Annotated in this window: 96 protein-coding genes, 1 tRNA gene and 1 pseudogene; 57 read left to right on the top strand and 41 right to left on the bottom strand. The window is 71.0% G+C overall.

All coding sequences use genetic code 11. The annotated features are described in order from the left end of the window. On the bottom strand, positions 1–292 hold a 292-nt coding region (locus tag KXR53_RS29580; protein WP_437379019.1), incomplete at its 3' end, for a hypothetical protein. Positions 293–682: 390 nt separating this feature from the next. Between KXR53_RS29580 and KXR53_RS29575 the strand changes: the two genes are divergently transcribed. Together KXR53_RS29575 and KXR53_RS29570 are read left to right on the top strand one after the other, a co-directional pair. Further along, on the top strand, positions 683–1,765 hold the full coding sequence (locus KXR53_RS29575; RefSeq protein ID WP_437379017.1) for a 3-deoxy-7-phosphoheptulonate synthase: 1,083 nt from the start codon (positions 683–685) through the stop codon (positions 1,763–1,765). A 224-nt stretch (positions 1,766–1,989) separates the two neighbouring features. Then, a complete protein-coding gene (locus tag KXR53_RS29570; RefSeq protein ID WP_437379015.1) occupies positions 1,990–2,475 on the top strand; it encodes a GNAT family N-acetyltransferase in 486 nt (161 codons plus the stop codon). 48 nt (positions 2,476–2,523) lie between these two features. Here KXR53_RS29570 and KXR53_RS29565 read toward each other — a convergent pair whose 3' ends face one another. After that, positions 2,524–3,378: an SDR family NAD(P)-dependent oxidoreductase gene (locus tag KXR53_RS29565; protein WP_437379012.1), complete on the bottom strand. Its 855-nt coding sequence runs from the start codon at positions 3,376–3,378 to the stop codon at positions 2,524–2,526. Between the two features lie 133 nt (positions 3,379–3,511). Between KXR53_RS29565 and KXR53_RS29560 the strand changes: the two genes are divergently transcribed. Continuing rightward, positions 3,512–4,210, top strand: a complete 699-nt coding sequence (locus KXR53_RS29560; RefSeq protein WP_437379010.1) for an extensin-like domain-containing protein — start codon at positions 3,512–3,514, stop codon at positions 4,208–4,210. Positions 4,211–4,377: 167 nt separating this feature from the next. On the opposite strand, the gene KXR53_RS29555 is transcribed toward KXR53_RS29560, so the two are convergent. Further along, positions 4,378–4,701, bottom strand: coding sequence for a chorismate mutase (locus KXR53_RS29555; protein WP_437379008.1), 324 nt, complete (start codon positions 4,699–4,701; stop codon positions 4,378–4,380). Between the two features lie 121 nt (positions 4,702–4,822). Here KXR53_RS29555 and KXR53_RS29550 point away from each other — a divergent pair, with 121 nt between their 5' ends. Beyond that, positions 4,823–5,401, top strand: coding sequence for a DNA-3-methyladenine glycosylase (locus KXR53_RS29550; RefSeq protein ID WP_437379006.1), 579 nt, complete (start codon positions 4,823–4,825; stop codon positions 5,399–5,401). Positions 5,402–5,444: 43 nt separating this feature from the next. Here the strand turns inward: KXR53_RS29550 and KXR53_RS29545 are convergent, their stop codons facing one another. Then, complete coding sequence (locus KXR53_RS29545) at positions 5,445–5,801, bottom strand: hypothetical protein (RefSeq protein ID WP_437379004.1); 357 nt, start codon at positions 5,799–5,801, stop codon at positions 5,445–5,447. Positions 5,802–6,329: 528 nt separating this feature from the next. Here KXR53_RS29545 and KXR53_RS29540 point away from each other — a divergent pair. The 8 genes from KXR53_RS29540 (at position 6,330) to KXR53_RS29505 (ending at position 19,969) form a co-directional block, all read left to right on the top strand. Next, positions 6,330–7,055 (top strand): helix-turn-helix transcriptional regulator, encoded by a 726-nt coding sequence (locus tag KXR53_RS29540; RefSeq protein ID WP_437379002.1) that lies wholly within the window; start codon positions 6,330–6,332, stop codon positions 7,053–7,055. Positions 7,056–7,343: 288 nt separating this feature from the next. Next, entirely contained in the window at positions 7,344–7,547 is a 204-nt protein-coding gene (locus KXR53_RS29535; RefSeq protein WP_437379000.1) for an MbtH family protein, read from the top strand. Positions 7,548–7,591: 44 nt separating this feature from the next. Continuing rightward, a complete protein-coding gene (locus KXR53_RS29530) occupies positions 7,592–11,938 on the top strand; it encodes an amino acid adenylation domain-containing protein (RefSeq protein WP_437378998.1) in 4,347 nt (1,448 codons plus the stop codon). Positions 11,939–11,992: 54 nt separating this feature from the next. Beyond that, on the top strand, positions 11,993–13,303 hold the full coding sequence (locus KXR53_RS29525) for a glycosyltransferase (RefSeq protein WP_437378996.1): 1,311 nt from the start codon (positions 11,993–11,995) through the stop codon (positions 13,301–13,303). Between the two features lie 15 nt (positions 13,304–13,318). Further along, entirely contained in the window at positions 13,319–14,548 is a 1,230-nt protein-coding gene (locus tag KXR53_RS29520) for an efflux RND transporter periplasmic adaptor subunit (RefSeq protein WP_437378994.1), read from the top strand. Positions 14,549–14,550: 2 nt separating this feature from the next. Next, positions 14,551–17,652: an efflux RND transporter permease subunit gene (locus KXR53_RS29515; RefSeq protein WP_437378992.1), complete on the top strand. Its 3,102-nt coding sequence runs from the start codon at positions 14,551–14,553 to the stop codon at positions 17,650–17,652. 70 nt (positions 17,653–17,722) lie between these two features. Next, on the top strand, positions 17,723–18,700 hold the full coding sequence (locus KXR53_RS29510) for a glycosyltransferase family 2 protein (RefSeq protein WP_437378990.1): 978 nt from the start codon (positions 17,723–17,725) through the stop codon (positions 18,698–18,700). A 6-nt stretch (positions 18,701–18,706) separates the two neighbouring features. After that, the gene (locus KXR53_RS29505) at positions 18,707–19,969 is read left to right on the top strand and encodes a TCR/Tet family MFS transporter (protein WP_437378988.1); all 1,263 of its coding nucleotides are present in this window, start codon (positions 18,707–18,709) and stop codon (positions 19,967–19,969) included. A gap of 87 nt (positions 19,970–20,056) precedes the next feature. Here KXR53_RS29505 and KXR53_RS29500 read toward each other — a convergent pair whose 3' ends face one another. The 3 genes from KXR53_RS29500 to KXR53_RS29490 all read right to left on the bottom strand — a co-directional run bounded on the left by KXR53_RS29500 (position 20,057) and on the right by KXR53_RS29490 (position 22,712). Then, positions 20,057–20,296: a hypothetical protein gene (locus tag KXR53_RS29500; RefSeq protein WP_437378986.1), complete on the bottom strand. Its 240-nt coding sequence runs from the start codon at positions 20,294–20,296 to the stop codon at positions 20,057–20,059. A 230-nt stretch (positions 20,297–20,526) separates the two neighbouring features. After that, complete coding sequence (locus tag KXR53_RS29495; protein WP_437378984.1) at positions 20,527–21,036, bottom strand: tetratricopeptide repeat protein; 510 nt, start codon at positions 21,034–21,036, stop codon at positions 20,527–20,529. Further along, positions 21,033–22,712, bottom strand: a complete 1,680-nt coding sequence (locus KXR53_RS29490) for a sensor histidine kinase (RefSeq protein WP_437378982.1) — start codon at positions 22,710–22,712, stop codon at positions 21,033–21,035. Before KXR53_RS29490 ends, KXR53_RS29495 begins: the two co-directional genes overlap by 4 nt. A 292-nt stretch (positions 22,713–23,004) precedes the next feature. Between KXR53_RS29490 and KXR53_RS29485 the strand changes: the two genes are divergently transcribed. From KXR53_RS29485 to KXR53_RS29465, 5 genes are all read left to right on the top strand, one after another. Continuing rightward, positions 23,005–23,253, top strand: coding sequence for a hypothetical protein (locus KXR53_RS29485; RefSeq protein ID WP_437378979.1), 249 nt, complete (start codon positions 23,005–23,007; stop codon positions 23,251–23,253). A gap of 196 nt (positions 23,254–23,449) precedes the next feature. Further along, complete coding sequence (locus tag KXR53_RS29480; protein WP_437378977.1) at positions 23,450–23,761, top strand: DUF883 family protein; 312 nt, start codon at positions 23,450–23,452, stop codon at positions 23,759–23,761. A 7-nt stretch (positions 23,762–23,768) separates the two neighbouring features. Continuing rightward, positions 23,769–24,209 (top strand): hypothetical protein, encoded by a 441-nt coding sequence (locus KXR53_RS29475; protein ID WP_437378975.1) that lies wholly within the window; start codon positions 23,769–23,771, stop codon positions 24,207–24,209. 142 nt (positions 24,210–24,351) lie between these two features. Further along, the gene (locus tag KXR53_RS29470) at positions 24,352–24,969 is read left to right on the top strand and encodes an MlaC/ttg2D family ABC transporter substrate-binding protein (protein ID WP_437378972.1); all 618 of its coding nucleotides are present in this window, start codon (positions 24,352–24,354) and stop codon (positions 24,967–24,969) included. 61 nt (positions 24,970–25,030) lie between these two features. Further along, positions 25,031–26,179, top strand: coding sequence for an adenylate/guanylate cyclase domain-containing protein (locus KXR53_RS29465; protein ID WP_437378970.1), 1,149 nt, complete (start codon positions 25,031–25,033; stop codon positions 26,177–26,179). Here the strand turns inward: KXR53_RS29465 and htpG are convergent, their stop codons facing one another. The 7 genes from htpG to KXR53_RS29430 all read right to left on the bottom strand — a co-directional run bounded on the left by htpG (position 26,180) and on the right by KXR53_RS29430 (position 36,185). Continuing rightward, positions 26,180–28,048 carry a molecular chaperone HtpG gene (htpG, locus tag KXR53_RS29460; RefSeq protein ID WP_437378968.1) on the bottom strand — a complete coding sequence of 623 codons (1,869 nt, stop codon included), beginning with the start codon at positions 28,046–28,048 and terminating at the stop codon, positions 26,180–26,182. It lies immediately after the preceding gene. A 146-nt stretch (positions 28,049–28,194) separates the two neighbouring features. Further along, positions 28,195–29,553 (bottom strand): cytochrome P450, encoded by a 1,359-nt coding sequence (locus KXR53_RS29455; protein ID WP_437378966.1) that lies wholly within the window; start codon positions 29,551–29,553, stop codon positions 28,195–28,197. A gap of 4 nt (positions 29,554–29,557) precedes the next feature. Further along, on the bottom strand, positions 29,558–30,502 hold the full coding sequence (locus KXR53_RS29450) for a DUF6999 family protein (protein WP_437378963.1): 945 nt from the start codon (positions 30,500–30,502) through the stop codon (positions 29,558–29,560). Beyond that, entirely contained in the window at positions 30,499–32,355 is a 1,857-nt protein-coding gene (locus KXR53_RS29445; RefSeq protein ID WP_437378961.1) for a 3-oxoacyl-[acyl-carrier-protein] synthase III C-terminal domain-containing protein, read from the bottom strand. Before KXR53_RS29445 ends, KXR53_RS29450 begins: the two co-directional genes overlap by 4 nt. 323 nt (positions 32,356–32,678) lie before the next feature. Next, on the bottom strand, positions 32,679–33,005 hold the full coding sequence (locus KXR53_RS29440) for a hypothetical protein (RefSeq protein WP_437378959.1): 327 nt from the start codon (positions 33,003–33,005) through the stop codon (positions 32,679–32,681). Positions 33,006–33,040: 35 nt separating this feature from the next. Next, on the bottom strand, positions 33,041–34,585 hold the full coding sequence (locus KXR53_RS29435) for a hypothetical protein (RefSeq protein ID WP_437378957.1): 1,545 nt from the start codon (positions 34,583–34,585) through the stop codon (positions 33,041–33,043). Positions 34,586–34,622: 37 nt separating this feature from the next. After that, positions 34,623–36,185: a hypothetical protein gene (locus tag KXR53_RS29430; protein WP_437378955.1), complete on the bottom strand. Its 1,563-nt coding sequence runs from the start codon at positions 36,183–36,185 to the stop codon at positions 34,623–34,625. Between the two features lie 125 nt (positions 36,186–36,310). Between KXR53_RS29430 and KXR53_RS29425 the strand changes: the two genes are divergently transcribed. The 7 genes from KXR53_RS29425 to KXR53_RS29395 all read left to right on the top strand — a co-directional run bounded on the left by KXR53_RS29425 (position 36,311) and on the right by KXR53_RS29395 (position 42,743). Then, the gene (locus KXR53_RS29425) at positions 36,311–38,800 is read left to right on the top strand and encodes a helicase-related protein (protein WP_437378953.1); all 2,490 of its coding nucleotides are present in this window, start codon (positions 36,311–36,313) and stop codon (positions 38,798–38,800) included. Beyond that, entirely contained in the window at positions 38,793–39,155 is a 363-nt protein-coding gene (locus tag KXR53_RS29420) for an RNA-binding S4 domain-containing protein (protein ID WP_437378951.1), read from the top strand. Before KXR53_RS29425 ends, KXR53_RS29420 begins: the two co-directional genes overlap by 8 nt. Positions 39,156–39,164: 9 nt before the next feature. Then, positions 39,165–39,638 carry a TerB family tellurite resistance protein gene (locus KXR53_RS29415; RefSeq protein WP_437378948.1) on the top strand — a complete coding sequence of 158 codons (474 nt, stop codon included), beginning with the start codon at positions 39,165–39,167 and terminating at the stop codon, positions 39,636–39,638. 7 nt (positions 39,639–39,645) lie between these two features. Beyond that, positions 39,646–39,987 carry a ferredoxin FdxA gene (gene fdxA, locus KXR53_RS29410; protein ID WP_437378946.1) on the top strand — a complete coding sequence of 114 codons (342 nt, stop codon included), beginning with the start codon at positions 39,646–39,648 and terminating at the stop codon, positions 39,985–39,987. A 274-nt stretch (positions 39,988–40,261) separates the two neighbouring features. Continuing rightward, positions 40,262–40,762: a CarD family transcriptional regulator gene (locus tag KXR53_RS29405; protein ID WP_026869126.1), complete on the top strand. Its 501-nt coding sequence runs from the start codon at positions 40,262–40,264 to the stop codon at positions 40,760–40,762. 132 nt (positions 40,763–40,894) lie between these two features. After that, complete coding sequence (locus KXR53_RS29400) at positions 40,895–41,698, top strand: hypothetical protein (RefSeq protein ID WP_437378943.1); 804 nt, start codon at positions 40,895–40,897, stop codon at positions 41,696–41,698. Between the two features lie 157 nt (positions 41,699–41,855). Continuing rightward, a complete protein-coding gene (locus KXR53_RS29395; RefSeq protein WP_437378941.1) occupies positions 41,856–42,743 on the top strand; it encodes an RNA polymerase factor sigma-32 in 888 nt (295 codons plus the stop codon). Positions 42,744–42,858: 115 nt separating this feature from the next. On the opposite strand, the gene KXR53_RS29390 is transcribed toward KXR53_RS29395, so the two are convergent. Further along, positions 42,859–44,190 carry a M48 family metalloprotease gene (locus KXR53_RS29390; RefSeq protein WP_437378939.1) on the bottom strand — a complete coding sequence of 444 codons (1,332 nt, stop codon included), beginning with the start codon at positions 44,188–44,190 and terminating at the stop codon, positions 42,859–42,861. Between the two features lies 1 nt (position 44,191). Continuing rightward, a complete protein-coding gene (locus KXR53_RS29385) occupies positions 44,192–45,046 on the bottom strand; it encodes a thermonuclease family protein (protein ID WP_437378937.1) in 855 nt (284 codons plus the stop codon). On the opposite strand from KXR53_RS29385, the gene pip reads away from it, so the two are divergent. Continuing rightward, on the top strand, positions 45,045–45,995 hold the full coding sequence (gene pip / locus KXR53_RS29380; RefSeq protein ID WP_437378935.1) for a prolyl aminopeptidase: 951 nt from the start codon (positions 45,045–45,047) through the stop codon (positions 45,993–45,995). The genes KXR53_RS29385 and pip overlap by 2 nt on opposite strands. Here pip and KXR53_RS29375 read toward each other — a convergent pair. After that, on the bottom strand, positions 45,992–46,717 hold the full coding sequence (locus tag KXR53_RS29375) for a HugZ family protein (protein WP_437378932.1): 726 nt from the start codon (positions 46,715–46,717) through the stop codon (positions 45,992–45,994). The two genes, pip and KXR53_RS29375, sit on opposite strands and share 4 nt — an antisense overlap. Before the next feature lie 143 nt (positions 46,718–46,860). On the opposite strand from KXR53_RS29375, the gene KXR53_RS29370 reads away from it, so the two are divergent. The 10 genes from KXR53_RS29370 (at position 46,861) to KXR53_RS29325 (ending at position 56,317) form a co-directional block, all read left to right on the top strand. Beyond that, complete coding sequence (locus KXR53_RS29370) at positions 46,861–47,559, top strand: response regulator transcription factor (RefSeq protein ID WP_437378930.1); 699 nt, start codon at positions 46,861–46,863, stop codon at positions 47,557–47,559. A gap of 82 nt (positions 47,560–47,641) precedes the next feature. Further along, positions 47,642–49,387 (top strand): stimulus-sensing domain-containing protein, encoded by a 1,746-nt coding sequence (locus KXR53_RS29365; protein ID WP_437378928.1) that lies wholly within the window; start codon positions 47,642–47,644, stop codon positions 49,385–49,387. 41 nt (positions 49,388–49,428) lie between these two features. Further along, positions 49,429–50,862: a pre-peptidase C-terminal domain-containing protein gene (locus tag KXR53_RS29360; protein WP_437378926.1), complete on the top strand. Its 1,434-nt coding sequence runs from the start codon at positions 49,429–49,431 to the stop codon at positions 50,860–50,862. A gap of 28 nt (positions 50,863–50,890) precedes the next feature. Beyond that, positions 50,891–51,373 carry an HPr kinase/phosphorylase gene (locus KXR53_RS29355; protein WP_437378924.1) on the top strand — a complete coding sequence of 161 codons (483 nt, stop codon included), beginning with the start codon at positions 50,891–50,893 and terminating at the stop codon, positions 51,371–51,373. After that, entirely contained in the window at positions 51,370–52,254 is an 885-nt protein-coding gene (gene rapZ / locus KXR53_RS29350; RefSeq protein WP_437378922.1) for an RNase adapter RapZ, read from the top strand. The genes KXR53_RS29355 and rapZ overlap by 4 nt, the downstream gene beginning before the upstream one ends. A 43-nt stretch (positions 52,255–52,297) precedes the next feature. Then, complete coding sequence (locus tag KXR53_RS29345; RefSeq protein WP_026869137.1) at positions 52,298–52,708, top strand: PTS sugar transporter subunit IIA; 411 nt, start codon at positions 52,298–52,300, stop codon at positions 52,706–52,708. Beyond that, positions 52,705–53,019, top strand: coding sequence for an HPr family phosphocarrier protein (locus KXR53_RS29340; RefSeq protein WP_437378920.1), 315 nt, complete (start codon positions 52,705–52,707; stop codon positions 53,017–53,019). The genes KXR53_RS29345 and KXR53_RS29340 overlap by 4 nt, the downstream gene beginning before the upstream one ends. A gap of 4 nt (positions 53,020–53,023) precedes the next feature. Next, positions 53,024–54,811, top strand: coding sequence for a phosphoenolpyruvate--protein phosphotransferase (gene ptsP, locus KXR53_RS29335; RefSeq protein WP_437378918.1), 1,788 nt, complete (start codon positions 53,024–53,026; stop codon positions 54,809–54,811). A 19-nt stretch (positions 54,812–54,830) separates the two neighbouring features. Beyond that, the gene (locus KXR53_RS29330) at positions 54,831–55,814 is read left to right on the top strand and encodes an NAD-dependent epimerase/dehydratase family protein (protein WP_437378916.1); all 984 of its coding nucleotides are present in this window, start codon (positions 54,831–54,833) and stop codon (positions 55,812–55,814) included. A 101-nt stretch (positions 55,815–55,915) separates the two neighbouring features. After that, positions 55,916–56,317: a hypothetical protein gene (locus KXR53_RS29325; RefSeq protein WP_437378914.1), complete on the top strand. Its 402-nt coding sequence runs from the start codon at positions 55,916–55,918 to the stop codon at positions 56,315–56,317. Here KXR53_RS29325 and KXR53_RS29320 read toward each other — a convergent pair. Continuing rightward, positions 56,314–57,474, bottom strand: a complete 1,161-nt coding sequence (locus KXR53_RS29320; RefSeq protein WP_437378912.1) for an MFS transporter — start codon at positions 57,472–57,474, stop codon at positions 56,314–56,316. The genes KXR53_RS29325 and KXR53_RS29320 overlap by 4 nt on opposite strands. An 11-nt stretch (positions 57,475–57,485) precedes the next feature. After that, complete coding sequence (locus KXR53_RS29315; RefSeq protein ID WP_437378910.1) at positions 57,486–58,253, bottom strand: DeoR/GlpR family DNA-binding transcription regulator; 768 nt, start codon at positions 58,251–58,253, stop codon at positions 57,486–57,488. Between the two features lie 201 nt (positions 58,254–58,454). Here KXR53_RS29315 and KXR53_RS29310 point away from each other — a divergent pair, with 201 nt between their 5' ends. The 3 genes from KXR53_RS29310 (at position 58,455) to KXR53_RS29300 (ending at position 60,951) form a co-directional block, all read left to right on the top strand. Continuing rightward, positions 58,455–59,195, top strand: coding sequence for a TerC family protein (locus tag KXR53_RS29310; protein ID WP_437378908.1), 741 nt, complete (start codon positions 58,455–58,457; stop codon positions 59,193–59,195). A gap of 130 nt (positions 59,196–59,325) precedes the next feature. Continuing rightward, positions 59,326–60,630 (top strand): adenosylhomocysteinase, encoded by a 1,305-nt coding sequence (ahcY, locus tag KXR53_RS29305; RefSeq protein WP_437378906.1) that lies wholly within the window; start codon positions 59,326–59,328, stop codon positions 60,628–60,630. Between the two features lie 159 nt (positions 60,631–60,789). Beyond that, positions 60,790–60,951, top strand: coding sequence for a hypothetical protein (locus tag KXR53_RS29300; RefSeq protein WP_437378904.1), 162 nt, complete (start codon positions 60,790–60,792; stop codon positions 60,949–60,951). 19 nt (positions 60,952–60,970) lie between these two features. Here the strand turns inward: KXR53_RS29300 and KXR53_RS29295 are convergent, their stop codons facing one another. Both KXR53_RS29295 and KXR53_RS29290 read right to left on the bottom strand, forming a co-directional pair. Next, the gene (locus KXR53_RS29295; protein WP_437378902.1) at positions 60,971–61,936 is read right to left on the bottom strand and encodes a hypothetical protein; all 966 of its coding nucleotides are present in this window, start codon (positions 61,934–61,936) and stop codon (positions 60,971–60,973) included. A gap of 78 nt (positions 61,937–62,014) precedes the next feature. Beyond that, the gene (locus KXR53_RS29290; RefSeq protein ID WP_437378900.1) at positions 62,015–63,151 is read right to left on the bottom strand and encodes an aminotransferase class I/II-fold pyridoxal phosphate-dependent enzyme; all 1,137 of its coding nucleotides are present in this window, start codon (positions 63,149–63,151) and stop codon (positions 62,015–62,017) included. Between the two features lie 129 nt (positions 63,152–63,280). Between KXR53_RS29290 and KXR53_RS29285 the strand changes: the two genes are divergently transcribed. Further along, a complete protein-coding gene (locus tag KXR53_RS29285; protein ID WP_437378897.1) occupies positions 63,281–63,886 on the top strand; it encodes a LysE family translocator in 606 nt (201 codons plus the stop codon). A 7-nt stretch (positions 63,887–63,893) separates the two neighbouring features. On the opposite strand, the gene KXR53_RS29280 is transcribed toward KXR53_RS29285, so the two are convergent. Continuing rightward, positions 63,894–64,910, bottom strand: coding sequence for an NAD(P)/FAD-dependent oxidoreductase (locus tag KXR53_RS29280; RefSeq protein WP_437378895.1), 1,017 nt, complete (start codon positions 64,908–64,910; stop codon positions 63,894–63,896). Between the two features lie 97 nt (positions 64,911–65,007). Between KXR53_RS29280 and tsaE the strand changes: the two genes are divergently transcribed. The 4 genes from tsaE (at position 65,008) to trxA (ending at position 72,246) form a co-directional block, all read left to right on the top strand. Continuing rightward, positions 65,008–65,478, top strand: coding sequence for a tRNA (adenosine(37)-N6)-threonylcarbamoyltransferase complex ATPase subunit type 1 TsaE (gene tsaE, locus KXR53_RS29275; RefSeq protein WP_437378892.1), 471 nt, complete (start codon positions 65,008–65,010; stop codon positions 65,476–65,478). Then, positions 65,475–68,417 carry a double-strand break repair protein AddB gene (gene addB / locus KXR53_RS29270; protein ID WP_437378890.1) on the top strand — a complete coding sequence of 981 codons (2,943 nt, stop codon included), beginning with the start codon at positions 65,475–65,477 and terminating at the stop codon, positions 68,415–68,417. The genes tsaE and addB overlap by 4 nt, the downstream gene beginning before the upstream one ends. Further along, complete coding sequence (addA, locus tag KXR53_RS29265; RefSeq protein WP_437378888.1) at positions 68,414–71,851, top strand: double-strand break repair helicase AddA; 3,438 nt, start codon at positions 68,414–68,416, stop codon at positions 71,849–71,851. Before addB ends, addA begins: the two co-directional genes overlap by 4 nt. 74 nt (positions 71,852–71,925) lie before the next feature. Continuing rightward, positions 71,926–72,246 carry a thioredoxin TrxA gene (gene trxA, locus KXR53_RS29260; RefSeq protein ID WP_437378886.1) on the top strand — a complete coding sequence of 107 codons (321 nt, stop codon included), beginning with the start codon at positions 71,926–71,928 and terminating at the stop codon, positions 72,244–72,246. 171 nt (positions 72,247–72,417) lie between these two features. Here trxA and KXR53_RS29255 read toward each other — a convergent pair whose 3' ends face one another. The 3 genes from KXR53_RS29255 to KXR53_RS29245 form a co-directional block, all read right to left on the bottom strand. Further along, positions 72,418–72,921 carry an SH3 domain-containing protein gene (locus KXR53_RS29255; RefSeq protein WP_437378884.1) on the bottom strand — a complete coding sequence of 168 codons (504 nt, stop codon included), beginning with the start codon at positions 72,919–72,921 and terminating at the stop codon, positions 72,418–72,420. A gap of 56 nt (positions 72,922–72,977) precedes the next feature. Further along, positions 72,978–74,066 carry a P1 family peptidase gene (locus tag KXR53_RS29250; RefSeq protein ID WP_437378881.1) on the bottom strand — a complete coding sequence of 363 codons (1,089 nt, stop codon included), beginning with the start codon at positions 74,064–74,066 and terminating at the stop codon, positions 72,978–72,980. A 269-nt stretch (positions 74,067–74,335) separates the two neighbouring features. Further along, complete coding sequence (locus tag KXR53_RS29245) at positions 74,336–75,466, bottom strand: iron-containing alcohol dehydrogenase (RefSeq protein WP_437378879.1); 1,131 nt, start codon at positions 75,464–75,466, stop codon at positions 74,336–74,338. 127 nt (positions 75,467–75,593) lie between these two features. On the opposite strand from KXR53_RS29245, the gene KXR53_RS29240 reads away from it, so the two are divergent. Continuing rightward, positions 75,594–76,412 carry a hypothetical protein gene (locus KXR53_RS29240; protein WP_437378877.1) on the top strand — a complete coding sequence of 273 codons (819 nt, stop codon included), beginning with the start codon at positions 75,594–75,596 and terminating at the stop codon, positions 76,410–76,412. Between the two features lie 94 nt (positions 76,413–76,506). Continuing rightward, positions 76,507–77,736 carry a Zn-dependent hydrolase gene (locus tag KXR53_RS29235; RefSeq protein ID WP_437378874.1) on the top strand — a complete coding sequence of 410 codons (1,230 nt, stop codon included), beginning with the start codon at positions 76,507–76,509 and terminating at the stop codon, positions 77,734–77,736. Here the strand turns inward: KXR53_RS29235 and argB are convergent, their stop codons facing one another. The 6 genes from argB to rpmH form a co-directional block, all read right to left on the bottom strand. Then, on the bottom strand, positions 77,737–78,651 hold the full coding sequence (gene argB, locus KXR53_RS29230) for an acetylglutamate kinase (RefSeq protein WP_437378871.1): 915 nt from the start codon (positions 78,649–78,651) through the stop codon (positions 77,737–77,739). Between the two features lie 250 nt (positions 78,652–78,901). Further along, on the bottom strand, positions 78,902–79,564 hold the full coding sequence (yihA, locus tag KXR53_RS29225) for a ribosome biogenesis GTP-binding protein YihA/YsxC (RefSeq protein ID WP_437378869.1): 663 nt from the start codon (positions 79,562–79,564) through the stop codon (positions 78,902–78,904). Continuing rightward, positions 79,561–81,369, bottom strand: a complete 1,809-nt coding sequence (gene yidC, locus KXR53_RS29220) for a membrane protein insertase YidC (RefSeq protein WP_437378867.1) — start codon at positions 81,367–81,369, stop codon at positions 79,561–79,563. Before yidC ends, yihA begins: the two co-directional genes overlap by 4 nt. 63 nt (positions 81,370–81,432) lie before the next feature. Continuing rightward, a complete protein-coding gene (gene yidD / locus KXR53_RS29215; RefSeq protein WP_437378865.1) occupies positions 81,433–81,723 on the bottom strand; it encodes a membrane protein insertion efficiency factor YidD in 291 nt (96 codons plus the stop codon). After that, positions 81,720–82,139, bottom strand: coding sequence for a ribonuclease P protein component (gene rnpA, locus KXR53_RS29210; RefSeq protein WP_437378863.1), 420 nt, complete (start codon positions 82,137–82,139; stop codon positions 81,720–81,722). The genes yidD and rnpA overlap by 4 nt, the downstream gene beginning before the upstream one ends. A 73-nt stretch (positions 82,140–82,212) precedes the next feature. Next, the gene (gene rpmH / locus KXR53_RS29205) at positions 82,213–82,347 is read right to left on the bottom strand and encodes a 50S ribosomal protein L34 (protein ID WP_026869162.1); all 135 of its coding nucleotides are present in this window, start codon (positions 82,345–82,347) and stop codon (positions 82,213–82,215) included. 148 nt (positions 82,348–82,495) lie between these two features. Between rpmH and KXR53_RS29200 the strand changes: the two genes are divergently transcribed. Next, positions 82,496–83,257 (top strand): methyltransferase domain-containing protein, encoded by a 762-nt coding sequence (locus KXR53_RS29200; RefSeq protein WP_437378861.1) that lies wholly within the window; start codon positions 82,496–82,498, stop codon positions 83,255–83,257. A 10-nt stretch (positions 83,258–83,267) separates the two neighbouring features. On the opposite strand, the gene KXR53_RS29195 is transcribed toward KXR53_RS29200, so the two are convergent. Together KXR53_RS29195 and KXR53_RS29190 are read right to left on the bottom strand one after the other, a co-directional pair. Then, positions 83,268–83,618, bottom strand: a complete 351-nt coding sequence (locus KXR53_RS29195; RefSeq protein WP_437378859.1) for a type II toxin-antitoxin system RelE/ParE family toxin — start codon at positions 83,616–83,618, stop codon at positions 83,268–83,270. A gap of 6 nt (positions 83,619–83,624) precedes the next feature. After that, positions 83,625–83,912: a type II toxin-antitoxin system ParD family antitoxin gene (locus KXR53_RS29190; RefSeq protein ID WP_437378857.1), complete on the bottom strand. Its 288-nt coding sequence runs from the start codon at positions 83,910–83,912 to the stop codon at positions 83,625–83,627. 354 nt (positions 83,913–84,266) lie between these two features. On the opposite strand from KXR53_RS29190, the gene KXR53_RS29185 reads away from it, so the two are divergent. Beyond that, entirely contained in the window at positions 84,267–84,632 is a 366-nt protein-coding gene (locus KXR53_RS29185) for a DinB family protein (protein ID WP_437379021.1), read from the top strand. A gap of 69 nt (positions 84,633–84,701) precedes the next feature. Here KXR53_RS29185 and KXR53_RS29180 read toward each other — a convergent pair whose 3' ends face one another. Continuing rightward, complete coding sequence (locus KXR53_RS29180; protein ID WP_437378855.1) at positions 84,702–85,964, bottom strand: ABC transporter substrate-binding protein; 1,263 nt, start codon at positions 85,962–85,964, stop codon at positions 84,702–84,704. A gap of 71 nt (positions 85,965–86,035) precedes the next feature. Then, positions 86,036–87,223 (bottom strand): class I SAM-dependent rRNA methyltransferase, encoded by a 1,188-nt coding sequence (locus tag KXR53_RS29175; RefSeq protein WP_437378853.1) that lies wholly within the window; start codon positions 87,221–87,223, stop codon positions 86,036–86,038. A 107-nt stretch (positions 87,224–87,330) separates the two neighbouring features. Between KXR53_RS29175 and KXR53_RS29170 the strand changes: the two genes are divergently transcribed. From KXR53_RS29170 to KXR53_RS29145, 6 genes are all read left to right on the top strand, one after another. Continuing rightward, complete coding sequence (locus tag KXR53_RS29170) at positions 87,331–88,350, top strand: P1 family peptidase (RefSeq protein ID WP_437378851.1); 1,020 nt, start codon at positions 87,331–87,333, stop codon at positions 88,348–88,350. A gap of 88 nt (positions 88,351–88,438) precedes the next feature. After that, entirely contained in the window at positions 88,439–89,911 is a 1,473-nt protein-coding gene (locus KXR53_RS29165; protein ID WP_437378849.1) for an ABC transporter substrate-binding protein, read from the top strand. A gap of 38 nt (positions 89,912–89,949) precedes the next feature. Further along, complete coding sequence (locus KXR53_RS29160; RefSeq protein WP_437378846.1) at positions 89,950–90,897, top strand: ABC transporter permease; 948 nt, start codon at positions 89,950–89,952, stop codon at positions 90,895–90,897. Between the two features lie 2 nt (positions 90,898–90,899). Next, the gene (locus tag KXR53_RS29155; RefSeq protein ID WP_437378844.1) at positions 90,900–91,730 is read left to right on the top strand and encodes an ABC transporter permease; all 831 of its coding nucleotides are present in this window, start codon (positions 90,900–90,902) and stop codon (positions 91,728–91,730) included. 246 nt (positions 91,731–91,976) lie between these two features. Further along, a complete protein-coding gene (locus KXR53_RS29150; protein WP_437378842.1) occupies positions 91,977–92,597 on the top strand; it encodes a glutathione S-transferase family protein in 621 nt (206 codons plus the stop codon). A 131-nt stretch (positions 92,598–92,728) separates the two neighbouring features. Continuing rightward, entirely contained in the window at positions 92,729–93,463 is a 735-nt protein-coding gene (locus KXR53_RS29145) for a class I SAM-dependent methyltransferase (RefSeq protein ID WP_437378839.1), read from the top strand. A 26-nt stretch (positions 93,464–93,489) separates the two neighbouring features. On the opposite strand, the gene KXR53_RS29140 is transcribed toward KXR53_RS29145, so the two are convergent. Beyond that, positions 93,490–94,650: a M24 family metallopeptidase gene (locus KXR53_RS29140; RefSeq protein WP_437378837.1), complete on the bottom strand. Its 1,161-nt coding sequence runs from the start codon at positions 94,648–94,650 to the stop codon at positions 93,490–93,492. A gap of 12 nt (positions 94,651–94,662) precedes the next feature. Then, complete coding sequence (gpt, locus tag KXR53_RS29135) at positions 94,663–95,157, bottom strand: xanthine phosphoribosyltransferase (protein ID WP_437378835.1); 495 nt, start codon at positions 95,155–95,157, stop codon at positions 94,663–94,665. A 144-nt stretch (positions 95,158–95,301) separates the two neighbouring features. Here gpt and KXR53_RS29130 point away from each other — a divergent pair, with 144 nt between their 5' ends. Further along, positions 95,302–95,559: a hypothetical protein gene (locus KXR53_RS29130; protein WP_437378833.1), complete on the top strand. Its 258-nt coding sequence runs from the start codon at positions 95,302–95,304 to the stop codon at positions 95,557–95,559. A 13-nt stretch (positions 95,560–95,572) separates the two neighbouring features. On the opposite strand, the gene KXR53_RS29125 is transcribed toward KXR53_RS29130, so the two are convergent. Next, complete coding sequence (locus tag KXR53_RS29125; protein ID WP_437378831.1) at positions 95,573–96,202, bottom strand: FecR family protein; 630 nt, start codon at positions 96,200–96,202, stop codon at positions 95,573–95,575. Positions 96,203–96,338: 136 nt separating this feature from the next. On the opposite strand from KXR53_RS29125, the gene KXR53_RS29120 reads away from it, so the two are divergent. Next, a complete protein-coding gene (locus tag KXR53_RS29120; protein ID WP_437378829.1) occupies positions 96,339–97,052 on the top strand; it encodes a Crp/Fnr family transcriptional regulator in 714 nt (237 codons plus the stop codon). A gap of 4 nt (positions 97,053–97,056) precedes the next feature. Further along, complete coding sequence (locus KXR53_RS29115; RefSeq protein ID WP_437378827.1) at positions 97,057–99,186, top strand: CHASE2 domain-containing protein; 2,130 nt, start codon at positions 97,057–97,059, stop codon at positions 99,184–99,186. Between the two features lie 19 nt (positions 99,187–99,205). Here KXR53_RS29115 and KXR53_RS29110 read toward each other — a convergent pair whose 3' ends face one another. From KXR53_RS29110 to KXR53_RS29100, 3 genes are all read right to left on the bottom strand, one after another. Further along, positions 99,206–99,412 (bottom strand): hypothetical protein, encoded by a 207-nt coding sequence (locus KXR53_RS29110; RefSeq protein WP_437378825.1) that lies wholly within the window; start codon positions 99,410–99,412, stop codon positions 99,206–99,208. A gap of 49 nt (positions 99,413–99,461) precedes the next feature. Then, on the bottom strand, positions 99,462–99,740 hold the full coding sequence (locus KXR53_RS29105) for a ribbon-helix-helix domain-containing protein (protein WP_437378823.1): 279 nt from the start codon (positions 99,738–99,740) through the stop codon (positions 99,462–99,464). A gap of 361 nt (positions 99,741–100,101) precedes the next feature. After that, a tRNA-Gln gene (locus KXR53_RS29100) sits at positions 100,102–100,176 on the bottom strand. A gap of 87 nt (positions 100,177–100,263) precedes the next feature. Here KXR53_RS29100 and KXR53_RS29095 point away from each other — a divergent pair. Next, positions 100,264–102,277, top strand: a pseudogene (locus KXR53_RS29095) (hypothetical protein); the annotation flags it as partial.

The following is a 102,277-nucleotide window of genomic DNA, read 5'->3' as shown; positions in this document are numbered from 1 at the left end:
CGGCCGGAGCCGGGGCGGCAGCCGGCGGCTGGGCGGCCGAGGAGGCGGAGGCCGAGTGGCGTTCCACCAGCCCCTTCAGATCGGCGATGAAGTCGGGGCTGGCCGCCCGGTCGCGCTCGGCCTGGCTGACCATCCGCGACAGCTCGTCGAGCAGCGCCTTGGTCTGGTCCTGCTGCGGCGGCTGCCACGGGGCGTAGCGCTGGGTGGTCTGTGCCACGGCAGTGGGGGCCAAGGCCGTGGTCGACAGCAGGGCGGCAGCGAGGACAGGGAGGAGAACTCGAACGGGTTTCATCGACGGGGCTCCGCTTCCAGGTCGCGACGGCGAGGTATGCCGTTCTGACGCGCCGGACGGCCGGGCTCAAGCCCTTCCGAGCGGCGTGCCGGAAAAACCCCCGGACGGCGCCGGGGTTCCGGACCGGCCGCGACCGGGCAACTTCCCGAAAGCCGCCGCGTCCGCGGGCGACGCTTCCCGAAAGAACGGCCGTGACAAAGCCCGCATCCTGACTTATACGCAGGGGCATGACCTTCGTCCGCGCCACCTATTTCTGGTACTTTAGCTTCCCGCTGCCAGCGGCGGAGCGAGGGTGCGCGTGATCTGAAGATCGACAGACGACCCGAGAGCCGCCAGACCTCCTGGCGGCTTTTTTGTTGCCGCCGGCGGGGTGAACCAGGAGCCCAAGCCGTGTTGAAGACCACCGACGACCTGCGCATCCGCGAGATCAAGGAGCTGAGCACCCCCGCCGAGGTGATGCTGGAGTTCCCGCGCGACGCCGTGGCCACCCGCACCGTCACCGAAGCCCGCCGCGCCCTGCACGCCATCCTGCACGGCAGCGACGACCGCCTGGCGGTGGTGATCGGCCCCTGCTCGATCCACGATCCCGAGGCGGCGCTGGACTATGCCCGCCGGCTGCAGCCGCTGCGCCAGAGGCTTGGCGGCGAGCTCGAGATCGTCATGCGGGTCTATTTCGAGAAGCCGCGGACCACGGTCGGCTGGAAGGGGCTGATCAACGACCCGGACCTGGACGGCAGCTTCCAGATCGACAAGGGGCTGCGGCTGGCGCGCAGCCTGCTGCTGGAGATCAACCGGCTGGGCCTGCCGGCGGCCTGCGAGTTCCTGGACATGACCACGCCGCAATACATCGCCGACCTGGTCGGCTGGGGCGCGATCGGCGCCCGCACCACGGAAAGCCAGATCCACCGCGAGATGGCGTCCGGCCTGTCCTGCCCGGTCGGCTTCAAGAACGGCACCGACGGCAATGTGAAGATCGCCGTCGACGCCGTCGGCTCGGCCTCGCAGCCGCATCATTTCATGGCGGTGACGAAGAGCGGCCGGTCGGCCATCGCCTCCACCGCCGGCAACGAGGACGCGCACATCATTTTGCGCGGCGGCAAGGCGCCGAACTACGACGCCGCCAGCGTCGAGGCCGCCTGCGCCGAGCTGGCCCGGGCCGGGCTGCGGCCGGCGGTGATGATCGACGCCAGCCACGCCAACAGCAGCAAGAAGCCGGAGAACCAGCCCAAGGTGGTCGAGGACGTGGCCGGCCAGATCGCAGCCGGCGACGGCCGCATCATCGGCCTGATGGTCGAGAGCCACCTCGTCGCCGGGCGGCAGGACCTGGTCCCCGGCCGGCCGCTGGTCTATGGCCAGAGCATCACCGACGGCTGCATCGGCTGGGACGAGTCGGTCGCGGTGCTGGAACGGCTGGCCGCGGCGGTCGCGGCGCGGCGGACTGTAACACCTCGGACGTTGACGGCGACCGCCTGACGCCGGATCATCTCTCCATGACCCGCTTCTTCCGAGCTACCGCCGCCACCAAACACCGTCGCCGCCCGGCGACGGCGGCGCTGCGGTGCGCCGGGAGAAGCGGGGGAACCGCCGGGGCCAGTCCCGGCTGATCCCGACCGGAGCCCCGACCCACCGCAACCCGCCGTCCCCGACCGGCGGGTTTTTTCTTGCCGGCCGTCCCGCCCCCGAAGGAACACGAGACCATGAGCCAGCCCGAACTCCGGATCCGCCGCGCCACCGCGGGCGACGCCGCGGCCGTCCGGGCGCTGACCCGCGCCGCCTACGCCAAATGGGTGCCGGTGATCGGCCGCGAGCCGACGCCGATGACGGCCGATTACGACCTGGCCGTGCGCGAGCACCGCATCGACCTGCTGTTCGAGGGCGACGACCTGACCGCGCTGATCGAGATCATCGATCGCGGCGACCATCTGCTGATCAAGAATCTGGCGGTCGCGCCGCAGGCCCAGCGCCGCGGCCATGGCCGGCGCCTGCTGGCCCATGCCGAGGCGCTGGCGGCGGAGCTGGGGCGGCCGCTGCTGCGCCTCTACACCAATCCCCGCTTCGCCGGGAACGTCGAGCTCTATGCCCGCGCCGGCTTCGCGGTGGACCGAGAGGAGCCGTTCATGGAGGGCACCGCCGTCCATATGAGCAAGCCGGTCCGGCTGGACCGGCCCGGACTGTCCGGGTGAACGGGTTCGCCAGGGCGAACCCAACCTACACATGACCGCAGCGGTCCATCAGTCCGGCCGGGCCATATAGGCGGCGAAGTCGTCCTTGTGGTCGGGGTGCCAGCGCGACAGGGCGGGCCGGTTCCGGATGATGTCCTCCGCCGCCCAGCGGATGCGCTTCTCGTCGACCGCCCGGGTCACCTCGTTGTCGGGGCAGAGGATGTAGAAGTCGCCCCGGCCGAGGCCGTCGAGCATGAACTCCACCACCTGCTCCGCGGTCCAGGCCGCGGCCGGCTTCTCGGCGGCGCCGCGGGCGGTGATGCCGGTGAAGGTGTAGCCCGGGATCAGCAGATGGGCTGTGATGCGGCAGCCTTCGGTCTCGCGCAGCGCATGCGCCAGCGCTTCGGTCAGCACCTTCACCCCGGCCTTGGAGACGTTGTAGGCGGTGTCGCCCGGCGGGGTGGTGATGCCCTGCTTCGAGCCGGTGTTGACGATCACCCCGTCGCCGCCCTGCGCGATCATCGCCAGGGTAAAGATGTGGACGCCGTGGATCACGCCGTAGAGGTTGACGTCGAGCACCCGGCGCCAGCGGTCATAGGCCTCCCATGGGCCGCCACCGCCGCCGATGCCGGCGTTGTTCATCAGCACCGCGACCTCGCCGAAGCGGCCATAGGCCTCGTCGCGCAGCCGCTCCACCTCCTCCGGCCGGGACACGTCGGTCGGCACGGCCAGGACGTCCTTGGTCCTGCCGGCGTGCTTCGCCACCTTGTCGGCGGCGAAGTCGAGCGCGTCGCCGGGCAGGTCGGCGAGCACGACCCGGAGCCCGATCGAGGCGAAGCGCGTGGCGGCGGCGAGGCCGATGCCGCTGGCGGCGCCGGTGACGACGGCGGCGCGGCCGGCCCGGATCGCGGGATGGGTGGGCATGGGGACACTCCTCGGAGATGACTGGCGCGACGGTGATGCCGCCCGTCCGCCCGGGATCGCCGCCGGGCGGCCCCAGTGATCTGGGCCGGCGGGATCTGGCCGGCAAGCCGGGCCGGCGCGATATGATCGCACCATGCGCCGCCGCATCCTGCTGGTCCTTCTCGTCGCACTGGCTGTTCTCGGCACCGTGCTGCTGTGGCGCGGCGACATCGCCGTGCCGGACCGCTGGAATCCCTGGACGCCGCTGGACCTGCGCGCCCCGCCGAATATCCTGACCGGCCTGAAGCTGGCCCGGATCAAGGCCGATCCGGCGCTGTGCCGGGCGGTGCTGGCGACCGCCGGCATGAACGCCCGCCCGGTGCCCGACCGCAAGGAGGCGCCTGGCTGCGCGATCGAGAACGCGGTCGCCGTCTCCCGCTCCGGCGTCGCCTTCGACCGCGGCTTCGTCGCCTCCTGCCGCCTCGCCGTCGCCTTCGCCCTGTTCGAGCGGCACGTGCTGCAGCCGGCGGCGGAGGACGCATTCGGCGAACGGGTCGCGGCGGTCGAGCATCTCGGCACCTATGCCTGCCGCAACGTCAACCACCGGGCCGAGGGCCGGCGCAGCCGCCACGCCACCGCCGACGCCATAGACCTGGCCGCTGTCCGCCTGGCCGGCGGGCGGCGGATCACGGTGGCGCGGGGCTGGGCCGGCGACGGGCCCGAGGCCCGCTTCCTGCGCCGCCTGCGCGACCGCGCCTGCCGCATCTTCGACGTGGTGCTGTCACCCGACTACAACGCGGCGCACCGGGATCACTTGCATCTCGATGTGGGCTGGTTCGGGACGTGCCGGTGAGACCAACCGGCTGCGACGCGGAGGGGCCAGTTCCCCCCTCACCCGAAATCGCTGCGCGATTTCGACCTCTCCCCAAGGAGAGGTGAAAGGGCCACGGCTCTGGTCCCCTCTCCTCGGGGAGAGGGAGGGGCCCGACGCCGAAGGCGGCGGGAGGGTGCGAGGGAGCCTCAGCGCCGGGCGCCGTCGCGGATCGCCTCGTGGTGGCGGATCACCTCGGCGACGATGAAGGCCAGGAACTTCTCGGCGAAATCCGGGTCGAGATGAGCATCCTCGGCCAGCCGGCGCAGCCGCGCGATCTGCGCCGCCTCGCGGCCCGGATCGGCCGGCGGCAGGCCGAGCGTCGCCTTCAGCCGCCCGACCTTCTGGGTGCATTTGAAGCGCTCGGCCAGGAGATGGACAAGGGCCGCGTCGATGTTGTCGATGCTGCTGCGCAGCTCCGCCAGCTCGGGCGGTACCGTGGGCTTCGGCTGCGGGTCGGCGTGCTGGTCCATCGGGTCACCTGGGTCGGAAAGGCCCGACCATACGGCACCGGTCCGGTTCCCGCCAAGCCGGCCTGCGGCAACCCGGCGGATTCCGCTTGCGCCCGGCGCCGCGGTCGAGGACAGAGGCCTGATGCCCGACGCGCCAGCCCCTGTTCCGCTCGACCGCAGCGCCTTCGCCGCGGACGCCCCGACCGTCGCCCAGGCGCTGATCGGCACGGTGCTGCTGGTCGACGGCGTGGGCGGCATCATCGTCGAGACCGAGGCCTATGACCGCGAGGACCCGGCCTCGCACAGCTTCGCCGGGCCGAACGCGCGCAACGCCGCGATGTTCGGGCCTGTCGGCCACGCCTATGTCTACCGGTCCTACGGCCTGCACTGGTGCCTGAACCTGGTGTGCGACGCTGCCCGGCCGGGCAGCGCCGTGCTGATCCGGGCGCTGGCGCCGACGGCGGGGATCGAGGCCATGCGGGCGCGGCGCGGGCTGCACGAGCTGCGGCGTCTCTGCGCCGGCCCCGGACGTCTCGCTCAGGCCCTGGGCATCACCAGCGCGATGGATGGTCTGGCGCTGGACGAACCGCCCTTCGCGATCCTGCCGCGGGCGGAGGCGATGACGGTCGCGGCCGGGACGCGCATCGGCATCACCCGCGGCACCGCGACGCCGTGGCGCTTCGGCCTGGCCGGATCGCCTTTCCTCAGCCGCCCTCTCTGACATGGGGACCGGGGCAGGATCGACCCGCCCCGGATCCGGCGCCTCAGAGATTGAAGTCGAGATTGCCGAACAGGCCGCCCAGCACGCTGCCCAGCGCGTCGCCGACGCCATCGGCAACATGGTCCACCGCCTCGCCGACGCCGGCGACGACGTCGCCGGCGGCCGACTGGGTGCCCTCGAGCACCGAGCCGACGGCGGAGGTGGCGCCGCCGACCAGGTCGCCGGCCGCATCGCCGGCGATCGCGCCGACCTCGGTCACGACGCCGCCGACGATCTCGCCGACCGAGCCGGCCGCGGTGCCCACGGTGCTGCCGACGCCGGAAACCACGTCGCCCACCGCCGCGCCGACGCTGCTGAGCGCGCCGCCGAGGATGCCGGTCAGGTCAAGGATGTCGCTCATCTGTCTTCTCCTGAGTGGAAGGAATCGGGTGACGCTCGACTTCAAGCCGGCCGCGACGCCGGCTCCGCAGAAGAAACCGGCAGGAGGGGGCATTCTTTCTCGATTTGAGAAAGGATCTATCCTGTGGACTCGTGACTCCCTCAAAAGCAGGCTGGCCGAGCTGCAGATCTCGATCTGCGAACTCGTTCCTATCCACTCTCATGCAGCAAGTATACCTGCTATGTTATGCAGATTGACTTGACGGCGATCGGATTGCCGAAACGCCCGATCGCCCGGCGGAATCGCTGCGCCGCGGCGAGCCGGGTCGGGCAGGCCCAGGAAGCGAGGCGCGCCGGGGTGTTGCGGCGCTGCCGCAGCCGCTGCCTCATATGCCCATATGCGAATCTTCCTTTGCGGTATCCGCCGAATAGAAATAGCATTGGAACCAACGCCATGACTGTAATGTGACAGGGCGAATTACAAATAATGAGTAAAATTATAAATAAAAAAGGGGGATCGCCGATTAGAGCACGATGCGGTGAGGGGCAAATGGATCAAATTTTTCAGAACTTCATCCGATACCTACCATCCAGCCGGGGCCGACAGGCGATCCGGGCCCTGCTGGAGCAGACCATCCGGGGGTATGGGCTGCAGCATTTCGCCTATGTCGGTTTCCCGTCGGGGGAGGCCGACATGCCGCTGGTGCTGACGACATATCCCGCCTCCTGGATCCAGCGCTACGGCGAGAACCGGTACGACCGCATCGACCCGGTGCTCGCGCGGGCGGTCAGCACCATGCTGCCTTTCGCCTGGACGATCGACTCGCTGCGGCAGCCGTCATCGCGGAAGGTGAAGGCCTTCCTGGACGAAGCCGCCGGGGCTGGCATCCGGCGCGGCGTGACCATCCCGATCCACGACCGCCAGGGCAAGGCGTCCAGCCTGACCCTGACCGAGTTCGGCACCGAGCCGGACTTCCAGCACTGCGTCGACCGGCACCAGCACGCCCTGCACCTGATCGCCCTGCACCTGCATGCCAGGCTGCGTCAGGACGAACGGCCCGAGCCGCAGACGCGGCCGACCTTGACGCCGCGGGAGATCGACTGCCTGCAATGGGCGGCCAAGGGCAAGAGCGCGTCCGACATTGCGGAGATTATGCGGATCAGCCGCCGCACGGTGGTGTTCCATACGGAAAATGCGAAGCAGAAATTCGGCGTGGCGACTTTGCCCCAGGCCATCGCCCGAGGATTGATGCATGACATCATCATCTGCGCCTGAGCGAAACCTGTAAACCTATACAGCTCGCAGCAGCGCTTGATTTCACCCAAGCTCCGCGCGATCAGGACTCAATTGAGCTGTGCCGGACCGGACGCTCGCCCGAGGCGCTCTCGTCCGGCCCGGCGAAGCGAGGCGGTGTGTGTATTGCGATCGTCACCGGAGGCAGCGGCTGCGAGGCCGTTGCCTCCAAATATTCGGAAGATTTCGATCGAATCCTTTCGATTCTTTGTGCCAGCAGCGGGAAGGCCGCCGGCAGTCCCGCTGTGCGCTGGCGCCCGGGAGCGTGACATGACCAGCGTTTTCGACAATCCGAACGGCCGTTTCCACGTCCTGGTCAATGACGAGGGCCAGCATTCGCTGTGGCCGGCCTTCATCCCGATCCCGGCCGGCTGGACCGCGGTGCTGCGGGATGCCGCCCGCCCGGCCTGCCAGGACCACATCGACACCCATTGGACGGATCTGCGGCCGAAATCGCTGGCCGCGCGGCAGTGATCGCCTCCGGACGGCCTTTTCTGATCCAGCGAGCGAGTTGAATCATGGACAGCATCGATTTCGGCAGCGCCTCGCTGCCACTGACGACAGCCCAGACAGGCATGTGGCTGGCGCAGAAGTTCATGCCCGAGATCGAGTTCAACCTCGCCGAGGCGATCGAGATCCACGGCCCGCTCGATCCCGGCCTGATGCAGTCGGCGCTGCGCCAGCTGACGCGGGAGGCCGAGGCGCTGCGCGTCCGCTTCATCGAGGGCAGCGACGGCCCGCGGCAGGTGATCCGGCACGAATACGAGGGCGACATCCCCTTCGTCGACTTCAGCGCCGAGCCGGACCCGCGGAATGCCGCCGGCCGGTGGATGAAGGCGGACTACGCCCGGCCGCTCAACCCGCTGACCGATGAGCTGTGGTTCTCCGCCGTCCTGAAGATCGCGGACGACGCCTTCATCTGGTACCACCGCGTCCATCACCTGCTGATGGACGGCCTGTCCGGCGGGCTGTGCACCCGCCGCGTGGCGGAGCTCTACACCGCGATGGTCGAGGGCCGCGCGCCGACGGACGAGACCGCGTTCGGCAGCCTGACGGAGATCCTGGACGAAGAGGCGGCCTATCGTGCCTCCGGCCGGTTCCTGCGTGACCGCGAATACTGGATGGAGCGCTTCGCCGACACGCCGTCGCCGATCACGCTCTCCCATCGCCGGCCGGGGGCCGGCACCCTGCTGCGCGACCGGTCCTTCATGGAGCCCGGCATGGTGGCGTCCCTGCGGGCCCTGGCGCAATCCTCGGGCGCGAGCCTGCCGCAGATCCTGATCGCACTGACCACCGCCTATCTCTACCGCGTGACCGGGGCCGAGGACCTGATCGTCGGCCTCACCGTCACCGCCCGGGCCAATGCCCGGATGCGGCGCACCCCGTCGATGCTGGCCAACGCCGTGCCGCTGCGGCTGCGGATGGACCCGGCGCTGAGCATGCAGGACGTGATCCGCCAGGTCGGCACCGAGGTGCGCCAGTGCCTGCGGCACCAGCAGTACCGCTACGAGGACCTGCGGCGCGACCTGAACCTGCTGCCGAACAATCAGCAGCTGTTCACGATGCTGGTCAACATCGAGCCCTTCGACTACGACCTGCGCTTCGGCGGCCTGCCGATGACGCCGCAGAACCTGTCGAACGGCTCGACCAACAATCTCGGCGTGTTCATCTACGACCGCGGCGACGACAAGGGCCTGTGCATCGACCTGGACGCCAATTCGGCGCTGTACACAGCCGAGGAGCTGGCCGGCCACCGCGAGCAGCTGCTGCGCCTGGCGCAGGCGATGCTGGCCGATCCCGGCCAGGCCATCGGCGGCATCGACATCCTGGCCCCGGAGGAGCGGCAACGGCTGCTGGTGGACTGGAACCGGACCGGGCATCCGGTGGAGCAGACTACGCTGACCGCGCTGCTCGACGCCCAGGCCCGGACCTCGCCAGACGCGACCGCGCTGGTCTTCGAGCAGACCGCGCTGAGCTATGCCGAGCTCGACGCCCGCGCCAACCGGCTGGCTCGGCTGCTGGCCGCGAAAGGCGCCGGGCCGGAGCGGATCGTCGCCGTCGCGCTGCCGCGCTCTGTCGAGCTGGTCGTGGGGCTGCTCGCGATCCTCAAGACCGGCGCCGCCTATCTTCCGATCGACCCCGACTATCCGCTGGACCGGATCGCCTTCATGCTCGGCGACGCCCGGCCGGTCACGGTGGTGACCAGCCGGGACTTCGCCTGGGTGGTGCCGGACGACGCCGACCGCCTGGTTCTCGACACGGCGGGGGTGGAGGCCGAGCTTGCCGCGGCCGACCCGTCCGGCCTCGGGGTCGTGGCCGATGCGCTGAAGCCGCTGCACCCCGCCTATCTGATCTACACCTCGGGCTCGACCGGCCGGCCGAAGGGCGTGGCCGTGCCGCACGGCGCCATCGTCAACCGGCTGCGCTGGATGCAGGCCGAATACGGCCTGACGGCCGATGACCGGGTGCTGCAGAAGACGCCGTCCGGCTTCGACGTCTCGGTCTGGGAGTTCTTCTGGCCGCTGATCCAGGGCGCCACCCTGGTGGTCGCCAGGCCCGGCGGGCACCGCGACCCGGCCTATCTGGCCCGGCTGATCCAAGACGAGCGGATCACCACCATCCATTTCGTCCCCTCGATGCTGCGCGCCTTCCTGCAGGAGCCGGAGGCGGCCGGGTGCACCGGGCTGCGGCGCGTCTTCTGCAGCGGCGAGGCCCTGCCCGAGGACCTGCAGACCCGGTTCCACAAGATGCTGCCGGTGCCGCTGCACAACCTGTACGGGCCGACCGAGGCGGCGGTCGACGTGACCTATTGGGAGTGCCGCCGCGACGCCACCCTCGGTCCGGTGCCGCTGGGCCGGCCGATCTGGAACACGCAGCTCTACGTGCTCGACCCCGGGCTGCAGCCGGTTCCGGTCGGCGTCAATGGCGAGCTGTACCTGGCCGGCGCCAACCTCGCCCGCGGCTACATCAACCGGTCGATGCTGACGGCCGAGCGGTTCGTGGCCAACCCCTACGGCCCGCCCGGCAGCCGGATGTACCGCACCGGCGACCTGGTGCGCTGGCGGCCGGACGGCACCCTCGACTTCCTCGGCCGGCTCGATCACCAGGTCAAGCTGCGCGGCTTCCGCATCGAGCTCGGCGAGATCGAGGCGGCGCTGGTCCGCTCCCCCGCCGTCACCCAGGCGGCGGTGATCGCCCGCGAGGACCGGCCGGGCGACCAGTATCTGGCCGCCTATGTGGTGCTGGAGACCGGCGCGGTCCTGGACCCGGCGCTGCTGCGGCAGGAGCTGGGGCGGCACGTGCCCGACTACATGGTCCCGGCCACCTTCACCGCGCTGGACGCCCTGCCGCTGACCCCGAGCGGCAAGCTGGATCGCAAGGCGCTGCCGGCGCCGGAGCGGCAGTCCTCCGCCGGTTACGTCGCGCCGCGGACGCCGACCGAGGCGACCTTGGCCGCGATCTGGGCCGAGACCTTCGGGCTGGAGCGGGTCGGCGTCGAGGACAATTTCTTCGAACTCGGCGGCCACTCCATGCTCGTCGCGCAGCTGATCGGCCGGTTGAAGTCCACATTCGCCGTCGACCTGCCGCTGTCGATGGTGTTCGAGGTCTCGACCATCGCCGGCCTGGCGGAGAAGATCGATCGGGCCCTTGGCGACGGCCTCGCCGCCGCCTCGCTCGACCTCGCCGCCGACGCCCGCCTCGACGACGGCATCCAGCCGCAGGCGGCTTTGCCGCCGGTCGAGTTCGAACAGGCGTTCCTGACCGGCGCCACCGGCTTCGTCGGCAGCCAGATCCTCGCCACGCTGCTGCGGGACACCGACGCCCGCATCGTCTGCCTGGTCCGGGCGATGAGCCGGGGCGCGGCCCGCACCCGGCTGCGCCGGACCCTGGCGGAGCGCGGCCTGTCCGAGCTGTGGGACGACCGCCGCATCGAGATCCTGATGGGCGATATGAGCGAGCCCGATCTCGGCCTCGACGAGCACGGCATCGCCGTCGTCCGCGACGAGTGCGACGCCATCTTCCATTGCGGCGCGATGATCGACTTCATGCAGGGCTATTCCGCCCTCAAGGCGTCCAATGTCGAGGCGGTGCGCACGCTGATCGGCTGGACCGCGTCCGGCCGGCCGAAGGCCCTGCACTATGTCTCGACCCAGTCGGTGATCGACCCGGCCAGCGGCCCGGGGGTGGTGACCGAGGCGTCGGCGCTGGAGAGCTGGCGGGGGCTGGTCGGCGGCTACAGCCAGAGCAAATGGGTCGGCGACACGCTGGCCCGGCAGGCCCTGGCGCGCGGCCTGCCGGTGGCGGTGTACCGGCTGGGCACCATCACCGGCGACCGGATCTCCGCGATCTGCAACGACCGCGACATGATCTGGCGGATCGTGCGGGCCTCGGCCGGCCTTCGCGCCATCCCCGACATCCACCTGCCGATGACCCCGGCCGACGACATCGCCGACGCGATGCTGCGGCTGGCGCGCAGCGACAAGCCCTGGGGCGGCGTCTACCACCTGGTCAGCCAGGGCACCGTCCATCTGCGCGACATGGTGCCGATCTTCGCGCGGCTGGGGCTGCAGACCGAGCTGCTGCCGGTCGGGGCCTGGCTGGAGCGGGCGCAGCTGGCACGGCTCGACAGCCGCGACCACGATCTCGCCACCGTGCTCTCGATCTTCGGCGAGTACGACACGTCGGTCACCCTGCCGACCTTGTCCTGCGACGCCACCCATGCGCGGCTGGAGCAGGTCGGCGGCACCATCCGGCCGATCGGGCCGGAGCTGATCGAGCGCTATCTGCGCAATCTGAAGATCGTGGAATCGGTCGAGGCCGCCGAAGCCTGGACGCCGGAGCCGACCCCCGTCGCCGCCGAGTGACATGCAGCAAGGCCGGGCGGCATGAGCGCCGCCCGGCGGAAGGACCGATCCGATATGGCCCGTTTCATCGTCGCCGCCACCGCCCTGCCAGGTCACGTCTCGCCGCTTCTCGGGATCGCGCATCATCTCGTCGGCCTCGGCCATGAGGTCGTCGTGCACACCGCAAGCCCGTTCCGGGAGAAGGCGCAGGCGACCGGGGCGCGCTTCGTCCCGTTCCGCAGCGAGATCGATCTCGACTATCGCCGGGTCGACGAATATTTCCCGGAGTACCGCGAGACCAAGCCCGGCCCCGAGAAGATGATGTTCGGGCTGAAGCATTTCGTCTGTGACGCGATGCTGGGCCAGAAGGCCGGGCTGGAGGAGATCCTGAGCGGCTTCCCGGCCGACGCCATCGTGGCCGACACGGTCTTCGCCGGCACCATCCCGATGCTGCTGGGCCCGCGCGAGGCCCGGCCGGCGGTGGTCACGCTCGGCATCACCGCGCTGGCCGCCACCAGCGTCGACACCGCCTTCTTCGGCTCCGGAATGCCGCCCTCCTCGACCGCGGAGGGACGGGCCCGCAACATCGCCATGCACCGGACCATGCAGGCCCTCTGCGTCGGCATGCAGCAGCAGTTCGACGACACGCTGGCATCGATCGGCTGCCCGCCGCTGCCGGAATTCATGTTCGACAGCTTCATCACCCTGCCCGATTACTATCTGCAGCTGACCGGCGAATCCTTCGAGTATCCGCGCAGCGACCTGCCGGAGACGGTGCGCTTCGTTGGCCCTCTGCTGTCGCCGCCGACCAAGGCGTTCGAGCCGCCCGGCTGGTGGAGCGAGCTGGATGGCGGCCGGCCGGTGGTGCTGGCCACCCAAGGCACGCTGGCGAACGAGGATTTCAGCCAACTCATCGGCCCGACCCTGACCGGACTCGCCGGCGAGGACGCGCTGGTCATCGCCACCACCGGCGGCCCGCCGGTCGAGGCGATCCCGGTGCCGATCCCGGCGAATACCCGCGCCGAGCGCTTCGTGCCCTATGACCGGCTGTTGCCCAAGGTCGACGTGTTCGTCACCAATGGCGGCTATGGCTCGGTCAACTATGCCCTCAGCCTCGGCGTCCCGATCGTGGTGGCGGGGGACACCGAGGAGAAGCCGGAGATCGCGGCCCGCGTGGCCTGGAGCGGGGCCGGCATCAATCTCGGCACCGGCCAGCCGCGGCCGGAACAGATCCGCGACGCGGTTCGCGCCGTCCTGTCCGACCCGCGCTACCGGCGCCGGGCCCAGGCGATGCAGGCCGATTTCGCCCGCCACGACGCCCGCCGCGAGATCGCCGCAATCCTGGAGGATCTGGTCCCTCGTCAGAAGCGCCGCGCCTTGGCCTGAGCGGGAGATCCGGTGATGAGTGGTGTTCGTCCCCGTTGGCGGTCCCGCCGGCTCGGCCTGTTGGCGCTGGCGGTGGTCGGCCTTTCGGTGGCGGCCGGCGGCTGGCGCATCCTGGCCTCGGACCGCCTCGACCGGCCCGCCGACGATCCCGCCGCCCCGGCCCCCGCCACGACCGTCGTCCGGGCGGAGATGCATGACGTGGTCGAGACCCTGGCCGTGACCGGCACGCTGGCGGCACGCGAGGAGGTGCTGGTCGGCGCCGAGGTCGACGGCCTGCGCATCGTCACGATCGACGCCGATGTCGGCGACCGGGTCACCGCCGGCCAGGTGCTGGCCCGGCTGGACCACGCCCAGCTGGACACCCAGCTGGCACAGAGCGAGGCCAACGTCGCCAAGGCCGAGGCGGCGATCCAGCAGGCCCAGGCGTCGGTCGCCGAAGCCCAGGCCTCGGCGATCCAGTCGCAGGCCTCACTGGAGCGGACACAGACCTTGCGCGCCAACGGCAACGCTTCCGCCGAGCAGCTGCTGGCGCGGCAGACCGAGGTCAAGGTTGCCGAGGCCCGCATTGCCTCGGCCGAGGAGACGGCGCGCTCGGCGATGGCCGATAAGGCGCTGGCCCAGGCGCAGCGGGACGAGATCGCACTGCGCATCGCCCGGGCGGAGATCAAGGCGCCGGTGGCGGGCGTGGTGTCGGAGCGGCAGGCCCGAATCGGCGCGGTGGTCGGCATGTCGAGCCAGCCGCTGTTCCGGTTGATCCGTGACGGCGAGGTCGAGTTCCTGGCCGAGGTCACCGAGACCGGCATGCCGCGGGTCGCCGTCGGCCAGCCGGTCGAGCTGCAGCTGACCGGCTTCGACCGGCCGGTGCGTGGCACGGTCCGCCTGGTCGATCCGACGGTCGACGCCACCACCCGGCTCGGCCGCGTCGCCGTCACCCTGCCGGCCGAGCCCGGGCTTCGCCCCGGCGTCTTCGCCCAGGGTGCGGTCGAGACCGGCCGCCGGCGGGCGCTGACCGTGCCGCTGTCGGCGGTGTTCTTCAGCACCGAGGGCGCCTATGTCCAGGCGGTGCGCGACAATGTGGTCGACCGCCGCCCGGTCGAAACCGGCTTCATCGGCGACGGACGGGTCGAGATCCGCCGCGGCCTGGCCGAAGGCGAGGCTGTGGTGCTGCGCGCCGGCAGCTTTCTCAGGTCCGGCGACCGCATCGCCCCGGTGCCGCCGCCGGTCGCCGCCGCGACGGCGGGGTAATCATGGCACTGAACATCTCGGCCTGGTCGATCCGCAAGCCGATCCCGCCGCTGGTCCTGTTCGCGGTGCTGATCGTGCTCGGCTTCGTCAGCTTCCGGTCGCTGCCGGTCACCCAGATGCCGAACATCGACGTGCCGGTTGTGACCGTCACCATCGCCCAGGCCGGCGCCGCGCCGAGCGAGCTGGAGACCCAGGTGGCCCGGCCGGTCGAGGACGCGGTCGCCGGGCTGACCGGGGTCAAGCACGTCACCTCCGCCCTGTCCGACGGCGCCGCCGTCACCATGGTCGAGTTCGTGCTGGACACGCCGACCGACCGGGCGGTGAACGACGTGCGCGACGCCGTGTCCAAGATCCGCTCCACCCTGCCGCAGAGCATCGAGGAGCCGGTGATCCAGCGGATCGACGTGGCCGGGCTGCCGATCCTGACCTATGCCGCCTCGGTCCCGGGGATGAGCGTCGAGCAGCTGTCCTGGTTCGTCGACGATACGGTGGTGCGGGCGATGCAGGGCGTGCCCGGCATCGCCCAGGTCAAGCGCATCGGCGGCGTCGACCGCGAGATCCGGGTCGAGCTGAAGCCCGACCGGCTGGCGGCGCTGGGCATCACCGCCTCGGAGGTCAACGACCAGCTGCGCGCCAGCAACATCGACCTGGCCGGCGGCCGCGGCACCGTCGGGGTGCAGGAGCAGTCGATTCGCACCCTGGCCGGGGCGGCGACGGTCGAGGAGCTGGCGCAGCGCCGCATCACCCTGCCCGGCGGCCGCCAGGCGCTGCTGCAGGATCTGGCCACCGTGACCGACGGCGGGGCGGAGCCGCGCAGCTTCGCCCGGGTCGACGGCAAGCCCGTGGTCGCCTTCAGCCTGTACCGGGCCAAAGGCTTCTCCGACGTCGTCGTGGCCGACGCCGCCCAGGCGCGGCTGCAGCAGCTGACGGCGGAGCATCCGGAGCTGTCGATCACCGAGATCGACAACATTGTGCGCTACACCCGCGCCGAGTACGACATGACCATGGAGACGCTGATCGAGGGCGCCATCCTGGCTGTCATCGTCGTCTTCCTGTTCCTGCGCGACATCAGGGCCACGATCATCTCCGCCCTCGCCATTCCGCTGTCGGTGCTGCCGACCTTCGGGGTGATGGAGGCGCTGGGCTTCTCGCTGAACTCGATCAGCCTGCTGGCGATCACGCTGGCGACCGGCATCCTGGTCGACGACGCCATCGTCGAGATCGAGAACATCGTCCGCCACATGCGCATGGGCAAATCGCCCTACCGCGCCGCGATTCAGGCGGCGGACGAGATCGGCCTGGCCGTCGTCGCCACCACCATGACCATCGTCGCGGTGTTCCTGCCGGTCAGCTTCATGGGCGGCATCGCCGGCCAGTACTTCAAGCAGTTCGGCATCACCGTCGCCGTCGCGGTCACCTTCTCGCTGCTGGTGGCGCGGCTGGTGACGCCGCTGATGGCGGCCTATCTGATGCGCGACCACGCGCATGAAGAGGAACGCGACGGCCGGGTGATGCGCGTCTATCTGCGCCTGCTCGACTGGTCGATCCGGCACCGCGGCCGCACCATCGCGCTCGGTCTCGGCATCTTCGCCGCCTCCGCCGCTCTGGCCACCCTGTTCCCCACCGGCCTCCTGCCGAACAACGACATCTCCCGCTCCTCCCTCTCGATCGAGCTGCCGCCCGGATCGACGCTGGAGGACACCCAGGCTGTGGCCGACCGCCTGTCCACCCTGTTCCGGCAGCAGCCGGAGGTGAAGAGCGTCTATGCCGTGGTCGGCAGCACCGGCGTGAACCCGCTCGACGTCGCCGGCGGCGAGGTGCGCAAGGCGACCGTCGTCGCGACCCTGGTGCCGCGGGCCGAGCGCGACATGGACCAGAAGGCGTGGGAGCGCGCGATGGGGGCGAAGATCGCCGCCGAGCCCGACCTGCGCTTCAGCTTCAGCGCCAGCGGGGCGCGCGAATACACCCTTTTGCTCTCCGGCAATGATTCGGCGGAGCTGGTGCGGGCTTCGCTGGCGATCGAGCGCGAGATCCGCGAGCGCGTGCCGGTGCTGGCCAATGTCGTCTCCACCGCCGCGATCGACCGGCCGGAGATCCGCATCGTGCCCCGCCTGGCCGAGGCCGCGGCGCTGGGCGTGTCGGTGGCGCAGATCGCCGAGACGGTGCGGATCGCGACGCTCGGCGACACCTCCGCCAACCTCGCCAAGTTCTCCTCGGGCGACCGCCAGATCCCGATCCGGGTGCAGATCGCCGAGAATGCGCGCGGCCGCCTCGCCACCTTCGAGACCCTGCGGGTGCCGACCGCGACCGGCGGCAAGGTGCCGCTGACCTCGGTCGCCCATATCGGCTTCGGCGAGGGCGCCACCACCATCGACCGTTACGACCGCCAGCGCCGCGTCTCGATCGAGGGCGATCTGGTGGGCAAGACGCCGCTGGGCGAGGCGATGAACGCGGTGCTGGCGCTGCCCTCGGTCCGCAACCTGCCGCCCGGCGTCAGCATCCGGCCCTTCGGCGACGCCGAGATCATGCAGGAGGTGTTCTCCGGCTTCACCCTGGCGATGGGCGCCGGGGTGCTGATGGTGTTCGCCGTGCTGGTGCTGCTGTTCGCCGACATCGCCCAGCCGGTCACCATCCTGGTGTCGCTGCCGCTGTCGATCGGCGGCGCCTTCCTGGCCCTCCTGGCCACGGGATATCCGATCAGCCTCCCGGTGGTGATCGGCATCCTGATGCTGCTGGGCATCGTCACCAAGAACGCGATCCTCTTGGTCGATTTCGCGATCGAGGCGATCGCCGCCGGGGCCGGCCGCACCGAGGCGCTGATCGAGGCCGGCCGCAAGCGCGCCCGGCCGGTGGTGATGACGACGGTGGCGATGATCGCCGGCATGGTGCCCTCGGCCATCGGCTGGGGCGAAGGCGGCGCCTTCCGCTCGCCCATGGCCTCGGTGGTGATCGGCGGCCTGATCACCTCGACCGTGCTGAGCCTGGTGTTCGTGCCGGCGGTGTTCACCGTGCTGGACGACCTGAACCGGCTGTTCGGCCGCGTCTTCGGCCGCTTCGTCGGCGCCCGCGACGAGCCGGAGCCTGCCGCCCCGCCGGCGGAATAGGCCGGATCATCTCAAGGATCGGAGCGTCGGACATCTCGGGACGCTTCACAGTCGAATACGGTGGGACCGAATGACGACGCTCGGAGCAGTGGTTGTGCTATTCCACCCGACGGCCGAACAAGTCGCGCGGGTTGTCGAGTTGCGCGGACACTGCGACGACCTTGTCGTCGTAGACAATACACCGCAACCCGACAATCAGCTGGCGATATTGTTCGAAGAACACGGCATCACTTTGATAAATGAAGGAAATAAAAACGGCATCGCCGGAGCCCACAATCGCGGATTGGCGAGCCAGTTCGAGCGGGGCGCGGATGCAGTTGCCCTGATCGATCAGGACTCGGTGATGCCGGCGGACTACTTTCCGGTCATGCGCGAAATCTGCGCGACGCTGGCCCCACAGCCCTTCATGGTGGGACCCCGGATTTTCGACGAAATCGTTCAAGAATATCTCCCCGTACTGGAAAGCAATGGCATTACTGTACGACAGATTGATATGCATCAAGATGCCGGCACGCAGCGTTGCGCACTCCTGATCTCTTCTGGCTGCGTGATCTCACGCGCAGCGTTTGCGGAGCTCGGCCCGTTCGACGAGAAGCTCTTCATTGATCACGTCGACACGGAATACTGCTTCAGAGCGCGCGCCCACGAGGTCCCGCTATACGTCACCCCGGCACTGACGCTGTCTCATCGGATCGGGGATCTGCGTCGCCACAAGCTGGGCCCGTTCAAGACGGTGACGCTGAATCATCCCTGGTACCGGCGCTATTACAACGCGCGCAACGCTGTTCAGCTTCTGTTGCGATACGGGAGGCGATATCCAGTCGTCTTCATGGTGAATTTGTTCACCTTGAGGGAGACCTTGTTCATCGCGTTGCTCGAGGAGGCCAAGCTCGCCAAGCTCGCCGGCATAGTGATGGGAATTGTGGACGGGCTGTCCGGGCGCCTCGGGCCGATCGAGCATGCACGTCCGCGATTGGTCGCGCGCTTTGCGCACGGGGCCGGCCGACGACAGCTCGAGCCGAGACTGGGCCGCAGCGGGCGTGGTTAGATGCAGATGCCCAGCCCGCCTCCGCGCCGACCGGGCCGCGCCGCGGTCGCCTTTGTGTTCGTCACCATCCTGCTCGACACCCTCGCGCTCGGCGTGATGGTGCCGGTCCTGCCCAAGCTGATCGTCGAGTTCGAGGGCGGCGACATGGAGCGGACAGCGTCGATCACCGGGCTGTTCGGCCTGGCCTGGGCGGTGATGCAGTTTCTGGCCTCGCCGGTGCTGGGCGCGCTGTCCGACCGGTTCGGGCGGCGGCCGGTGATCCTCCTGTCCAATCTCGGCCTCGGCCTCGACTACCTGCTGATGGCGCTGGCACCGAACCTGATCTGGCTGCTGGTCGGGCGGCTGGTCTCCGGGATCACCTCCGCCAGCGCCTCGACCGCCATCGCCTATGTCGCCGACGTGACGCCGCCGGAGCAGCGCGCCGCCAAGTTCGGGCTGCTCGGCGCCGCCTTCGGCTTCGGCTTCGTCGCCGGACCGGCGCTGGGCGGGCTCCTGGCCGGCATCGATCCCAGGCTGCCGTTCTGGGCCGCGGCGGCGCTCAGCCTCGCCAACGCCGCCTACGGCCTGCTGATCCTGCCGGAATCGCTGCCGCCGGAGCGGCGCGCCCGCTTCACCTGGAACGGTGCCAGCCCCTTCGGCGCCATGGCGCTGCTGCGCTCATCCCCAGCGCTGCTCGGCCTCGCCGGCGCAACCTTGCTGATGTTCCTGGCACAGGAATCAATACCCAGTCTTTACGTGCTCTACGCCATCCAGCGTTACGGCTGGGACGACGCGGCGGTCGGGCTGTCGCTGGCGGCGGCCGGCGCCGGGTCGATGGTGGTGTCGGCGGCCCTGATCGGCCCGGCCGTGGCCCGGCTGGGCGAGCGCCGGGCGATGGCCGCGGGGCTGGTCTTCGGCGTTGCCGGCTTCGCCCTGTTCGCCCTGGCCCGGACCGGCTGGCTGTTCCTGGCAGCGATCCCGCTGCTCTCGCTGTGCGCCCTGACCGGGCCGGCGCTGCAGGCGCTGATGTCGCGCCGGGTCGGGGCGGACGAGCAGGGACGGCTGCAGGGGGCGCTGGCGGGGCTTCGCGGCATCACCGGCATGATCGGCCCGGTGCTGTTCACCCAGAGCTTCGCGCTCGGCATCGCACCAACGGCGGGCCTGGATTCGCCCGGCCTGCCCTACGGGCTGGCGGCGGCGCTTCTAGCGTTAGCCCTGGTGCTGGCTTGGCGGATCACCCGGGTGGAAGGTGTCCGGTCGGACGCGGAGCCGGCCCTGCCGCCGGGCTGAGCGTCGATCGACGGCGTCGCCGGTGTCGACGCTCTCTGGATGCCCGGGTCAAGCCCGGGCACGACAGATGGGGATAGCCCGCCCGGCCTACATCCGCAGGATCAGGTCCCGTGGATCCGGGGCCGCACGATACGTCTCCAGCCCCACGTCGCGGCGCTCGTGATCGCTCAGCCGCTCCACCGACATCGTGCGGGCGCGCCGCCGGCGCAGCGTCTTGACCAGGATCGAGAGGCGCAGCCACAGGCCGAGGCGCGGCACCGCTGCGCGCGGCTCGACCGGCGGCACCAAGCGGAGATAAGGCACCCTGTCCGGAGCGGGCGGGGTCATGACCTGGTCCTTTCGTGAGCGGTGGGACGGCAACAAAAAACCCGCCGGGGGATCCGCGGCGGGTTCAAGGTGAACGCGAGGGGGCTGGACGATCCCGGGCCTAGGCCCTCTGAGACACCCCTTCCCCAACGCGCAGCATGCCCGCCGCCGGTCGATGCCGACGTCGCATGTGCAGCGATATGTTGAGGACAGCGTTCATGCCGGTAGGATCGGGGACGGCGACGGCGCCGTCAATGAACTTCGCCGCCCGGCCGCTCGGCCAGGGCCCGGGCGTAGTTCGCCAGCGAGCGGTTGTAGCGCGGCAGGTGGCGGGCCAGGGAAGCGAGCGCGAGCGCCGCCGCCTCCCGCTCCCGCCCGGTGTCGGCCAGCGCCAGGGCCAGGAAAGCGGCGACCGCGTCGTCGAGCTCGTCGGAGCCGGCGTCCCGCTCGGCGGTCAGCAGTGCCACGCTCTCCTCCGCCTGCCCCAGGTTGCGCAGCGTGCTGGCGAGCTGGATCACGGCGCGGCGGCGCCGCAGGCCGGTGAGGCCCGCGGCCAGGGCCAGGCGGTACAGCCCGGCCGCCTGCGCCTCATGGCCGGTCGAATCATGGGCCGAGGCGCGTTCGAACAGCGCGGCCGCGTCGTCCGGCGGCCGTTCCGCCGCCAGGGCCTCGACCTGCGCGAGGAAGTTGGCCGGATCGAGGGAATCGAAGGCGGCCCAGAGCTCCGCCATCCGCCGGTCCCATTCCGTTTCGCTGGTCATGCCCCCTCCGGATCACGCTGGGCCGGGATGTCGATGGTGAAGCGGGTGCCGGCGGCCCCGCTGTCGATGTCGATCGCGGCGTCGAGCTGGCGCACCTGGGCCTGCAGCACCATCATGCCGAGGCCGCTGCCATTCGCCGGCAGCTTGCCTTCCGGCAGGCCGACGCCGTCATCCGCCACCTCGAGACGCCAGCCGCCGTCCCGCGGCTGAAAGCGGATCTCCACCCGCCCCTCCCGGCGGCCCGGGAAGGCGTATTTCACCGCATTGGTGACCAGCTCGTTAACGATCAGCCCGAGCGGCACGATCCGCGACGGCGGCAGCTCGCCCGGCGCCGCCTCGACCACGATCGACTTGCCGCCATTCTCGGACAGGAGCGCCCGAGACAGGTCGTCGCACAGCCCGGTCAGGTAGTCCTTCACCTCGACCCGGTCGACGTCGACATTGGCGTAGAGCCGGCGGTGGACGATAGCCAGGGCCTGGATCCGGTCGTTCGCCTCGGCCAGAGCGTGCTTCGCCTCCGGGCTCTGCGCCCGGCGCGCCTGCAGCCCGAACAGGCTGGACAGGAGCTGAAAGCTGTTCATCACCCGGTGGTTGATCTCGCGCAGCAGCAGGTCCTTCTGCTTTAGGTTCTCCTCGATCCGGTCGGCCATGGCGTCGAAGGCGGTGGCGAGGCGGCCGAATTCGTCGCTGCCGTGGCGCAGCCGGACGCGCGCGTCGAGGCGGCCGCGCTGCCAGTCGCGGGTGGCCGCCACCAGCCGGTCGATCGGCCGCAGCAGGAACAGCCGGCCGCCGATGCCGGCGGCGGCGAGCGAGACCAGGAGGCCGGCGACGATCAGCGCGATGCCGCGCTGGGTGGCGGCGTCGATGGTGGCGAAGGCCGCCGCCCGGTCGATGCCGACCAGGACGAACAGGTCCAGCTCCTCCGACCGCATCGGCACATAGCCGTAGATCCGCATGGTGTCGTCGATCGCGCCGCTGGCGATCGAGCCGGCCTGCGGCGAGGCCAGGAGGTCGAGGAACTTGTTCGGCAGCTGCTTGCCGACCCAGGGCGCGTCCGGCCCGGGCAGGCGCGTCATCACCACCCCGGCGCGGTCGGTGATCATGATCACCGCATTGCGCGATTCGATGTCGATCGTGATGGCCTTGGCCATTTCGTCAACGCTGAGCGCCGCGACCACCGCGCCCTGGAAGGTGTCGCCGTCGAAGATCGGATAGGCGACGTGCAGCACCTTCTCGCCGACCGCGTCGGTGGTGGCGAAGCCGCCGACGGCGAAGCCGCGGATCTCCCGCGCCCGCTGGAAGAAACCCTGATGGCCGACCGAGGTCGAGATCGCAGCGGTAAGATTGGCACCGCACAGCAGGTTGCCGTCGGCATCGACCACGGCGATGGCCTTCAGGCTCTTCACTTCCGACCGCAGATCGTCCACCACCTCGGTGCAGCGGCCGCCTTGGCCCTGGCGGATCGCCGGCACCCGGGCCATGGCGGCGAGCAGCTGGCGGACCCCGTCGACGATGCGGAACTGCGCTCCGGCAGCGACATTGGCCAGGCGGATCGCGTCGTCCTGGATCTCGTTGGTGCGGGCGATCCGCAGCGCGTATTCGTTGTAGCCCTGCAGCGCGATGCCCGGCGCAACGGCCAGGGCGACCAGCAGGAACAGGCGCGAGAGCAGGTTCATCGCGACGGCAACCGGCGGCGGGGCGCGGCGGCGGCTGGACTCTTCGACCTCATCTCCTGCCCCGACGTCATCGGCCTCATCCTGACGCGGCCCCCGCGCGATTCCAACCCGCAACTCCACTGCGGCCGCCCTTGCCGCCTCGGCGAAGCGAGGCCGCCGGCGCGTTCTACGACAGGGGCCTTGGAAAAGCCATCACTGGGCCGCAAAACGGTCACCGCCGGATCTGGGAACAAACTCTCGGACGGCCCGTTTTTTCAACTGTGAAGTGCCCGGCTGCAACCGGTGCTTGAGCATGGAGACGAAGACGATGTTGAAACCCACCATGATCGTGCTCGCGGCCACTTTGGCGCTCGCGGCGTGCGGTCGCGACACGGGCGGCCGGGCCCTGTCGGGCGGTCTGCTCGGCGCCGGCGCCGGCGCCGGCATCTCGGCCATCACCGGCGGCAACGCCGCCACGGGCGCGCTGATCGGTGGCGCCGTGGGCGCGGTCGGCGGCGCGGCGACGAGCTGCCGTGACATTAACCTCGGCGGCCGCTGCTGATTTCCGGACGGCCGGAGCCGTCAGGCCGGTACCAGGCCCATTCGCCGGTACCGGCCTTGACGGGACAAATGAGGCGCCGGAGTTCCCGTCGTCTCGTTTGATGCTATATCGCTCGGGGACAGAGTCATCTCTGTCCCCGTTCTGCTTTGTGGCGCGCCCATCCGCGCGATTCGACCAATCTAGGCGAGGAATAGACATGGCCACGCGGAACCTGGATCAGGAAATCGATACGCTGCGCGCCGATCTCGGCAAGATCCGCGACGATATCGCCGCGCTGACCCGCACGCTGGGCGACACCGCGGCCTCAGAGGTCAAGGCCGGCGGCGCCCGGCTGAACCAGGCCGCCCATGCTGCGAGGGAGCGGGCGCAGCGCCTTGCCGACAGCGCGCGGACCCAGGGCGAGGAGGGCATCGCCGCGCTGGAGCAGCGGATCGAGCAGAACCCCATCACCAGCGTCCTCGTCGCCTTCGGCGTCGGCCTCGTCATCGGCAAGCTGCTGGACCGCTGAGGCCGGCATGGATCTCGGCGCGGCCCTCCTGGGCGCCCTCGCGGCCCGCCAGCGCCTCCGCCTCGGCCAGGCGCTGCGCCGGGCCTGCATCGCCGCGGCGCTGCTGCTGATTGCCATCGTCCTGGCAGTGATCGCCCTGGTGCTGCTGGCCTGGTCCGGCTTCTACCTGCTGCTGCCCAGGCTCGGCCCTGCCGGCGCCGCCCTGGTGATCGGGCTGATCGCGCTGGGCATCGCCGCCGTCATCGCCCTGATCGCCATCCTGACCGGCCGCCGGTCGCGGCGCCGGCCTGCCCCCACAGCGGCGGCCGAAGCCGGGCTGGAGGGCATCGCCGCCGGCCTCGGGCTGTCGGCCGCCAAGGCCGCGCCGAAGGCGGCTCTGGCGGCGCTGGTACTCGGCATCGCGGTCGGTGCCCTGCCCTTGCTACGGGGTAACCGCCGGCGCGACTGAGAGGTCGTCCGATCCGGTACAGCTTGCCGCATGACCGCCGCTGCGTTTCGTCTATAATCCCGCCTCCGCCTCCTTTTGGGGGCCCCGGCCCAGGGCGGGGAGGATGGCGGATCCGGTATCCAGAACAAGACAAGGTCCAGACATGATCGACAGACGGACGGTGCTGACCGCGGGTGCCATGGCGACCGCCTCGCTGCTGCTGGCGGGGCTGCCACGACCGGCCGCGGCCCAGGCCGACGGGGCCGCGGCCTTCATCGACGGCATGGCCAAGCGCGCGATCGGCATCCTCCAGGCCGGCGGCGCCTCGACGGCACAGGGCAAGGCCGAGTTCACTCAGATCCTGAACCAGGGCTTCGACCTGCCGACGATCGGCCGCTTCGTGCTGGGCCGCTACTGGAACAGCGCCACGCCGGAACAGCGGCAGGAATATATGGACCTGTTCGAGCGGATGATCGTCGAGACATATTCGCGCCGGTTCCAGAACTACCAGGGCGAGACCCTGGTGGTGAAAGGCACCCGGGCGGTGGGCAGCGGCAACGACACGCTGGTCGCGACCGAGATCCGCCAGAAGGACGGGCCGCCGATCCAGGTCGACTGGCGGGTGCGCCAGGCGGGCGGCGGCTACAAGGTGGTCGACGTCATCGTCGCCCGGGTCAGCATGAGCGTGACCCAGCGCGACGAGTTCGCCTCGGTGATCGCCCAGAACGGCGGCAGCATCGACGGGCTGTTGCGGGCGATGCGCCAGCGCGCCGGCGGCTGATCCGCCGGCCCCCTGACCAGGCCCGGCGCCGGGGATGGGCGCCGGGCCCGACGAGGATGCGATGACGGTAGCGGAGGGCGGCAGGGAGGTCGCGGATTGGCTCGTCGCCGAGGGCCGGCTGCTGATCGACCCGGTCGCGCTGGTCGATGCGTTCTGCCGCCGCCTGATCGCCGCCGGCCTGCCGCTGCAGCGCGTGCGGATCGGCCAGAGCATCGCCCATCCGCTGCTGAGCGCCTGGGGCGTGGTGTGGACCGCGGCCGGGGGCGGCGAGGAATACACCATCGACCGCAAGGTGCTGGCGACCAGCACCTTCGTCGGCAGCCCGTTCGAGGCGGTGATCCGCAGCCGTCAGCCGCTGCGTCGCCGCCTGGCGGGGCTGGGCCCGGACGACCATCACGTGTTCCATGAGATCGCCGCCGGCGGCGGCACCGACTATGTCGCCGTGCCGATCGTCTACGGCAACGGGACGGTGCAGGTGGCCAGCTTCGTCACCGATCGGCCCGACGGCTTCACCGCGAACGAGGTAGCGCTGATCGAAGAGCTGCGCCACCCGTTGGCGGCGGCGATGGAGCCGAACGCCATGCGCCGTTCCGCCGCCAGCCTGCTGCGCACCTATCTCGGCGTCGGCCCGGCCGACCGGGTGGCGGAAGGGGCGATCCGCCGCGGCGACGTCGTCGCCGTCGATGCGGCGATCCTGTTCGTCGACATGCGCGGCTTCACCGCCCTGTCCGAGCGCCTGACTTCGGCCGCCGTGCTGGCGGTGCTGGACCGCTATTTCGAGACCGTCGCCCAGGCGATCGTCGACCGCGGCGGCGACGTGCTGAAATTCCTCGGCGACGGCGTGCTGGCGATCTTTCCGGTCGAGCAGGCCGGCGGCGCGCCGGCCGCCTGCGAGGCGGCGGTGGGCGCGGTGCGGGCGATCCGCCGAGGGCTGGCTGCCGGGCCTGAGCCCCTGCCCTTCGCCGCGGCGCTGCATCTCGGCCCGGTGCTGTACGGCAACATCGGCAGCCCCGACCGGCTGGACTTCACCGTGCTCGGCCCGGCGGTCAACCTGACCAGCCGGCTCGAAGGCCTGGCCAAGCAGCTCGACCGGCCGACGGTGTGCTCCCAGCCGTTCCGGGAGGCCTGGGGCGGGGCCGCCGAGCCGCTCGGGGCGCACCCGATCCGCGGCCTGGCGGCGCCGCAGCCGATCTTCGCGATCCAGGCCTGATCAGGCGGCGAGGCCGCGGACCAGCGCCTCGGACAGGCGGCGCGAGAAGGCGGCCGGGTCGGGCAGCGGCTCGCCCTCGACGATCCTTGCCTGGTCCAGCAGCAAGAAGGCGCAGTCCTCCAGCCCCGCATCCTTGGCCGCGGCGCGCTCCGCCAGCCGGCGGATCAGCGGATGGCCGGGGTTGATCTCCAGGATCCGCTTCGAGCCGGCATCGACCCGCCGGTGCTGCTTCAGGAGCCGCTCCAGATGCAGGTCGGTGTCGCCCTCGTCGGCGACCAGGCAGACGGCGCTGTCGGTCAGCCGCTGCGAGGCGCGGACATCCTTGACCTGGTCGGCCAGCGCCAGCTTCAGCGCCGCCACCAGCTCGTCCAGCCCCTCGGCCTTCTCCTCCGGCTTCGGCGCCTCGGCCGGGGCCTCGATCTTCGACAGGTCGGCACCGCCGCGGGTGACCGACTTGAACGGCTTGCCCTGGAACTCGCCGAGCGACGGCACCGCGAATTCGTCGACCGGATCGGTCAGCAGCAGCACCTCGACATCGCGGGCGCGGAAGCCCTCGAGCTGGGGCGAACGGGCCAGCGCCGCCGCGTCGTCGCCGGTGATGTACCAGATCGCGTCCTGGCCCGGCCGCATCCGGCCGACATACTCCTCGAGGCTGACCAGGGCGTCGCCCTTGGTGGAGCGGAAGCGCAGCAGCGGCAGCAGGGCATCGCGCTGCTCGCGGTCCTCGTACACCCCCTCCTTCAGCACCGCGCCGAAGGCGGTCCAGAACTTGCCGTAGGCTTCCGCGTCGTCCTTGGCCTTGCGGCCGAGCTCGGCCAGCACCTTCTTGGTCACGCCCTGCCGGATCTTGCCGACCATCGGGTTCGACTGCAGCATCTCGCGGCTGACATTGAGCGGCAGGTCCTCGCTGTCGATCACGCCGCGCAGGAAGCGCAGATAGGGCGGGATCAGCCCCTCCGCCGCCTCGGTCACGAACACCCGGCGGACATAGAGCTTGACCCGGTGCTTGCGCTCCGGCTCCCACAGGTCGAAGGGCTGGCTCGACGGCACGAACAGCAGCGAGGTGTACTCGATCGCCCCTTCCGCCTTCCAATGCGCGGTCAGCCACGGCTCGTCGAAGGCGTGGGCGACGTGGTGATAGAACTCCTTGTACTCATCCGCCGTGATCTCAGCCTTGGGCCGGGTCCACAGCGCCGAGGCGCGGTTCAGCGTCTCGGTCTTGCCGTCCTCGCCCGCCAGCACGATCGGGATGGCGATGTGGTCGGAATGCGCCTTGACGATCTGGCGCAGGCGCAGCGGCGACAGGAACTCGTCTTCGCCCTCCGCCAGGTGCAGCACGATGCGGGTGCCGCGGGCGACGTCCTCGGCCTGGCCGACGGTGAAGCTGCCCTTGCCGTCGGAGACCCAGCGCCAGCCCTGCTCCTCGCCGGCCTTGCGCGAGAACACCTCGACCTCGCGCGCGACCATGAAGGCGGAGTAGAAGCCGACGCCGAACTGGCCGATCAGCCCGACATCCTTCTTGGCGTCGCCCGACAGCGTCTCGATGAAGGCGCGGGTGCCGGAGCGGGCGATGGTGCCGAGATTGCCGACCAGCTCCTCCCGCCCCATGCCGATGCCGTTGTCGGCGACGGTCAGGGTGCGCGCCTCGCAGTCGACCGAAAGGGTGATGCGGTAGTCGGCGTCGCCGGCCGAGAGCTCGGGTGCGGTGATCGCGGCGTAGCGCAGCCGGTCGCAGGCGTCCGACGCATTCGAGATCAGCTCGCGGAGGAACACCTCCTTCTGGCTGTAGAGGGAATGCGCGACGATATCGAGAAGGCGGCTGACTTCGGCCTGGAAGGTCAGGGTTTCGTCGGTCTTCTGCTGGTCCATCTCGGGGTCCGGGGTGCTTCTTCGTGGCTGCCGCCGGATATGGGCAAATCGGCCGCAGCCCGCAACCCCCGCCCCGGACACGCCTCTCCTGCGCCCGCGGGCGCCGTCACTTCGGCATCAGTGCGGCGAGGTTCGGGCGCAAGCCGTCAGTGGCGCTGGTCGCGCGGTGTGATATGGATCGTCACCGGCGTCCCCGGACGCAGGGTGACCCGGCCCAGGGGCTCCGGCGCGGGACCGGCCGGCTGCAGCCTGAAGTCCCGCGTGATCAAGGCGACGAGCACCGTCATCTCGGCCAGGGCGAGGCCCCGTCCGGGGCAGGCGCGCGGCCCGTGGCCGAACGGGAAGTAGACGCCGCGCGGCCGCTGGGCGGTGGCGGCCTCGGCAAATCGTTCGGGATCGAACCGATCCGGGTCCGGCCAGTGGCGCGGGCTGCGATGGGTGACCCAGGCGGCGATGTTGATGGTGGTGCCGCGGCGGATCCGGCGAGGCCGTCCGTCGCCGGGAACCTCCAGCGGCTGCAGTGTCCTGCGGCCGACGATCCATCCCGGCGGATAGAGGCGCAGAACCTCGTGGATCACGCGGTTGGTCAGACCGAGGGCGGACAGCTGATCGGGCCCCGGCAGGGGGCCGCCGGTCACCGTCAGGAGCTCATCACGGATCGCATCGGCGAGGTCCGGGCGGTGCGCCAATTCCCACACTGCCCAGGCCATGCCGTTCGCCGTGGTCTCGTAGCCGGCGAAGAACAGCGTCGTGATCTCCGCCCGGATGCGGGCGTCGTCGAGCCCGGCTTCGGCGCCGGCGGCGAGCAGCCGGCCGGGCAGGTCGTCATGTGGGGTCGGGTCGGCGCGGCGGCGGGCGAGGGCGTCGTCCAGCGCACCCCTCAGCGCCCGGTGCGCGCGCTGGAAGTCGGGGCCGAGCCGATCCGGCCACCAGCGCGGCAGCCCCAGCAGCGTCTTGAACCGGGCCCGCCCCGCCGTCTCCTGCAGGATCGGGATCAGATCGCCCAGCCGGGCGAGGATGTCGGAGAAATCCGGATCGAAGAACAGCGCCAGCAGGATCTCCCGCGTGGCCCGGCTGAGATCGGGGACGGCGTCGCGCACCCCGTCCCCGCCACAGGCAGCCGCGCGCCAGCGCGCGCCGAGGTCCTCGGCCGCCTGCACGATCGCCTCGTGCCGTGCGGCGATGCGCGAGGGGTGGAACATCGGCTGGACCACGATGCGGCTGCGGCGCCAGTCCTGGCCTTCGGTCGACAGCAGCCCGTCGCCCAGGGCCGGGCCGATCGTCCGCTGCACCCACAGCGCCTTGCCGGTCGCGTCCTCGTCGGCCGTCAGGATCGCGCGGATCGCCTCCGGCTCGTTGGCCAGCAGGTAGCGCCAGCCCAGCACCGCCTGCTCGGTCCAGGCCGCGGCGTAGGACTCCGCCGGGATGCCATGGAGGCCGTTGCGGCGCGCGGCGAGAGCATGGCGGAGCGATGCGAACAGGCCTTGCCGCACGGTCGATGTCATGCGGTCAGCCATCCATCCTGGCGCGGGTGCCCGGGATCGTCGCCCCGGTCGCCTGGGCGCGCTTGAGCTGGCGGAGATAGCCGTGCAGCTGCTCGGTCACCAAGCCGTGCAGCATCAGCCGGAATCCCGCCTTCAGCGTCGATTCCGGGATCAGCGGGTGGCGGTTCAGCATGAAGGCCAGGTTGTACGGATTGCCGAGGATCCGGGCGACATAGATGCCGATGATTTCGTCCAGCTGCAGCGAGTTGCTGGCGCGCCAGAAGTCGCGGTCGCTGAGGAGCAGCTGATAGATCGGCGTATAGGCCTCGACCGCGCTGTGCACGTCGATGCCGTTGTCGGTGCCGTCCAGCACGGGGTCGATCGGCATCGGCCCGTCCGTGATCGGCGACAGGTCGAGCCGCTCCGGCGGCGTCAGCTCGCGCCCGGTGGCGGCGAGATAGGCGTTCAGCTCGAGGATGAACCTGTAGATGTTGATGTCATGGCGCAGGAACACATCCGGCATCAGCTGGCCGACATTGGCCGGGCGCAGCGGTCTGGTCGTGGGCGTGAAGCCGGGCACGTTGGCGGCGATGAAGGCCAGGATCTCCGACCCCAGGTGGAAGTGGCGGAGGACCAGGAAGTTGGCGTCGCGGCGCACGAAGCGGCGCAGGCCCCAGACCAGGATGCGATGCAGCAGCACCGGCCGCGCCAGCGTGCTGGGAAGGGCCAGCCGGATCAGGGTATTGATGACGACGAAGGTGCGGGCGACGGGGCGCAGGATCGGCAGAACCGCCCGGCGCGACCAGGACCGCATGTTGCGGACCAGGGCCGCCTTCGCCTCGGGATCGATCCACAGTGCCTGATCGACGTAGAGCGTGGTCCAGGGGTCCGGGTCGTCCGGCGGCGATCGGGCCGGATCGAAATCCGCCGGCCAGGAGCCCGCTCCGGCAGTGGGCGGCTGCACGCTCATCGGTTGCCCAGCTCCTCCAGCTGAAGCCGGTACAACCGCGCGGTCACCTTGGCGCAGGCGACGATGCCGTCGATCTGCGCCTCGGACAGGTTCAGCTGCTCCAACAGCGACCACAGCTTGGCAATGTGGCCTTCATCTTCCGCCGCATGGTGGCGCAGGAACCGCACCTGGTCGTCCCGCAGGCCCAGCTGCTCCTGGATCGCGGTGCCCCAGCGCCCGGCGATGCGCTCCCCCAGCCCCTCGATGATCACCATGGCGCCCAGGAGGTCGATCGGATTGGGTTCGCTCGCCTTCTGGAACATCCATGCGGACAGGGCCTCCGACCCGATGTTCTTGCGGCCTCGGCGGATGTCGTCGAGCGACCCGCCGACCGCCACGTAATCCTCCTCCAGCAGGCGGAAATCGTTCTGCTCCGCCCCGGAATGGCCGATGAACAAGGGGCGTATCGCCACCAGCTCGGGCCCGATCGACGACGCGGCGCGGGCGATCCACCGTGCCCCTTCGACGACCTGCTGGCGCAGGTCGAACAGGAATTGCCGGTAGTCGCCGAGGGTCAGGCGACCGTGCCGCAACCGGGCGACGACCGGGACCGAGTCGAGATCGCTTTCGAAGGCCGCCCAGACCGCGGCCAGGCGTTGCCGCAGCCGCAGGACCACGTCGGAGGTGGTCGCGGGAGAGTCCGGCGCCGGGGCTTCGGCCGGCCTCGTCGTGGAAGGGCCCGGCTGCGCCGGGACCTCCCGATCCGGCCCGACCACGGTCAGATGGGCGTAGGCGGCGATGAAGCGGCCGCTTTCCGGGACCATCAGGACGATGCGCTGGCCCGGCTCCAGCGGCTGCGTCCGCACCAGCTCCTCCAGCATGATGTAGATCGAGGCGGCGCCGGTATTGCCGCAGGTGGCCAGGTTGGAGAACAGCTTCGCCGGGTCGAGCGGCCGGCCGGCCGCCTCCAGCCCCGCCAGCATCTTGCTGCGGAAGGCGGCGGAGGAGATGTGGCACAGGGCATAGTCGATCCGGTCGGGGTCGATCCGGCCGGCATCGATCAGCGCGAAATAGCGCGCGATGCACATCGGCACGATGGCGTCGAGCCGCTTGAGATCCTGGCGCAGGCGGAAGGCGCCGTCGTCGACCGCCGCCTGCAGCGTCGGATAGGTGGCCCAGGCGGCCAGCCCGTCCTCGGCGCCGGGTGACGGGCGGGCTCCGCCGACCATGCAGGTGTCGTGATGCCCGGCGTGGGACACGACGTCGATCCAGTCGAGGCTCAGGCTGACCCCAAGACGGGCCGGCCGCGCCTCCAGCAGCACGGCCCCGGCGCCGTCGGAGAGCATCCAGCGCAGGAATTCGGCATCGAGGTCGAAACGTCCGGAGTCGAAGAAGCCGGCGCGGAAGAAGCGGCTGGCGAATTCCGACGCCACAGCCAGGGCGTTGGGCCGGCCGTCGGCGACGATGGCGTGATGCGCGGCCTGCAGCGCCATCATGCCGCTGGCGCAGAAGGATTGCAGGCTGGCCAGCCCGAGGGGAGGCAGGCCGAGCCGGCCATGCACCATGCTGGCAAAGCCGGGCGCCAGGACATCGCCGCCGGAGGTGCCCGCGGCCAGGAAGGCAAGGTCCCCCGGCGGCAGCCCCGCATTCTCCAAGGCGGCCCGAGCCGCCTCCGCCGCCATCCCGGCGTTGCTGAAGCGGAAGGCGCCGGTGCGGTCGAGGGAGTAATGGCGGCGCTCGATCCCGTTATGGGCCAGCGCCTCCTCCTGCAGGCGACGCTGACGCGGCGACAGGGGACCGAACAGCGCCTCGAGTTCGGCATTGCCGACGGGCTCGCCGGGAAGGAAGCGGCCGAAACCTGTGAGAAAGCTCATGAAGGGCAGATCCAATTCAGCCGATGAGGGCCGTGGCCGACGCGCCAGGCTCCGGTCCTGGTCCGAAGACCGACCCGGCGGCGCTCATGAGCAGACATCAGCTTTGCGGCCGAAAGGCGCCGACCATGCGGCGGCCGGCGCCCGGCCACCCCGATCGGGTCACAAGAGGAAAGACGTTCATGTAAACACGTTGCAGTTATGAACGCCGATTATCGATTTATGGATGCAGAATATCAATCACGGCCTGGTCCGCGTCGGGCGGAGCCATGGCGGCGACTTCCTGGGCCCAGGACCTCTCGAGTTGGCGGCCACGGCACGGGTGCTCACGCGGGTGAGCAGGGATATTTCGCCTTCAGCCGCGGGACCAGCACCTGAGCAACGCTCCTATCGCCGATCTCCCGGCGCGGCATCTTCAGGAGATCGGCGATGACCTCCTTATATGCATACGGCGGCGGACAGATGGCGCCCGAGCCGGCCAGCCCCTGAACGAAGCCCTCCGTGAAAGCGGCGCAGCCAAGGCTGGAGTTCGCGTCGTTCCTGGTGGAGCACATCGCAAAGAGCGGCCCCGCTTTCAGTTCCTCGGCACCGGAAGAGGGCGTCAAGGCGAGAAGGGCCGCAATGCTCGGCAGGATCAGGATTTTCACCGTCATCGCCTTTCGTTTCAGGGAACGGTGACGTCTCGCGGCTACTGCTTCGGCGCGATCGCGGCCAGGTCGGTGCCGTTGACCAGGATCTTGCCGGCGTCGTCGACGACGATGTCGTAGTCGCGCGCCGGGCGGCCGTCATCGGTCGTGGCCTGGCGCCCCATCACCTGCGCCATGGTCAGGCCGGCCGCGGCCTGGGCGCCATCCGGCAGCCCCTGCACGAACTTGATCAGCCCGTCGAGATTGGTGATGCGGAGGTCGAGATCGGCGGTCACGCCATGCGCCGCCGCGTCGGCGCCCTGCACCAAGCCGCCAAGATCGATCGCCGCTTCGGGCGCGGTGATGCGGAAGGCGGTGACGTCGAGCCGGCTGCCGGCGCGGCGCAGGATGCCGGCCAGCTCCATCATCGACTGGGCCATGCGCTGCTCCGCCTCGGCCGGCTTGTCCATCTGCTCGGTCGAGGCCTCCATCATCGCCATGTAGGCCGTCCCGACCTCCGCCCAGGGAATGCCGCTGGCGTTCAGCCGGATGGTGGCATCGGTCGGGATCCATTCGACGAAGGGCGGCTTCGGCGCCAGCGCCAGCCCGGCCATCTCGATCTCCACCGCACCGGTGCCCTTCGGGCCGGGTGCGCCGTCATAGCCTTCCGAGAAACGCACCCGGTCGATCGTCACCTGCACGTCCGGCGCCTTCACCCGCAGATCGGTGAAGGTGCCGGCGAACTCGCCGGCGCTGCCGTAGGACTCCATCATGCGCTTCATGGGGTCCATCAGCTTCTTCATCATCTCGGGCGGCATGGCGTCGGCCGGCTCCGGGCCGCCCGGCGCCCCGTCGGATCCGGCCATCGACTCGATCATCTCGGCATAGACGTCGAACACCTCGCCGGTGCTGGCGATGACCTGCCGCACATCCATGCCCTTCATGGTGGCGTCATAGGCGGCGTGACCCAGTGTGAAACGCTCGACCCCGGTCTCGTCGAAGGCGCTGAGGCCGTTGGCCTCCATCTTGAAGGCGACGTTGTGGCGGGACGGGTCGGCGGCCGGATCGATCCGGCTGGACCCGGAGACGCGGTCGATCGTGACCTTGCCGGCCTCACCCTCCTGACCGATGGCGACGGCGTCGACCCGCATCTCGCTTTCGGTGAACAGCTTCTGGTCGAGATCGAGCACGAGACGGGCCTGGAGCGCCCGGCTGGTCAGCGTGACCCTGGGCTCGCCCTCTGGCTCGGCGACGCAGTTCATCGGCTGGCTGCTCTCCAGCCGCCAGGTGGCGCCGCCGGTCGAAACGGCGTTGTAGGTCTGCGCATCACAGCGCAGCGCCACCGACTTCGGCCCCTTCTCCTGCGACCCCTTCAGCTTCAGGTCGATGCCTGGGAATTCCACCGTATAGCCGGCGCCGGCCGGCTCGACCGTGACCGGTCCGGTGAACAGCGGCTGCTGCTGAACCTGGATACCCAGGATCGGCTTCAGCATCTCGTTCAACCCGTCGCGCAGTGCCGCCGCGCCGTCCGGGGTCGACTGGGCCAGGGCGCCGCCGGCGAGCCAGAGCGGGGCAGAGCCCAGAAGGATGCAGATCGACCGTGTCATGCTTGCCTCCCCAATGCGAGTTCGCCGGTCCGGTCCGTCATTTCATGCCGAGCAGCGGCTTGAGGTCGGTCCCGTTCAGGAGGATCTCGCCAGTGTCCTTGATCTCGAGCTTGTAGGTGCGGGCCGGCTTGCCGTCGACCGTCTCCTGAGCGCCCATGGTCTGCAGCACGGTCAGCCCCTGCACCATCTCCTGCCCGTCTGGCGCGGCCTTGGCGGCCTCCAGCGCCTGCTCGAGGCCGGTGACCACCAGCCGGGCGTCGCCGGTCATCATCAGCGGCGCCTTCGGGTTCGGCCGCAGCGTGCCGGTCAGGTCGAGGCTGGTCAGCGGCGACGCCGCCTTGAACGAGCGGATCTCGACCGCCCCATTGCTGTTCAGCACCGCCTGCTGCAGCTGCGCGCCGGCGATCTCCGCCGCCTGGTCGGGGCCGAGCGTGGCCGAGGCGTCGAGCATGCCGGTCAGCGCCTGCAGCATCGCCTGGTTCGGCAGGTTGGTCAGCGCCAGATCGACGGTCGCGCTGTGCGGGATGAACTGGCCGAACTGCGGCAGCGGGTCGACGCCGAGCTGGGCCAGGTCGAAGGTGATGCGGAAGGTCGAGGCGTCCTGGGCCAGGCCGGCGATGCCGGCGCCGAAGCCGGCGGAGGCGACCGTCACCTTGCTGACCTCGCCGTCACCCGGCGTGACCTCGAGCCCCTTCAGCCCGTAGGTGAAGCCGAAATCGTCGAACAGCTTCGGGGTGGCGCCGAACACCTTGCCGAGCTCGGCCAGGAACTCCTTCGGCATCTGCCCGTCGGGCAGGGGCGGGTGGCGCTTCTGCAGCTCCGTCAGCGTGTCGCTGAAGGCGCGCAGCGCCGCCATGTTGGCCGCGGTCGCCTTGCCCTCGACCGTGGCGCCGTCGAAGTGGAAGAGCTGCGCCCCGGCATCGTCGGTGAAGGCGATGTCGGACAGCGTCACCGTGCCGGTGCTGTCATAGATGTCGCGGCCGACCTCGTGGCTGTCGCCGACGAGCGCAACCTCGCCGATCCGGAACGCACCCTTCGCCTCGTCCGGGTTCAGCGAATGGGCGGTGACCTGGCCCAGCTTACCGTCCAGCGACATGAAGGCGTGGTATTGCGGGGCGAAGACGCCGCGCAGCGACTGTGTCCCGATCGTCACCTCCAGCCCCTTGTCGTCGCCCTTGGCCGGGACGAGGCGATAGGCGGAGGGAATGGTCGCGACGGTGTCCAGCCAGCCATTGGCCAGCGGCGTCAGCCTCAGCTCGATCGGGTCGAGAGCCAATGTCGTCGTGTTCGTGGGCTCCGTCACCACCCCCCCGGACTCGGGAGGCTTCTCCTGATAGGTGGCGTGTTGGGCAGTGGTCGTGAACACGACTTCCGACCTGGGGATCACGGCCTTGTAGGAATTGCCCTGCGGCTCGACCGTGATCGGCCCCTGGAAGTTGACCACCACCGACTTGTCCGGCGTGGTCAGGTGGCTGGCGATCCAGTCCTTGAGGCCGAGCCGGATCTTCTCGGCGCCGTCCGCCGTCGCCTGCGCCTGAGCGGCGCCCGGCAGCAGGATCCAGGCGGCGACGCCGGCGGCGAACAGGGAAAGCGAACGCATCTCGATATTCTCCGTCTATCCGGGCGGAGGCCCTGGCACATGCCGGCTGCGACCAAAACGGCCGCCCGCGCCGCCGGCCGGGCGGCAGTCTTGCATTAGCGGCTTGCAGCGTTCAATTGTCGGTTATGGACCTCGCAGGTGATCGCCCGCGCCTCACGGCCGTTCTCGGCCCGACCAACACCGGAAAGACCCATCTCGCCATCGAACGCATGCTCGGCCATGCGAGCGGCATGATCGGCTTCCCGCTCCGCCTGCTCGCCCGCGAGAACTACGATCGGATCGTGGCGATCAAGGGACGGGCCCATGTCGCTTTGGTGACGGGCGAGGAGAAGATCGTGCCGCCCGGCGCCCGCTGGTTCCTGTGCACGGTCGAGAGCATGCCGCTGGACCGCCCGGTCGCCTTCCTCGGCATCGACGAGATCCAGCTCTGCGCCGACCCGGAGCGCGGCCACGTCTTCACCGACCGGCTGCTGCACGCCCGCGGCGGCGCCGAAACGATGGTCATGGGGGCGGAGACGATCCGCCCACTGATCCGCAAGCTGGTGCCGGAGGCGGAATTCGTGACCCGCCCGCGCTTCTCCGAGCTGACCCACACCGGCAAGCGCAAGCTGACGCGGCTGCCGCCGCGCAGCGCCATCGTCGTGTTCTCGGCCAATGACGTCTACGAGATCGCCGAGCTGATGCGCCGCCAGCGCGGCGGCACCGCGGTGGTGCTGGGCGCGCTGTCCCCGCGCACCCGCAACGCCCAGGTCGGCCTGTACCAGTCGGGCGAGGTCGATTACCTGGTGGCGACCGACGCCATCGGCATGGGGCTGAACATGGATATCGACCATGTCGCCTTCGCCCGGCTGACCAAGTTCGACGGCCGCTTCCCGCGCCGGCTGCACGCGACCGAGATCGCCCAGATCGCCGGCCGCGCCGGGCGGCACATGGCCAACGGCACCTTCGGCACCACCGACGAGGCCGGCACGCTGGACGAGGAGCTGGTCGACCGGGTCGAGAACCACCGCTTCGACCCGCTGCAGTCGGTTATGTGGCGCAGTTCCGACCTCGACTTCCGCAGCCCCTTGGGCCTGCTGCGCAGCCTGGAGCGGCGGCCGCACCGGCCGGAGCTGCGGCGGATGGCCGAGGCGGACGACCAGCTCTCGCTCGGCCTCCTCATGCGCGACACGGAGCTGATGGGTCGCGCCGCCAACCCGGCGGCGGTGCGCCTGCTGTGGGAGGTCTGCCAGATCCCGGACTTCCGGAAGGTGCTGTCCGACGCCCATGTCCGCATGCAGGGCCAGATCTTCCGCCAGCTGACCGGGCCGGACGAAAGGCTGGACACCGACTGGGTGGCGGGCCAGGTGGCCCGGCTGGACCGGACCGAGGGCGACATCGACGCGCTGGTTGCCCGCATCGCCCATATCCGGACCTGGACCTACGTCGCCCATCGCGGCACCTGGATCGCCGATTCGGCGCATTGGCAGGACCGCACCCGCGCGGTCGAGGACCGTCTGTCCGACGCGCTGCACGAGCGCCTGACCCAGCGCTTCGTCGACCGCCGCACCGCGCTCCTGGTCCGCTCGATGAAGGCGGGCGGGGAGCTGCTGGCCGCCGTCAACGCGCGGAGCGAGGTGCTGGTCGAGGGCGAGCATGTCGGCAGCATCGAGGGCTTCGCCTTCTTGCCCGACGCCACCATCGAGGATGACGATCTGCGGGCGATCCGCAGCGCCGCGCGGCGGGCGCTGAAGGACGAGGTGGCGGCCCGCGTCGCCCGGCTGGAGGCCGCGCCCGACGCCGATTTCGCCCTGGCCGCCGACGGCGTCGTGTCCTGGCGCGGCGTCGGCATCGGCCGCGTCGCCGCCGGCCCGTCGCCGCTGGCCCCCGCGGTCAGGGTGCGCGACACCGACCTCTTGGACGGCGCGGCCCGCGACCGGGTGACGGCGCGGCTGACGCGTTTCCTGGCCGATCATGTCGCGCAGGAGCTGCGGCCGCTGCTGCGGCTGCGCGACGCGGCGCTGAGCGGCGCTGCGCGCGGCATCGCCTTCCAGCTGGTCGAGGGGCTGGGGATCCAGCCGCGACGCGCGCTGGAGGGGCTGGTCCACGCCCTGACCGCGGCCGACCGCAGGCAGCTCGCCGGCTTCGGCGTGCGCTTCGGGCCGAGCCATGTCTATCTGGCGCCGATGCTGAAGCCGCGGCCGACCGCGCTGCGCGTGCTGCTGGGCGCCGTCGCGAACGGCCGCAAGCTGCCGGCCGCCCTGCCCGCGCCGGCCCGGATCTCGGTGCCGGCGGAGGCGGGCCAGGACGCCGCGGCGCTGGACCTTGCGGGCTTCGTCCCCTGCGGCCCGCGGCGCATCCGGCTCGACCGCATCGACGCGCTGCGCGACGCCGCCGAATCGCGCCGCCGCCGTGGCGGGCTGACCGCCGATCCGGCGCTGGCGCCGATCGTCGGCTGCACCGTCGCCGAAATCCCGGCTATCCTGCAGGCGGCCGGGTATCGGCCGACCCAGGACGACGAGGGACGCGTGACCTATGTTCCGGTGAGGACCAAGCGACCCCAGGCGCCGCGGCGCGCAACGGTGGCGGCCGACAGCCCCTTCGCCAAGCTCGCCCAGCTCCACCGCAATGGCTGACCGGGATACCGAGCGGCCGCGGCTGGACAAGTGGCTGTGGCAGGCGCGCTTCTTCAAGACCCGCAGCCTGGCGGCGAAGCTGTGCGCCTCGGGCGGCGTCCGCATCGACGGCGTGCCGACCCAGAAGGCCCATGCGACGATCCGCCCCGGCCAGGTGCTGACCTTCATCCAGGGCCGGCACATCCGCGTCATCGAGGTGCTGGCCCTGGCCGAGCGCCGCGGCCCGGCCAGCGAGGCGCAGCTGCTGTACCGCGACCTGCAGCCGCCGACGCCGGAGACGGCGCTGCCCGTGGCAGGCCCCCGGCCGACGGGACGGGACCGCCGGTCCCTTCCGCCGAAGGGGGGCAGCGACTAGATCTAGGCGATGTTGAACCACATTCTCGACTGGGCCCGCGGCGACGCCCGGCCCGCCCCGGACGACGCGACGCTGCGCCGCGCCGTCGCCGCGCTGCTGATGGAGGCGGCGCGAGTCGACGATTCGCTGGACGAGCCGGAGCGCGAGCGGATCCAGACGCTGCTGACCTGGCGCTTCCGGCTCGGCCCCTTCGAGTCGGCGCAGCTGGAGGCCGAGGCTGAGCGCGACAGCGACGGCGCCGTCTCCTGGCACGCCCTGACCCACACCATCCGCGCGCATTGCGACGAGCCGGCGCGCATCCGCATTGTGGAAATGCTGTGGGATGTGATCCTCGCGGATGGTAAGGTCGACGATCTCGAAGCCAATCTGATGCGGCGAGTCGCAGCGCTTCTATTCGTCTCGGACGCGGATAGCGGCGCTGCCCGCCGCCGCGTGCTTGCCCGCAACGGCGCCGCGGCGGCCGTCGAAGGAGATCCGGAGTAAATCAAGTATGGCCTATGTGGTGGGTGAAGCTTGCATCAAGTGCAAGTACACGGATTGCGTCGAAGTGTGCCCCGTGGACTGCTTCTACGAGGGCGAAAACATGCTGGTCATCCACCCGGACGAGTGTATCGACTGCGGCGTGTGTGAGCCGGAGTGCCCGGCCGAGGCGATCAAGCCGGACACCGAGGCCGAGGCTGCGGAGAAGTGGGGCGAGCTGAACCGCGAATACTCCGCGATCTGGCCGAACATCACCCGCAAGAAGGATGCGCCGGCCGACGCCGACTCCTGGAAGGACGTGGCGAACAAATTCGCCGAGCATTTCAGCCCGAATCCGGGCGAAGGCAATTAACGATTCGCCGAGTCCGCCGGCCTGCATTGCAAAAAAAGCGTCATAACGGGGCGGACTCGGCCTTCATATCGGAAGCGCAACGTATTATAATCTTTGTCCATTCCCGGTGCTGACGACCACATTCCGATCCCGCACTACAGGGTCGGAATCGACTTCTGCGTCCTCGTTTCGGTGCGGAGGTCGAGGCGGTCACGGCGCGGCGAAGCGCGGGGCGGCGGCCGTTGGCGGCCACCGCCGCTGGGTCCGACCACAGAGGGTGACTCCATTGGCAGACATGGCTCAGGAACTTGAGTACGACGTCGGTGACTACGTCGTGTATCCGGCGCACGGCGTTGGCCGCATCGAGGCGCTCGAAACGCACAGCATCAGCGGCATGACCGTGCAGCTCTATGCGATCAGCTTCGAGAAGGAGCGGATGACGCTCAAGGTTCCTGTCGCCAAGGCGAAGAAGTCGGGCCTGCGCAAGCTGTCGTCGAAGGACCGGATCAAGACTGCGCTGGAGACCCTGACCGGACGCAGCCGCGTGCGCCGCACCATGTGGAGCCGCCGGGCCCAGGAATACGAGGCCAAGATCAATTCCGGCGACCCGGTGTCGATCGCCGAGGTGGTGCGCGACCTGCACCGCGCCACCGACCAGCCGGAGCAGTCCTACAGCGAGCGCCAGATCTACCAGGCGGCGCTGGAGCGCCTAGCGCGGGAGCTGGCCGCGGTCGAGAAGATCGACGAGGTCAAGGCGACCCAGAAGCTGGAGCAGGTGCTGAAGAAGGCGGCCTGAGCCCCTTCTTCCCACCGAAAACAGGCGGCCTTCGGGCCGCCTTTTTCATGGCCGGTGATTGAGGCTGGCTTCACCGCACCGAGCCGCTAAACTGCGGCGGCAGATGACCAGTTCCTCTTTCCCCGTCCCCGCGTGACCCGCGATTCCGAGAGATTCGCCCGGCTCGGCCGCCCGAAGCGGATCTGGGCCGTCGGCGCCGTGCATGGCGAGGTCGACCGCCTGGCCGTGCTGCACGACCATGTCGCGGCCCGGTTCCAGCCCGGCGACCGGCTGATCTATCTCGGCAACCTGATCGGCCGGTCCGACCGGCTGCATGCCCTGGTCGGCGAGGTGCTGTCGATGCGGCGGGCCCTGATCGCCCGCCCCGGCGTGCTGGCCGAGGACGTCGTCTTCCTGCGCGGGGCGCAGGAGGAGATGTGGCAGAAGATGCTGCAGCTGCAATTCGCGCCGAACCCGCAGGACGTGCTGCGCTGGATGCTGGCGCAGGGGGGCGACGGCACGCTGCGCGCCTATGGCGGCCGGCCCGAGGAGGGTCTGGCCGCGGCGCGCGAGGGCGCCGTCCGGCTGACCCGCTGGACCAATGGGCTGCGCGAGGCGATCCGCGCCGCCCCCGGCCACAACGCGCTCTACGCCGCGCTGCGCCGGGCCGCCTACACCGAAGATGACGGCATCCTGTTCGTCAGCGCCGGGATCGACCCGAGCCGACCGCTGGCCGCCCAAGGCGACGCCTTCTGGTGGTCCGCCCCCGGCTTCGCCGCGCTGCAGGAGCCCTACGCCGGCTTCCGCCGCCTGATCCGCGGCTATGACCCGACGGGCGGCGGGCTGCGGCTCGACGGGCCGGCGGTGACGCTCGATTCCGGCTGCGGCCGCGGCGGCCGCCTCGCCGCCGGGCTGTTCGACCCCGACGGGACGCTGGTCGAGATCGTCGAGGCCTGACCGACTCCTCCCCCCTGTAACCGACCGTCCCGTTCCGGCGAATTCCTCACTAGGGACGAACCCCCGCCGGCGAGGGAACGTCGTCATGCGGGAGGGTGTTCGTCTATCGAGGTCGCGGGATGGACCGCGGCGTCGTTCGGCCGAAGAGGGGGCGTCCATGCCGCATCTCGACGATCCCGAGACCCAGCGCGCCAACCTGAAGTTCATCAAGGCGTCGATGAATGAGCCGCTGCTGTCGCGCGAGACCGAGTTCGAGCTCGCCCGGCGCTGGCGCGAAGACCATGACGAGCCGGCTCTGCACGCCCTGGTCCGGGCCTATACCCGCCTGGTCATCGCCACCGCCTCGCGCTTCCGCAACTACGGCCTGCCGATCGGCGACCTGGTGCAGGAGGGCAATGTCGGGCTGATGCAGGCCGCCGCCCGGTTCGAGCACGACCGCGAGGTGCGGTTCTCGACCTATGCCGCGTGGTGGATCCGCTCGGCGATGCAGGACTATGTGCTGCGCAACTGGTCGATCGTGCGCACCGGCACCACCGCGGCGCAGAAATCGCTGTTCTTCAACCTGCGGCGGCTGCGCGCCAAGATCGAGAGCGCCGATGGCCAGTCCGGCATGACCCAGGCCGGCCGCGCCTGGATCGCCAGCGAGCTCAGGGTCGACATCGCCGATGTCGAGGCGATGGAGATGCGCCTGGCCGCCGCCGACCAGTCGCTGAACGCCCCGATCTCGGAGGATGGCGAGGACGACTGGCAGGGCCTCTTGGCCGACCCCCGCCCCTCGCCCGAGGAGGTGGTGATCGGCCTGCGCGACAACGTCACCCGCTCGCGTTGGCTGGCCGAGGCGATCGGCGCCCTGAGCCCGCGCGAGCAGACCATCATCCGCCAGCGCCGCCTGCGCGACAGCGGTGCGACGCTGGAGGAGCTGGGCCGCCAGCTCGGCGTCAGCAAGGAGCGGGTGCGCCAGCTCGAGCACCGGGCGCTGACCAAGCTGCGCGCCTCGATCTCCCGCCGCGTGGCCGAACCCGAGGAGCTGTTCCTGGAGGAGTAGCGGGGGCCGCTTTCATATCGTCATCGCGAGGAGCGTAGCGACGTGGCGATCCAGTGGCACCGCCCCTGGATTGCTTCGTCGGCTTCGCCTCCTCGCAATGATGGATCTGGTGGCGTCACTCCACGATCAGCTTCACTTTCATCCCCGGCGTCGGCGCCTCCCCGGCGACGTCGTTCAGCAGCCGGAACTGCGCCTCAGCCGCCTCGACCCGCATGCGCCCCACCATCGCCGACACGGTATCGCCCGGCTGCACCGTGACGACGGCGAGGCGGCGGGGCCGCACCGCGGCGGCTTCGGCCGCGCCGATCCGGCGGAAGCTCTCGACCGCGCCGCGGACCACCGGGGTGGCCGGGCTGCCGGCCCGGGTCAGCACAGTGAAGCGCTCGCGCCGCTCCGGCGAGGTCTCGATCGCGACCAGCAGCGCCTCCCACCGGCCGGAGGCGATCGCCAGCCCGGCGACGCCCCAGGCCGCGGGGAAGCCGCCGAGATCGCCGGCGCCGACGCCCTGCAGGCCGCCCGCCCGCTTGCCCCAGACCCGCTCCAGGAACAGCCGCGCCGGCAGCGCCCGCGGCTGCGATAGCCGGTCGAACAGGATCACCGAATCATCCGGCCCGATCCCCATCACCCGCTGGCGCTGGCGCAGCAGGGCGACGCCAAGTGGCGCGTCCCAGCGGAAGCGGGCCGCAGGGTCGATCACGGCCTGGCCGCGGATCGGGATCTGGCCCCTCCCCTCGCCCCAGGGCAGGCCGTCGATGGCGGCGAGCCAGGCCTCCTCCCCGGCCTCGCCGGGCGGCAGCGCCGCGGCACGGGCGCGGGCCGCCGCCAGCCGCTCCGCCGTCTCCGGATGGTCGCCGCCGCTGATCGCCGCCGTGGCCAGCTCCGGCCGGCCGGACAGGGAGGCGGCGAGGCCTTGAGCGGCGCCGAGCCGGGCCAGGAAGGCGGGTGCCGCCGAAGGATCGAAGCCGGCCCGGGCCAGGGCCTCGATACCGATCCGATCGGCCTCCTGCTCTTGCGCCCGGTCGAACTCGGCCTCGGCCTGGACTTCCGCCAGGCCGGCGACCGCCGGATCGACCGGCGGCCGCGCCGCGCGTAGCCTGGCATGGCCGGCGACGACATGGCCGATCTCGTGCGCCAGAACCGAGGCGACCTCGGCCTCGCTGCGCGCCAGGGCCAGGAGGCCGCGATTGACCAGCAGGCGGCCGTCCGGCAGCGCCGCGGCGTTGACCTGGTCGGAATCGAGCAGCTCGACCGCCACTCGCAGCCGGCCGCCGGTCTCGGCATCCACCACCCGCTGGGCGATGCGGGCGACGTGGTCGCGCAGCGCCGGCGCGTCATAGGGGCCGCCGAAGGCTGCGCGGATCGCCTGCGCCTCGTCAGGGACGGCACGGGCCATGCGCGGCAGCAGCGGCGCGGCCGTCAGGCCCAGCAGCAGGTCGCGACGGTTCATCTCAGTCCAGCCTCTCGATCTGCTCCATCCGGCCGAGCACCATACGCGGCCCGCCGGACCAGTCGAGCCAGCCGCGCACACGGACCCGCCGCCCCTGCAGCGTCATGAGATCCTGCCCGGCTTCGGCCAGCCGGCGGACGACCTCCGGCTCCGCCGTCACCGTGAAATCCTGCCGCGGATCGGCGCCGAAGTTGAGATAGGCCCGGCCGCGCACCAGCGCCGCCCGCGACACCCGCCCCTCGACGATCTGGAAGCGGTCGAGATCGCCGCGGCCGAGCACATCCGCCAGCCGCACCGCGAAGGCGGGATCGCCCCACAGCCCGCGGCCGGCGGCCCGGGCCTCGGCTTCCGCCGCCAGCAGCGGGGCCAGCGCCGCCGCGGGGTCGGCCCCGCCGGCGTCGACCCGGGCGAGGCCGCGGCGCAGCAGCTCCGCCTCCAGCGAGAGCCCGTCCCCGCGCCGCAGCCCGGCGGGCACCCGGCCGTGACGGTCCGGCGGGGCCAACCGCACCGGCCGGACCAACTGGTCCTGCAACAGCCCGGCCAGCACCGATCGGGTGATGTCCCGCCAGCGGCCGGCGGGAATGTCGAGCGCGCTCAGCCGCAGCACCGTGCCGTCGGCCAGGGTGACGGTGCGGCCGTCGAGCACGGCCGAGACCGCGACCGCTGGGCCGTCCTCCGGCACGGCCGGCGACTCGGCCCGGGCGCTCGCGGCGCAGAGCAGGAGAAGGGGAAGCAGGGCGCGGCGCATCGGCGCAGCATAGGGCAACTCGTCCGGCATCGCCTCGATCGGCTTTTGGCAATGCGCCAGCAACTCCGTAGAGTGGAAGGGCGAGCCCGAGCCGACAGCGAGACCCATGCCGCGCGACCTGATCTTCCCGACCATCGAGCCCTTCGCCACCGGCCTGCTGCCGGTCGACGACCTGCACAGCATCTACTGGGAACAGTGCGGCCGCCCGGACGGCGTGCCGGTGGTGTTCCTGCACGGCGGTCCGGGCGCCGGCGCCTCGCCCACCCATCGCCGCTTCTTCGACCCCGGCTTCTACCGCATCATCATCTTCGACCAGCGCGGCGCCGGCCGGTCGCGGCCCCTGGGCGAGACCCGGCAGAACACCACCGAGCACCTGGTCGAGGACATGGAGCGGCTGCGCCGCATGCTGGGCATCGACCGCTGGCACGTCTTCGGCGGCTCCTGGGGCTCGACCCTCGCGCTGGCCTACGCCCAGGCGCATCCGCAGCGCTGCCGGTCGCTGACCCTGCGCGGCATCTTCCTGATGCGGCCGGAGGAGATCGACTGGTTCTTCCACGGCATGGGCACCTTCTTTCCGGAGGCGCATCGCAGCTTCGTCGAGTTCCTGCCGCCGGCCGAGCGCGGCGACCTGACCCGCGCGTATCACCGCCGGCTGACCGACCCGGACCCGGCGGTGCACCTGCCCGCGGCCCGGGCCTGGAGCATCTATGAGGGCTCCTGCTCCACCCTGCTGCCGAATCCGGAGATCGTGGCCTCGGCCGGCGAGGACGCGCATGCGCTGGGCCTGGCCCGGATCGAGGCGCATTACTTCCTGAACAACCTGTTCACCCCGCCCGACCGGCTGCTGCGCGAGATCGACCGGTTGCGGCACATCCCCGCCACCATCGTGCAGGGCCGCTACGACACCGTCTGCCCGATCCGGACGGCGGACGAGTTGCACCGCGCCTGGCCCGAGGCGACCTATGTGGTGGTGCCCGACGCCGGCCATTCGGCGATGGAGCCCGGCATCCGCACCGCCCTGGTCGAGACCATGGAGCGGCTGAAAGTCCTGGCCTAATCCGCCAGCCCGCCGCCGCGGGCGTGGCGGACCAGGCGCGCCAGCTCCTTCCGCGCCGACTCGGCATCGGTCACCCGCGCCGCGAAGGCCAGCCGGGCGACGGCGGCGCCGAGGCGCAGATCGGCGCCGTCGGCGTCGATCCCGGTCATCCGCCAGCCGCTGCCGGTCCGGCCGAGCAGCGCCTGGGCATAGAGGTCGACGGCATCGGCGTGGTCCTCGTTCATATGGGCGAGGATGCCGGGCTCGGCCGCGGTCAGCGTCGGCGGCGGGTTGATCAGCAGATCGGTGGCGTCGAGCCGGTGGATGGCGCCGAAGCCGGCGACCATGTGGCCGCGCTCGACCCTTACCCGCCACAGGCTGAAATCCGGGAAGCCGGCATAGGCGGCCGCGTCCGGATGCCGGGCCAGGTAGCGGGCGTGCAGCGCCGGATCGCTCACCGGCTCGGCCCGGCCGGAGACGGTCAGGCGCGGCCCGGTCAGGGGCTGGTCGAACCCGGCGGTGCCGTCGAACAGCAAAGCCGCCCGGGCGTCGCCCTCGAGATTGCCGGTGTGCTCCGCCAGCCGCGAGATCAGCAACAGCGCCTGCCCGGCCGGGTCGGTTGCGACCAGCACGAGCGAGGCATAGGGGGCCCCGTCGGCGTCCAGAGTCGCCAGGGCGGCGCGGTCGAGGCTGCGCAGCAGGATCCGGGCTCGTTCGGCCGGGGCGGGTTCCGATGTCGTCATCGCGCCGCTACCTCGCTGGTTTAATTGGAGATTACCTCCACCGAGTGACATTTTGGCCGCAGATACGCCATATTGGGCGTTCAGCGTCGCCGGCAACGTGAATCTTTGCCTGCCGGGGGCGGGTGGTGAGAGTGGAGGGGGCCATGGCCCAGACCATCGCGCTGGTCGACGACGATCGCAACATCCTGACATCGGTCGCGATGTCGCTGGAGTCGGAAGGCTATGAGGTCCGCACCTTTTCCGACGGCGACGAGGCGCTGCGCGGCCTGACCCAGAAGCCGGTCGATCTCGCCGTGCTCGACATCAAGATGCCGCGCATGGACGGGATGGAGCTGCTGGGCCGGCTGCGCAAGACCACCAACATGCCGATCATCTTCCTGACCTCGAAGGACGACGAGGTCGACGAGCTGCTCGGCCTGCGCATGGGCGCCGACGACTACATCAAGAAGCCGTTCTCGCAGCGCCTGCTGATCGAGCGCATCCGCGCCCTGCTGCGGCGCGAGCAACTGGCCGCCGACACCGCGCCGGCCGACCCTTCGGCCGTGGTGACGCGCGGCGACCTGACGCTCGACGGCAACCGCCACGCCTGCCTGTGGCGCGGCGAGACCATCGACCTGACCGTCACCGAATTCCTGCTGGTCAAGGCCTTGGCCCTGCGCCCCGGCCACGTCAAGAGCCGCGACCAGCTGATGGACGCGGCCTATGGCGAGCACATCTATGTCGACGACCGCACCATCGACAGCCACATCAAGCGGATCCGCAAGAAGTTCAAGGCGATCGATCCCGATTTCGGCCATATCGAGACGCTGTACGGCGTCGGCTATCGCTACAAGGAGGCGTGAACGCGCCGGCCGCCGCCCCTGCCCCCGATCGTGGCCGGCGTCCCCGCTGGCTGCGACCGGATTCTGACCGCCGCATGACGCCATGACGGCCCCGTTGCGAGCCTTCCGCGGCCCCGCGCGGCGCCTCGGCGAAGCGTCCGAGGCCAGCCCGATCCCGGCCGGCGCCCAGGTCGCCGTGCCGGAGACGACGGCCGAGCCGATCACCGCGACCCCCGTCGGCGGCCGCACCGTCGACGCGCCCGTCGCGCGCATCCGCCGCCGCTTCTTCTCCAAGCTCACCGCCCGCGTCCTGGCCGTCAACATGATGGCGCTGATGATGCTGGTCGGCGGCATGCTGTACCTGTCGTCCTACCAGGAACGGCTGATCGAGAACGAGCTGTCCTCGCTCGACGCCGAGGCCACGATCCTGGCCGCCAACCTGGCGGAGGCGGCGGTGGTCGGCGGCGTCGACACGGTGCAGTCGCTGGACCCGGACACCGCCCGCCAGATCGTGCGCCGGGTGTACCAGACCAACGACACCCGGGCCCGGCTGTTCGGCGCCGACGGCAAGCTGGTGGCCGACAGCCGGATGCTGGGCCAGCCCGGCGGCATCATCGAGGTGCGGCCGCTGCTGCCGCCCCAGCCCAAGGGCTGGCTGCGCAGCATCTGGGACGCGATCTACGACTGGAGCACCGAGTTCGCCGGGCCGCGCAAGCGCTGGCCGGCCTATGTCGAGCGCCAGGACCAGCAGGCCAGCGATTATGCCAGCGTTCGCGCCGCACTGGGCGGCGGGGTCGGCCGCCAGATCTGGACCCGCGAGGACGGCAAGCTGATGCTCGGCGTCGCCGTGCCGGTGCAGCGCGTGCGGCTGGTGCTGGGCGCGGTGCTGATGACCCGCGAGGGCGTCAACATCGAGGGCAACCTGCAGACGGTGCGCGAGGAGATCCTGAAGGTTTTCGCCATCGCGCTCGGCGTCACCATCATCCTGTCGCTGTATCTCGCCGGCACCATCACCCGGCCGATCCGCCGGCTGGCCCGGGCGGCGGAGCGGGTGCAGCAGGGCCGCGGCCGCAAGATCGAGATCCCGGACATGAGCGGCCGGCGCGACGAGATCGGCGAGCTGGCCTCGGCGCTGAGGGCCATGACCGCGGCGCTGTGGAACCGGATCGACGCGATCGAGCGCTTCGCCGCCGACGTCTCGCACGAGATCAAGAACCCGCTGACCTCGCTGCGCAGCGCGGTCGAGACCACCGCCCGGATCACCGACCCGGCACAGCAGCGCCGGCTGATGACCATCATTCTCGAGGACGTGCAGCGCCTGGACCGGCTGATCACCGACATCTCCGACGCCTCGCGCCTCGACGCCGAGCTGTCGCGGGCCGAGACCGAGACGGTCGATATCGGCCGCATGATCGGCATGCTGACCGAGCTGTACAAGACCACGCTGGAGGACACCGGCCTCAAGATCAGCCTGAGCCTGCCGCCCGGCTCAGCCCTGACCGTGCCCGGCATCGAGGACCGGCTGGTGCAGGTGTTCCGCAACCTGATCACCAACGCGATCTCGTTTTCGCCGCCCGGCGGCGCCATCACCCTGCGCGCCCGGCGCGAAGGCGCCTGGGTGATCGCGACGGTCGAGGACGAGGGCCCCGGCATCCCGCCGGCCAAGCTGGAAGCGATCTTCGACCGCTTCTACACCGAGCGCCCGGCCGGCGAGAAGTTCGGCACCCATTCCGGCCTGGGGCTCAGCATTTCCAAACAGATCATCACCGCCCATCGCGGCCAGATCTTCGCCGAGAACCGGGAGGGGCGCCCCGGCGCCCGCTTCACGGTGAAGATCCCCGCGAAATAAGGGACGGCATCGACGATTTTCCGCATCGAAGGGGGAACTTCATGACATCGAGCCTGCGCCGGCTGCTGCTCGGCAGCGTCTTCGCCCTGGCCACCGGCCCGGCTTTCGCCCAGGAGCAGGCGGCCGAGCCAGCCGTCCCTGCCCCGGCCGCGCCGGCGGTGGTGGAGGAGATGGACGCGCTGTCCTTCGTCACCTGGGCCAGCGCCTCGGTCCGCGCGGCCCCGAGCGGCACCGCCGAGCTCGAGGAGACCCTGCCCTTCGGCGCCCAGGTCATCGTCACCGGCCGCCTGGCCGTAGGCGGCTGGGTGCGGGTGCAGACGCCGAAGACGCCGGTCGGCTACATGTGGGCGCAGACCCTGGCGCCGATGCGCATCACCCTGCCCGGCACTGCCGCGCCCGGCCCGGCCCCGGCCGACGAATCCGCCGACGACAGCATCGCCGGCGCGACGCCGCTCGGCGCCGTCGGGCCCTCCCCACTGACGGCCGAGGGCCGCGTCTCGCGCAGCGACGAGACCGATGTCTACAGCATCACCACCGCGGGCTGGACCGACCTGACGGTCGAGCTTACAGGCCTGACCGGCGACGCCGATCTGGAGCTGCGCGACGGCGACGGCAACAGCCTCGGCTCCTCATCCTCCGGCGGCTCGGATGACGAGCGCATTGCGGCCTCGGTCGAGCCCGGCACCTACTATCTCGTCGTCACCAGCTACGATGAGGACACGCCGTACCGCCTTTCCGTCTCCGGCACCCCGGGCGAGCCGCCGCCGCCGGATTCGGCGGGGTCCAGCCCGTCCGACGCCCGCGACCTCGGCGACGTCACCGGCAGCGGCGCGGAGGCCGGCGACTGGGTCGGCCCGGCCGATTCCACCGATTACTTCGCCTTCCGGATCGGCGAGCGGCAGGCCGTCACCATCGGCCTGGACGGGATGTCGGCCGATGTCGACATCAATCTGGAGAGCGACGACGGCAGCACCCTGCTGAGCGGCACCAACACCGACACCGAGGCGGAATCGCTGACCGCGACCCTGGATCCGGGCACCTACTATCTGAACGTCTACCCGGCCGGCAGCGAGGCCACCGAATACCGGGTGACCGTGACCGGCGCGGCCGCCGCCCCGCCGCCGCCGGACGGCGCCGGCAACACCCCGGACGCGGCCGGGGCGATCGAGCGGGTCGGGCCGGAGCCCGCCGCCGTCGAGGACTGGGTCGGCTTCACCGACCGCGACGACTACTGGCGCTTCACCTTGATTTCCCGCGCCGACATCACCATCCGCCTGGCCATGGAGAAGGGCGATGCCGATATCGACCTGCTGCGCGCCTCGGACCAGGAGAGCCTGATCAGCGGCGCCAATTCCGGCACCGACCCGGAGGAGTTGAAGCTGCGGCTCGAGCCCGGCACCTATCTGCTGCGGGTCTATTCCTATCAGGGCGACACGCCCTACACGCTGGAGGCCAGGGCAGTGCCGACGAAATAACGCGTCTTCTTGTCCGATGATTTTGCCGTTGCGATTGACAGGGGCCAGGGCGCCGGTCACCTTCCCACCCGCGATGGCGACGATCCATGCGACCTGCGTCGCAGTCGACGGCCGCGGCGTGCTGCTGCGCGGGCCGTCGGGCAGCGGCAAATCCGACCTGGCGCTCCGGCTGATCGATGCCGGCGGCCGGCTGGTGGCGGACGACCGGGTGCAGCTCTCGCTCGAAGGCGGCGTCGTGGTGGCCCGCCCGCCCGCCGTCCTGGCCGGGCTGATCGAGGCCCGCGGCTTCGGCCCGATCCCGGTGCCCTTCGTGCCCGCCGCGCCGGTGCTGCTGGTCGCCGACCTGAAGCCGGCCGAGGCGATCGAAAGGCTGCCGGAGCCGGCGGTCTGCGCCTATCTCGGAATCCGCCTGCCGCTGGTCGCGGTGGCGCCCTTCGAGGCCTCGGCACCGGTCAAGCTGCGCCTGGCCCTGGCCGGGCTGGCGCTGCCCGAACACCGTCTCGCACGATGAGCGACGTTGCTCCAACGCCGGCCCGACCCGGCCTCCGTCACCGTCTGGTGCTGGTGACCGGCATGTCGGGCGCCGGCCATTCCACCTCGCTGAAGATCCTCGAGGATCTCGGCCACGAGGCGATCGACAACCTGCCGATCGCGCTGCTGAGCCCCTTGGTGGACCACGCCGAGGGCCGGCCGATGGCGGTGACCATCGACACCCGCACCCGCGGCTTCTCCGTCGAGGCGCTGGAGGCCGAGATGGCGGCCCTGCGCGCGCGGGGGGACATCGATGTCAAGCTGCTGTTCATGGATGCCGACGATGAGGTGCTGCAACGCCGCTACACCGAGACGCGGCGGCGCCACCCGTTGGCGATCGACCGGCCGGTGGCGGACGGCATCCGGCGCGAGCGGTCGGAGCTGTATCCGCTGCGCCTCCTGGCCGACGTGATCGTGGACACCTCGCTGACCAGCCCGCAGGACCTGCGGCGGATGATCGAGGGCCATTTCGGGCTGGACGCGACGCTCGGCCTCTATGTCACCGTTATGTCCTTCTCATTCAAGCGCGGCCTGCCGCGCGAGGCCGACCTGGTGTTCGATGTCCGCTTCCTCGACAACCCGCATTGGATGCCCGAGCTGCGGCCGCAGACCGGCCAGGCCGCGGCGGTGCAGGCGATGATCCGGCGCGACGCGCAGTACGACCCGTTCATGGCATCGCTGTTCGGTCTGCTCGAACCGCTGCTGCCGCGCTACAACCGCGAGGGCAAAAGCTATCTCACCATCGCCGTCGGCTGCACCGGCGGCAAACATCGATCGGTGTTCGTGGCGGAGACGCTGGCGGCCTGGCTGGACGGCCAGGGCTACCGCCGCGGCTTGGTCCACCGCGACATGCCGATGTAAGGGCTGACAGGAAGGCAACCGGAACGACATGACCACCCACCCGATGATCGGCATGGTCCTCGTGACCCATGGTCGCCTCGCCGACGAGTTCGTCGCGGCGATGGAGCATGTGGTGGGCGCCCAGCCCCAGGTCGCCACCGTCTGCATCGGACCCGAGGACGATATGGAACAGCGCCGGGCCGAGATCATGGACAAGGTGTCCGCGGTCGACGGCGGGCGCGGCGTGGTGCTGCTGACCGACATGTTCGGCGGCACGCCGTCGAATCTGGCGATCTCGATCCTCGACCGCGCCAATGTCGAGGTGATCGCCGGCATCAACCTGCCGATGCTGATCAAGCTGGCCTCGGTTCGGAAGACCGACACCTTGACCGATGCCGTGACCGCCGCCCGCGAGGCCGGGCAGAAATACATCAGCGTCGCCTCGGCGCTGCTGAAGCCGGAGAAGCGGAAATGAGCGGTCCGGCATCCCCGGACGCGGCCCCCGGCTTGGGTGACGAGCGGCTGACGCGCAGCGTCACCATCTGCAACCAGCGCGGCCTGCATGCCCGGGCGGCGGCGAAGTTCGTCAAGCTGGTGGCCGAGTTCGACGCCGAGATCTGGGTCGAGCGCAACGGCACCGAGGTCGGCGGCCAGTCGATCATGGGGCTGATGATGCTGGCGGCCGGGCCCGGCAGCGCCATCTCGATCGCGGCGACCGGGCCGCAGGCGGCGGAAGCACTGGCCGCGCTGGCGGCACTGGTCGAGCGCGGCTTCGACGAGGATTAAGTCCATGGCGACGCGGATCGCCAACCTCCCCCCGCCGGCACCCAGCCGCGAGATCGTGCTGAACGGCCTTCCGGTCTCCGGCGGCGTCGCCATCGGCCCGGCCCATCTGATCGAGAGCGGCTTCGAGCAGGTGCCGGAATACCGGCTGGAGGCGGCCGACGTGGCCGGCGAGCGCGAGCGCTTCGCCGAGGCGCTGACCAAGTCCCGGCGGCAGATCAAGAAGCTGAAGGCCAAGGCCCAGGCGCTGCCGGAGCAGGCGGCGGAGGATGTCGGCTACCTGCTCGACGCCCATGCCGCGATCCTGTCCGGCTCGCGCCTGCTGCGCGGGGTCGAGACCCGCATCACCGAGGAGCGGGTCAACGCCGAATACGCGGTGCAGTCGGAGATCGCGGCCATCGCCGCCCAGTTCGCGGCCATGGACGACAGCTATCTCGCCAGCCGCATCGACGACATCCGCGAGGTCGGGGCCCGGCTGATCCGCAACCTGACCAAGCGCCAGTTCCAGGCCTTCGCCAGCCTGCCCGAGGGCAGCATCATCCTGGCCGAGGAGATCACCCCGGCCGACACCGCGCTGATGGATCCGCGCCGGGTGGCGGGCTTCGCCTCGGCCCTCGGCGGCGCCCAGAGCCACACCGCGGTAATGGCGCGGTCGCTGGGGCTGCCGGCGGTGCTGGGCGTGCCGGGCCTCCTGGCCGGGGTCCGCGCCGGCCAAACCGTGATCGTCGACGGCACCGCCGGGCGGGTGATCATCGACCCGACGCCCGAGACCCTGTCGGCCTACCGCATCCGGCGCGACCTGGCACGGGCCGACCGCAAGCAGCTCGAAGCCCTGGTCGGCCTGCCCTCGCGCACCCGCGACGGCGTTCCCGTCACCCTGTCGGCGAATGTCGAGCTGCCGCGCGACGTGCAGGTGGCGACCGAGCTGAACGCCGCCGGCGTCGGCCTGCTGCGCACCGAGTTCATGTTCATGAACCGCGACGACCTGCCGGGCGAGGAGGAGCAGTATTCGATCCTGCGCGGCATCGTCGAGGGCATGGCCGGCAAGCCGGTGACGATCCGCACCCTCGACCTCGGCGGCGACAAGATCGCCTCGGCCCTCGGCGGCCGCTTCGCCGAGACCGCGAACCCGGCGCTGGGCCTGCGCGCCGTCCGGCTGTCGCTGAAGGAGCCGAAGCTGCTGGAGACGCAGCTGGCCGCGATCCTGCGCGCCGGCGCGCACGGGCCGATCCGGGTGCTGCTGCCGCTGATCACCACGATCGGCGAGATCCGCGCGGTCAAGGCGGCGCTCGACCGGACGATGCGGCGGCTGAAGCGGCGCCGGGTGCCGGTGCCGGCGGCGATGCCGCCGCTCGGGGTGATGATCGAGGTGCCGGGGGCGGCGCTGATCGCCGACGCCCTGGCGCGCGAGGTCGATTTCTTCGCCATCGGCACCAACGACCTGGTGATGTACACGCTGGCGGCAGATCGCGGCGACGAGACCGTCGCCCATCTCTACGACCCGCTGCACACCTCGGTGCTGCGGCTGGTGCAGTTCACGGTCGAGGCGGCGCTGCAGGCCCGCATCCCGGTCAGCGCCTGCGGCGAGATCGCGGGCGACCCGCGCTTCACCGCGCTGCTGGTGGGCATGGGCGTCCGTGACCTGTCGATGGCGCCGCTCAGGCTGCTCGAGGTCAAGCGCCGGATCCTGACGCTGGACAGCGTCGCCGCCGCCCGCCGCGCCCGGATGGTGCTGGACCAGACCGATTCCGGCCGGATCGCGGCGTTGCTGGACGATTTCAACGAAGGCGGCTGAGCGTACGCAGGGGGGCGGCATGAAGATCCTGGTCACCGGCAGTTCCGGCCATCTCGGCGAGGCGCTGGTCCGCAGCCTGCGCGACCGGGGGCACGAGACGGTCGGGCTGGACCTGCGGCCCGGACCGTTCACCGACCGGGTCGGCTCGGTCGCCGACCGCGACTGCGTGCGGCGCGTCGTGGCGGGCGCGCAGGCGGTGCTGCACGCCGCCACGCTGCACAAGCCGCATGTCGCCACGCATGGCCGGCAGGACTTCATCGACACCAACATCTCCGGCACGCTGACCCTGCTGGAGGAGGCAGTTGCCGCGGGCAGCAGCGCCTTCGTCTTCACCAGCACCACCAGCGTGTTCGGTGACGCCCTGGTGCCGCCCGCCGGCGCCCCGGCCGCCTGGGTGACCGAGGAGGTCGCCCCGGTGCCGAAGAACATCTACGGCGTCACCAAGGCCGCGGCGGAGGATCTGTGCCAGATCTTCCATCGCAACCACGGGCTGCCCTGCATCGTGCTGCGGACCTCGCGCTTCTTCCCCGAGGCGGATGACGACAAGTCCAAGCGCGAGGCCTATGCCGACGACAACCTCAAGGCCAACGAGTACCTGTTTCGGCGGGTCGATATCGAGGACGTGGTTGACGCCCATCTGCTGGCGCTGGAGAAGGCGCCGGCGATCGGCTTCCGCCGCTACATCGTCAGCGCCACCACGCCGTTCCGGCCCGAGGACCTGGCGGAGCTGCGGCGCGACGCGCCGGCGGCGGTGCGGCGGCGCGTCCCCGGCTTCGAGGCGGAATATGCGCGCCGCGGCTGGGTGATGATGCCGAGCATCGACCGGGTCTATGTCAACGACCGGGCCCGGACCGAGCTGGGCTGGCGGCCCCGCCACGATTTCCCGGCCGTGATCGAGCGGCTGCGAGCGGGCGGCGGGCTGTGGAGCCCGCTGGCCCGGCTGGTCGGGTCGAAGGGCTACCACGCCGAGACCTTCGCCGAAGGCCCCTATCCGGTGGGCTGAGCCGGGGCCGACCCGAAACGAATAAGACGCACTCTCGATCTTGCATTGCATAGTATTTTAAACAAAGCTTGTTGATGCCGACTCGCAGCCGGGAACCGGTCATGCATGGGAACGTTCACATCACACCGGCGATCTGGATCCAGGATGGGGACCGGTCGCCGATCTGCCTGGGCGATGCCGATGCCCTTGCAGACTGGCTGGGCCGGATCTGCTCCTCATTGATGCGAAGCCGGCCGACGGCCCGGGACCGCCAGGTCCTGGAGCTGGAAGCGCTGCTGGCCCGGGTCGAGGCGACGATCGATGCTGGCGACGACCATCTGCCGGCCGAGCTGCGCCGGGACGTCGTGGCTGCGATCGCCAGGATGAACGGGGTTTCCGTTACCGCCGCGCCGGATCGAGGCGGAATGGCGCCGGCCACGTCGGGCCCGGCCGATTCGCCGGGCGACCGGCACCGCACCCGCGCCCCGTCGGCGGAGATCATCGAGCTGCGGAGAGTCTACTAGACCCGGACCGCCCGCGCCGAGGCCGCCGTCGCCACCAGCAACGCCGCCACGATCCCGAGTGCCGTCGGCAGGCCAAGGTGATCGGCGATGAAGCCGATCGCCGCCGGGCCGACCAGGATGCCGCAATAGCCGAGCGTGGCGATGGTCGAGATCGCCAGCCCCGGCGCCATCCCCGGCACCCGGCCGGCGGCGCTGAACAGCACCGGTACCACATTGGCGGCGCCGATCCCGACCAGGGCGAAGCCGATCAGCCCGGCCACCGGCCAGGGTACCAGGATCGCCAGCAGGAAGCCGGCCGCCGCCAGAGCGGAGCCGAGCCGGACCACGGTCTCGCCGCCGAAGCGGCTGGTGATGCCGTCGCCGGCCAGACGCATCACCGCCATTGCCACCGCAAACATGGCATAGCCGAGCCCGGCCACCGCCGGGTTCTGGCCACGGCTCTCGTGCAGGAACACGGCGCTCCAGTCCAGGACCGCGCCTTCGGCCTGGAACAGCACGAAGGTCAGCAGGCCGAGCACCAGCACGATGCCGCGCGGCATGGTGAGGCGCATACCGGCCTGCGCCGCGCCACGCTCTGGCGGCAACATCGATCCGGCCTGGGCGGCCAGCAGCGCCAGCATCAGGCCGCTGACGATCAGGGCCACGGCCAGGGGCGACAGCCCGAGGCCGAGCAGCAGGCTGGCGCCGCCGGCGCCGACCAGGCCGCCGACGCTGAACATGCCGTGGAAGGAGGACATCAGCGGCCGGCGGCCACGCGCCTCGACCGCCGCGGCCTGGACGTTCATCGCCACGTCCATCGACCCGGTCGCGGCGCCGAACAGGAACAGGGCGAGGCCGAGCAGCCATGCGTCCGACGCCAGGATGATCAGCGGCAGCGACAGGCAGAGTATCAGCCCGCCGAGCGCCGTGATCAGGCGGCTGCTGAACCGGGCGGCGAGAAAGCCGGCCAGCGGCATCGCCACCATCGCCCCGGCGCCCATGCCGAGCAGGGCGAGCCCCAGCACGCCGTCATCGAGCCCGAGCCGGGCCTTGGCCAGCGGCACCTGCGGCGCCCAGCTGGCGGTGACGGTGCCGCAGATCAGGAACATGGCGCGGGTGGCGAGGCGCGCGGCGCGGAGATCGGCGGTCGTGCCCTCGGTCTGGGCGAGGCTGGTCATCAGAGTTCCCCTCAGGCGAGGATCAGGGTGAGGCCGGCCCGGCGGCAGGCGGCCAGGAGGGAAGCGTCGGCCGATTTTTCGGTGATCAGCGCGTTCAGCCGACCGACCGGCAGGATCGGGAAGGGAGCGTCGGTGCCGAGCTTGTCGGCGGTGACCGCGGCGGCGACCCGGGCGGCGCAGCCGGCCATGCGCCGCTTCACCAGCGCCTCCTCATGATCCATGGCACCGAGCCCGGTCTCGACATCGAGGCCGCAGACCCCGAGCAGGCAGAGATCCGCCCGCAGCCCGTCCAGCGCCGCCAGCACAGAGGTGCCGACCGTCGCCTGATCCGCCTTGTCGAGCCGGCCGCCCAGCAGCACCACCTCGACCGTCGGGTGCCGGGTCAGGGCCAGCGCCGCCGGCAGGTTCGGGGTGACGATGGTGGCGCGCAGGTCGGGCGGCAGCGCCTCCGCCACCGCCAGCATGGTGGTGCCGCCATCCAGCAGCACCACCTCGCCGGGCCGGATCAGCCCGGCCGCCAGCCGGCCGAGCGCCGCCTTGGCCTCCGGACGCTCGCCGGCCCGGGTGGCGAAGGTCTCGGCGGCGGGGCTGAGCGGCAGCGCCCCCCCATGGACCCGGCGCACCACCCCGGCGCGGGCGAGGTCGTTCAAGTCGCGCCGGATCGTATCCTCCGACACGCCCAGCGCGGCGCTGGCGGCGGTGGCCAGGATCTTGCCGTCGAGGGCGAGGAGGTCGAGGAGGCGGCGGCGGCGCTCCTCCGGCAGCAGGATTTCGGTCATGGCACGGGTTCAGGCAAGAAGCTGCGCAATCATGCACGATCACGCATGATCGCGCAAGATCACGCGCCGCGGAGCGGCCGGATCGGACGATTTCCACCCGGAGTCAACACAGGCGGCCACTCTTCCGACGCCTGCTTCTGGTAATGTCCCTCGCCGCCCCCAATATCCCGGCGGCCTCAGCCAAACGGAGACCGACGAGCCGTGCTCGACTTCCTCGCCGATCCCCAGATCTGGGCCAGCTTCCTGACGCTGGCCGTGCTCGAGATCATCCTCGGCATCGACAACATCATCTTCATCGCCATCGCCACCGAGAAGCTGCCGGAGGCGCAGCGCGCCTCCGCCCGGCGCATCGGCCTGATCCTGGCGCTGCTGCTGCGCCTGATCTTCCTGGCGATGATCTCCTGGATCATCGGCCTGACCGCGCCGGTGTTCAGCGCCTTCGGCCGCGAGGTCTCCTGGCGCGACCTGATCCTGCTCGCGGGCGGCCTGTTCCTGCTCTACAAGGCGACGATCGAGATCCACGCCACGATCGAGGACCGGGAGGAGGGCCACGCCATCAAGGCGGCCAGCTTCGCCGCGATCATCGGCCAGATCATCATCCTCGACCTGGTGTTCTCGCTCGACAGCGTGATCACCGCGGTCGGCATGACCGACAACCTGCCGGTGATGTACGCCGCCGTGATCGTCGCGGTCGGCACCATGCTGTGGGCCTCCGGCCCGATCAGCGGCTTCGTCCACCGCCACCCGACGGTGAAGATGCTGGCGCTGGCCTTCCTGCTGCTGGTCGGCGTGGCCCTGGTGGCCGACGGCCTGCACTTCCACATCCCGCGCGGCTACCTGTACTTCGCCATCGCCTTCTCGCTCGGCGTCGAGGTGCTGAACCTCCTGGCCAAGCGCCGCCGGGCGAAGCGCGAGCCCGCGGCGCAGCAGGAGCGGGCCTGACCCGGATTCCGCCCCTCCGCATCCGTGCGGAGGGGCGAATTCAAATATATAAAGATATCTTTATGCTTGTGGCCGACGGGCCCTGCTGCTACACCCTGCGGCAAATCCGCATTGCCTCGAGGAGCATCCGATGCCCGACGCCGCCACCTTCACCGATTACAAGGTCAAGGACATCAGCCTCGCCGACTGGGGCCGCAAGGAGATCGCGATCGCCGAGACCGAGATGCCCGGCCTGATGGCGCTGCGGCAGGAATTCGGCCCGTCGCAGCCGCTGAAGGGCGCCCGCATCGTCGGCTGCCTGCACATGACCATCCAGACCGCGGTGCTGATCGAGACGCTGACGGCGCTGGGCGCCACGGTGCGCTGGTCGTCCTGCAACATCTTCTCGACCCAGGACCAGGCCGCCGCGGCGGTCGCCGCCGCCGGCGTCCCGGTCTTCGCCTGGAAGGGCGAGACCGAGGAGGAGTTCTGGTGGTGCATCGAGCAGACGCTGCGCGGCCCGGGCGGCTGGACCCCGAACATGATCCTGGATGACGGCGGCGACGTCACCCAGATCATGCACGACAAGTATCCGGAGATGCTGAACGACGTCCGCGGCCTGTCCGAGGAGACGACCACGGGCGTGCATCGCCTCTATGACATGATGAAGAAGGGCACGCTGCGGGTGCCCGCCATCAACGTCAACGACAGCGTCACCAAGTCGAAGTTCGACAATCTCTACGGCTGCCGTGAGAGCCTGGTCGACGGCATCAAGCGCGCCACCGACGTGATGATGGCCGGCAAGGTCGCGGTCGTCGCCGGCTACGGCGATGTCGGCAAGGGCTCGGCCGCCTCGCTGCGCAGCCAGGGCGCCCGGGTCATGGTCACCGAGATCGACCCGATCAACGCCCTGCAGGCGGCGATGGAGGGCTACCAGGTGGTGACGATGGACGAGGCGGCGCCGATCGGCGACATCTTCGTCACCGCCACCGGCAATGTCGACGTCATCACCGTCGACCACATGCGGCAGATGAAGGACCGCGCCATCGTCTGCAACATCGGCCACTTCGACAGCGAGATCCAGATCGACGGCCTCCGCAACTACAAGTGGGAGGAGGTCAAGCCGCAGGTCGACGAGGTGGTGTTCCCGGACGGCAAGCGCCTGATCGTCCTGGCCAAGGGCCGGCTGGTGAACCTGGGCTGCGGCACCGGCCATCCGAGCTTCGTGATGTCGGCCAGCTTCACCAACCAGGTGCTGGCGCAGATCGAGCTGTGGCAGAACCACGCCAATTACGAGCGCAAGGTCTACGTCCTGCCGAAGCACCTGGACGAGAAGGTGGCGGCGCTGCATCTCGACAAGATCGGCGCCAAGCTGACCCAGCTGACCCCGAAGCAGGCCGAATACATCGGCGTGCCGGTCCAGGGCCCGTACAAGCCGGACCACTACCGTTACTGATCGCCCTTCGGATTCCGATCGAGACCAGCCCCCGCCCTCCGGCGGGGGCTTTTCCGTGCCTGCCGGGCGGCACGACCGGCCTGACCCCGACCGCCAATTTCGTAGAGCCACCACTTGTGGTGTACGCTGTCCAACAGCAATCGACCGGCGAGACCCTCAATGAGCGACAAGCCGTCAGATCTGACTCTCGAGCATCTGCGCCGCCTCCATGCCGGACAGGCCAGGATCCTCGAGGTGCTGGGCGAACACGGCCATCGCCTCTCGCGCATCGAGACCGCAATCGCCGGGTTGCGCAAGCAGCGGCTCGACCTGGTCGACTAGCCCCGCGTGCCCGCTGCTGTCAGTCGGTCGTCGGGATACCGTCGAAGTCGCTCTCGACCGACAGGTCCTTCTGGTCGGCGCAGGTGAAGCGGGCCGAGCCGGCGAGCGGGTCGAGGCCGGTCAGGGTCAGGGTGCCGCTCGCCGCCTGGTCGCAGCCGTCGATCGAGCCGTCGCCAGCCTCGAGGCTGAAGGACACGCCGTAATCGGTCGCCGACTTGTCGGCCGCGACCGCCTGGGAGAACGGCTTCAGGTCGTGCGTGCCGAGGGTCAGGTCCTTCGGCAGGGCGACGACCACGGCGCCGACCGGCATCATCTGCTTGGTGCCGTGGACCTCGCGCTCCTGCTCCAGATACAGCATCAGCCACCGGCTGCCCGCGGCCTGGCGCTTGGCCGAGCCGGTGCCGGTGATGGTGGCGTTGACCGGCGCGCCGACCTTGGTGCTGACCCGGCCGGGCCCGGCAGAGGCGGCCGCCGGCTCTGACGGAACCACCTGATTGGGGTCGACCGGGACCGCGTCGAAGGTCAGCGACAGCGTCGCCTCGGCCGAATCGCGGCAGGTGAAGTTCAGCGTGCCGGCGAAGGGCGAGACGGCCGACAGCTCCACCGCGCCCTGCGGTACCAGCCGGCAGTCGCGCACCCGCGACCCGTCCGCGCCGATGGCGAGATAGAGCGCGCCGGACGCCTTGCCGTCCGTGGCGTGCCGGGCCGAATCGTAGCTGCCGACCTGCAGGGTCCCGGGCGCGACATCGGCCGGCAGCAGCAGCTGGATCTGGCGGGCGCGAATCACCCCCTCGCCGGTCGCGGTCATGCCGACCACGAAACGGCCGCGATCGTCCTTCACCGCCAGCGCGAAGCCTTCGATCGTCTCGGTCTCGCCGCCCGGCCCCTCGACCGTGCCGTGGAAGGTGCCGAGGGTCTGGTCGGCCGCCGCCGCGGGCAGGGCCGGGAGCAGCAGCAGAAGGGCGAAGACGAGAGGGCGCAGCATGATCTCTTCCCGGTGGTCCGGCCGCACCCTACACGCTGCGGCCCCGCTGCGCCTCTCCGCCATCACGTCGCAGCGGCGTCAGACGGAGAGATATGCTTCGAACGCCTCCAGCGCCTGCGGCAGGTCGGCCCGGCCGAAGCCGATGCGGAAGCGGTCCGCCGGCACCGGGCCGAGGGCGGAGCGGTAGACCCGCGCCGGCAGCAGCAGCACGCCCGCGCGTTCGACCAGGTTGTCGGCGAAGGCGTCGACGCTCTCCGCCCCGCGGTAGCGCGGATAGGCGATGCAGCCGGCCGGCGACGCCTGCCAGTCGAAGCGGTCGGCGTGGCGGGCGAAGAAGGCGTCCAGCAGCGGCAGGTTGGCGGCGACGAGATCCCGGCTGCGGGCCACCAGATGGTCGCGCGCGCCGATCGCGATCTCCGCCAGCGCCTCGCTCGGCGCCGGGGCGCAGAGGGTGGTGTAGTCCTTCTGCCGCACGATCCGGCCCAGCAGCTCGCGGTCGCGGCAGGCGATCCAGCCGAGGCGGAGCCCCGGCAGGCCGTAGGTCTTGGACAGGACGCCGACCGACAGGGCGCGTTCGTACAGCTCCACCGCCGGTGGCAGCCGATCCTCCTCGCGCCGCTCCAGCCCGCGATAGACCTCGTCCGATAGGATCCAGATGCCTCGCGCCCGGGCGAGTTCGATGATGGCGTCGAACACCGGGCGCGGCGGCAGGTAGCCGGTCGGGTTGTGCGGCAGGTTCAGGATGATCGCCCTGGTGTTCGGCCGCAGCGCCGCGGCGATCCGGTCCGGGTCGAGCGACCAGCCACGCGCCGATTCGGGAGCCGGGTCGAGCGGCACGCCGGTGACCGCGCAGACACTGGCGGCCACCGCCTCGAGCGACTGGTAGTTCGGGATCAGCGTCACCGCATGGTCGTCCGGCCCCAGGAGCGCCCGCACCGATTGAAAGATCGCCTCCCCCGCCCCGACTGTGACCGCCACGTCGTCGGCCCCCAGCCCGGCATACATGCCAGCGATCGCCGCGCGCAGCGACGGCGCCCCGGCCGTTTCGGTGTAGCCGAGCCACAGCTGGTCCCAGGTCTCGCGCTGCTGCGGCGTCGCCAGGGCCAGCAGCTCGGTCAGCGTCAGCGACTGCATGTCGGAGGCGCAGAGATTGTGGCGGGCGGTGAACTCCCAGCGGGCGAAATAGGCTTCCAGCGCGAATTCGGGCAGGCGCATCGGGGTCTCCTCAGGCGGCGACGGTCACCGGTGAGGGTGTCACGGAGATTGACATCTCTCCACGGCGAAATTGTTCGGGACAATGTTCCGATTGTATCGATCTCACGGCCGCGCCAAGCTGCGCGGATTATGACGCCCGAGTTGCTCTCCTCCTTCATCCTGTTCGCCTTCGTCACCTCGATCACGCCGGGGCCGAACAACATCATGCTGACCGCCTCCGGCCTGACCTTCGGCTTCCGCCGCACGGTGCCGCACATGGTCGGGATCGCTGCCGGCTTCACCGTGATGGTGGCGGCGGTCGGGCTGGGGCTGGGCGCCGCCTTCGCCGCCTGGCCGCTGCTGTACCAGGTGCTGAAATACGGCGGCGCCGCCTATCTGCTGGTCCTGGCCTCGAAGATCGCCCGCTCCGGGCCGATCGCCGGCGGCCGCGAGGCTGGGCGGCCGATGACCTTCCTGGAGGCCGCGGCGTTCCAATGGGTGAATCCGAAAGCCTGGGTGATGGCGGTCGGCGCCATCGCCACCTACACGCCGCAGGCCGGCTTCCTGGCCAATCTGGTGATCGTCACCCTGGTCTTCGGCCTGGTGAACCTGCCCAGCGTCGGCTGCTGGGCGCTGTTCGGCACGGCGCTGCGCCGGGTGCTGCACGCGCCTGCCGCGATCCGCGCCTTCAACATCGCCATGGCACTGCTGCTGGCCGCCTCGCTGTACCCGATCGCGGCGGAGCTGCTGGGTTAGCCCGGGGCTAGAGCGTCGGCACCCCGGAGGTGGTCGAATACTCGAAATGCAGCGCCTCGCCCGGATGGACGAGCGGATAGATCGCATGGGCGGCCGAGGCGGCCTCGGCGAAGCCGGTCAGGATCAGCTTCAGCTTGTGCGGATAGGTGGCGATGTCGCCGACCGCGAAGATGCCGGGCTCGCTGGTCGCCGCCGTCGCCTGGTCGATGGCGATGTGGTGCTTGTCCAGCGCCAGCCCCCAATCCGCGATCGGACCGAGATTCATCGACAGGCCGAAGAAGGGCAGCAGCACATCGGCCTCGAGCCGCCGCACCTCGCCGTCCAGCGTCGCCACGGTGACGGCCGAGAGCTGCCCGCCCGTCCCTTCCAGGCCGTGCAGCTGGTAGGGCGTGACCAGCTCGACCTCCCCCGCCTCGGCCAAAGCATGCAGCCTGGCGACGCTGTCCGGCGCGCCGCGGAACTTGTCGCGCCGATGCACCACCATGACTTTGGCGGCGATGTCGGCCAGCAGGATCGACCAGTCGAGCGCGCTGTCGCCGCCGCCGGCCACCACCACCCGCTTGCCGCGCAGCGCCTCCTTGCGCGTCACCATGTAGAAGACGGAGCGGTTCTCGTACGTCTCGATGCCGGGCAGCGGCGGCCGGTTCGGGCCGAAGGCGCCGACCCCGGCGGCGACGATCACCGCCGCGGCGTCGATCGTGGTGCCGGCGCTGGTGCCGACCCGCCAGCGCCCGTCCGGCTGCCGCGCCAGCGTCTCCACCCGCTGGCCGAGATGGTAGACCGGATGGAAGGGCGCGGCCTGCGCCGTCAGCCGGTCGATCAGCTCCGCCGCCTCGATCCGCGGCTGGCCGGGGATGTCGTAGATCGGCTTCTCCGGGTAGAGCGCGGCGCATTGCCCGCCGGGGACGTCCAGCACGTCGACGACATGGCACTTCATCTTCAGCATGCCGCATTCGAACACCGCGAACAGCCCGACCGGGCCGGCCCCGATGATGGCGACGTCAGTGCGGTGTGCGGTCGGCATGGCTGTCCTCCGGAGATCCAGACTTTCCAGGGATAGTCGGTTCCGCGCCGCGGTGCACGGGGGTGACGCAGCGGACGGGCTGTGCAAACTATCGCCGATGTTCCGATTCACCCTCGACCTGCCGAACGAAGCCGCGACCGAATCGCTGGCGGCCCGCTTGGCGGTGCTGCTGCAGCCCGGCGACATCGTCCTCCTGGCCGGCGACCTCGGTGCCGGCAAGTCCTTCCTGGCCCGGGCCGTGATCCGCGCCGCGGCGGGTGAGCCGGGCCTCGAGGTGCCGAGCCCGACCTTCACCCTGGTCCAGTCCTACGACCTGCCCGCGGGCCCGCTGTGGCACTTCGACCTGTACCGCCTGGCGGAGCCGGAGGAGGTGCTGGAGCTGGGCTGGGACGAGGCGCGGCTGGGCATCTGCCTGGTGGAATGGCCCGACCGCCTCGGCCCCCTGCTGCCGGCCGACCGGCTGAAGATCGAGCTGGCCCATGGCCGGGACGACGGCCGGACGGCGACGATCATCGGCCTGGGCGGCCGCGGCGCGGCCCTGGCGCGGTCCCTGCGCGGGGATTCGTGACCCCGCGCCTGTTCACCATCCCGGCCGGCGGCGGCGTCGCCGACGCCCTGGCGCGCGGCCTGCTGGCCCGGGCCGCGGGCGACCCGCTGGCGCTGGGCGCGATGACCGTGCTGCTGCCCAGCCGGCGGGCCGGCGCCACCCTGCGCGACGCTTTTCTGCGCGCGGCCGAGGGCCGGCCTCTGCTGCTGCCCCGGCTGCTGCCGGTCGGCGACATCGACGCCGACGCGCTGGGCCTGACGGCCCGCGAGACCGCGGCGGTGGCCGAGGTGCTGGACCTGCCGCCGGCAATCGCGCCGCGGCGGCGGCAGATCCTGCTGGCGCGGCTGATCCTGGCCCGGTCGGACCAGAAGGTCGGCGCCGACCAGGCGATGCATCTGGCCGCGGCCCTCGCCCGGCTGATCGACGAGGTGCAGGCCGAGGGGCTGGGCTTCGACCGGCTGGACGGGCTGGTGCCGGAGGAACTGGCAGAGCACTGGCAGGAGACCCTCAGGTTCCTCGGCATCGTCACCAAGGCCTGGCCCGAGGTGCTGCGCGAGCTCGACGCCCTCGACCCCGCCGAATGGCGCGCCCGGCTGACCCTGGCCCAGGCCGAGGCCTGGTCGGCCGCGCCGCCGGCCGATCCGGTGATCGCGGCCGGGCTGATCGGCACCAACCCGGCCGAGATCGCGCTGCTGCGCGTCGTCGCGGCGCTGCCGCAGGGCGCCGTGGTGCTGCCCGGGCTGGATCGTGGCATGGACGAGGAGAGCTGGGCCCAGCTCGACGACGGCCACCCGCAGCAGCCGTTCAGATGGCTGCTGGAGGGGCTGGGGGTCGACCGAGCCGCGGTCGCCGACTGGCCCGCGCCGGCCGCGGCCAGCCCCGACCGCACCGTGCTGCTGCGCGAGGTGATGCGGCCCGCCGCCACCACCGACGCCTGGCGCAGCCCGGCCGGCCTCGACGGCGCGGCGTTGGCCGGGCTGGCGCGGATCGACTGCGCCACGGCGCAGGAGGAAGCCGGGGTGGTGGCCCTGCTGTTGCGCGAGGTGCTGGAGAGTCCGGGCCGCACCGCCGCGCTGGTGACGCCGGACCGGGACCTCGCCCGCCGGGTGGCGGCAGAGCTGGGGCGCTGGCAGGTCGCGGTCGACGATTCGGCCGGCCGGCCGCTGGCCGACACCCCGGTCGGCGCCTATCTGCGCCTGGTAGGCGATGTCGGCTTCCGCGACGCCTCGCCGCTGTCGCTCCTGGCCCTGCTGAAGCATCCGTTCGCGGCTGGCGGCGAGCCGATCGGCCTGTTCCGCGAGGCGCTGCGGCGGCTGGAACGCGAGGTGCTGCGCGGCCCGGCGCCGGAGCCGGGCATCGCCGGCCTCAAGGCGGCGCTGGCAACCAGCGGCGCCGGCCCGGCGCTGGACCGGTGGCTGAACCGGGTCGGCGCCATCCTGGCCCCCTTCGTCGCGGCGCTGCGCGAGGACGGTCAGTCCCCGGCCGAGCTGTTGCGGCTGCATGTCGAATGCGCCGAGGCCCTGGCCGCGACCGACGCCGAGACCGGGCCGGACCGGCTGTGGCGGGCCGAGGACGGCGAGGCGGCGCAGGCCCTGGTCGAGGAACTGCTGGCCGGCTTCGACGGTTTCCCGCCGATCCCCGGCCAGGATTGGCCCGGCCTGTTCGAGGCGATGATGGACGGGGCCGTGGTCCGGCCGCGCTGGGGCCGGCACCCACGGCTGGCGATCCTGGGCCCGGTCGAGGCCCGGATGGCGCGGTTCGACCGCATCGTGCTGGGCGGGCTGAACGAGGGCACCTGGCCATCGGCGCCCGCCGCCGACCCCTGGATGTCCCGGCCGATGCGGCGGGAGTTCGGCTTGCCGGCGCCGGAGCGGCGCGTCGGCCTGGCCGCCAACGACTTCGCCCAGGCCGCCGCCGGGGCCGAGGTGTTCCTGACCCGGGCGGAGAAGGTGGAGGGCACGCCGACCGTGCCGTCGCGCTGGCTCTTGCGGCTGCAGGCGGTGCTGGACGGCGCCGGCCTGGCCCTGGCCCCGCCTCAGCGCGACTGGCGCGCTTTGGCCCGGCGGATCGATGCGCCTGAGGCGGTTCGGCCGGCGGCGCCGCCCGCCCCCAGGCCGCCGGTCGCCGCCCGGCCCCGCCGCCTGTCGGTCACCCAGATCTCGGTCTGGATGCAGGATCCCTACGCCATCTACGCCCGGATGGTGCTGAATCTGTCGCGGCTGGACCCGATCGAGGTCGAGCCGGGGGCGTCGGAGCGCGGCACCGCGATCCACGCCGCCCTCGCCGCCTTCCTGCAGGCCTATCCGGAGACCTTGCCGCCGGACGCGCTCGACCGGCTGCTGGCGCTGGGCCGGGCGGAGTTCGCCAAGCTGCCGCCAGGGCCGGACATCCGCACCTTCTGGTGGCCACGCTTCGTCCGCATCGCCGTCTGGTTCGTCGACACCGAGGCGCGGCAGCGCGCGGCCGGGCGGCGCACGATTCTGACCGAGCAGAAGGGCCAGGTCGTCCTGAACGCCCCCGCCGGCCCCTTCGCGCTGAGCGGTGTTGCCGATCGTATCGACCGTGGCGTCGAGGGGCTTGTGGTGGTCGATTACAAGACCGGCATCGTACCTTCGAACGAGCAGATCCTGGCCGGCTACCAGCCGCAGCTGCCGCTAGAGGCGATGATGATCCGCGCCGGCGGTTTCCCGGGTGCGCCGGCGGAGGTGCCGGTCGCCGGGCTGGAGCATTGGCGCCTGTCCGGCGGCGCCCAGGCCGGCGAGATCAAGCCGGTAAAGCCGGCCGAAGGCGACATCGCGGCGCTGGCCGAGCAGGCGCTGGCCGGCCTCTCCGGCCTGATCGCCCGCTTCGACCTGCCGGAGACGCCCTACCTCTCCCAGCCGCGCGGCCTGGCGCCGCGCTTCTCCGACTACGCCCATCTGGCGCGGGTCAAGGAATGGTCGGCGGGGGGCGAGGGATGAGCCTGATTCGCCCCGACCCGACGGCGACGCAGCGGCGCGCCTCCGACCCCGGGCGATCGGTCTGGGTCGGCGCCTCGGCCGGCACCGGCAAGACCAAGGTGCTGACCGACCGGGTGCTGCGGCTGATGCTGGCCGGCACCCCGCCCGACCGGATCCTGTGCATCACCTTCACCCGCGCCGCCGCGGCCGAGATGGCGAACCGCATCGCCGCCACCCTGGCGCGCTGGGCCACCCTGCCGGATGATGCGCTGCAGCTCGCCCTGGCCGACCTGATGGGCGCCCCGCCGGGCACCGAGGTGCAGACCGAGGCCCGCCGCCTGTTCGCCAAGGTGCTGGACGTGCCCGGGGGGATGCGGATCCAGACGGTGCACAGCTTCTGCCAGTCGCTGCTGCGCCGCTTCCCGGTCGAGGCCGGGCTGCCGCCGCAATTCGAGCTGATCGACGACCGCAGCGCCGGTGAGATGCTGGAGCGGGTGCGCCGTCAGGTGCTGGAGGATGAGGACCTCGGCTGGGCGGTCGACCGGGTCGCCGCCGCGGTCGGCGCCGAGGAGTTCGGCGAGATCGTGAAGGCGCTGGTGGCCGAGCGCGGCCGGCTGACCCGCCTGCTCGACGAGCATGGCGGGCTGGCGGCGCTGGTGACGGAGATCCGCCGGCTGCTCGACCTGCCCCCGGGCGCCACCCGAGACAGCCTGCTGCAGGAGGCCTGCGCCGATTCGGCGCTGGACTGCGACGCCCTGCGCACCGCCGCCGAGGCGCTGATGGCGGGCGGCAAGACCGACCAGGAGCGCGGTGGCATGATCGCCGCCTGGCTGGCCGACGTGGCCGACCGCACCGCCGGCTTCACCGTCTATGTCGGGGCCTTCCTGACCGCCGACGGCACCATCCGCGCCCGACTGGCGACCCAGGGCGTGGCCAAGACCCCGGGCGTGCTGGAGGCGCTGCAGGCTGAAGCCGACCGGATCCTGGCCCTGACCGAACGGCTGCGCGCGGCCGAGACCGCCGAGACCACCGAGGCGCTGCTGGCCCTGGGCGCCGCCCTGATCGAGCGCTACCGGGCGGAGAAGGCGCGCCGCGCCCTGCTGGACTACGACGACCTGATCCTGCAGACGGCATCCCTGCTGGAGCGGCCGGGCAAGTCGGCCTGGGTGCTGTTCAAGCTGGACGGCGGCATCGACCACGTGCTGATCGACGAGGCGCAGGACACCAGCCCGGAGCAGTGGCGGGTGGTCGCCGCCCTGACCGAGGAGTTCTTCGCCGGTCTCGGCGCCCGCAGCGACGTCGAGCGCACCGTCTTCGTCGTCGGCGACCAGAAGCAGTCGATCTTCAGCTTCCAGGGCGCGGACCCGGCCGAGTTCACCCGCATGCACGGGCTGTTCGACCGCCGCATCCGCGCCGCCGAGCGGCCGTTCGAGACCATACCGCTGGAAACGTCGTTCCGATCCGTCACTGCGGTGCTGGAGCTGGTCGATGCCGTCTTTGCCCGCGGCCCGGCGCTGGACGGGGTGGCGCCGGAACCGCCGCATCACTTCGTGTCGGAGCGCCGGCGCCTGGACGGCGGCCTCGTCGAGCTGTGGCCGCTGATCGGGCCGAGCGAGAGCGACGAGCCCCCGGCCTGGGAGCCGCCGACCGAGCAGCGCGGCATCAGCGACCCCGGGGCACGGCTGGCCCGGCTGATCGCCCTGCGCATCGCCGGCTGGCTGCGCGACGGCGCGATGCTGGACTCGAAGGGCCGGCCGATCCGGCCCGGCGACATCCTGATCCTGGTGCGCACCCGCAACCGCTTCTTCGTGGAGCTGATGCGGGCCCTGAAGGCGGCCAATGTCCCGGTCGGCGGCATGGACCGCATGGTGCTGACCCAGCAGCTGGCGGTGATGGACCTGATGGCCCTGGCCCGCTTCCTGCTGCTGCCGGAGGACGACCTGTCGCTGGCCGAGCTGCTGAGGGGGCCGCTGATCGGCTTCGACGACGACCGGCTGTTCGCCCTGGCCCATGGCCGGCCCGGCACGCTGTGGGCGGCGATGGCGGCGTCGGCCGACCCGGCAGTGAAGGCGGCGCGGGACTGGCTGTCCGAGATCCTGGACCGGGTCGACTTCCAGCCGCCCTTCGAGCTGTTCGCCGGCGTGCTGGCCCGGCCCTGCCCGGGCGACCCCATCTCCGGCCGCCGCGCCATGCTGGGCCGCCTCGGACCCGAGGCGGAGGACCCGCTGGACGAGTTCCTGACGCTGGCGCTGGGCTTCGAACGGCAGCTGCCGCCGTCGCTGCAGCGCTTCCTGCACTGGCTGGAGACCGGCGAGACCGAGGTCAAGCGCGAGCAGGAGCAGGGCGACGGCCAGGTGCGGATCATGACCGTGCATGGCTCCAAGGGGCTGCAGGCGCCGATCGTGATCCTGCCCGACCTGGTCGGCATGCCGCGGGGGGGCGCCCGGGCCGGGGAGAAGATCCTGTGGCCCGACGAGGCCTTGCCGGTGCCGCTGTGGGCGCCGCGCGCGGCGGCCCGGCCGCCCGTCTACCGCGAGGCGATGGAGCGCGCCGACCGCCGCCGCGACCAGGAGTATCGCCGCCTGCTCTACGTCGCCCTGACCCGGGCGGAGGACCGTCTCTATCTCTGCGGCCACTACGCCACCGAGCGCGGCAAGCCGGCCGAGGGTTGCTGGTACCATCTGTGCCGCGACGGGCTGGCGACGCATCCGGAGGCCGAGACGGTCGCGATCGACGGAGTCGAGGGCGAGGGGCTGCGCCTCCACCGCCCCCAGGCCGACCGCCCTGCTGGCCCCGAATCGGTGGCGCCGACCGCCGTCGCCGACGCCCCGGCGCCGGACTGGCTGCACCGGCCGGCGCCGCCGGAGCCGGAGCCGACCCGCCCCCTGACCCCATCGCGGCCGGAGGTCGAGCCGCCGGCCCGGTCGCCGCTGGAGGGCGGCGACCAGGGCCGCTTCCGCCGCGGCGCCCTGATCCATGCCCTGCTGCAGGCGCTGCCGGAGCTGCCGGCCGAGGCGCGCGAGGCGGCGGCGCGGCGCTACCTGGCCCGGCCGCAGCACGGCCGCGACGAGGCCGAGCAGGCGGAGATCGTGGCCACCACCCTGGCGGTGCTGGACCAGGCGGGCTTCGAGGCGCTGTTCGGCCCCGGCAGCCGGGCCGAGGTGCCGGTGGTCGGCCTGGTCGGCGGCCGCGCCCTGTCCGGCCAGATCGACCGGCTGGTGGTGACGCCCGAGTCGGTGCTGGTGGTCGACTACAAGACCAACCGGCCGCCGCCGGCCAGCATCTCTACGGTGCCGCGCGCCTACCTCGCACAGATGGCCGCCTACCGCGCCGCGCTGCGCCTGGTTTATCCAGGCCGGACAGTGCGCTGCGCCCTGTTGTGGACCGAGGGGCCGCGGCTGATGGAGATACCGCCGGAAACGCTGGACCGGCATGCCCCGGGTGCATCGGCTTGACCTTGTTCCGTTCTCCTACCTACCTTATCTCCACGTGATCGAGGTGGCCCCCGCCCCTGAAGCAAGGAACTCTCATGAGCACGAAGCCCGTCTCGGATGCCAGCTTCGAGGCCGACGTCCTGAACGCCCCGGGTCCCGTTCTGGTGGACTTCTGGGCGGAATGGTGCGGCCCGTGCAAGATGATCGCCCCGGCGTTGGAGGAGATCTCCGCCGAGTTGGGGCAGAAGGTCAGCGTCGTGAAGCTGAACATCGACGACAACCCGCTGACGCCGCCGAAATACGGCGTGCGCGGCATCCCGACCCTGATGTTGTTCAAGGACGGCCAGGTCGCCGCCACCAAGATCGGCGCCGTGCCGAAGGGCGCGCTGCACCAGTGGGTCGAGAGCAATCTCTGATCCCGCTGCGATCCTGATGAAAGCCCCGCTTCGGCGGGGCTTTTTCATGAGTGGGTGTCAGCCAAAATCGTCATTGCGAGGAGGCGAAGCCGACGAAGCAATCCAGGCCAGTGCCGCTGGATCGCTTCGCTACGCTCGCGATGACGATGGTTCTTGCGCGTCCGGTTCGACCTACTCCACCTTCTCTCCCGGATACGCGCCCCAGAACGAGGCGCGGCGCATCCAGCCGCGATAGCCCTTGAGGTCGACATAGCACCAGTCGGCCTGTGCCCCTTCGGCCGGGCAGCGCAGCAGCGAGCCGATCACCCCCGGCTCGGCCCTCGCCAGCAGGCCGGAGCCTTCGCTCGGCTCGTTGTAGATCGGCTGGTCCTCCTTGCCGGTGACCACCAGGCCACGCCGGCGGGTCAGCAGCGCCTGGTGGACCCAGCCCTCGATCCCCTCCCAGTCGCGCACCCGGCGCCAGGTGTCGAACTCGGCGATCACCTCGACCGGCAGGCCCTTCTTGCTGATCACCCATTCCACCGGATAGCGCTCGCCCGGCCCGGTGCGGAGATTGACCTCGTCCGAGCGCAGCGAGACGAATCGCGGCACCGGCTGGCCGCTGCCGGCGGCATGGGCCGCGAGCGGAGATGCTGCGGCGAGGAGGACGAGGAAGGCGGCGATGGATCGGCGCATGGGGTTCCGTGCTGCGTCGGTCGATGCCGACACAAGAATCCCCGGGGCCGGCGCCGTCAAGTGCGTCCGTACCGGCGCATGATGTCGGGCAGCCGCTCGACCGGCAGGGCATGGCTGACCCGGCCCTTGCGACCCGTCATGGTCTCGGCGGCGCAGAGCGAGTTCCAGATCGCCTCCTCCGTCGCCTCGACCACCGCAGCCATCAGCGGCTGCAGCGCGAAATCCGGCAGCATGCGCAGGGACTCGAGGGGCCGCGTGCGGCTCGTATCGGTGGCCTGGCCGAGATCGTTGCCGGTGGAGAAGGCGATGAACACGTCGCCGCTGCCCGGCCAGCCCAGGCCGCCGACCCGGGCCAGGCCCAGCCCGGCCCGCTGCGCCAGCCGCCGCAGCTGGTGCGGGAACAGCGGTGCGTCGGTGGCGATGACGACCAGGATCGAGCCTTCGACCCGACGCTCGGCGAAGCAGCTCGGCACGTCTCCGACCGGGATCTCGCGCCCGACCGGCACGCCGTCGAGCAGCAGCCGCTCGCGGTCGCCGTAATTGGTCTGCACCAGGATGCCGACGGTCCAGGTCTCGCCGCCGTGGGCGACGCGGCGCGAGGCGGTGCCGGTGCCGGCCTTGAACTCGTGCGCGTTGGTGCCGGTGCCGCCGCCGGCATTGCCCTCCGCCACCGGGCCGGCCGTGGCGCGACGCAGCGCCTCCAGCGTGTGCTGCGGCCGCAGCACGAAATGCTCGCTCTCCGACAGCCAGCCGTCATAGGTCTCGGCCACCAGCGGCATCTTGAAGTCGGCGCCGGTGGCGAGCGTCATCTCGGCGTCGACCATGCCCTCGTGCACCGCGCCGATCGAGAAGGTGCCGGTCAGGGCCAGCGGGCCGCAGAGCAGGCCGAACTCGTTGATCCAGGTCAGGCCGGTGACCTCGCTGTTGCCGTTCAGCACATGGCCGGCGGCGAACAGGTTGCGGTGCCAGATCTCGCCCTCCTGCGGCACGATCGCGGTGATGCCGGTGCGGATGATGTGCGGGGTCTCCCCCACCAGGGTGACCTGGCCGACCAGGACGCCGGGCACGTCGGTGATTCCGTTCTTCGGGCCGGGCGGCAGCGTGCCGATCGAAAGCCCCAGATCCCGCAACCTCGCGCGCGCCATCGCACCCTCGCCGTGACTCGAAGCGTCATGCCCGGCGCCTGGGTACCAGAGGCTTCGCATCCCGATCTACGCCCCGATTGGGGTGGATGGCTGGGCCTCAAAAAAGAACGGGCCGACCCCGTGGCCGGCCCGAGTTGAACAGGGAGGTTCATGCACGATGCGGACGTGCAACCGTAGAACGCCTCGCAAAAGGGGAGGTTCCCACCCCCCCGAAATTTTTTGCTCATACCATAATCGCACTGTGAAATTGCCTATCGATTGGGCGTTGCTCACCCGTTGAGCGCGGCGTCGAACAGCGCCTCGTAGTCGGCCCGCGACACCGGCCGGACGTTGCTGCCGGTGGAATGGTCGGCCAGGGCGCCGGCCACCGCGCGCTCGCGATGCGCCTCGGTCACGCCCATCTGCCGCAGGCTCCGCGGCAGGCCGAGCCGGGCGTTGAGGTCCTCGATCGCGGCGGCGAGATCGGCGTCCTCCGCCAGCCCCATCGCCCGCGCCAGCCGTGGATATTTGTCCGCGGCCGCCGGGACGTTGAAGCGCAGCACCGCCGGCAGGATCACGGCGTTGAGGGTGCCGTGGTGCAGCACGGCGTCCGGAATGGCGCCGAGGGCGTGCGACAGGCCATGCACCGCGCCCAGCCCCTTCTGGAAGGTCAGGCCGCCTTCCAGCGCCGCCATCATCATCTCGGCCCTCGCCTCACGGTCGCCGCCATCGGCCACGGCCCGCGGCAGGAAGCGCATGGCGCGGGCGGCACCATCCAGCGCAATGGCATCGGCCGGCGGATTGTACCGGGGCGACAGGAAGGTCTCGATGCAATGGGTCAGCGCGTCCATGCCGGTCGCGGCGGTCAGCAGCGGCGGCAGGCCCAGCGTCAGTTCGGGGTCGCAGATGGCGCGGGCCGGGATCAGATGCGGGCTGATCAGCGCCAGCTTGCGGCCGTCACGCAGCGTGATCAGGGCGCCGCGCCCGACCTCGCTGCCGGTGCCGGCGGTGGTCGGGATCGCGACCAGCGGCGCCACCGGCCCGATCCGGCCGGCACCGCCCTCGATCAGCGCATATTCGGCCAGCTGCCCGGCATGGGTGGCGCGCAGCGCCACCGCCTTCGCCAGGTCCATGGCCGAGCCGCCGCCGAGGGCGACCAGCCCGTCGCAGGCGGCGTGCTTGTAGGCGTCGAAGGCCTTGTCGACCGCCGCCTCGGTCGGGTTGCCGGGCGTCTCGGTGAACAGCGCATAGCCTTCGGGCAGCATGTCGCGGACCTGGTCGAGCAGCGGCAGGCGGGCGATGCCCGGGTCGGTGACCAGCAGCGGCTTGCGCAGGCCGAGCTCGGCCAGCTCCTGCGGCAGCAGCTCGACCGCGCCCCAGCCGAAGCGGGTGGTGGTCAGATAGGTGATGGTGTCGGCCATCGCACGGCTCCTCCTGCGGCGTCGGAGGAACCCTAGAGGATGCGGTCCGCCATCGGAAGCCGGCGGGAGATCTTCACGCTGCGACCGGCTAGGCTGGCGCGGTCTTCTCCGAATCGCGAGGAACCGCATGCGGCGCCTGTTCTTCCTGCTTGCCGTCGCAATCCTGACGATGGTGAGCCAGATCGGCGGCGCAGTGCTGATTGTCGCTTGGCTGGGAAGTCGATTGCTGCCCCCGCAGCGCCGATTGCGCAGCCTTGCCGTCGTTGTTCTCTTCGCCGTCCTGTATTCCGCCGCGACCCTTGTCGTCGTGCCTCCCCTGGCGGCGCTTGCCGGGCGGGTGCCCCTGCCCTGCCGGGCCGAGCCAGGGCGACCGGTCGCCGCCGGGCACCCGCTGTACTGCCTGCTGAACCGCAACTATGTCGACCCGCGGCTGGTGCCGCTGCTCGACGCCCTCGCCGCCGCGATGGACCGCGCCCATCCCGGCACGGTCACGCTGTATCTCGACGCCGGCTTCCCGTTCCTCGACGGCATGCCGCTGGCGCCGCACCTGTCGCATGACGACGGCCGCAAGCTGGACCTCGCCTTCTTCTACACCGACCCCGACGGCGGCTACCGGCCGAGCCTGCTGCGCTCGCCGATCGGCTACTGGGCGTTCGAGCAGCCGGGGCCGGGCGATCCGCTGCCCTGCACCGAGCCGCGCTGGCTGACGCTGCGCTGGGACATGACCCTGCTGCAGGGGCTGTACCTTGACCGGCCGCTGGAGCCGGAACGGACCCGGACGGCCCTGGCCTGGCTGCTGGCCGAAGGGCCGCGCTTCGGGCTCGAGAAGATCCTGCTGGAGCCGCATCTGGTCCAGCGCTTCGGCCTGTCCTCGCCGCTGCTGCGCTTCCAGGGCTGCCGCGCCGCCCGGCACGATGACCACCTGCATCTGCAGATTGCCCCCTGACTCCGCGCAAAGCCTTTGCGTGGCCGGGCGCAATACGCAAACCGATCGACCGGGCCCGGCGATAAGCTGCCGCCGCAACGATCCGGGACCCGCCATGACCTCCTCCCGCCCCGCCATCGACCACGCCCGCCTGCTCGAACGGCTGCAGCGTCTGGGCGCCATCGGCCGCGGCCCCTCCGACGGCCCGACGCGCCTGGCGCTGACCGATGCCGACCGCGACGGCCGCGACCTGCTGGTCGGCTGGATGCGCGAGGCGGGGCTGGAGGTGCGGGTCGACCGGATCGGCAACATCTTCGGCCTGTGGCCCGCCCCCGGCGCCGACGACCCGGTGATGGTCGGGTCGCATATCGACACGGTGATCGACGCCGGCATCTATGACGGCTGCTATGGCGTCCTGGCCGGGCTGGCGGTGGTCGAGGCGCTGCGGCAGGCGGGTGCCGCGCCGGCGCGGCCGGTCGCGGTCGCCGCCTTCACCAATGAGGAAGGGGTGCGGTTCCAGCCGGACATGATGGGGTCGCTGGTCCATGCCGGCGGCCTCGGCCTCGACGCCGCCCTGGCCACAATCGGCACCGACGGCAAGGAGCTGGGCGAGGAGCTGGCACGCATCGGCTATGCCGGCGACATCGAGCCCGGATCGATCCGGCCCGCCTGTTACCTGGAGCTTCACATCGAGCAGGGCCCGATGCTGGAGGCGGAGGGGCTGGCCATCGGCGCCGTCGACTCGCTGCAGGGCATCTCCTGGCAGCGCATCACCATCACCGGCGCCGCCAACCATGCCGGCACCACGCCGATCGCGGCCCGCCGCGACGCCGGCCTGGCCACCGCCCGCGTCATCGCCCATCTGCGCGACCGGGTGGCGAATGCCGGCACGCTGGCCACCGTCGGGTCGCTGCGGCTGGAGCCGGACGCAATCAACGTGATTCCATCGCGCGCGGTATTCACGGTCGACCTGCGCGACCCGGAGGAGGAGCGGCTGCAGGCGGCCGAGGCCGAGCTGGCCGGCTTTCTCGGCCGGCTGGCCGCGGCCGAAGGGGTGGAAATAGCGACGGAGCGGCTGGCCCGCTTCAGCCCGGTGCGGTTCGACCCGGAGCTCGTCCGCCTGATCGCCGAGGCGGCGGAGCGGCGCGGCCATCGCTGGCGGCGCATGACCTCCGGCGCCGGGCACGACGCGCAGATGATCGCCCGGATCGCACCCGCCGCCATGATCTTCGTGCCCAGCCGCGGGGGCGTCAGCCACAACCCGGCGGAATTCACCGAACCCGGCCAGCTGGCCGCCGGCGCCGATGTGCTGCTGGACGTCGTCGCGCGGCTGGCCGGGGTCTGATCACGCCCGGATCAGGGTGCCGACGCCGCCCTCGGTGAAGACCTCGAGCAGCACCGCATGCGGCACGCGGCCGTCCATGATCACCGCGCCCTCGACCCCCTGCTCGACCGCCGAGATGCAGGTCTCGAGCTTCGGGATCATGCCGCCGGAGATGGTGCCGTCGGTCATCAGCTCGCGCGCCCGGGCCAGCGGCAGCTCCTGGATCAGCGTCTTCTCCTTGTCCAGCACGCCGGCGACGTCGGTCAGCAGGAAGAAGCGGGTGGCGTTGAGCGCCGCGGCGACGGCGCCGGCCGCGGTGTCGGCGTTGATGTTGTAGCTCTCGCCGCGCGGGCCGACGCCGATCGGCGCGATCACCGGGATGAAGTCGCTGTCCTCGAACGCCTCCAGGATCTCCGGGTTCACCGCCGCCGGCTCGCCGACGAAGCCGAGGTCGAGGATGCGCTCGATATTGCTGTCGGGGTCGCGCTTGGTACGCTGCAGCTTGCGGGCCGAGATCAGCGCCCCGTCCTTGCCGGAGACGCCGACCGCCTTGCCGCCGACCGCCTGGATGGCCGAGACGATCTGCTTGTTGATGTTGCCGGACAGCACCATCTCGACCACGTCGACGGTGTTGCGGTCGGTGACGCGCAGCCCGTCGACGAATTCCGACTTGATCTGCAGCCGCTCCAGCATCGCGCCGATCTGCGGACCGCCGCCATGCACCACCACTGGGTTGATGCCGACCTGCTTCAGCAGCACGACGTCGCGGGCGAAGCTTTCGGTCAGGGACTCGTCGCCCATGGCGTTGCCGCCGTATTTCACCACGAAGGTGGCGCCAGCGTAGCGGCGCATGAAGGGCAGCGCCTCGACCAGGGTCTGGGCCTTGTCGAGCGAGGCGGCGGGCAGGTTGGGCGGGGCGGCGAAGGGCTTGGTCATCGGGCTCGATCCTGCGAGCGGTGGGCCGGCGCCCCTCTCATGCCCCACCATGCGCCCGCGATCAACCGCAGAGAGAAGTTCCCCATCGGCGCGTCGCCTCTCCCGGTTGCGGGACCTTCCGGACCGCCCGTCCCCAACCGTCATTGCGAGGAGGCGAAGCCGACGAGGCAATCCAGGGCCGGTACGAGCGGCCCCTGGATTGCTTCGCTGCGCTCGCAATGACGGTACTGGAAGCTCGGAGAAGGCGCCTCTATCCGTTCTTCGCGATCTCCGCCAGGAAGGCGCGCAACTCGGGGATGCCCTCGCCGCTGTCGCTGCTGGTCAGTAGCACCCGCGGGAAGGCCGCCGGGTGGCGCTTCAGCGCCGCCTCGACTTCCGGGATCCGGCGCTGCCGCTCGCCCTTGCCGACCTTGTCCATCTTGGTCAGCACCACCTGGGTGGCTACGGCGGTTTCGTCGAGCAGCTTCAGGATCTCCTCGTCGGAGTCCTTGATGCCGTGCCGGCCGTCGATCAGCACCAGGGCCCGGCGCAGCGTCGGCCGGCCGCGCAGATAGCCCTTCAGCGTGTCGGTCCAGCCCTGGACCAGCGACTTCGAGACCTTGGCGTAGCCGTAGCCCGGCAGGTCGACCAGCGCCAGCCGGCCGCCCAGGTCGAAGAAGTTGAGCTGCTGGGTGCGGCCCGGGGTGTGGCTGGTGCGGGCCAGGGTCTTCCGCCCGGTCAGGGCGTTGACCAGGCTGGACTTGCCGACATTGGAGCGGCCGGCGAAGGCGATCTCCGGCAGGCCCGCGGGCGGCAGGTCGGACAGCGAGGCCGACCCCCAGGTGAAGCGGCATTCCTGGGCGAAGAGCAGCCGCCCCGCCTCGATCGCCTCGGGCCCGAACGCCTCGCCTTCGGCCGCCTGCGGTTCCGTCACCCCTTGCGGCCCGCCGGCTTGCGGGTGGCGGCGGGCTTCGCCGCGCCCTCGCCGCCCTTCTTCCGGGCGACCGAGGGCGGCGGCGCCGGCGGCTCGGCGCCTTCCTCCAACCCGCCCGAGATCTTCACATGCATGCGCTTCATGATCGACCACTGCTGGAGGATCGTCAGCGTGTTGTTCCAGGCCCAGTAGATCACCAGGCCGACCGGGAAATGCGCCAGCATGAAGGTGAAGACGACCGGCAGCAGCATGAACACCCTGGCCTGCACCGGGTCGGCCGGCGCCGGGTTCAGCTTCTGCTGCAGATACATCGTCACGCCCATGATCAGCGGCCAGGCGCCGATCATCAGCATCGCCGGCGGCGCCCAGGGGATCAGGCCGAACAGGTTGAACAGCGAGGTCGGGTCGGGCGCCGACAGGTCGTGGACCCAGCCGAAGAACGGCGCATGCCGCATCTCGATGGTGACCAGCAGCACCTTGTAGAGAGCGAAGAACACCGGGATCTGGATCAGGATCGGCAGGCAGCCCGCGGCCGGGTTGACCTTCTCGCGCTTGTACAGCGCCATCAGCTCCTGCTGCTGCTTCACCCGATCGTCGGCATAGCGGTCGCGCAGCTTCATCATCTCCGGCTGCAGCGCCTTCATCTTCGCCATCGAGCGGTAGGACTTGTCCGCCAGCGGGTAGAAGAGGAGCTTCAGCGCCAGGGTGAAGATCAGGATCGCGACGCCGAAATTGCCGACGATGCCGTGGATCCAGGCCAGGATCTTGAAGAACGGCTTGGTCAGGAACCAGAACCAGCCGAAATCGATGGCGAAGTCGAACTTGGTGATGTTGAGCGTCTCGGCATAGCTGCCGATCAGGTCGACCTCCTTGGCGCCGGCGAAGACGCGGCCGGTCGATTCCACGGTCTGCCCCGGCGCCACCGTCACGGCATCGGCCTGGTAGGTGGCGAGATAGCGGCCCTCGCCGTCCGACTGGTGCAGGAATTGGGTGTCGACCTTGACCGACTGGTCCGGCACCAGCGCCACCAGCCAATACTTGTCGGTGAAGCCGAGCCAGCCGCCGGTGGTGGTGTTGCGGACCGCCTTGTCGTCCTGGATGTCCTGGTAGGTCTTCTCCTCCAGCGTGCCGTTGAACACGCCGTAGGGGCCCTCATGCAGCACGAAGTAGCCCTGGGTCACCGGCGTGCCGAAGCGCAGCACCCGGCCATAGGGGGCCAGCTGCACCGGTTTATCGGTGTTGTTCACGACCCGCTGGACCACCGTGAACATGTAGTTGGCGTCGATCGAGATGGTGCGCTCGAACACCAGCCCCTGGCCGTTGTCCCAGCGCAGCACCACCGGCGCGTCCGGGGTCAGGGCCTGGCGGTCGGCGGTCCAGACCGTATTGGCGCCCGGCACGGGCACCGACGGGTCGACCGGCGCCCAGCCGTAATCCGTGTAATAGGGAGACGGGCCGCCCAGCGGCGTCAGCAGCACGATCTCCGGGCTGTTCGGGTCGGTGGTCTCGCGGTAGTCGCGCAGAGTGACGTCGTCGATCCGGCCGCCGGTCAGGTTGATCGAGCCGTGCAGGCGCGGCGCGTCGATCCTGACGCGCTGGGTCTGGGCCAGCGCCTGGGCCCGGTCCATCGGCGCCTGCGCCGCGGCGCCGACCGAGGTCGGCGCCTGGGGCGACGCGGTCGAGGTGGTGGTCGCCTGCTGCTGCGGCGCCGTGGTCGGCGTCGGGGTCGGGAACAGGAACTGGAAGCCGAGAAGGATGGCCAGCGAAAGGGCGATCGCCAGGATCAGGTTCTTCTGGTCGGTCATCGCATCAGGGCTCCGGTCCCGGCCCTTGCCCTCTAATCTGGCCGGCCGGTCAGTCGAATACGGTCAGTTGTCGGTGGGCCGGGCCGCGCCGCAGCAGGCGTCATGGCCCCGTCCACCGGCCGTCTTGGTCAGGGTGTCGGGCACGGGGTCATACCCCGACCCACCCCAGGGGTGGCAACGCGCGATGCGCCGCAGGGCCAGCCAGCCCCCGGCGATCGCACCGTGCCGCTCAATAGCCTCGATCGCATAGGCGGAGCAAGTGGGCTCGAACCGGCATTGCCGCCCGATCAGCGCCGACAGGCTGTAGCGGTAGACGATCACGAGCGCGCGCAGCAGATGGGCCAGCGGGCTCATGCCCTGCCCTCCTGCGTCTCCGCCTTCGGGCGCGCGGCGCTGAGCTTCTCCAGCGCGCGGTCGAGATCGGCCACGAGGTCGGCGAAGGGCCGCCGGATGGTCTCGCCGCGGGCGATCAGCACCAGGTCCTGGCCGGGCGCCGCCCGGCGGCCCAGGACCTCGGCGGCGGCGGCGCGCAGACGGCGGCGCGCCCGGTTGCGGGCGACCGAATTCCCGACCTTGCGGCTGGCGGTGTAGCCGACGCGGAGGTCGCAGCCGGCCGTGGCCTCCGATCCGCCTTCGTCCCAGCGGCGCGCCTGGACGATCACGCCGGGCGCCGCCCATTTCCGGCGGCTCGCGGCCACAGCCAGGAACTCGGCCCGCTTCTTCAGCCGGCCGAGGCGGTTCAGGCCAGGATCGTCAAGGCGGACGCGCATCCGGTCACCCCGGCCCCCAACGCTTGAAATCGGCAGATTTGCCTTGGGACCCAAGGCAAATCTGCGGGCCGGATTAAGCGGAGAGGCGCTTCCGGCCCTTGGCGCGACGATTGGACAGCACGCGGCGGCCGCCGACGGTCGCCATGCGGGCGCGGAAGCCGTGGCGGCGCTTACGCACCAGCTTGCTCGGCTGATAGGTTCTCTTCACGGTCGGAACTCCGGATGGCTCACTGCGCCCTTCCGGACGCAAAACGGTCGCGGGTTATAGGCACGCGCGGCGTCCGAGTCAATCGATCCGCCCGCGGATCGGTGCGGGGATGCTCCCGACGCAGATCTTCCGGTAGACTTCTTTCATTATGGCATGGAATCCGACCCACACCCTGAAATTCGCCGGGCCGCGGCTGCAGCCCGGGCTCGACCTCATCACCCGCCTGCCGGATATCGAGGCGAAGCGGATCGTCGATCTCGGCTGCGGCAACGGCGCGCTGGCGGCGCAGCTGGCCGAGCGCTGGCCCCGCGCCACGGTCACCGGGCTCGACCGCGACCGCAACGCGCTGCGCGAGGCGCGGGCGACCCATCCGGATCTGGACTGGGTCGAGGGCGACATCGCCGACTGGACGCCGGCGGAGCCGGTGGACCTGATCTTCTCCAACGCCGCGCTGCAATGGGTGGAGGGGCACGAGGCGCTGTTCCCGCGCCTGCTCTCCTGCCTCGCCCCCGGCGGCGTGCTGGCGGTGCAGATGCCGCGCAACTTCGACGCGCCGAGCCATGTGCTGATGCGGGCGCTGGCGTCGGAACCGCCCTGGGCCGGGCGGATCCCGCTGCGCCGGCCGCCGGTCGGCACCCCGGCCGTCTATTACGACCTTCTGGCGCCACGCACCGCCGCGCTGGACATCTGGGAGACCGAGTACCTGCATGTGCTGAAGGGCGACAACCCGGTGCTGCACTGGGTGCGCGGCACCGCCCTGCTGCCCGTGATGGCGGCGCTGTCGGGGCCGGAGCTCGACGCCTTCATCGCCACCTACGCCGCCCGGCTGGCCCAGGCCTATCCGCCGCAGCCGGACGGCAACACCCTGTTCCCCTTCCGCCGCCTGCTGCTGCTGGCGCGGGTGGCGTGAGCGGCCAGGTTCATTCGCCCTCGTCATCCGTGGGGAGGTGTCGCTTCAGATCCATCGCATCATGCAGGACGCGCAACACCGTGATGAGGGTGTCACCGGCCTGGCGATAGACCAGGACGTGGCGCCCAGCCTGGCCGTACCTTGCGACATGCAGTATGCGGATAGTCGGCCGGACATCGTCGCGTGCCTTGCTGCCCGGCACGACCGGCCCCTCCACCAACGCGGCAATCGCCCGGACGATTGTTCCCTTGTACCGGCTGGCCTGTGGCGCGCCGAAAGTCCGCGTGGTCCAATCAAGGATAGAGACGAGGTCCCGCTCCGCTTCGACAGTCAGCCGGACTTGCCAGCGGCGGCGTCCCACTCCGGATCAACGCTTCGCGTCGGATATCGCCTTGTCGGCCAGGGCGTTCAGATGGCGCCTCAGATCTGCCACCGAATCGAACGTGGTAACGTCTCCGCGCTCTTCAGCCTCGATTCCGAGATCGACCGCGGCCCGCAGCCGCTCGAGCTTGGCGGCATCTTCGCGCTCCCGCTGCTCGACCAGACGGAGCCCCTCGCGCAGGACCTCGCTGGCATTCTGGTAGCGGCCGGATTTGACCAGCGCTTCGATCAACTCGGCCTGATGATCGGTCACGACGACGTTGCGGGTCGGCATCGCAGGGCTCTTCCAAGCGGGTTCTGTGAGTAAGATAGGGGGATTGGCAGATAATGCCAATCCCGAGTGAGTTCACCTGGGTCCGCCTTGCCGCTCCCGCTTTGACCCGCGGCAAGATCGGCGCGAGACTGTCGTCGGGTGGCGTCCGACCGGGTCGGCATGGCTGCAGATCTTCCACGCAAGTCACGGAAAGCGCTCGATGACGACGCAATCGCTTCTGACGTCATTGTTCCAATACAAGGCCTGGGCGAATGACCGGCTTCTCGCAGCCATGGCCGCCATGGACGGAGGAGCCCTCCAGGCAGAACGGCACTCGGCCATTCTCATCCTCAATCACGCCTACATGTCGACCGGATCTTTGCCGCCAATCTGCAGAAGATTGAACACGGATACACGGCGAACGAAACCGACGACGCTCCGGCGCTGGAAGAGCTGTCCGCTTCCGTCAGGGAAATGGACCGCTGGTATCTCGACTATGTCGCGCGGCTGAGCCCGGACGAGCTGGGCGAGGTGATCGCGTTCACCTTCACCGACGGCGCGCCCGGACGGATGTCCCGCGAGGAGATGCTGGCTCATGTGATCGCCCATGGCGGCTATCACCGCGGCCAGGTGGGCCAGATCCTGTCGCAGATGCCGATCGCGCTGCGGCGAGAGAACGTGTTCCGCGACACCTTCACCAGCTATCTACACCGGGCCGACGCAGCAGCCGTGGCGACATAGGCGCCTTCTCGAAGCGCCCAATGACGACAGCTCGGGCTCGCCCGCGACGAGCCCGAGCTGTCCCCTTCCTCACTTCCCGGGCGGCTTGTACCAGGCGTCGAGTGTCTCCTGCACCTTGGCGGCGGCCTGCTCGGCGGTCATGCTGCCGTTCAGCACCTGGGCCGAGACGTTCCAGATCGCCTGGTCGACATTCGGCTTGCCGCGCGACAGGATCTGGTGCGCCAGGCGGATGTTGCCGCCGCACTTGTCCTTCCAGCCCTGGAACTCCGCCGCCAGCGCGTCCTTCAGCTCGACCTTGTGGGTCGACAGGGTGAAGAAGCCCGGCAGGGCGTTGGTGTAGAGCGTCGCGAACTCCGCCGAGGCCACCCATTCCAGGAAGGCGCGCGCCGCCTCCGGATGCTTCGTCTTCGCGTTCATGCCGAAGCCGATATCGGTGTGGTTGGAGATGAAGCAGCCGTCGCCCTCCTTCTCCACCGGCGGCGGGAACGCGCCCATCGGGAAGTCGGCCTGTGCCTCGAACAGCGGGATCTCCCAGGACCCGGCCGGGTAGATCGCGGCCCGGCCGAGGGTGAACAGGTTCTGGCTGTCGGGGTAGGACTGCGCCTCGTAGCCGTCCGGCAGATACGGCTTCCACTGCGCCAGCTCGGCCCAGGCCGCGACATAGGGCGCGTCGGTGAACTTGGCGGTGCCAGCGATCAGCGCCTTGCGGCCGGGATCGCCCTTCCAGTGGTTCGGGCCGATGTTCTGGAAGCCCATCGTCGCCGCCTCCCACTGGTCGGCGGTGCCGATGTCGAGCGGTGCGACCTCGCCCTTGGCCTTGATCTTGTCGAGCAGGGCGAAGAACTCGGCCCTGGTCTTCGGTGGGGTCAGGCCGAGCTCGTCGAAGATCTGCTTGTTGTAGATGAAGCCGGCGATCACCGACCCGACCGGCACGCAGTAGGTCGACTTACCGTCATCGGTGCTCCAGGCCGTCTTCGCCGCGTCGGTGAAGTTCTCGATTCCCTTGACGTCGTTCACTGCCGCGAGATGGCCCTTCTGGAACAGCGCCAGCGAGGCATCGAAGGCGCGGCAGGCGACGATGTCGCCGGCGACCCCGCCCTCCATCTTGGCGTTCAGTGCGGCGTTGTACTCGGTCGGCGCCGAAGGCGCGAAGTTCAGCTTGATGCCGGGATGCGTCGACTCGAAGGCCGGGATGATCTTGTCCTGCCAGATCTTGAGATCATCGTTGCGCCAGCTCTCGATCGTCAGCGTCACGTCCGCGGCCTGCGCGGTGCCGGCCAGGATGGCGAGCGCCGCGCCCGTCATCAGGACGCGGGATATGGTGATGGTCATTGCCTCGGGCCTCCCCTTCTGATGGTCTAGACCACACGGCAGGTCGGCCCGCTTGTCAATCCCCGCCGCTCTCAATCGAGCTGGAGGCAGATCCCCTTGAGGTACGCACTCTCCGGCAGCTGCGGGTGCACCGGGTGGTCCGGCCCGGCGCCGGACTGGCGCAGGATACGGCCGGTCCGCCCGGCGTCGATCAGGCCGCGCGCCACCTGCTCGGCGAACAGCGCCGGGTCGACATGATGGCTGCAGGAGAAGGCGCAGAGGAAGCCGCCGCGCTCCGTCACCCGCGCCGCCAGGCGGGCCAGCTTGGCATAGCCGCGGGCGCCGGCGGCGAGGTCCTTCTTCGCCTTCACGAAGGCCGGCGGGTCGACCACCACCACCTCCCAGCGCTCGCCCTCGGCGCCGCGCCGCTCCAGCTCGGCGAAGGCCTCGCCGCGTGCGGTCGCGACCCGGTCGGCGACGCCGTTGGCCGCGGCCGCCTTCGCCGCCAGCTCCAACGACGGGGCGGAGCGGTCGACCAGCGTCACCGCGGCGGCGCCGGCCAGCGCCGCCTGGACGCCGAAGCCGCCGGTGTGGGTGTAGACGTCGAGCAGCCGCCGGCCGCGCGCCAGCCGGGCGACGAAGGCGCGGTTGTCGCGCTGGTCGAAGAACCAGCCGGTCTTCTGGCCGCCGAGCGGATCGGCCTCGAACCTGGCACCGTTCTCCTCCACCGCGATCGGGCCGTCGACGGCGCCGCGGACGACCCGCACCTCCTCCGCCAGCCCTTCCAGGCCGCGCACGGCGCTGTCGTTGCGCAGCACGATGGCGCGGGGCTTGAGAAGCTCCTCCAGCGCGTCGCAGAGCGGCCCCTCCAGCCGGTCCATCAGCGCCGTGTTGCTCTGCATCACCAGCACGTCGCCGTAGCGGTCGACGATCAGCCCTGGCAGCCCGTCGGCCTCGGCATGGGCCAGGCGATAGAAGGGCCGATCGAACAGCGTGTCGCGCAGCGCCAGGGCCGAGGCCAGGCGCCGGCGCAGTAAGGCGGTGTCGATCGCCGTGTCGGGGTTGCGGTCCAGCATGCGCACGGCGATCAGCGCGTGCCGGTTGAAGCCGCCGACGCCCAGCGCCTTGCCGTTCGCCGCCTCGACCCGCACCGGGGCGCCCAGCGGCACCTCGCGCAGCTCCGGCGTCATGGCGATCTCGTTCGAGAAGATCCAGGGATGCCCCGCGGCGACGCGCTTGTCGCGGCCGGGCTGCAGGCGGATGAGCGGCAGGTCGGTCATGGCGGCGGAGCATAGGCGGCCGCCCTTCCCCCGAACAGCCTGCAGTCTCGTTGACGGCAGGGCCCGGGGTCCTGTCTGCTGGATCGCATCGCCGCCGAGAGACCGCCATGACCATCCGCCCGGGCCCGCGCAATTCGATCACCGACATCGCCGGCCTTCTGGTCGGCCAGGCCGAGGACCTGGCCGTGCGCAGCGGCGTCACCGTGCTGCTGCCGGAGACGCGCTGCACCGCCGCGGTCGACGTCCGCGGCGGCGGGCCGGGGACGCGGGACACCGACGCCCTGGACCCGACCTGCATGGTCGAGGCGGTGGACGCCTTGGTGCTGTCCGGCGGCTCGGTCCACGGGCTCGAGGCCGCATCCGGTGTCGTCTCCTGGCTCGCCGCCCGCGGCCGCGGCCTGGCGATCGGCGATGCCCGCGTGCCGATCGTGCCGGCCGCGATCCTGTTCGACCTGACCAATGGCGGCGACAAGAACTGGGCCGACACCCCGCCCTACCGCGCCCTGGCGCTGGCCGCCTGCGATGCCGCCGGGACGGAGGTGCGCCAGGGCAATGCCGGGGCCGGCACCGGGGCCAAGACCGCGACCTGCAAGGGCGGGCTCGGCACTGCCTCGGCCGTCGACCCCGAGACCGGCGTCACTGTCGGCGCCGTGGTCGCCGCCAACCCGGTCGGCGCCGTGACGATGCCGGACGGCACCTTCTGGGCCTGGCCTTTGGAGCAGGAGGGCGAGTTCGGCGGCCCGCACCGCCCGACCGGGCCGGCGGCGCCGGAGCCGGAATTCTACCGCAACCCGGCGGCGCCCCAGCCCGAGCCCGGCGGCAACACCACGATCGGCATCATCGCGGTCGACGCCGCCCTGAGCAAGGCCGAGGCACGACGACTGGCGATCATGGCGCAGGACGGCCTGGCCCGCGCCATCCGCCCGGTGCACACGCCGATGGACGGCGACACCATCTTCGCGCTGGCGACCGGCGCCAAGGCCCTGCCCGAGCCGCGGACCATGGCGCTGGCCCGGATCGGCGCCATCGCCGCCGACTGCGTTGCCCGCGCCATCGCCCGCGGTGTCTGGCATGCCGCGACGCTGGGGCCGCACCCGGCCTGGCGGGAGCGCTACGGCAAGGCTTGAACCGGGCCCGAGCGGGCTGCCATCATCGCCGCGAACGCGACCGGCAGCGGACCGGCCGAACAGGGAGAATGCGATGGGGATCAGGGGCTTGCTCGCGACCGTCCTGGTGGCGGCCGGGCTGATCGCGACGCCGGCGCTGGCCGCCAAGGACCAGGCCGTGATCGGCATGGTGCTGGAGCCGCCCAATCTCGACCCGACAGGCGGCGCCGCCGCGGCCATCGCCGAGGTGGTCTACGCCAATGTGTTCGAGGGGCTGACCCGGATCGACGAGAACGGCCAGGTGCAGCCGAGCCTGGCCACCGAGTGGACCGTGTCGGATGACGGGCTGACCTATACCTTCACCCTCCGCCGCGGCACCACCTTCCACGACGGCACCAAGTTCGACAGCGAGGCGGTGAAGTTCTCGCTGGACCGCGCCCGCGCGCCCGATTCGACCAATCCGCAGAAGGCCTTCTTCGAGCCGATCCAGTCGGTCGAGACGCCGGCACCGGACCAGGTGGTGATCACCCTGTCGCATCCGGATGGGCTGTTCCTGTTCCATCTCGGTCAGGCGGCGGCGCTAATCGTGGCGCCGAACACGGCCGCCGGCAACGGCACCCACCCGATCGGCACCGGCCCGTTCAAGTTCGTCGAATGGGTGGCCGGCGACCATGTCACGCTCGACCGCACCGACGCCTATGCCGGCGAGAAGCCGAAGCTGAACCGGCTGATCTTCCGCTTCGTCGCCGACCCGGCGGCGGCCTCGGCCGCAGTGATGTCGGGCGACATCGACGCCTTCCCGAACATGCCGGCGCCGGAGACGCTGGACCAGTTCAAGGCCGATCCGCGCTTCGCGGTCGAGATCGGCACCACCGCCGGCGAGACCATCATGGCGGTCAACCAGCGCCGCAAGCCGTTCGGCGACGTGCGGGTGCGGCAGGCGCTGGCGATGGCGATCGACCGGCAGGCGCTGATCGACGGCGCCATGTTCGGCTACGGCACCCCGATCGGCAGCCATTTCGCACCCTACGAGCCGGCCTACAAGGACCTAACCGGCGCCTATCCCTACGACCCCGAGAAGGCCAAGGCCCTCCTGGCCGAGGCCGGCTATCCGGACGGCTTCAAGGCGACGCTGAAGCTGCCGCCGCCCGGCTATGCCCGCCGCGGCGGCGAGATCATCCAGGCGCAGCTGGCCGAGATCGGCGTCCAGGTCGAGCTGGTGCCGGTGGAATGGGCGCAGTGGCTGGAGCAGGTGTTCAAGGGCTACGACTACGACATGACCATCGTCTCGCACACCGAGGCGCTGGACATCGGCATCTATGCCCGCGGCAAGGACAATTACTATTTCGGCTACGACAACCCGGCCTTCGACCAGGTGATCCAGCAGTTGGACCGCACGGTGGACCCGGAGCAGCGGAAGGCGCTGTACCAGCAGGCGCAGCAGATCCTGTCCGACGACGAGGCCGCGGTGTTCCTGTTCCAGCTGGCCAAGACCGGGGTGCGCAACGCCAAGCTGATGGGGATGTGGAAGAACAGCCCGATCGCCGCCAACGACATGACCAAGGCCTATTGGGCGGAATGAGGGGCCGCACCGATCCCGCCGCGCCCGGCGCCTGACCCATGCTCGGCTTCCTGGCGCGGCGGTGCCTGACGCTGCTGTTCACGCTGTTCGCCACCTCGGTGGTGGTGTTCACCGTGCTCGAGGTGCTGCCCGGCGACCCGGCGCTGCTGATGCTGGGCACCGAGGCGCGCGAGGACACGCTGGCGGCGCTGCGCAGCCAGATGGGCCTCGACCGCCCGGCGCCGGTCCGCTACCTCGACTGGGTCGGCGGTGCCCTCACCGGGGATTTCGGCACCAGCTACACCTACAAGATGCCGGTGGCGAAGCTGATCGGCGATCGCCTCGCGGTGACCGCCCCGCTGGCGGTGTTCGCGCTGCTGCTGTCGACCGCGCTGGCCATCCCGCTCGGCATGCTGGCCGCGGTCCGGCACAACCGGGTCGGCGACTGGGGGGTGATGGGGTTCAGCCAGCTCGGCCTCGCCGTGCCCAGCTTCTGGGTCGGCATCATGCTGATCTGGCTGTTCGCGCTGCAGCTCGGCTGGTTCGGCGCCGGCGGCTTCCCCGGCTGGTCCGCCGGCTGGGGGCAGGCCCTGCACGCGCTGGTGCTGCCGGCCGTGGCTCTGGCTCTGACCGAAGCGGCGATCTTGGCCCGCATCGTGCGCTCGGCGATGCTGGAGACGATGCGCGAGGACTATGTCCGCACCGCCCGGGCCAAGGGCCTGTCGAAGGGGGCCGTGCTGCGCCGCCACGTGCTGCGCAACGCCCTGATCCCGGTCGCCACCATCGTCGGGCTGCAGTTCGGCTTCCTGATGGCGGGCGCGGTGGTCGTGGAGAACGTCTTCACCCTGCCCGGCCTGGGCCGGCTGGCCTTCCAGGCCATCGCCCAGCGCGACCTGATCGTGGTCAAGGACGTGGTGGTGCTGCTGGCCGCCATCGTCGTCGTGGTCAACTTCCTGGTCGACGTGGTCTACGCCGTGATCGATCCGCGGCCGAAGCAGGCAGGGTGACGATGATGCGGCTGTTCACCCATCGCGGCTTCGCCCTCGGCCTCGCCCTGTGCCTCGTCTTCATCGGCATGGCGCTGGTCAGCTTGGCCTGGACGCCCTATCCGCCGAACGCCATCGCCATTCCCCAGAAGCTGCAGGCACCTGGCGCGCTGCACTGGCTCGGCACCGACCAGCTCGGCCGCGACACCCTCTCGCGCATCATGGTCGGCGCCCGCACCTCGGTGGCGGTCGGGGTGGTGGCGGTCGCCATCGGCCTCCTCCTCGGCGTGCCGCTCGGCCTGTGGGCCGCGGCCCGGCGCGGCTGGACCGACGAGATCCTCGGCCGAGCCGTCGACCTGACCTTCGCCTTCCCGGCGATCCTCAGCGCCATCCTGATCACCGCGCTGCTCGGCCCCGGCGCGGTCAACGCCATCCTGGCGATCGGCATCTTCAACATCGCCGTCTTCGCCCGGGTGGCGCGCGGCGCCGCGCTGGTGGTCTATGGCCGCGACTTCGTCCGCGCCGCCCAGGCGCTGGGCCGCTCGCGTTTCGATATCGCGCTGCGCCACGTGCTGCCGAACATGGCCAACGCCCTGATCGTGCAGGCGACGATCCAGTTCGCCATCGCCATCCTGGCCGAGGCGGCGCTGGGCTATCTCGGCCTCGGCACCCAGCCGCCGCAGCCGAGTTGGGGCAAGATGCTGCTGGATGCCCAGACGTTGCTGGCCCAGGCGCCGCTGCAGGCGGTGTTCCCGGGCCTCGCTATCGCCGTCGCCGTGCTGGGCCTGAACCTGATCGGCGACGGTCTGCGCGACCTCTTGGATCCGCGGATGAAGGTCGGACGGATCGGCTGATCGATAGAGGCAGGGTCTGCCCATACATCACCGTCATGGCGAGGCGCGCAGCGCCGCGGCCATCCAGGGCCTGTGCGAGCGGCCCTGGATGGCCACGCCCCTTCGGGGCTCGCCATGACGGGTAAGATCTCTGGCCGTCAGCACAAAGGCTCGACGCAAAAATCTTGCGTTATGGCACGATCATCGCGCGCACCTCCCGCAAGCGGGCGGATAGGGTCACGGCATCTCCACCCCATCCCGGGACCGATGATGAAGCTCTTGTACCAGACCCATTCCCCCTATGCCCGCAAGGTGTTGGTGATGGCGCATGAGGTTGGGCTGGCCGGCCGGATCGAGGTGATCCATCACGAGACCAGCCCGACCCGGCGCAACGAGGCGGTGTATGCCGCCAACCCTTTGGGCAAGGTGCCGGTGCTGATCTGTGACGACGGGCTGGTGCTGTTCGATTCCGTCGCGATCTGCGACCACCTGGACCAGCTACATGACGGCCCGAAGCTGATCCCGCCCGCCGGCCGGGCGCGGGCCCTGACCCTGCGGCTGCAGGCCCTGGCCCAGGGGCTGGCCGATGCCGGCATCGCCCTGCGCTGGGAGACCGAGCGCCGGCCGGAAGCGCTGCGCTACCCGCCGCTCGCCGAAGGGCAGATAGCGAAGCTGGTCGCGGCCTATGACTTCGTCGAGCGCGAGGTCGATCTCGACGATCCGGTCGATCTCGGCCAGATCGCCCTGGCGACCGCCCTGAGCTGGTTGGAGTTCCGCGACCTGCCGGCCTTCCGCCCCGGCCGGCCGCGCCTGTCGGCCTGGTTCGATGCCTTCAGCCGCCGCCCGTCGATGCTGGCGACGCCGCTGTCGGGCGAGACGCACGATTGAAGGCCCGCCGCCGGCCGCCATACCTCTTCTGGCCTCGTTTCCTCGCTCCATCCGGGCTCGTATGATTCATCCGTCTCTGAGGTCTTTACGCTCTTCAGCGGAAACGCACGATTTCGACTCGGAGCGGGAAAATGCCCTCACTGCTCAAGGAAACGGTGAAGAGCCTTTTTGCCGCCAACGACACGGCCTACAAGCTTCTGTTTCGGGCCTATTTCTGGTCCGGCAAACATCTCCCGGTCGGCCGAGTTCCCGCGGGCGGCGGAGAAGACGGTGCGACCTTCGCCAGCATCTATCGCAGCAATGGCTGGGACAGCTCCGAGTCCCGAAGCGGTATCGGGTCCACGCTCGCCTCCACGGCGAATATCCGGCGCGAGCTGCCGGGCCTCATCGAACGGCTGAATGTCAGGACGCTCCTGGACGCGCCCTGCGGCGACTTCCACTGGATGAAGGAGGTCTCGCTCCCGGCCGGCTGCACCTATATCGGCGCCGATATCGTTCCCGACATCATCGAGCATCTGAGTGCCCGATTCGCCTCGCCGTCCCGGTCGTTCGTCTGCGCGAACATCCTGGACCCCCTGCCGGATGCCGATCTCTGGCTTTGCCGCGATTGCCTGATCCACCTCTCGAACCAGCAGATCGCCACCGCGGTCGAGAATTTCCGGCGCTCGAACATCCGGTATTGGCTGACGACGCATGTGCCCGCCTGCCGCACCAACAAGGACATCCAGACCGGCGCCTATCGCCTGATCAATCTGCGCCGGCCGCCCTTCAACCTGCCGAAGCCGCGGGCCGTCATTGACGATTTCGTCCCACCTGCTCACCCGAAGCAGCTCGCCCTCTGGTCGCGCGAGCAGCTGACGCGGTAAAGCCCTGCGCGCCGGCCCGGCGGCGGTCAGGCCACCACGAGATCGGTCGGCGCCAGGGTCAGGGCCTCGCAGCCGGTGTCGGTGACCAGCACGGTCTGGCCCGAGGTCATGGCCAGGCCGCGGTCGCTGGCGTAGAGGATGATGTGGATGAAGAACACCATCCCCGGCGCCGCCAGCGTCGGGTTGCCGTGGAAGAACATCGACAGCCCGGCCGCATCCATCCAGTTCGGCGCGAAGGTGGCGCCCAGCGAATAACCGCAGGCATTGAGGCGGGCGTGCCGCAGCCCGGCGGCGTCGGCCACCCGGGCATGGGCGTCGAACACGTCGCCGAGCGGATTGCCCGGCTTCAGCGCCCCCTTCGCCGCCTCCAGCGCCTCCACCGCCGCCTTGTGCATCGCCCGGTGCTCCGGCGAGGCGCGGCCGACCAGCAGGGTGCGCATCAGGCAGCTGTGGTAGTGCCGATAGGTGCCGGCGAATTCCAGCGTCAGCTGGTCCTCGGCCGAGAGGTGGCGCCGGCCGGTGAAGTAGCGGCACATCAGGGCGCCGGGGCCGGAGCCGATGATGAACTCGTTGGCCGGGTCGTCGCCGCCGCCGCGCCAGACCGCGCCCTGCATCGCCGCCAGGATGTCGCCCTCGAAGGCGCCGGGCCGGGTCAGCTTCACCGCCTCGTCATAGGCGGCGTCGGCCAGCTTCGCCGCCTCGCGCACATAGGTCAGCTCGGCCGGGCTCTTGATCAGCCGGAAGCGGGAGACGAGGTCGGAGGCGTCCTCATGCGCGGCATAGAAGTCGAGCTTGGCCTTGAGCCGGAGGCCGAGCGCCGCGGTCAGGCCGTAGGCGTCCCATTCGACCCCGACCTTGCCGCCGCGGACCTTGTATTCGTCGAGGATCGCCAGCAGGTCGTCCGCCGGCTCCGACCCCGCCCGGTCGACCCAGACCCGGACGTCCTCGATCACCGAGGTGAAGCGCGCCTGGCGCTCGTCGGCCGACCGGGTCAAGAGCGTCATCCGCCCATCGGCGCCGAGCCACAGGCACTGGAAATAGACGTAGCCGAAGGTGTCGTAGCCGGTCAGCCAGTACAGCGACTCCTGGCGGAATACCAGCAGGCCGTCGAGGCCGCGGGCGGCAAGCTCGGCACAGACGCGGCGGCGGCGATCCGCCAGCTCCGACGTCTCGAAATGGATCGGCATCGGCTCCTCGCCTCAGCGCTTCTGGGCCCGGATCTCTGCGATCGGCTCGACGTAGCGGTATTCGATGTCCCAGGGGAAGAAGATCCAGGTGTCCTGGCTGACCTCGGTGATGAAGGTGTCGACCAGCGGCCGCCCGGCCGGCTTGGCGTAGATCGTGGCGAAATGCGCCTTCGGCATCAGGTCGCGCACCACCCGGGCGGTGCGGCCGGTGTCGACCAGGTCGTCGACCAGCAGCCAGCCCTCGCCGTCGCCCTCCACCGGCGGCTTCAGCACCTTGGACTCGCGCATGTTCTGGTGGTCGTAGGTCGAGATGCAAACCGTGTCGATCAGCCGGACGTCGAGCTCGCGCGCCAGAATCGCGGCCGGCACCAGCCCGCCGCGGGTGATCGCGACGATGCCCTTCCACGGCCCCATCTCGGCCAGGCGCCAGGCCAGGGCGCGGGCGTTGCGGTGCAGCTCCTCCCAGGAGACCGGAAAGTCCTTCCGGAACGTCGCGTGCTCGGCCATGTACGGTTCTCCACCACCCCTGGGAAATGGCGCTTCATAGCGCAACCGGTCCGGCATCGGAAGGGGATGGCCTTGATCTCGCCATGCTCGACGGCGATTCTCGGGCCTGCAGCCTTCCCGGCTGTATTGTAGCCAGAGAGTGGAATGCTCCGTCTCGTCCTGACCGCCGGCCTTCTCGCCGTCCTTGCCGCGCCGGCATTCGCCGCCGAATCCTGCGACGTCAACGCCGAATCCGCGGCCGTGGTCGCCGCCTGGGGCGCCAAGGTGCGCGACGGCTCCCTGCCCGAGGACAAGCTGGCCGAGATCTCCAACAAGATCCAGTCGCTGCCCTCGATCAGCGCCCAGGACCCGAACAAGGCCTGCGCCGTGCTGGCCGAGATCAAGCGCGAGCTGGGACTGTAGGCCGCCCCCTCCCTCAGCGGAACCCGACCATGTCCAGCGCCCGCTGGACCTTCTCGGCCGGCCAGCGCCGGACCGTGCCCGGCGGCTCCCTGCGGCTGGTGATCGACGTGCCCTCGCCCGGCCCGAGCGTGACCGAGCCGGCATCGGTGGAGACCTCGACCGCGCCATCGAGCACCAGGACGCCGAAGGCGCCGTCGATCGGGCCGGCGAAGAAGCGGGTGCCGCGCACCCCGAGCGTGGCCACGCCGGTCTCGATGGTCAGGTTACGATCCGGCGCCTGCTCGACCCCGCCGCCGACGAACAGGAAGGCGCCCTGCAGCCGGCGCAGCGCCAGCGCTGCGCCACCATCCGCCCCGCCATAGGCGAAGCGGTCGACCAGGAGCCGCGCCGCGGGCCCGAGCGTCAGCTCGGTGCCGTCGTCGAGCGTGACCTGCAGCCGCGACTGCGGGCCGGTCCACAGCGTGTCGTCGAGGAACACCGGCGAGGCCGGGTCGAGCAGCCGGTCCTCGCCCTGGTAATAGGCGCCGGCCGCCGGCTCGAGGCGGTCGACCAGGCCGATCTTCGGGCGGTCCTGGGCCAGGGACGCGGCCGGCAGCAGCAGGCAGGCCAGGACGAGCCCGACGGGACGCAAGAAACGTGACATCGCAATCTCCCTTTCGGAGAGATGATGGCGCGAGGGACGACCATAAGGTGTGACCGTGGTCATTTCGCGGCGCGCCCGGCCTTCCCGTGATGGCGGACAGCCCGTATCCTGGCACAGCCAAGGCAGGAGAGTCCGAGTGGCCAGCGTTTCGCCGGCGGAGAGGCGCCGCCTTCTGTCCGAGACCCCATTCTTTGCCGCCTTCCCCCCGGCCCAGCGCGACGCCCTGGCCGCGCGGCTGACCGAGCGCAGCCATCCGGACGGCGACACCATCTTCCTGCGCGGCGACGAGGGCACGAGCCTGATGATCGTCGCCTCCGGCCGGGTCGCGCTGCGGCTGACCTCGCCGCAGGGGCGCGAGATCCTGCTCGCCATCCTCGACCCGGGCGAGATCTTCGGTGAGATGTCGCTGCTGGACGGCCGCGGCCGCAGCGCCGATGCCGTCGCCTTCGGCCCATGCCGGCTGCTGAGCCTGGAGCGCCGCGACGTGCTGCCGGTCCTGCGGGAATCGCCGGAGGCCTGCATCCGGCTCCTGGACCTGCTGACCAACCGGCTGCGCCGGACCAGCGACCAGCTCGAGGGCGTCGCCCTGCTGAACCTGCCCTCGCGGCTGGCGCGGCTGCTGCTGGCCCTGTGCGAGGCCCACGGCGCCCGCAGCCCGGGGGGCGAGGTGCTGCTGCCGCTGGCCCTGTCGCAGCGTGATCTCGGCCAGCTGATCGGGGCGAGCCGCGAGAAGGTCAACCTGCAGCTCGGCCGCTGGGCCGCCGAGGGGCTGCTGCGGCGGGAGGAGGGGGCGCTGGCGATCTGCGACACCGAGGCGCTCACCGACATCGCCGACACCGGGACGCCCTGACCCGATGCCCCGGCCGTGGCGCCGCTTCGCCCTGGTCGCCCCAGGGCTCCTGGTCCTGGCGGGGCTGATCGGGCTGCGGCTGGCCGATCCGGCGCCGGTCGAGGCGCTACGGCTGCAGGGCTTCGACCTGTTCCAGCGCCTGGCGCCGCGCGCCTACGATCCCGCCGTGCCGGTCCGGGTGGTCGCGATCGACGAAGAATCGCTGCGCCGCTTCGGGCAATGGCCGTGGCCGCGCGACCGCCTGGCCCGGCTGATCGACCGGTTGGCCGAGGCCGGGGCGGCAGCGGTGGTGCTCGACCTCGTGCTGGCCGAGCCGGACCGCACCGCTCCGGCCCGGATCGTGGAGCTCCTGGCCGGCCGCGCCGAACCGGCGGTGCTGGCGGCGCTGACCGGGGAGCTGCCGGACCCCGACCGCGACCTCGCCGGGGCGCTCGGCCGCACCCGCAGCGTCATCGCCTTCGCCCTCGCCGAGGAGCCGGGCCGGACGCCGCGCATCGCCGCCAGCTTCGCCGAGATCGGGCCGGCGCGGCAGCGGCTCAACCGCTTCGCCGGTGCGGTGCCCAGCCTGCCGGAGTTCGAGGCTGCGGCGTCGGGCAATGGCAGCATCGGCAACCCCGCCGGCGGCGACGAGGTGCTGCGGCGGCTGCCGGCGGTGGCCCTGCTTGGCGATGCCCTGATCCCGTCGCTCGCGGTCGAGGCGTTGCGGGTCGCCCAGGGCGCCGGCACGGTGACGCTGCGGGCCGCGGCCGACGGAACCGGGCTGGACGCGGTCCGGGTCGGCGAGGTGATCCTGCCGGTGGCCCCGGACGGCCGGTTCTGGCTGCAGTTCACCCCCGACACACCGGCCCGTCAGGTGCCGGCCTGGCGGGTGCTCGACTCCACCGCGCCGGCTGCCGAGCTCGCCGCCGCGCTGCGCGGGCGGATCGCGCTGATCGGCGTCACCGCCGCAGGATTCGGCGACACCGCGCTGACGCCGCTGCGCGACCGCATCGCCGGGGTCGTCGCCCATGCCGAGGCGCTGGAGCAGATCCTGCTCGGCCGCAACCTGGCGCGGCCGGCCTGGGCGATGGCGCTGGAGGTCGGGCTGCTGCTGGCGCTCGGCCTCGCCCTGATCGCGTCCTGGCGGCGGCTGCCGGCGATCGCCTCGGGCGGGCTGGCGGTGCTGGCCGCCGTAGCCATCGGCATCGGCGCCTTCCTGGCCTACCGCCGGGCCGGACTGCTGCTCGACCCCACCCTGCCCGCGCTCGGCCTGCTCCTGACCCACGGTGCGGTCGCCGCGACGGCGCAGTGGCGGGTCGAACGCGACCGCCGCGCCATCCGCTCGGCCTTCGCCCGCTATCTCGCCCCGACCCTGGTGGCCCGGCTGGCCGAGCATCCGGAGCGGCTGCGGCTCGGCGGCGAATGGCGGGAGATGTCCTTCGTCTTCACCGACATCGCCGACTTCACCGCCTTGAGCGAGACGGTGCCGCCGGACCGCCTGGTGGCGACGCTGAACGCCTATTTCGACGGCGTCTGCGGCTGCGTCCTGGAGGCCGGCGGCACCATCGACAAGATGGTGGGCGATGCGCTGCACGCGATGTTCGGCGCGCCGATCGACCAGCCCGACCATGCCGAGCGCGCTGTCGCCTGCGCCCTGGCGATCCACCGCTTCGCTACCGGCTTCGCCGCCGCCCGCCGGGCCGAGGGCATGCCCTTCGGCGACACCCGGATCGGCGTCGCCACCGGCGGCGCCGTGGTCGGCAATTTCGGCAGCCGGCACCATTTCGACTACACCGCCTACAGCGAGGTGGTGAATCTGGCGGCGCGGCTGGAGCACGCCAACAAGGCGCTGGGCACGCCGCTCTGCGTCGCCGCCGCCACCGCCGCGGCCTGCCCGGGCCGGCGGTTCCGGCCGGTGGCGCGGCTGGCGCTGCGCGGCGTCGGCGCGCCGGTCGAGGCGATGATTCCGGATGAGCTCTGCCCCGCCCCAGCCGAGACCTATGCCGCGGCCCATGCGGCGCTGCGCCGGGGCGAGGCCGCAGCCGCCGCGCGGTTCGCGGCGCTGGCCGCGGACCACCCCGACGACCCGCCGACGCGGCTGCATGCCCGGCGGCTGGCCGAGGGGGCGAAGGACGACCTGATCGCGATCGGCTGAGGCCGGTCTGCGGCGCGGTTCAGCGCCGGCGTCGCGGTCGGCGGATCGCGACCGTCTGGCGGGTCGGCGCCCACACCGTCCAGCGCGGCGGTTGGACCACCCAGCGATGCGAGATCTGCGTCGGCCGCCCCGCTTCGTCGTGCCGCCGGGCGGCGCGGCACAGGGCGAGGCCGTAGACCATGGCGAGCGCGAGGCCGCCCACGATGAGGAGATCCGCGAGCATCATCCGTTCCTCCTGACCAGCAAACGATCAGGCGGCCTGGCGGGTTCCCGCCCTAGCCGGGGTTCCTCCAGGCATAGCCTTTGGGGACCGCCGGATGGCGGTTATGGGCCAGGGCGAAGAAATAGGCCTGGATGAAGACCCGGACCGCGCTGGACAGGCTGCCGCCCCCTCGTTGCGAGGCGCGGATCCGGGTGACGAGAGCGTTCAGGGGGATGCCCTCCCGCTTCACGATCTCCTCCAGCCCGCGCCAGAACTGCTCCTCCAGCCGAATACTGGTGCGGTTTCCAGCGATCGTGACGTTACGGGTCCGGGGCTCGAGAGGATTGATCAAATGAACATTGCTGGATCGACGCATCGCCGCCGCCGCTTCTACAAAATGGATTTATATCTTTCTTGACCGCGAAGGATTTCAGGATACCGGAACTCGGCTTCCGGCATATCTATTTTGAACGACGGGTTACTCCTTCTGCAGTAGGCAATCCCTTCTGGAGCAAAACGGCTGGCCGGGGCGCCGGCTGCGCTCCACACGGCAGTGCAGCTTCGACCGCGGCCGGTGCAATGGGCATGGCTCATCCGCCCATGACCAGGCCTCATCGGGAAAGGTCCGATTGCGCCAGGCGGACATGGCATGCCGGGTCGCGAGCGCCCGATCGTTTCCGCAGCCCGTTGAAAGGATTTGATTTTCGAGAAGATGGCTGGGGCGCTAGGATTCGAACCTAGGAATGGCGGGACCAAAACCCGCTGCCTTACCGCTTGGCTACGCCCCAATCGGCCGGGATAGATAGCCCAGCCGGTGCAGCATCGCAACCGCGCGTTGCCGCACGAGTTTCGGCATAATAGAAGATTAATCGCGTATGCGGGGCATCGAGTTCCCGGCAAAGGTCGAGGCGGATCACGGTATGAACGGCCAGCAGCCCCTTGAGGATTCCTTGCACTTCCCGGCGCAGCAGACGCCCGAGACGCCGGAGGAGGCCCGGCTCAAATCCCTGAACGACACCGTGATGCAGCTGCAGCACGAGCTGCGCGGCGCCCGTGGCGAGATCGACGCCCTCAACGACCGTCTGGCGGAGGCGGCTGCGACGCCGCGCCGCGGCGGCCTGCTGGGCTGGCTGGCGGCGGCGGTGATCGCCGTCCTCGGCATCGGCGGGATCGCTGTGATGGGCTTCGGCGCGCGCGAGCGGGCGCCCGAGCCCTCCGCCCCGCCGGCGGAAAAGCCGGCCGCGACCGCCTCCGTCCTGAGCCCGCCTCCCGCGCCCGCCCCGGCCGAGACGGCCAAGCCCGCTGCGGCACCGGCAGCGCMGGCGGCCGAGCCGGCGACCGCGGCCCAGACAATTGGGACGGCCTTCGCCGCCGAGCCGCCCACCCCCGTGGCCGCCGAGGCCCCGCCCGCCGCGCCCGTTGCGGCGGAGGCCCCGGCGGCGGCACCGGCATCGCCGGCCGAGACGCCGGCGGCCGAGCCGATGGTCACGGCCCAGGCCAGCGGGGCGACAACCCCCGCCGCCGAGCCAGCCCCGCCTGTGGTCGCGGAGCCTCCGCCGGCAGCCCCCGCCGCGGCGGAAGCCCCGCCGGCGGCACCGGCATCGCCGGCTGAGACGCCGACGGCCGAGCCGATGGTCACGGCCCAGGCCAGCGGGGCGGCCGCCCCCGCCGCCGAGCCGGCCCCGCCCGTGGCAACGGAGCCTCCGCCGGCAGCCCCCGCCGCGGCGGAAGCCCCGCCGGCGGCACCGGCATCGCCGGCCGAGATGCCGGCGGCCGCGACGCCCGCCCCGCAGGCGGACGCCGCACCGGCCCCGGAACCGGTGCCCGAGACCGCCGCGGCTCCGACCTCGGAACCGGTGGCACCAGCTCCCGCGGCCCCATCATCGGCCCCGCCAGCCGCGTCGGGCAGCGATGCCGGCCCTGCCCCCACGCCACAGGCCGAGACCGCCGCCGCGGCGCAGCCCGCCCCGGAGAGCCAGCCCGCGGCTGCGCCGCCGGCGCCCGCGGATCAGGCCGCGTCCGACGACCCGGCATCGCAGGCGCTGCTGCCGGACGACGCCTCGGCCGAGATGCGCGCCCTGGCCCGCCGCGCGATCGCCGGCGCGCCCGATGCCGAGCACGATCTCGGCACCTTCTACGCCCTCGGCCTCGACGTGCCGCGCAGCTTCGAGCGGGCCGCCTATTGGTACCGCAGGGCCGCCGACCAGGGCGTCTCCAACGCCGCCTACAATCTCGGCGTGCTGCTGGAGCGGGGCCTCGGCGTGCCGCGGGATTCGGCGACGGCGACCGAGTATTTCCGCAAGGCGGCGGACGCCGGCCACCCCGACGCGCAGAACGCGCTCGGCCTGGCCTATCTCAACGGCGCCGGCGTCACCCGCGACCCGTCCGAGGCGCTGAAATGGTTCCGCCAGGCCAGCGCCAACGGCAATCCCCGCGGCGCCTTCAACATGGGCCGGCTGTACGAGACCGGCGCGGTCGGCGCCCCCGACCCGCGGGCCGCCGCCGGCTGGTACCGGGTCGCCGCCGATGCCGGCAGCGCCGACGCCAAGGCGGCGCTGGCCCGGCTGCAGGACACGACCCCGCGCAGCGGCTTCGTCACCCTGACGCCGGACGCGACCGCGACGCCGGCGGCGCCGGCCGCCCCCTCCCCCGACGACACCCGAGCGGAGCAGGCGCTGGGCGCGCTCGCGTCCCAGCTCGCCCCGCCGGACTCGGCCGCCCCCGTGTCGCCCGCCGCCCCGACCTCGACGGTGGCGCCGGCGGACCAGGCCGAGGCACCGATCCAGCCCCCGACACCGGGCCGGCGGCCGGAGCCGCCGGCGGAGCCGGTGACCGCAGCGGCCGACGCTGCGCCGGCCGAGACCGCGCCGGCCGAGCGCCCGGCCCCGG

Origin of the sequence: Inquilinus limosus, assembly GCF_051487185.1 — a bacterium.
GTDB lineage: Bacteria > Pseudomonadota > Alphaproteobacteria > DSM-16000 > Inquilinaceae > Inquilinus > Inquilinus limosus_F.
The sequence above is the reverse complement of the archived record's forward strand: the minus strand, read 5'-3'. Positions and strand labels throughout refer to the sequence as shown.

Excerpts from the sequence above, each read along its gene's own strand:
- KXR53_RS29570 (WP_437379015.1), top strand. The coding sequence starts at position 1,990 with ATGAGCCAGCCCGAACTCCGGATCCGCCGCGCCACCGCGGGCGACGCC.
- KXR53_RS29565 (WP_437379012.1), bottom strand. The coding sequence starts at position 3,378 with ATGCCCACCCATCCCGCGATCCGGGCCGGCCGCGCCGCCGTCGTCACC.
- KXR53_RS29560 (WP_437379010.1), top strand. The coding sequence starts at position 3,512 with ATGCGCCGCCGCATCCTGCTGGTCCTTCTCGTCGCACTGGCTGTTCTC.
- KXR53_RS29555 (WP_437379008.1), bottom strand. The coding sequence starts at position 4,701 with ATGGACCAGCACGCCGACCCGCAGCCGAAGCCCACGGTACCGCCCGAG.
- KXR53_RS29550 (WP_437379006.1), top strand. The coding sequence starts at position 4,823 with ATGCCCGACGCGCCAGCCCCTGTTCCGCTCGACCGCAGCGCCTTCGCC.
- KXR53_RS29545 (WP_437379004.1), bottom strand. The coding sequence starts at position 5,801 with ATGAGCGACATCCTTGACCTGACCGGCATCCTCGGCGGCGCGCTCAGC.
- KXR53_RS29540 (WP_437379002.1), top strand. The coding sequence starts at position 6,330 with ATGGATCAAATTTTTCAGAACTTCATCCGATACCTACCATCCAGCCGG.
- KXR53_RS29535 (WP_437379000.1), top strand. The coding sequence starts at position 7,344 with ATGACCAGCGTTTTCGACAATCCGAACGGCCGTTTCCACGTCCTGGTC.
- KXR53_RS29530 (WP_437378998.1), top strand. The coding sequence starts at position 7,592 with ATGGACAGCATCGATTTCGGCAGCGCCTCGCTGCCACTGACGACAGCC.
- KXR53_RS29525 (WP_437378996.1), top strand. The coding sequence starts at position 11,993 with ATGGCCCGTTTCATCGTCGCCGCCACCGCCCTGCCAGGTCACGTCTCG.
- KXR53_RS29520 (WP_437378994.1), top strand. The coding sequence starts at position 13,319 with ATGAGTGGTGTTCGTCCCCGTTGGCGGTCCCGCCGGCTCGGCCTGTTG.
- KXR53_RS29515 (WP_437378992.1), top strand. The coding sequence starts at position 14,551 with ATGGCACTGAACATCTCGGCCTGGTCGATCCGCAAGCCGATCCCGCCG.
- KXR53_RS29510 (WP_437378990.1), top strand. The coding sequence starts at position 17,723 with ATGACGACGCTCGGAGCAGTGGTTGTGCTATTCCACCCGACGGCCGAA.
- KXR53_RS29505 (WP_437378988.1), top strand. The coding sequence starts at position 18,707 with ATGCCCAGCCCGCCTCCGCGCCGACCGGGCCGCGCCGCGGTCGCCTTT.
- KXR53_RS29500 (WP_437378986.1), bottom strand. The coding sequence starts at position 20,296 with ATGACCCCGCCCGCTCCGGACAGGGTGCCTTATCTCCGCTTGGTGCCG.
- KXR53_RS29495 (WP_437378984.1), bottom strand. The coding sequence starts at position 21,036 with ATGACCAGCGAAACGGAATGGGACCGGCGGATGGCGGAGCTCTGGGCC.
- KXR53_RS29490 (WP_437378982.1), bottom strand. The coding sequence starts at position 22,712 with ATGAACCTGCTCTCGCGCCTGTTCCTGCTGGTCGCCCTGGCCGTTGCG.
- KXR53_RS29485 (WP_437378979.1), top strand. The coding sequence starts at position 23,005 with ATGGAGACGAAGACGATGTTGAAACCCACCATGATCGTGCTCGCGGCC.
- KXR53_RS29480 (WP_437378977.1), top strand. The coding sequence starts at position 23,450 with ATGGCCACGCGGAACCTGGATCAGGAAATCGATACGCTGCGCGCCGAT.
- KXR53_RS29475 (WP_437378975.1), top strand. The coding sequence starts at position 23,769 with ATGGATCTCGGCGCGGCCCTCCTGGGCGCCCTCGCGGCCCGCCAGCGC.
- KXR53_RS29470 (WP_437378972.1), top strand. The coding sequence starts at position 24,352 with ATGATCGACAGACGGACGGTGCTGACCGCGGGTGCCATGGCGACCGCC.
- KXR53_RS29465 (WP_437378970.1), top strand. The coding sequence starts at position 25,031 with ATGACGGTAGCGGAGGGCGGCAGGGAGGTCGCGGATTGGCTCGTCGCC.
- htpG (WP_437378968.1), bottom strand. The coding sequence starts at position 28,048 with ATGGACCAGCAGAAGACCGACGAAACCCTGACCTTCCAGGCCGAAGTC.
- KXR53_RS29455 (WP_437378966.1), bottom strand. The coding sequence starts at position 29,553 with ATGACATCGACCGTGCGGCAAGGCCTGTTCGCATCGCTCCGCCATGCT.
- KXR53_RS29450 (WP_437378963.1), bottom strand. The coding sequence starts at position 30,502 with ATGAGCGTGCAGCCGCCCACTGCCGGAGCGGGCTCCTGGCCGGCGGAT.
- KXR53_RS29445 (WP_437378961.1), bottom strand. The coding sequence starts at position 32,355 with ATGAGCTTTCTCACAGGTTTCGGCCGCTTCCTTCCCGGCGAGCCCGTC.
- KXR53_RS29440 (WP_437378959.1), bottom strand. The coding sequence starts at position 33,005 with ATGACGGTGAAAATCCTGATCCTGCCGAGCATTGCGGCCCTTCTCGCC.
- KXR53_RS29435 (WP_437378957.1), bottom strand. The coding sequence starts at position 34,585 with ATGACACGGTCGATCTGCATCCTTCTGGGCTCTGCCCCGCTCTGGCTC.
- KXR53_RS29430 (WP_437378955.1), bottom strand. The coding sequence starts at position 36,185 with ATGCGTTCGCTTTCCCTGTTCGCCGCCGGCGTCGCCGCCTGGATCCTG.
- KXR53_RS29425 (WP_437378953.1), top strand. The coding sequence starts at position 36,311 with ATGGACCTCGCAGGTGATCGCCCGCGCCTCACGGCCGTTCTCGGCCCG.
- KXR53_RS29420 (WP_437378951.1), top strand. The coding sequence starts at position 38,793 with ATGGCTGACCGGGATACCGAGCGGCCGCGGCTGGACAAGTGGCTGTGG.
- KXR53_RS29415 (WP_437378948.1), top strand. The coding sequence starts at position 39,165 with ATGTTGAACCACATTCTCGACTGGGCCCGCGGCGACGCCCGGCCCGCC.
- fdxA (WP_437378946.1), top strand. The coding sequence starts at position 39,646 with ATGGCCTATGTGGTGGGTGAAGCTTGCATCAAGTGCAAGTACACGGAT.
- KXR53_RS29405 (WP_026869126.1), top strand. The coding sequence starts at position 40,262 with ATGGCTCAGGAACTTGAGTACGACGTCGGTGACTACGTCGTGTATCCG.
- KXR53_RS29395 (WP_437378941.1), top strand. The coding sequence starts at position 41,856 with ATGCCGCATCTCGACGATCCCGAGACCCAGCGCGCCAACCTGAAGTTC.
- KXR53_RS29390 (WP_437378939.1), bottom strand. The coding sequence starts at position 44,190 with ATGAACCGTCGCGACCTGCTGCTGGGCCTGACGGCCGCGCCGCTGCTG.
- pip (WP_437378935.1), top strand. The coding sequence starts at position 45,045 with ATGCCGCGCGACCTGATCTTCCCGACCATCGAGCCCTTCGCCACCGGC.
- KXR53_RS29385 (WP_437378937.1), bottom strand. The coding sequence starts at position 45,046 with ATGGGTCTCGCTGTCGGCTCGGGCTCGCCCTTCCACTCTACGGAGTTG.
- KXR53_RS29375 (WP_437378932.1), bottom strand. The coding sequence starts at position 46,717 with ATGACGACATCGGAACCCGCCCCGGCCGAACGAGCCCGGATCCTGCTG.
- KXR53_RS29370 (WP_437378930.1), top strand. The coding sequence starts at position 46,861 with ATGGCCCAGACCATCGCGCTGGTCGACGACGATCGCAACATCCTGACA.
- KXR53_RS29365 (WP_437378928.1), top strand. The coding sequence starts at position 47,642 with ATGACGGCCCCGTTGCGAGCCTTCCGCGGCCCCGCGCGGCGCCTCGGC.
- KXR53_RS29360 (WP_437378926.1), top strand. The coding sequence starts at position 49,429 with ATGACATCGAGCCTGCGCCGGCTGCTGCTCGGCAGCGTCTTCGCCCTG.
- rapZ (WP_437378922.1), top strand. The coding sequence starts at position 51,370 with ATGAGCGACGTTGCTCCAACGCCGGCCCGACCCGGCCTCCGTCACCGT.
- KXR53_RS29345 (WP_026869137.1), top strand. The coding sequence starts at position 52,298 with ATGATCGGCATGGTCCTCGTGACCCATGGTCGCCTCGCCGACGAGTTC.
- KXR53_RS29340 (WP_437378920.1), top strand. The coding sequence starts at position 52,705 with ATGAGCGGTCCGGCATCCCCGGACGCGGCCCCCGGCTTGGGTGACGAG.
- ptsP (WP_437378918.1), top strand. The coding sequence starts at position 53,024 with ATGGCGACGCGGATCGCCAACCTCCCCCCGCCGGCACCCAGCCGCGAG.
- KXR53_RS29330 (WP_437378916.1), top strand. The coding sequence starts at position 54,831 with ATGAAGATCCTGGTCACCGGCAGTTCCGGCCATCTCGGCGAGGCGCTG.
- KXR53_RS29325 (WP_437378914.1), top strand. The coding sequence starts at position 55,916 with ATGCATGGGAACGTTCACATCACACCGGCGATCTGGATCCAGGATGGG.
- KXR53_RS29320 (WP_437378912.1), bottom strand. The coding sequence starts at position 57,474 with ATGACCAGCCTCGCCCAGACCGAGGGCACGACCGCCGATCTCCGCGCC.
- KXR53_RS29315 (WP_437378910.1), bottom strand. The coding sequence starts at position 58,253 with ATGACCGAAATCCTGCTGCCGGAGGAGCGCCGCCGCCGCCTCCTCGAC.
- ahcY (WP_437378906.1), top strand. The coding sequence starts at position 59,326 with ATGCCCGACGCCGCCACCTTCACCGATTACAAGGTCAAGGACATCAGC.
- KXR53_RS29300 (WP_437378904.1), top strand. The coding sequence starts at position 60,790 with ATGAGCGACAAGCCGTCAGATCTGACTCTCGAGCATCTGCGCCGCCTC.
- KXR53_RS29295 (WP_437378902.1), bottom strand. The coding sequence starts at position 61,936 with ATGCTGCGCCCTCTCGTCTTCGCCCTTCTGCTGCTGCTCCCGGCCCTG.
- KXR53_RS29290 (WP_437378900.1), bottom strand. The coding sequence starts at position 63,151 with ATGCGCCTGCCCGAATTCGCGCTGGAAGCCTATTTCGCCCGCTGGGAG.
- KXR53_RS29285 (WP_437378897.1), top strand. The coding sequence starts at position 63,281 with ATGACGCCCGAGTTGCTCTCCTCCTTCATCCTGTTCGCCTTCGTCACC.
- KXR53_RS29280 (WP_437378895.1), bottom strand. The coding sequence starts at position 64,910 with ATGCCGACCGCACACCGCACTGACGTCGCCATCATCGGGGCCGGCCCG.
- tsaE (WP_437378892.1), top strand. The coding sequence starts at position 65,008 with ATGTTCCGATTCACCCTCGACCTGCCGAACGAAGCCGCGACCGAATCG.
- addA (WP_437378888.1), top strand. The coding sequence starts at position 68,414 with ATGAGCCTGATTCGCCCCGACCCGACGGCGACGCAGCGGCGCGCCTCC.
- trxA (WP_437378886.1), top strand. The coding sequence starts at position 71,926 with ATGAGCACGAAGCCCGTCTCGGATGCCAGCTTCGAGGCCGACGTCCTG.
- KXR53_RS29255 (WP_437378884.1), bottom strand. The coding sequence starts at position 72,921 with ATGCGCCGATCCATCGCCGCCTTCCTCGTCCTCCTCGCCGCAGCATCT.
- KXR53_RS29250 (WP_437378881.1), bottom strand. The coding sequence starts at position 74,066 with ATGGCGCGCGCGAGGTTGCGGGATCTGGGGCTTTCGATCGGCACGCTG.
- KXR53_RS29245 (WP_437378879.1), bottom strand. The coding sequence starts at position 75,466 with ATGGCCGACACCATCACCTATCTGACCACCACCCGCTTCGGCTGGGGC.
- KXR53_RS29240 (WP_437378877.1), top strand. The coding sequence starts at position 75,594 with ATGCGGCGCCTGTTCTTCCTGCTTGCCGTCGCAATCCTGACGATGGTG.
- KXR53_RS29235 (WP_437378874.1), top strand. The coding sequence starts at position 76,507 with ATGACCTCCTCCCGCCCCGCCATCGACCACGCCCGCCTGCTCGAACGG.
- argB (WP_437378871.1), bottom strand. The coding sequence starts at position 78,651 with ATGACCAAGCCCTTCGCCGCCCCGCCCAACCTGCCCGCCGCCTCGCTC.
- yidC (WP_437378867.1), bottom strand. The coding sequence starts at position 81,369 with ATGACCGACCAGAAGAACCTGATCCTGGCGATCGCCCTTTCGCTGGCC.
- yidD (WP_437378865.1), bottom strand. The coding sequence starts at position 81,723 with ATGAGCCCGCTGGCCCATCTGCTGCGCGCGCTCGTGATCGTCTACCGC.
- rnpA (WP_437378863.1), bottom strand. The coding sequence starts at position 82,139 with ATGCGCGTCCGCCTTGACGATCCTGGCCTGAACCGCCTCGGCCGGCTG.
- KXR53_RS29200 (WP_437378861.1), top strand. The coding sequence starts at position 82,496 with ATGGCATGGAATCCGACCCACACCCTGAAATTCGCCGGGCCGCGGCTG.
- KXR53_RS29190 (WP_437378857.1), bottom strand. The coding sequence starts at position 83,912 with ATGCCGACCCGCAACGTCGTCGTGACCGATCATCAGGCCGAGTTGATC.
- KXR53_RS29180 (WP_437378855.1), bottom strand. The coding sequence starts at position 85,964 with ATGACCATCACCATATCCCGCGTCCTGATGACGGGCGCGGCGCTCGCC.
- KXR53_RS29175 (WP_437378853.1), bottom strand. The coding sequence starts at position 87,223 with ATGACCGACCTGCCGCTCATCCGCCTGCAGCCCGGCCGCGACAAGCGC.
- KXR53_RS29170 (WP_437378851.1), top strand. The coding sequence starts at position 87,331 with ATGACCATCCGCCCGGGCCCGCGCAATTCGATCACCGACATCGCCGGC.
- KXR53_RS29160 (WP_437378846.1), top strand. The coding sequence starts at position 89,950 with ATGCTCGGCTTCCTGGCGCGGCGGTGCCTGACGCTGCTGTTCACGCTG.
- KXR53_RS29155 (WP_437378844.1), top strand. The coding sequence starts at position 90,900 with ATGATGCGGCTGTTCACCCATCGCGGCTTCGCCCTCGGCCTCGCCCTG.
- KXR53_RS29150 (WP_437378842.1), top strand. The coding sequence starts at position 91,977 with ATGATGAAGCTCTTGTACCAGACCCATTCCCCCTATGCCCGCAAGGTG.
- KXR53_RS29145 (WP_437378839.1), top strand. The coding sequence starts at position 92,729 with ATGCCCTCACTGCTCAAGGAAACGGTGAAGAGCCTTTTTGCCGCCAAC.
- KXR53_RS29140 (WP_437378837.1), bottom strand. The coding sequence starts at position 94,650 with ATGCCGATCCATTTCGAGACGTCGGAGCTGGCGGATCGCCGCCGCCGC.
- gpt (WP_437378835.1), bottom strand. The coding sequence starts at position 95,157 with ATGGCCGAGCACGCGACGTTCCGGAAGGACTTTCCGGTCTCCTGGGAG.
- KXR53_RS29130 (WP_437378833.1), top strand. The coding sequence starts at position 95,302 with ATGCTCCGTCTCGTCCTGACCGCCGGCCTTCTCGCCGTCCTTGCCGCG.
- KXR53_RS29125 (WP_437378831.1), bottom strand. The coding sequence starts at position 96,202 with ATGTCACGTTTCTTGCGTCCCGTCGGGCTCGTCCTGGCCTGCCTGCTG.
- KXR53_RS29115 (WP_437378827.1), top strand. The coding sequence starts at position 97,057 with ATGCCCCGGCCGTGGCGCCGCTTCGCCCTGGTCGCCCCAGGGCTCCTG.
- KXR53_RS29110 (WP_437378825.1), bottom strand. The coding sequence starts at position 99,412 with ATGATGCTCGCGGATCTCCTCATCGTGGGCGGCCTCGCGCTCGCCATG.